The organism is Sphingomonas sp. CFBP 13728 (assembly GCF_014841895.1).
In the GTDB taxonomy this organism is placed as follows: domain Bacteria; phylum Pseudomonadota; class Alphaproteobacteria; order Sphingomonadales; family Sphingomonadaceae; genus Sphingomonas.
In genome coordinates this window covers 1,540,694-1,656,036 of sequence record NZ_JACYUS010000001.1, presented here as the reverse complement: position 1 = coordinate 1,656,036, position 115,343 = coordinate 1,540,694, and the positions used below count along the sequence as shown (strand labels likewise).

General features: G+C 66.0%; 106 protein-coding genes, 1 tRNA gene and 1 pseudogene (2 of these 108 running past the window's edge). 50 read left to right on the top strand and 58 right to left on the bottom strand.

The window, feature by feature from the left end; all coding sequences use genetic code 11:
* From msrB to IFT67_RS07440, 4 genes are all read right to left on the bottom strand, one after another.
* Positions 1–339: the 5' portion of a peptide-methionine (R)-S-oxide reductase MsrB gene (gene msrB, locus IFT67_RS07455; RefSeq protein WP_192145921.1), read on the bottom strand. 162 nt of this gene lie to the left of the window's left edge; the window shows 339 of its 501 coding nt (coding positions 1–339); it begins with the start codon at positions 337–339; the stop codon falls past the left edge of the window.
* 49 nt (positions 340–388) lie between these two features.
* Positions 389–1,627, bottom strand: a complete 1,239-nt coding sequence (locus tag IFT67_RS07450) for a cytochrome P450 (RefSeq protein WP_192145919.1) — start codon at positions 1,625–1,627, stop codon at positions 389–391.
* Between the two features lie 141 nt (positions 1,628–1,768).
* The gene (locus IFT67_RS07445) at positions 1,769–3,004 is read right to left on the bottom strand and encodes an ABC transporter permease (RefSeq protein ID WP_192145917.1); all 1,236 of its coding nucleotides are present in this window, start codon (positions 3,002–3,004) and stop codon (positions 1,769–1,771) included.
* Positions 3,001–3,927 carry an ATP-binding cassette domain-containing protein gene (locus tag IFT67_RS07440; protein WP_192145915.1) on the bottom strand — a complete coding sequence of 309 codons (927 nt, stop codon included), beginning with the start codon at positions 3,925–3,927 and terminating at the stop codon, positions 3,001–3,003. Before IFT67_RS07440 ends, IFT67_RS07445 begins: the two co-directional genes overlap by 4 nt.
* Positions 3,928–3,971: 44 nt before the next feature.
* Here IFT67_RS07440 and queG point away from each other — a divergent pair, with 44 nt between their 5' ends.
* A complete protein-coding gene (queG, locus tag IFT67_RS07435; protein ID WP_192145913.1) occupies positions 3,972–5,192 on the top strand; it encodes a tRNA epoxyqueuosine(34) reductase QueG in 1,221 nt (406 codons plus the stop codon).
* On the opposite strand, the gene IFT67_RS07430 is transcribed toward queG, so the two are convergent.
* From IFT67_RS07430 to IFT67_RS07420, 3 genes are all read right to left on the bottom strand, one after another.
* Positions 5,189–5,662, bottom strand: coding sequence for an Hsp20 family protein (locus IFT67_RS07430; protein ID WP_192145912.1), 474 nt, complete (start codon positions 5,660–5,662; stop codon positions 5,189–5,191). The genes queG and IFT67_RS07430 overlap by 4 nt on opposite strands.
* Positions 5,663–5,861: 199 nt before the next feature.
* Positions 5,862–6,233 (bottom strand): hypothetical protein, encoded by a 372-nt coding sequence (locus IFT67_RS07425; protein WP_192145910.1) that lies wholly within the window; start codon positions 6,231–6,233, stop codon positions 5,862–5,864.
* Complete coding sequence (locus IFT67_RS07420; protein WP_192145908.1) at positions 6,230–6,919, bottom strand: EI24 domain-containing protein; 690 nt, start codon at positions 6,917–6,919, stop codon at positions 6,230–6,232. The genes IFT67_RS07425 and IFT67_RS07420 overlap by 4 nt, the downstream gene beginning before the upstream one ends.
* A 382-nt stretch (positions 6,920–7,301) precedes the next feature.
* On the opposite strand from IFT67_RS07420, the gene IFT67_RS07415 reads away from it, so the two are divergent.
* Positions 7,302–8,078: a cyclase family protein gene (locus IFT67_RS07415; RefSeq protein WP_192145906.1), complete on the top strand. Its 777-nt coding sequence runs from the start codon at positions 7,302–7,304 to the stop codon at positions 8,076–8,078.
* A 179-nt stretch (positions 8,079–8,257) separates the two neighbouring features.
* Complete coding sequence (locus IFT67_RS07410; RefSeq protein ID WP_192145904.1) at positions 8,258–9,271, top strand: adenosine kinase; 1,014 nt, start codon at positions 8,258–8,260, stop codon at positions 9,269–9,271.
* Between the two features lie 127 nt (positions 9,272–9,398).
* On the opposite strand, the gene IFT67_RS07405 is transcribed toward IFT67_RS07410, so the two are convergent.
* From IFT67_RS07405 to hisB, 8 genes are all read right to left on the bottom strand, one after another.
* Entirely contained in the window at positions 9,399–11,009 is a 1,611-nt protein-coding gene (locus IFT67_RS07405; protein ID WP_192145902.1) for an amino acid permease, read from the bottom strand.
* A gap of 111 nt (positions 11,010–11,120) precedes the next feature.
* Positions 11,121–11,498, bottom strand: coding sequence for a histidine triad nucleotide-binding protein (locus IFT67_RS07400; RefSeq protein ID WP_192145900.1), 378 nt, complete (start codon positions 11,496–11,498; stop codon positions 11,121–11,123).
* Between the two features lie 117 nt (positions 11,499–11,615).
* Positions 11,616–11,936 (bottom strand): phosphoribosyl-ATP diphosphatase, encoded by a 321-nt coding sequence (locus tag IFT67_RS07395; RefSeq protein ID WP_192145898.1) that lies wholly within the window; start codon positions 11,934–11,936, stop codon positions 11,616–11,618.
* 32 nt (positions 11,937–11,968) lie between these two features.
* On the bottom strand, positions 11,969–12,205 hold the full coding sequence (locus IFT67_RS07390; RefSeq protein WP_107963820.1) for a hypothetical protein: 237 nt from the start codon (positions 12,203–12,205) through the stop codon (positions 11,969–11,971).
* Between the two features lie 5 nt (positions 12,206–12,210).
* Positions 12,211–12,999, bottom strand: coding sequence for an imidazole glycerol phosphate synthase subunit HisF (gene hisF / locus IFT67_RS07385; protein ID WP_192145896.1), 789 nt, complete (start codon positions 12,997–12,999; stop codon positions 12,211–12,213).
* A gap of 256 nt (positions 13,000–13,255) precedes the next feature.
* Complete coding sequence (gene hisA / locus IFT67_RS07380) at positions 13,256–13,990, bottom strand: 1-(5-phosphoribosyl)-5-[(5-phosphoribosylamino)methylideneamino]imidazole-4-carboxamide isomerase (RefSeq protein ID WP_120301399.1); 735 nt, start codon at positions 13,988–13,990, stop codon at positions 13,256–13,258.
* Complete coding sequence (gene hisH / locus IFT67_RS07375) at positions 13,987–14,592, bottom strand: imidazole glycerol phosphate synthase subunit HisH (protein ID WP_192145894.1); 606 nt, start codon at positions 14,590–14,592, stop codon at positions 13,987–13,989. The genes hisA and hisH overlap by 4 nt, the downstream gene beginning before the upstream one ends.
* A complete protein-coding gene (hisB, locus tag IFT67_RS07370) occupies positions 14,589–15,176 on the bottom strand; it encodes an imidazoleglycerol-phosphate dehydratase HisB (RefSeq protein WP_192145892.1) in 588 nt (195 codons plus the stop codon). The genes hisH and hisB overlap by 4 nt, the downstream gene beginning before the upstream one ends.
* 71 nt (positions 15,177–15,247) lie before the next feature.
* Between hisB and IFT67_RS07365 the strand changes: the two genes are divergently transcribed.
* The 5 genes from IFT67_RS07365 to gmk all read left to right on the top strand — a co-directional run bounded on the left by IFT67_RS07365 (position 15,248) and on the right by gmk (position 18,581).
* Positions 15,248–15,733 (top strand): SspB family protein, encoded by a 486-nt coding sequence (locus tag IFT67_RS07365; RefSeq protein WP_056052087.1) that lies wholly within the window; start codon positions 15,248–15,250, stop codon positions 15,731–15,733.
* A gap of 183 nt (positions 15,734–15,916) precedes the next feature.
* On the top strand, positions 15,917–17,305 hold the full coding sequence (fumC, locus tag IFT67_RS07360; protein ID WP_192145891.1) for a class II fumarate hydratase: 1,389 nt from the start codon (positions 15,917–15,919) through the stop codon (positions 17,303–17,305).
* 143 nt (positions 17,306–17,448) lie between these two features.
* Positions 17,449–17,661: a hypothetical protein gene (locus IFT67_RS07355; protein ID WP_192145889.1), complete on the top strand. Its 213-nt coding sequence runs from the start codon at positions 17,449–17,451 to the stop codon at positions 17,659–17,661.
* The gene (locus tag IFT67_RS07350) at positions 17,658–17,858 is read left to right on the top strand and encodes a hypothetical protein (RefSeq protein WP_192145888.1); all 201 of its coding nucleotides are present in this window, start codon (positions 17,658–17,660) and stop codon (positions 17,856–17,858) included. The genes IFT67_RS07355 and IFT67_RS07350 overlap by 4 nt, the downstream gene beginning before the upstream one ends.
* Before the next feature lie 72 nt (positions 17,859–17,930).
* A complete protein-coding gene (gene gmk, locus IFT67_RS07345; RefSeq protein ID WP_056489738.1) occupies positions 17,931–18,581 on the top strand; it encodes a guanylate kinase in 651 nt (216 codons plus the stop codon).
* Between the two features lie 118 nt (positions 18,582–18,699).
* Here gmk and IFT67_RS07340 read toward each other — a convergent pair whose 3' ends face one another.
* Genes IFT67_RS07340 through IFT67_RS07330 form a run of 3 tightly spaced genes read right to left on the bottom strand, consistent with a single transcriptional unit; the run spans position 18,700 to position 20,251 of the window.
* Positions 18,700–19,380 carry an ATP12 family protein gene (locus IFT67_RS07340; protein WP_192145886.1) on the bottom strand — a complete coding sequence of 227 codons (681 nt, stop codon included), beginning with the start codon at positions 19,378–19,380 and terminating at the stop codon, positions 18,700–18,702.
* Positions 19,377–19,595 (bottom strand): hypothetical protein, encoded by a 219-nt coding sequence (locus IFT67_RS07335; protein ID WP_056489735.1) that lies wholly within the window; start codon positions 19,593–19,595, stop codon positions 19,377–19,379. Before IFT67_RS07335 ends, IFT67_RS07340 begins: the two co-directional genes overlap by 4 nt.
* Positions 19,592–20,251 carry an HAD-IA family hydrolase gene (locus IFT67_RS07330; protein WP_192145884.1) on the bottom strand — a complete coding sequence of 220 codons (660 nt, stop codon included), beginning with the start codon at positions 20,249–20,251 and terminating at the stop codon, positions 19,592–19,594. Before IFT67_RS07330 ends, IFT67_RS07335 begins: the two co-directional genes overlap by 4 nt.
* A gap of 114 nt (positions 20,252–20,365) precedes the next feature.
* Between IFT67_RS07330 and IFT67_RS07325 the strand changes: the two genes are divergently transcribed.
* Positions 20,366–20,860 carry a DUF1440 domain-containing protein gene (locus IFT67_RS07325; RefSeq protein ID WP_192145882.1) on the top strand — a complete coding sequence of 165 codons (495 nt, stop codon included), beginning with the start codon at positions 20,366–20,368 and terminating at the stop codon, positions 20,858–20,860.
* 342 nt (positions 20,861–21,202) lie between these two features.
* Here the strand turns inward: IFT67_RS07325 and IFT67_RS07320 are convergent, their stop codons facing one another.
* The 3 genes from IFT67_RS07320 to IFT67_RS07310 form a co-directional block, all read right to left on the bottom strand.
* A complete protein-coding gene (locus IFT67_RS07320) occupies positions 21,203–22,498 on the bottom strand; it encodes an RluA family pseudouridine synthase (RefSeq protein ID WP_192145881.1) in 1,296 nt (431 codons plus the stop codon).
* Positions 22,495–22,869, bottom strand: coding sequence for a fluoride efflux transporter CrcB (gene crcB, locus IFT67_RS07315; protein ID WP_192145879.1), 375 nt, complete (start codon positions 22,867–22,869; stop codon positions 22,495–22,497). The genes IFT67_RS07320 and crcB overlap by 4 nt, the downstream gene beginning before the upstream one ends.
* Before the next feature lie 296 nt (positions 22,870–23,165).
* A complete protein-coding gene (locus IFT67_RS07310; protein WP_192145877.1) occupies positions 23,166–23,897 on the bottom strand; it encodes a hypothetical protein in 732 nt (243 codons plus the stop codon).
* Between the two features lie 111 nt (positions 23,898–24,008).
* Between IFT67_RS07310 and IFT67_RS07305 the strand changes: the two genes are divergently transcribed.
* A complete protein-coding gene (locus IFT67_RS07305; RefSeq protein WP_132737284.1) occupies positions 24,009–24,230 on the top strand; it encodes a hypothetical protein in 222 nt (73 codons plus the stop codon).
* Positions 24,231–24,286: 56 nt separating this feature from the next.
* Here IFT67_RS07305 and IFT67_RS07300 read toward each other — a convergent pair whose 3' ends face one another.
* Together IFT67_RS07300 and IFT67_RS07295 are read right to left on the bottom strand one after the other, a co-directional pair.
* Positions 24,287–24,715 (bottom strand): OsmC family protein, encoded by a 429-nt coding sequence (locus tag IFT67_RS07300; protein ID WP_056065668.1) that lies wholly within the window; start codon positions 24,713–24,715, stop codon positions 24,287–24,289.
* 106 nt (positions 24,716–24,821) lie between these two features.
* On the bottom strand, positions 24,822–25,127 hold the full coding sequence (locus tag IFT67_RS07295) for a glycine zipper 2TM domain-containing protein (RefSeq protein ID WP_056065671.1): 306 nt from the start codon (positions 25,125–25,127) through the stop codon (positions 24,822–24,824).
* A 197-nt stretch (positions 25,128–25,324) separates the two neighbouring features.
* Between IFT67_RS07295 and IFT67_RS07290 the strand changes: the two genes are divergently transcribed.
* Positions 25,325–25,963: a trimeric intracellular cation channel family protein gene (locus IFT67_RS07290; protein WP_192145875.1), complete on the top strand. Its 639-nt coding sequence runs from the start codon at positions 25,325–25,327 to the stop codon at positions 25,961–25,963.
* Positions 25,964–26,278: 315 nt separating this feature from the next.
* On the opposite strand, the gene IFT67_RS07285 is transcribed toward IFT67_RS07290, so the two are convergent.
* Both IFT67_RS07285 and sppA read right to left on the bottom strand, forming a co-directional pair.
* Positions 26,279–26,866, bottom strand: coding sequence for a GNAT family N-acetyltransferase (locus tag IFT67_RS07285; protein ID WP_192145873.1), 588 nt, complete (start codon positions 26,864–26,866; stop codon positions 26,279–26,281).
* A complete protein-coding gene (gene sppA / locus IFT67_RS07280) occupies positions 26,866–28,812 on the bottom strand; it encodes a signal peptide peptidase SppA (RefSeq protein WP_192145871.1) in 1,947 nt (648 codons plus the stop codon). Before sppA ends, IFT67_RS07285 begins: the two co-directional genes overlap by 1 nt.
* A gap of 484 nt (positions 28,813–29,296) precedes the next feature.
* Here sppA and groES point away from each other — a divergent pair, with 484 nt between their 5' ends.
* From groES to IFT67_RS07245, 7 genes are all read left to right on the top strand, one after another.
* Positions 29,297–29,584, top strand: a complete 288-nt coding sequence (gene groES / locus IFT67_RS07275; protein WP_056052039.1) for a co-chaperone GroES — start codon at positions 29,297–29,299, stop codon at positions 29,582–29,584.
* Between the two features lie 120 nt (positions 29,585–29,704).
* Positions 29,705–31,348 carry a chaperonin GroEL gene (gene groL / locus IFT67_RS07270; protein ID WP_056065680.1) on the top strand — a complete coding sequence of 548 codons (1,644 nt, stop codon included), beginning with the start codon at positions 29,705–29,707 and terminating at the stop codon, positions 31,346–31,348.
* Between the two features lie 265 nt (positions 31,349–31,613).
* A complete protein-coding gene (locus IFT67_RS07265) occupies positions 31,614–32,039 on the top strand; it encodes a globin family protein (RefSeq protein WP_107963807.1) in 426 nt (141 codons plus the stop codon).
* On the top strand, positions 32,036–32,803 hold the full coding sequence (locus tag IFT67_RS07260; protein WP_192145869.1) for a methyl-accepting chemotaxis protein: 768 nt from the start codon (positions 32,036–32,038) through the stop codon (positions 32,801–32,803). Before IFT67_RS07265 ends, IFT67_RS07260 begins: the two co-directional genes overlap by 4 nt.
* A 76-nt stretch (positions 32,804–32,879) precedes the next feature.
* Positions 32,880–33,833, top strand: a complete 954-nt coding sequence (locus tag IFT67_RS07255; protein WP_192145867.1) for a sigma factor-like helix-turn-helix DNA-binding protein — start codon at positions 32,880–32,882, stop codon at positions 33,831–33,833.
* 34 nt (positions 33,834–33,867) lie between these two features.
* Complete coding sequence (locus IFT67_RS07250; protein ID WP_192145865.1) at positions 33,868–34,326, top strand: hypothetical protein; 459 nt, start codon at positions 33,868–33,870, stop codon at positions 34,324–34,326.
* 20 nt (positions 34,327–34,346) lie between these two features.
* The gene (locus IFT67_RS07245) at positions 34,347–34,745 is read left to right on the top strand and encodes a winged helix DNA-binding protein (RefSeq protein WP_192145863.1); all 399 of its coding nucleotides are present in this window, start codon (positions 34,347–34,349) and stop codon (positions 34,743–34,745) included.
* A 2-nt stretch (positions 34,746–34,747) separates the two neighbouring features.
* On the opposite strand, the gene IFT67_RS07240 is transcribed toward IFT67_RS07245, so the two are convergent.
* From IFT67_RS07240 to IFT67_RS07225, 4 genes are all read right to left on the bottom strand, one after another.
* Positions 34,748–34,821 (bottom strand) — tRNA-Gly (locus tag IFT67_RS07240).
* A gap of 130 nt (positions 34,822–34,951) precedes the next feature.
* Complete coding sequence (locus IFT67_RS07235; RefSeq protein ID WP_244647292.1) at positions 34,952–37,246, bottom strand: glycoside hydrolase family 31 protein; 2,295 nt, start codon at positions 37,244–37,246, stop codon at positions 34,952–34,954.
* A gap of 200 nt (positions 37,247–37,446) precedes the next feature.
* Positions 37,447–38,574 (bottom strand): glycoside hydrolase family 68 protein, encoded by a 1,128-nt coding sequence (locus tag IFT67_RS07230; RefSeq protein ID WP_192145859.1) that lies wholly within the window; start codon positions 38,572–38,574, stop codon positions 37,447–37,449.
* Between the two features lie 86 nt (positions 38,575–38,660).
* Positions 38,661–40,001: an MFS transporter gene (locus IFT67_RS07225; protein ID WP_192145857.1), complete on the bottom strand. Its 1,341-nt coding sequence runs from the start codon at positions 39,999–40,001 to the stop codon at positions 38,661–38,663.
* 215 nt (positions 40,002–40,216) lie between these two features.
* Between IFT67_RS07225 and IFT67_RS07220 the strand changes: the two genes are divergently transcribed.
* From IFT67_RS07220 to mdoH, 11 genes are all read left to right on the top strand, one after another.
* Positions 40,217–41,611 (top strand): FAD/NAD(P)-binding protein, encoded by a 1,395-nt coding sequence (locus IFT67_RS07220; RefSeq protein WP_192145855.1) that lies wholly within the window; start codon positions 40,217–40,219, stop codon positions 41,609–41,611.
* Entirely contained in the window at positions 41,608–42,735 is a 1,128-nt protein-coding gene (gene nhaA, locus IFT67_RS07215; RefSeq protein ID WP_342450577.1) for a Na+/H+ antiporter NhaA, read from the top strand. The genes IFT67_RS07220 and nhaA overlap by 4 nt, the downstream gene beginning before the upstream one ends.
* A 127-nt stretch (positions 42,736–42,862) precedes the next feature.
* Positions 42,863–43,711: a TorF family putative porin gene (locus tag IFT67_RS07210; RefSeq protein ID WP_192145851.1), complete on the top strand. Its 849-nt coding sequence runs from the start codon at positions 42,863–42,865 to the stop codon at positions 43,709–43,711.
* A 113-nt stretch (positions 43,712–43,824) separates the two neighbouring features.
* Entirely contained in the window at positions 43,825–43,914 is a 90-nt protein-coding gene (gene kdpF, locus IFT67_RS07205) for a K(+)-transporting ATPase subunit F (protein WP_055875324.1), read from the top strand.
* A gap of 12 nt (positions 43,915–43,926) precedes the next feature.
* On the top strand, positions 43,927–45,630 hold the full coding sequence (kdpA, locus tag IFT67_RS07200; RefSeq protein ID WP_192145849.1) for a potassium-transporting ATPase subunit KdpA: 1,704 nt from the start codon (positions 43,927–43,929) through the stop codon (positions 45,628–45,630).
* Positions 45,631–45,644: 14 nt separating this feature from the next.
* Positions 45,645–47,675, top strand: a complete 2,031-nt coding sequence (gene kdpB / locus IFT67_RS07195; protein WP_192145847.1) for a potassium-transporting ATPase subunit KdpB — start codon at positions 45,645–45,647, stop codon at positions 47,673–47,675.
* 118 nt (positions 47,676–47,793) lie between these two features.
* The gene (gene kdpC / locus IFT67_RS07190; protein WP_192145845.1) at positions 47,794–48,369 is read left to right on the top strand and encodes a potassium-transporting ATPase subunit KdpC; all 576 of its coding nucleotides are present in this window, start codon (positions 47,794–47,796) and stop codon (positions 48,367–48,369) included.
* Positions 48,366–51,026 (top strand): DUF4118 domain-containing protein, encoded by a 2,661-nt coding sequence (locus IFT67_RS07185; protein ID WP_192145843.1) that lies wholly within the window; start codon positions 48,366–48,368, stop codon positions 51,024–51,026. Before kdpC ends, IFT67_RS07185 begins: the two co-directional genes overlap by 4 nt.
* Positions 51,023–51,712: a response regulator transcription factor gene (locus IFT67_RS07180; RefSeq protein WP_192145842.1), complete on the top strand. Its 690-nt coding sequence runs from the start codon at positions 51,023–51,025 to the stop codon at positions 51,710–51,712. Before IFT67_RS07185 ends, IFT67_RS07180 begins: the two co-directional genes overlap by 4 nt.
* A gap of 490 nt (positions 51,713–52,202) precedes the next feature.
* On the top strand, positions 52,203–53,696 hold the full coding sequence (locus IFT67_RS07175; protein WP_192145840.1) for an OpgD/OpgG family glucan biosynthesis protein: 1,494 nt from the start codon (positions 52,203–52,205) through the stop codon (positions 53,694–53,696).
* Positions 53,696–55,504, top strand: a complete 1,809-nt coding sequence (gene mdoH / locus IFT67_RS07170; RefSeq protein WP_244647193.1) for a glucans biosynthesis glucosyltransferase MdoH — start codon at positions 53,696–53,698, stop codon at positions 55,502–55,504. The genes IFT67_RS07175 and mdoH overlap by 1 nt, the downstream gene beginning before the upstream one ends.
* Before the next feature lie 142 nt (positions 55,505–55,646).
* On the opposite strand, the gene IFT67_RS07165 is transcribed toward mdoH, so the two are convergent.
* The 13 genes from IFT67_RS07165 to IFT67_RS07105 form a co-directional block, all read right to left on the bottom strand.
* Positions 55,647–57,146, bottom strand: coding sequence for a DHA2 family efflux MFS transporter permease subunit (locus tag IFT67_RS07165; protein ID WP_192145838.1), 1,500 nt, complete (start codon positions 57,144–57,146; stop codon positions 55,647–55,649).
* The gene (locus IFT67_RS07160; RefSeq protein WP_342450594.1) at positions 57,143–58,522 is read right to left on the bottom strand and encodes an efflux transporter outer membrane subunit; all 1,380 of its coding nucleotides are present in this window, start codon (positions 58,520–58,522) and stop codon (positions 57,143–57,145) included. Before IFT67_RS07160 ends, IFT67_RS07165 begins: the two co-directional genes overlap by 4 nt.
* Before the next feature lie 158 nt (positions 58,523–58,680).
* A complete protein-coding gene (locus IFT67_RS07155; protein WP_192145834.1) occupies positions 58,681–59,580 on the bottom strand; it encodes an efflux RND transporter periplasmic adaptor subunit in 900 nt (299 codons plus the stop codon).
* Positions 59,577–59,783: a DUF1656 domain-containing protein gene (locus IFT67_RS07150; RefSeq protein ID WP_107963792.1), complete on the bottom strand. Its 207-nt coding sequence runs from the start codon at positions 59,781–59,783 to the stop codon at positions 59,577–59,579. Before IFT67_RS07150 ends, IFT67_RS07155 begins: the two co-directional genes overlap by 4 nt.
* Complete coding sequence (locus tag IFT67_RS07145) at positions 59,780–61,834, bottom strand: FUSC family protein (RefSeq protein WP_192145832.1); 2,055 nt, start codon at positions 61,832–61,834, stop codon at positions 59,780–59,782. Before IFT67_RS07145 ends, IFT67_RS07150 begins: the two co-directional genes overlap by 4 nt.
* The gene (locus tag IFT67_RS07140; RefSeq protein ID WP_192145831.1) at positions 61,831–62,283 is read right to left on the bottom strand and encodes a MarR family winged helix-turn-helix transcriptional regulator; all 453 of its coding nucleotides are present in this window, start codon (positions 62,281–62,283) and stop codon (positions 61,831–61,833) included. Before IFT67_RS07140 ends, IFT67_RS07145 begins: the two co-directional genes overlap by 4 nt.
* 216 nt (positions 62,284–62,499) lie before the next feature.
* On the bottom strand, positions 62,500–63,303 hold the full coding sequence (gene modE, locus IFT67_RS07135; RefSeq protein WP_192145829.1) for a molybdenum-dependent transcriptional regulator ModE: 804 nt from the start codon (positions 63,301–63,303) through the stop codon (positions 62,500–62,502).
* 14 nt (positions 63,304–63,317) lie between these two features.
* On the bottom strand, positions 63,318–65,768 hold the full coding sequence (locus IFT67_RS07130) for a TonB-dependent receptor (RefSeq protein ID WP_192146575.1): 2,451 nt from the start codon (positions 65,766–65,768) through the stop codon (positions 63,318–63,320).
* A 211-nt stretch (positions 65,769–65,979) separates the two neighbouring features.
* Positions 65,980–66,639, bottom strand: a complete 660-nt coding sequence (locus IFT67_RS07125; protein WP_192145827.1) for a dTMP kinase — start codon at positions 66,637–66,639, stop codon at positions 65,980–65,982.
* 38 nt (positions 66,640–66,677) lie between these two features.
* Positions 66,678–69,236: a bifunctional lysylphosphatidylglycerol flippase/synthetase MprF gene (gene mprF, locus IFT67_RS07120; protein ID WP_244647192.1), complete on the bottom strand. Its 2,559-nt coding sequence runs from the start codon at positions 69,234–69,236 to the stop codon at positions 66,678–66,680.
* A 4-nt stretch (positions 69,237–69,240) separates the two neighbouring features.
* A complete protein-coding gene (locus IFT67_RS07115; protein ID WP_192975051.1) occupies positions 69,241–69,645 on the bottom strand; it encodes a DUF2147 domain-containing protein in 405 nt (134 codons plus the stop codon).
* A gap of 10 nt (positions 69,646–69,655) precedes the next feature.
* Positions 69,656–70,363 carry an AcvB/VirJ family lysyl-phosphatidylglycerol hydrolase gene (locus IFT67_RS07110; RefSeq protein WP_192145823.1) on the bottom strand — a complete coding sequence of 236 codons (708 nt, stop codon included), beginning with the start codon at positions 70,361–70,363 and terminating at the stop codon, positions 69,656–69,658.
* A 99-nt stretch (positions 70,364–70,462) separates the two neighbouring features.
* Entirely contained in the window at positions 70,463–70,750 is a 288-nt protein-coding gene (locus tag IFT67_RS07105; RefSeq protein WP_192145821.1) for a chorismate mutase, read from the bottom strand.
* Between the two features lie 149 nt (positions 70,751–70,899).
* On the opposite strand from IFT67_RS07105, the gene IFT67_RS07100 reads away from it, so the two are divergent.
* Positions 70,900–71,928, top strand: coding sequence for a polyprenyl synthetase family protein (locus tag IFT67_RS07100; RefSeq protein WP_192145819.1), 1,029 nt, complete (start codon positions 70,900–70,902; stop codon positions 71,926–71,928).
* A gap of 5 nt (positions 71,929–71,933) precedes the next feature.
* Here the strand turns inward: IFT67_RS07100 and IFT67_RS07095 are convergent, their stop codons facing one another.
* The 4 genes from IFT67_RS07095 to IFT67_RS07080 form a co-directional block, all read right to left on the bottom strand.
* A complete protein-coding gene (locus IFT67_RS07095; protein ID WP_192145817.1) occupies positions 71,934–73,451 on the bottom strand; it encodes an oligosaccharide flippase family protein in 1,518 nt (505 codons plus the stop codon).
* Between the two features lie 118 nt (positions 73,452–73,569).
* Complete coding sequence (gene polA, locus IFT67_RS07090) at positions 73,570–76,344, bottom strand: DNA polymerase I (RefSeq protein ID WP_192145815.1); 2,775 nt, start codon at positions 76,342–76,344, stop codon at positions 73,570–73,572.
* A gap of 310 nt (positions 76,345–76,654) precedes the next feature.
* Complete coding sequence (locus IFT67_RS07085; protein ID WP_056055084.1) at positions 76,655–77,611, bottom strand: isopenicillin N synthase family dioxygenase; 957 nt, start codon at positions 77,609–77,611, stop codon at positions 76,655–76,657.
* A gap of 118 nt (positions 77,612–77,729) precedes the next feature.
* A complete protein-coding gene (locus tag IFT67_RS07080) occupies positions 77,730–78,227 on the bottom strand; it encodes a hypothetical protein (RefSeq protein ID WP_192145813.1) in 498 nt (165 codons plus the stop codon).
* Between the two features lie 126 nt (positions 78,228–78,353).
* Between IFT67_RS07080 and IFT67_RS07075 the strand changes: the two genes are divergently transcribed.
* From IFT67_RS07075 to IFT67_RS21055, 5 genes are all read left to right on the top strand, one after another.
* Complete coding sequence (locus tag IFT67_RS07075; RefSeq protein ID WP_192145811.1) at positions 78,354–79,613, top strand: multidrug effflux MFS transporter; 1,260 nt, start codon at positions 78,354–78,356, stop codon at positions 79,611–79,613.
* A 79-nt stretch (positions 79,614–79,692) separates the two neighbouring features.
* Complete coding sequence (locus IFT67_RS07070; protein WP_056065779.1) at positions 79,693–80,037, top strand: hypothetical protein; 345 nt, start codon at positions 79,693–79,695, stop codon at positions 80,035–80,037.
* A 554-nt stretch (positions 80,038–80,591) separates the two neighbouring features.
* Positions 80,592–81,257 carry an outer membrane protein gene (locus tag IFT67_RS07065; RefSeq protein ID WP_107963864.1) on the top strand — a complete coding sequence of 222 codons (666 nt, stop codon included), beginning with the start codon at positions 80,592–80,594 and terminating at the stop codon, positions 81,255–81,257.
* Positions 81,258–81,910: 653 nt separating this feature from the next.
* A complete protein-coding gene (locus IFT67_RS20560) occupies positions 81,911–82,714 on the top strand; it encodes a thermonuclease family protein (RefSeq protein WP_342450576.1) in 804 nt (267 codons plus the stop codon).
* 43 nt (positions 82,715–82,757) lie between these two features.
* On the top strand, positions 82,758–82,934 hold the full coding sequence (locus tag IFT67_RS21055; protein WP_524539092.1) for an antitoxin: 177 nt from the start codon (positions 82,758–82,760) through the stop codon (positions 82,932–82,934).
* A 62-nt stretch (positions 82,935–82,996) separates the two neighbouring features.
* Here IFT67_RS21055 and IFT67_RS07055 read toward each other — a convergent pair whose 3' ends face one another.
* From IFT67_RS07055 to IFT67_RS07040, 4 genes are all read right to left on the bottom strand, one after another.
* Entirely contained in the window at positions 82,997–83,779 is a 783-nt protein-coding gene (locus tag IFT67_RS07055) for a DUF7946 domain-containing protein (protein WP_192145809.1), read from the bottom strand.
* A gap of 728 nt (positions 83,780–84,507) precedes the next feature.
* Positions 84,508–85,563 carry a ribonucleotide-diphosphate reductase subunit beta gene (locus tag IFT67_RS07050; RefSeq protein WP_192145807.1) on the bottom strand — a complete coding sequence of 352 codons (1,056 nt, stop codon included), beginning with the start codon at positions 85,561–85,563 and terminating at the stop codon, positions 84,508–84,510.
* Between the two features lie 51 nt (positions 85,564–85,614).
* Entirely contained in the window at positions 85,615–85,905 is a 291-nt protein-coding gene (locus tag IFT67_RS07045; RefSeq protein WP_107963770.1) for a hypothetical protein, read from the bottom strand.
* Positions 85,906–85,935: 30 nt separating this feature from the next.
* Positions 85,936–86,139: a hypothetical protein gene (locus tag IFT67_RS07040; protein WP_107963769.1), complete on the bottom strand. Its 204-nt coding sequence runs from the start codon at positions 86,137–86,139 to the stop codon at positions 85,936–85,938.
* Between the two features lie 56 nt (positions 86,140–86,195).
* Here IFT67_RS07040 and IFT67_RS07035 point away from each other — a divergent pair, with 56 nt between their 5' ends.
* Entirely contained in the window at positions 86,196–86,456 is a 261-nt protein-coding gene (locus tag IFT67_RS07035) for a DUF2171 domain-containing protein (protein WP_056055125.1), read from the top strand.
* A 139-nt stretch (positions 86,457–86,595) separates the two neighbouring features.
* On the opposite strand, the gene IFT67_RS07030 is transcribed toward IFT67_RS07035, so the two are convergent.
* From IFT67_RS07030 to IFT67_RS07000, 8 genes and pseudogenes are all read right to left on the bottom strand, one after another.
* The gene (locus IFT67_RS07030) at positions 86,596–88,515 is read right to left on the bottom strand and encodes a ribonucleoside-diphosphate reductase subunit alpha (RefSeq protein ID WP_192145805.1); all 1,920 of its coding nucleotides are present in this window, start codon (positions 88,513–88,515) and stop codon (positions 86,596–86,598) included.
* A gap of 672 nt (positions 88,516–89,187) precedes the next feature.
* Positions 89,188–90,771, bottom strand: a complete 1,584-nt coding sequence (locus IFT67_RS07025; protein ID WP_446740807.1) for an ATP-binding protein — start codon at positions 90,769–90,771, stop codon at positions 89,188–89,190.
* Positions 90,772–90,828: 57 nt separating this feature from the next.
* Positions 90,829–91,131: pseudogene (locus tag IFT67_RS20980) on the bottom strand (PAS domain-containing protein); the annotation flags it as partial.
* A 267-nt stretch (positions 91,132–91,398) separates the two neighbouring features.
* Entirely contained in the window at positions 91,399–92,124 is a 726-nt protein-coding gene (locus IFT67_RS07020) for a haloacid dehalogenase type II (protein ID WP_192145803.1), read from the bottom strand.
* Positions 92,125–92,202: 78 nt separating this feature from the next.
* Positions 92,203–94,857 carry an EAL domain-containing protein gene (locus IFT67_RS07015; RefSeq protein ID WP_244647191.1) on the bottom strand — a complete coding sequence of 885 codons (2,655 nt, stop codon included), beginning with the start codon at positions 94,855–94,857 and terminating at the stop codon, positions 92,203–92,205.
* Positions 94,858–94,914: 57 nt separating this feature from the next.
* A complete protein-coding gene (locus tag IFT67_RS07010; RefSeq protein WP_192145801.1) occupies positions 94,915–96,507 on the bottom strand; it encodes an efflux transporter outer membrane subunit in 1,593 nt (530 codons plus the stop codon).
* Positions 96,504–99,782, bottom strand: a complete 3,279-nt coding sequence (locus tag IFT67_RS07005; protein WP_192145799.1) for a multidrug efflux RND transporter permease subunit — start codon at positions 99,780–99,782, stop codon at positions 96,504–96,506. Before IFT67_RS07005 ends, IFT67_RS07010 begins: the two co-directional genes overlap by 4 nt.
* 6 nt (positions 99,783–99,788) lie before the next feature.
* Positions 99,789–101,015, bottom strand: a complete 1,227-nt coding sequence (locus IFT67_RS07000) for an efflux RND transporter periplasmic adaptor subunit (protein ID WP_244647190.1) — start codon at positions 101,013–101,015, stop codon at positions 99,789–99,791.
* Positions 101,016–101,464: 449 nt separating this feature from the next.
* On the opposite strand from IFT67_RS07000, the gene rpiA reads away from it, so the two are divergent.
* The 14 genes from rpiA to IFT67_RS06930 form a co-directional block, all read left to right on the top strand.
* Positions 101,465–102,145, top strand: coding sequence for a ribose-5-phosphate isomerase RpiA (gene rpiA / locus IFT67_RS06995; RefSeq protein ID WP_192145795.1), 681 nt, complete (start codon positions 101,465–101,467; stop codon positions 102,143–102,145).
* Between the two features lie 69 nt (positions 102,146–102,214).
* Positions 102,215–104,305 carry a transketolase gene (gene tkt, locus IFT67_RS06990; RefSeq protein WP_192145793.1) on the top strand — a complete coding sequence of 697 codons (2,091 nt, stop codon included), beginning with the start codon at positions 102,215–102,217 and terminating at the stop codon, positions 104,303–104,305.
* Complete coding sequence (gene tal, locus IFT67_RS06985; RefSeq protein ID WP_192145791.1) at positions 104,305–105,429, top strand: transaldolase; 1,125 nt, start codon at positions 104,305–104,307, stop codon at positions 105,427–105,429. The genes tkt and tal overlap by 1 nt, the downstream gene beginning before the upstream one ends.
* A gap of 128 nt (positions 105,430–105,557) precedes the next feature.
* Positions 105,558–106,541, top strand: coding sequence for a phosphogluconate dehydrogenase (NAD(+)-dependent, decarboxylating) (gene gnd / locus IFT67_RS06980; protein ID WP_192145789.1), 984 nt, complete (start codon positions 105,558–105,560; stop codon positions 106,539–106,541).
* An 8-nt stretch (positions 106,542–106,549) separates the two neighbouring features.
* Complete coding sequence (locus tag IFT67_RS06975; RefSeq protein ID WP_192145787.1) at positions 106,550–107,362, top strand: HAD family hydrolase; 813 nt, start codon at positions 106,550–106,552, stop codon at positions 107,360–107,362.
* Positions 107,359–108,102, top strand: a complete 744-nt coding sequence (locus tag IFT67_RS06970) for an HAD-IIB family hydrolase (RefSeq protein ID WP_060527242.1) — start codon at positions 107,359–107,361, stop codon at positions 108,100–108,102. Before IFT67_RS06975 ends, IFT67_RS06970 begins: the two co-directional genes overlap by 4 nt.
* A 4-nt stretch (positions 108,103–108,106) precedes the next feature.
* Positions 108,107–108,574 (top strand): GreA/GreB family elongation factor, encoded by a 468-nt coding sequence (locus IFT67_RS06965; protein WP_192145785.1) that lies wholly within the window; start codon positions 108,107–108,109, stop codon positions 108,572–108,574.
* Positions 108,574–108,756, top strand: coding sequence for a hypothetical protein (locus IFT67_RS06960; protein WP_055881387.1), 183 nt, complete (start codon positions 108,574–108,576; stop codon positions 108,754–108,756). Before IFT67_RS06965 ends, IFT67_RS06960 begins: the two co-directional genes overlap by 1 nt.
* A 524-nt stretch (positions 108,757–109,280) precedes the next feature.
* Positions 109,281–110,453 carry a BaiN/RdsA family NAD(P)/FAD-dependent oxidoreductase gene (locus IFT67_RS06955; protein ID WP_274602660.1) on the top strand — a complete coding sequence of 391 codons (1,173 nt, stop codon included), beginning with the start codon at positions 109,281–109,283 and terminating at the stop codon, positions 110,451–110,453.
* 56 nt (positions 110,454–110,509) lie between these two features.
* Positions 110,510–112,279 (top strand): DEAD/DEAH box helicase, encoded by a 1,770-nt coding sequence (locus tag IFT67_RS06950; RefSeq protein ID WP_056055171.1) that lies wholly within the window; start codon positions 110,510–110,512, stop codon positions 112,277–112,279.
* Between the two features lie 166 nt (positions 112,280–112,445).
* Complete coding sequence (locus IFT67_RS06945; protein ID WP_120299723.1) at positions 112,446–112,916, top strand: YaiI/YqxD family protein; 471 nt, start codon at positions 112,446–112,448, stop codon at positions 112,914–112,916.
* Between the two features lie 90 nt (positions 112,917–113,006).
* On the top strand, positions 113,007–114,305 hold the full coding sequence (locus IFT67_RS06940; RefSeq protein ID WP_192145783.1) for an Hsp70 family protein: 1,299 nt from the start codon (positions 113,007–113,009) through the stop codon (positions 114,303–114,305).
* Complete coding sequence (locus IFT67_RS06935; RefSeq protein ID WP_192145781.1) at positions 114,302–114,964, top strand: spermidine synthase; 663 nt, start codon at positions 114,302–114,304, stop codon at positions 114,962–114,964. Before IFT67_RS06940 ends, IFT67_RS06935 begins: the two co-directional genes overlap by 4 nt.
* Positions 114,961–115,343 carry the start of an AbrB family protein gene (locus IFT67_RS06930; protein ID WP_192145779.1) on the top strand. 676 nt of this gene lie beyond the right edge of the window, so the window shows 383 of its 1,059 coding nt (coding positions 1–383); its start codon is at positions 114,961–114,963; its stop codon lies off the right edge, out of view. Before IFT67_RS06935 ends, IFT67_RS06930 begins: the two co-directional genes overlap by 4 nt.

Sequence of the window (115,343 nt, the reverse complement as noted above, 5' to 3'; positions counted from 1 at the left end):
ATTCGGTAACGGCTGCCAGAAGCTAGGCCAGCCCGTGCCGCTCTCGAACTTGGTCTTCGACGAGAAGTTCGGCAACGCGCAGCCGCCGCAGGAGAAGATCCCCGCGCGATGTTCGCCGTTGAGCGGGCTCGAATAGGGCCGCTCGGTGGCCTCCTTGCGCAGCGTATCATAGGCGTCCGGCGACAGCTTCTTGCGCCACTGCGCGTCGGTCAGCGTCACCTCGAACCGCTCGGCGGCCTGCGCGGGCTGCGACGTGCATCCCCAGAGCGCGAAGCCGGCAACGCCTGCTCCGGCGAGCGTGAGGAAAGCGCGGCGGTCCTGGGTCATGTTCGTCTCCATGGTTCGGATATAGGTACGTTCGAACCACCCGGTAAGGTTACGCCAAGCCTCAGTATTTACTGATTTCCACCGGCAGCGTGCGATAGCCGTGGACGAAGCACGCGGCGACCCGCGTAGGCTCGGCGAGTACGTTGATCCGCATCCGCCGCGCGGCCATTTCCTCCAGCAGGATCGCAATCTGCATTTCGGCAAGCCGTGCGCCGACGCAGCGGTGGATGCCGTGCCCGAACGCCAGATGCCGCCGCGCGTTCGGGCGATCCACCACGATCGCGTCCGCATCGTCGCCGAACACGCTCTCGTCGCGGTTTGCCGAGATGTACCAGAGCGCGAGCTTGTCGCCGGCCTTGATCTGCTGCCCCATCAACTCCGCGTCCGCCGTCGCGGTGCGGCGCATGTGCGCGAGCGGGGTCTGCCAGCGCAGGATCTCGCTGACCGCATTGGGGATCAACCCCGGATCAGCCTCCAGCTTCGCGCGCGACTCCGGAAACTTGTCGAGGCCGTACGCCAGCGCAGACATCGAATTGCGCGTCGTGTCGTTGCCGCCGACGATCAGCAGGATGAGGTTCCCGATGAACTCGTTGTGATCCATGTGGCTCATCGCGTCCGAATGGATCATCATCGAGATCAGGTCGGGCGTCGGATCCTTGTCGATCTTCGCATCCCACAAGCCTTTGAAATACGATCCGCATTCGAACATGTACGCGAGCCGCTGGCCGCGCAGTTCCTCGTTCTTCACGATCTCGATGTCGCCCGCCCAGTCCGACCATAGGGTCAGTTTCCGCCGGTCGGCCCAGGGGAAGTCGAACAGGATCGCGAGCATCTGCGTGGTGAGTTCGATCGCGACGGTATCGACCCAGTCGAACGGCGTGTTCCACGGCAGGCTGTCGAGCATGTCGGCGGTCCGCCGCCGGATATCGCCCGACATCCGCGTCATCTCGCTCGGCGTGAAGGCCGGCGCGACGGTGCGGCGCTGGCCGGTATGCACGGGGCGGTCGCGCGCGATGAACATCGGCATGCGGACGTCGCGCTCGGCGACGAAATCGGCGATTGTGATGCCGCCCGCTTCGGAGGAGTATAGGTCGGGGAGCGATTCGACCTCGACGATGCCCTTGTAGGAGGAGACCGACCAATAGGGGCCGTAGTCGGACTGCTCGACATAGTGGACGGGGGCCTCGGCGCGGAGCTGCGCGAACGGCGCCTGCCAGAGGTCGTCGCGGTAGAGTTCGGCGCGGCTCACGTCGAGCGGATCGACCGTCTGTTGCGCTACGTCTCTTACCAGAGTCGCCATCGTTTCTCTCCCGTGTTTTGCCGCAGGAGAGGCTTTGCTGACACTTATGTCAATAGGCTCCGTTCTCTTGCGAACGCAGGAGTCCAGGACCGCGAGGGATGGCGTTCGTTACCCTGGGCTCCTGCGTTCGCAGGAGAACAGTTAAGCGACTGCCTTAGCCTTGCGCCGCCAGAACGGCCTAGCACTTCCCGATTGCAGCACGCCGCGGCGGAACAGACGCGCCCCCACCGTTATAAAGGTCGTCACCCAAAGCGCCTGCCAAGCAAGCGCCGCGACGTGTGGCCACAGTTCGGGCGAGTTTGCCGCGCGGCCGGCCATTGCGAATGGCGAGGAGAGGGGGAACAGTTCGGCGGCGGTGGCGAGCCAGCTGCCGGGGTGGGAGACCGCCGCGGAGGACAGCCCGAACATCGCCACCTGCAGGATCGTGATCGGTAGCGACAGCATCTGTATCTCGCGCATCGTCGTCGCCTGTGCGCCGACGCCGAGGAACACCGACCCGAGTAGGAGGTACGCCATACTGAAATATGCCGCAAATAGGAGGGCGAACATCGGCGCGCCGACCGCGGGCGTCAGGTCGCCCAGCGCCACCGCCGCGGCGGCAGGCATCAGCGACGTGATCTGCGTAACGACGGTGCCCCAGAACGCGACGAACAGCACCGCGACGCCGAACATCCCGATCAGCTTGCCGAAGAACACCGACTCGAGCGGCACCGCGGCGGCGAGCACCTCGATCACCTTGTTGTTGCGCTCCTCGGCCATCGTGCCGACGACCTGGCCCGAGAGGAACAGCGTCAGGAAGAAGATCCCGAACACCGCAAAGAACGCCGACTGGTGCTGCCCACCGACCGAGGTCGTCGAGCGCGTGACCTGCGTCTTGGTCGCGGCGATCGTCGGCAGCGCTCCGCCGAGCTTCTGCGCGGCGAGCGTCGTCTGTGCGAGCAGCCCGAGATAGTCCGCCGAGCGCTTCCCGCGCGGCCCGTACAGGATCTGCGGCGTATCGAGCGGGCCGTACAGTACTGCCGACGCATCGACGTCCTTGGTCTCGAACGCAGCGCGGGCTTGCGCCGCGGGATCGGCGGTCGGCGCGACGATCGACAGTTCGGGAGGCGCTTCGTCGCCACGGAACATGCCGCGCAGGCGTGTGTCGGCCTCATCGATAGGCCGCGCGGAAGTGGTGGGGACGATCGCGATGATCCGCGTCTTGTCCTGCGCGCCGCCGCTGACGCTCGCGGCGCCCATGCCGCCGATCGCGCCGAACGATCCCATGATGACCGGCGCGAACAGGAACAGCAGGAATATCGGGGTGAACACCGTGGCGATGAAGTCGCGCCGCGCGATCGTGAAGGTCTGACGGAGAGTCCGGCGAAAACGGCTCATGCCGCATCCTCCTTCGCGACGTCCGCATGTTGCCCGACGATCCGGACGAACGCCTCGTGCAAGCCGGGCCGTTCGATCGACAGCCCCGAAATCCCGTACCCCGCGTCGATAAGCCTCACGAGCAAACTTTCGATTCCTTCACCCGGCAGCTCGAACCGCCAGCTATCCCCGTCCGCCACAGCATCCGACGGCAGCACGCCGCGGATCGCCGGATCGGGCCGATGCGGCGTGTAGTGGACGCGTTGCGGCAATATGCCTCGAGCGTCCGCGACCGTGCCTTCGAACCGTCGCTTGCCGCCGGCGATGATCGCCAGCCGGTCGCACAGGCGCTCGGCATGGCTCATGATATGCGTCGAGAACAGGATCGTCGCGCCGCGGTCACGCTCGTTGAGGATCAGCTTCTCGAGCCGCTCCTGGTTGACCGGATCAAGCCCCGAGAACGGCTCGTCGAGCACTAGCAGGTCGGGTTGGTGAACCACCGAGCCGAGCAACTGCACCAGCTGCGCCATGCCCTTCGACAGTTTCCGGATCTTCTCGTCGACCGCATGGCCGAGCCCGGCGGCTTCCATCAGCACCACCGCCCGCTCGCGCCCGGTCTTCCAGTCGAGCCCACGCAGAGCCCCCAGGAACGCGATCGCCTCGCGCGCCTTCATAGCCGGATACAGACCGCGCTCCTCGGGGAGATAGCCGACCCGGTCGCTCGCATCGCGCGGATTGTCGTAGCCGAGCAGCGTTCGCGATCCCTCGTCGGGCTCGATGATCCCGAGCAGCATCCGCAGCGTCGTCGTCTTGCCCGCGCCGTTGGGCCCGAGCACGCCGTACACCGAGCCGCGCGGCACCATGATGTCCACCCCGTCGACCACGCGCCGATCGCCGAACCGCTTCACGATCCCGTTCGCGGTGACCGCCCATTCATCGTTCACGCGCAATCTTCCTACCGAGGGTGGCGTCGTGGTAGCGGGCGGACGTGGCGCAAGACAAGCTGGAACACAGGCTGAAGGCCAAAGCGGCGGAACTCGGCTTCGTCGCGTGCGGAATCGCGCATGCGGGGGCGGCGCCGCGCGCGGGCGAGCGGCTCCACCAATGGCTGGCGGATGGGCGCCACGGCGACATGATCTGGATGGAGGAGCGCAAGCACCACCGCGAAAGCCCCGCCGGCCTCTGGCCCGAGGTGCGCAGCGTCATCGCGCTCGGCATGAGCTATGCGCCGAAGGACGATCCGTTGCGGCTCGCGGACGAGGGCGGGGTAGGGCGGATCTCGGTCTATGCGCAGGGGCCGGATTATCACGATGTCGTGAAGCGGCAGTTGAAAGCGCTCGGACGGTGGCTGGCGGCGGAGGCGGGGCGCGACTTGCCGCCGTTCGACCTGAAGGTGTTCGTCGACACCGCGCCGGTGATGGAAAAGCCGCTCGCCGAAGCCGCTGGCCTTGGCTGGCAGGGCAAGCACACCAACCTCGTCAGCCGCGAGCATGGCAGCTGGCTGTTCCTCGGCGCGATCTACACGACGCTCGATCTGGAACCGGACCGCGGCGGCGTCGACACCTGCGGCAGTTGCGATGCGTGCCAGACCGCGTGCCCGACCGACGCCTTCCCGCGGCCGTACCAGCTCGATGCCCGCCGCTGCATTTCCTACCTCACGATCGAGCATGCCGGCCCGATCCCGCACGAGTTCCGCGCGGCGATCGGCAACCGCATCTACGGCTGCGACGATTGTCTGGCGGTGTGCCCCTGGAACAAGTTCGCCGCCGCCGCCAACGCGAACCTGGCCTTCCATCCCCGCGCGGAACTGATCGCGCCGGAACTCGCCGACATCCTGGCGCTGGACGACGCCGGCTTCCGCCAAGTCTTCGCCGGCTCGCCGATCAAGCGCATCGGCCGTAGCAAGATGATCCGCAATGCGTTGATCGCCGCGGGCAACAGCGGCGATCCCGTCCTCATCGAACCGGTCGTGCGGCTCTTGGACGACCCCGCTTCGGTCGTCCGCGATTCCGCGATCTGGGCTCTGGCCCGGCTCGATCGCGTACGGTTCCTGGACGAACGCCCCGGCCGTGTTTTGCACGAAGCCGACGACGGCATTCGCGCTGCGTGGGCGTCTGTCGACGCGATGCCAGCCGATCGGACGCCGTCGACGCTCGCGGATGCGAAGGACGCTGCCGACCTCGCGGCCGACAGCGTCCTCCCGTTTTAGGCGACGTCCCGGTCGCCCTCGGGCGCACCGATACGATCGTTTGCCGCAGCCCCCGAGATCTCGATCCGGCGCGGCTTCATCGCGTCGGGCACTTCACGCTTCAGGGCGATGACGAGCAGCCCGTTGTCGAAGCGCGCGTTCTGCACCTGGACGAAGTCGGCCAGCTGGAACCGGCGCTCGAAGGCGCGGGTCGCGATGCCGCGGTGCAGGAACCGGCTCTCGTCGCGGTCGTCCGGACGTCGCCCGGTCACGGTCAGCTGATTGTTCTGGGCGACGATCTCGATGTCGTCGGGACGGAAGCCCGCCACCGCCAGCGTGATCTGATAGCTGTCCTCGCTCTCGCGCTCGATATCGAACGGCGGGTAGCCTTCCGGCGCGTCCGTCCGTGCGGTGGTTTCGAGCAGATCGAACAGCCGATCGAAGCCGACCGTCGACCGGCGATAGGGAGCGAAATCGAAGTTGGTCCTCATATCCAAATCCTCCTCATGAGCAATCTGAGCACAAGGAACACCGGAGACCGAGCCGGTGCCCTCAGGTGACGCCGGACCGAAAGATCGCGTCCGGCGGCGGCAAGATGGTTCGACCGAAATTGCATTCAAGAGGTCCCGTAGATTTCCGCGACGATCTTTTTGACGTTGGGATTGGACCGCAAATCAGGCGAAGCGGGCGCTACCGTCCCCCCTCGCGACGGGTAAGCGCCGCCACGCAACTCGCGCGGTCGATCGCGCTGCCGTCCGGCTCGCGCGCGTCGAGATAGGTGACGCGCGGCGCATCCGATCCCTTTGGATAGAGATATGCGTCGAGCACGCAGATCCCGCTCTGGAACTGCAACTTGCGCGCGCTGCCCTCTCGGACGTCCGCGTCGGGCTGGCCGAACAGCTTGGTCAGGCCGGCGGCATCCTGGCCCAGCACGCGCTCGAGCCCGACGCTCGTATACGCGATCGCCGGGCGGCCTACTGCGGGCTTGGCGACGGGGGCCGCGCAGCCCGCCAGTCCACCGCCGAGCGCCAGCGCGATCCCTATCGTCGTCAATCGCGTCATGATCGGCCTTTGCTCGAATACTGGTGGTGAAAATAATGCGTGGCCATCGCGGCCCCCAGGACGGGCGCTGCGATGTTGACGATCGGAACCACGAACAGCCCGGTGTTCGCAAGTCCCAGCACGAACCGCCCCGGCCGCGTCGTCGCACGCCAGGCCCGCATCGCCGTCGCGTCCATATGCCGCGCCGCGACCATGTCCCCCAGATCGCGCCCGAGCAGCCAGCCATTGACGATGAAGAACGCCGCGGCAGTGCCGACCCCGGTGACGAGCAGCGCGATATAGACCGGCAGCATCACCAGGTTGACGAGCACGACGCTGGCAGCCGACCGGAGCCCCATGGCCAGGCTGCGTGCGAAGGGGACAGGGCGAGCGGTGCGCAGGGCTTCGGGATAATGCCGCGCCTCGACCGCTTCGACGACCTCGTCCGCGAAGATCCCGACGACCGCGATCGCGACCGCGCGGAACAGCAGCCACAGCGCGAGGATCGTGACGAACAGCGCGAACGCCGCCACCAGTCCGTCTGCGTGCACGTCGAGCCACGCGGCCAGCGCGGCCTGCGTTCCCCACCACGTGCCGACGCCGAGCAACGCGAAGACGAGCAGCGTCACGACCATCGACTTGACGAACACGCGCAGGATCGGCGGATCGGTAAGCTGGCCGAGCGACAGGAGGAGGGCACGGATCATCGAGCCGGGATGCCGTGCGGTCGCGCGAAGGTCAACGCGGCTTTGGATAGCGCGCGCCGCAGGACCTGAGAACTAGAGCGTTCCTCCGTGTTCGCGAGGGAGAGATCGCGAGAACGGGCCATCGCATGCCAGCCGCCGGCGGGCAGATCGCGCCCAGCGAGCACGCCAGGCGAACCCTCATCTCGGTCCTCGGCAGCACCCCGTCCGTTCGTGTCTCCTGCGGCGGTACAGACAGCCTGTTCGGCGAATACGGTGAGCGACCGGCTTCGGATAGCGCGGCGGGTAGCAAATATCGTCCCGATCCGGCACCAGTTTCGCCCGGACCTGCTTTGATGCTGCGCAGGACACCCTGCGTCACGATAGCGACCGAACGGAGAATATCATGCCACGTACGATCGTCGATCTGTCGGTATTCCTCGAAAACGACGTGATGTCCGACCCTCCCGGTCACGGTCCTCATATCGAGTATATCGATCACAAGGCGTCGATACCCGGCTTGCTCGGGTTCTTTCCGGGGTTGCAGGCGGCCGATCTGCCCGATGGCGAGGCGTGGGCGATCGAGCGCGTGACGCTCATCACGCATAACGGCACGCATCTTGATGCGCCGTATCATTATGCCTCGACGATGGATGGCGGAAAGCGGGCGATCACGATCGACGAGGTTCCGCTCGACTGGTGCTTCCAGTCCGGCGTGAAGCTGGATTTCCGGCATTTCCCCGATGGCTATGTCGTCAGCGCTGCCGACGTCGAGGCGGAACTACAGCGGATCGGGCACACGCTGTCGCCGCTGGAGATCGTCGTCGTCAACACGCGTGCGGGCATGCGGTTTGGGCACGACGATTATGTTGCCTCGGGGTGCGGCATGGGACGCGATGCCACGCTGTACCTGACCGAGCGGGGCGTTCGCGTCACGGGAACCGATGCGTGGAGCTGGGACGCGCCGTTCGTGCATACCGCCGCCCGATACGCCGAGAGCGGCGATGCGACGCTGATCTGGGAAGGTCACAAGGCCGGGCGTGACATCGGCTATTGTCACATCGAGAAGCTGCACAATCTCGAACAATTGCCAGCGACCGGATTCACGATCGCCTGCTTTCCGGTCAAGATTCGCGCCGCGTCGGCGGGCTGGACCCGCGCCGTCGCGATCCTGGACGGGTGATCGCGCGACGTATCTCGGGCCTATCGAGACGCCGCCCGATCTTTAGCCTCAGCAGAAGCCTGGGTTTCGCTTGAGGTCCTGGCGTGTACCTCTGGTCGCGGCCTCGCTTGCCGCGCCGGTTGCGCCAATCCCTCCCGCGATTTACGGCAACGCTTTCCCGTCCGCCCGGAGACTTCCCCTTGTCCACCCCCACCACCGACGCTCCCACCTACGACGTCGTCGCGATCGGCAATGCCATCGTCGACATCCTCGCCACCGCCGATGACGCGTTCATCGAAGAGATCGGCGTCGCCAAGGGCTCGATGCAGCTCATGTTCTCGTCCGAGGAAGCCGACGCGCTCTACGCCAAGATGGGCCCGGGCATGGAAATCTCCGGCGGCTCGGCGGCCAACACCGTCGCCGGCATCGCTGCGCTCGGCGGCAAGTGCGGGTTCATCGGCCAGGTCGCCGACGATCAGCTCGGCCAGGTCTTCGCGCACGACGTCCGCAGCATCGGCATCGAGTTCGCCACGCCCGTCCGCGCCGGCGACCCGACCACCGGCCGCTGCCTGATCTTCGTGACGCCGGACGGCCAGCGCACGATGAACACCTTCCTCGGTGCGGGGCAATTCCTCCCCGCCGCCGCGATCGACACCGCGATGATCGCCGACAGCGCGATCCTGTATCTCGAAGGCTATCTCTGGGATCCCGAAGAGCCGCGCGCCGCGATGCGCGCTGCGATCGACTGCGCGCGCGATGCCGGCCGGAAAGTCGCCTTCACGCTCAGCGACGTATTCTGCATCTCGCGCCATGGCGGCGATTTCCGCCAGTTGCTGTCGGACGGCCTGATCGACATCCTGTTCGCGAACGAGGGCGAACTCGCCGCGCTTGCAGAGACGGAAGACTTCGATGCCGCGGTCGCCAAGATCTCGGCGCAGGTCCCGACTTTGGTCGTCACCCGCGGCGAGCACGGCGCCTGCGCGCTCCAGAACGGCACGCGCGCCGAGGTCAAGGCCGAGCCGATCGCCAAGGTCGTCGACACCACCGGTGCGGGCGACCTGTTCGCGGCGGGGTTCCTCCACGGCCAGGCGCAGGGCTACGACCTGCAGGCGTCGCTGAAGCTCGGCGCGGTCTGCGCGGCCGAGATCATCAGCCATGTCGGCGCCCGCCCGATGGTCGACATGAAGGCACTCGCCGCCAAGCATATCGGCTGAAGCATGTGTCCCCGCGAAGCCGGGGACACAGACTGGGCTCCCGCTTTCGCGAGAGAACAAGCTTTCTAGCGCAGGCAAAAAAAAGGGCCGCGGGAGTTTCCTCCCGCGGCCCTTTTTGCGTCCGGTTTCAGTGCGTGCCCGGAGGCGTCTGGTCGTCGTCTGCTACGCCATCGTCGAGCCCCAGCCCGACATGGCTGCGCGAGCGGCTGTAGAGGAAGTAGATCGCCAACCCGATCGCGCCCCAGCCCGGCAGCACCAGCTTGGCGGTCAGCGGCAGCGACAGATACAGCCCGATGCAGCCGATGATCGCGAGCGGTGCGACGATGTATACTGCCGGCGTGCGGAACGGACGCTTGCGTGCCGGATCGGTCTTGCGCAGCACCATTACCGAGATCGCCACCATCATGAACGCGAACAGCGTGCCCGCGTTCGAATAATCGGCGAGCTTGCCGACCGGCAGCACCGCCGCGGCGATCGCCGCAGCGATACCCGTCACGACCGTCACCACGTGCGGGGTACGGAACTTCGGATGGATCGACGCGAGCTTGGCTGGCAACAAACCGTCGCGCGCCATCGTGAAGAACACGCGGGTCTGGCCGAACATCATCATCAGCACGACCGACGGCAGCGCCAGTACCGCGGCGAGGCCGACCAAGCGGCCCATGATCGGCCAGTTGATGACCTGAAGCACGTGGACCAGCGCTTCCTTCGAGCACACCAGCGGTTCCATCGCGCCGCCTGCGACGATTGCCGCGCAACGCCCGGCCATCTCGGCCGAACCCGGTGCCAGCACGCCGCCATCGGCGGTCGTCACAGGGTTCGCACCGATCGCACCGATCGCACCCGATGCGACCAGCAGGTAGAACAACGTACAGATGCCGAGGCTGGCGATCAGCCCGATCGGCACGTTGCGCTGAGGATTCTTGGTCTCCTCAGCGGCCGTCGAAACCGCATCGAATCCGACATAGGCGAAGAAAATCGACGCCGCCGCACCCAGCACGCCGACACCCGACGAACTCAGCGGGTTGCCGACGCCGTAGGGCAGGAACGGGTGGAAATTGTCCGCCTTCAGAACCGGGATGGTCAGCGCGATGAACGCGGTCAGCGCGGCGATCTTGATCAGCACCAGTACCGCGTTGACGCGCGCGCTCTCGGTCGTTCCGACCACCAGCAGCCACGTGACGAGCGCGATGACGATCACCGCGGGCAGGTTCATGAAGCCGCCGACCGTCATCGCGGTCTGCAAATCGACATTAGGCGTCGCGCCGAACGCGACCTGGACGTTCGCCATCAACGCGTCGGCGTTGCGCAAGGCGTTGGGGATATGGAAGCCGATCCCGTCGAGCAATCCGGCCAGATGGTTCGACCACCCGACCGCGACCGCGCTGGCGCCGACCGCATATTCGAGGATCAGCGCCCAGCCGACCATCCAGGCGAGCAGCTCACCCGTCACCGCATAGGTGTAGGTGTAGGCGGAGCCCGACACCGGTACCATCGACGCGAGTTCGGAATAGCAGAGCGCTGCGACCGCACAGACGAACCCTGCGACGACGAAGCTCAGCAACATGCCCGGGCCGGCTTTCTGCGCGGCTTCGGACGTCAGCACGAAGATACCCGTGCCGATAACTGCGCCGACGCCCAGCAGGGTCAGCTGAAACGCGCTGAGCGTTCGCGCCAACCCCTTTTTCTCTGCCGTCGCCAGAATGGCGTCCAGCGATTTTACGCGACCAAAAATCAACGCGGTGTCCCCCGGGGATAGCGAGGGCCAGGTCAAAAGGCCCCCTTGCTCAAGCCCCCGAGCCTAATGGCAATTTTGTTACGTGCAATCCTTTAGTGGCGGCAAGCTGACCTATCGCGCGAGCATCGGCCCGAAAGGACGGCCGCCGAAGACATGAACGTGCAGATGCGGCACTTCCTGGTTCCCGTGCTGGCCGACATTGGCGAGCAGGCGATAGCCCGGCTCGACCAGCCCCGCCGCGCGCGCGACGGTGCCGACCGCGCGGATGAACCCGGCGATCTCCGCATCGGGCGCACGCGCGGAAAAATCGTCCCACGACACGTACGCGCCCCTCGGGATCACGAGCAGGTGCGTCGGCGCCTGCGGGTTGATGTCGTGGAACGCGATCGCGAAGTCGTCTTCGTACACCCGCTTCGACGGGATCTCGCCGCGCAGGATCTTCGCGAAGATGTTCTGGTCGTCGTAAGGCTGGGTGGCGTCGATCGGCATATGTATTCCCCTCTCGCCTGCGGGAGGGGTTAGGGGAGGGGCTTGCCTTCCCGATCCCGGCAGAGCGTGTGCGTCATGCCCTCCCCCGACCCCTCCCGCAAGCGGAAGGGGGGCAGGTCACCCCGTCCGCCCGGCCTTCTCGATCAACCCGCCGACACCCTCGCGTCGCTCCAGTTCCGCGCGCACGTCGTCCAGGCTAAGCCCCGCATCCGCCAGCAGCACCGCCAGATGGAACATGAGGTCCGCCGCTTCCGGCACGATGCTCGCCTCGTCGCCCGAGCACGCCGCGATCACCGTCTCGACGGCTTCCTCGCCGAGTTTCTGCGCGATCTTGGGGCGGCCTTTCGCGAACAGGCTCGCGGTGTACGAGGTGTCGGCGGGCGCATCGCGGCGCGCGCGGATGGTCGCTTCGAGGCGGTCGAATACGGAGTCTGCCATGGTGCGCGTGCTGACGCAGCCGGGCAGGCGGGTCAATCCTTGTTCGGTGGGACCTTGTCCGGCGGGGTCTCGTTCGGCGAGCGCTTCCGGACGACAGCACCATCGAGCCCGCGAGCCTTGGCAAACCGTTTCCGCAACGCGCGTCGCACCTGCCAGACCGCGATGGCGGCGAACACGAACAGCGCGACGTCCGACACTTCATATCCGGTCAACGGATGCGCGACGCCGCTGTGTCCGGACTCGACCGCGAGGACCAGAAGCGCCAGCATCCTCGTCAGCCCCTGGCGAGAGGCGGCGCGCCAACCGGCGTTCGTACGGGGATGCCGGCCGCTGCCAGCGCCGCGTGCGCATCGCCGATCGACGCCTGCCCGAAATGGAAGATCGACGCTGCCAGCACCGCGCTTGCATGCCCGTCCCGGATACCCGCGACCAGATCGTCAAGCCCGCCGACCCCGCCGCTCGCCACCACCGGTACGCTCACCCGGTCCGAAATCGCCCGGATCAGCTCGAGGTCGTAGCCACTGCGCGTCCCGTCACGGTCCATCGACGTGACCAGCAACTCGCCCGCCCCCAGTTCCGCCAGCTTCAGTGCATGCGCGATCGCATCGATCCCGGTCGCGCGGCGGCCGCCATGCGTGAACACTTCCCAGCCTTCGCCGGAGCGCCGCGCATCGACACTCGCAACGCAGCACTGGCTGCCGAACCGCTCGGCGATATCCGCGACCAGTTCCGGCCGCTCCACCGCCGCAGAGTTCACGGCGACCTTGTCCGCCCCCGCCAGCAACAGCGCACGCGCATCGTCCGCCGTCCGCACCCCGCCGCCGACGGTCAGTGGCATGAAGCACACCGCTGCGGTCCGTCGCACGACGTCGAGAATAGTCCCCCGACCCTCATGGCTCGCACCGATATCGAGGAAGCACAGCTCGTCCGCGCCGGCCGCGTCATACGCCCGCGCCTGCTCGACCGGATCGCCAGCATCGCGCAGTTCGACGAAGTTCACGCCCTTCACCACGCGCCCATCGGCAACGTCGAGACACGGGATCACGCGCGCGCGAACCGTCATGCGCTTGGCCGAAGGTTTTGTTCACGCGGAGACGCGGAGACGCGGAGGCGCGGCGGAGCCGCTAAGAATGATTCACGCGAAGGCGCAAAGGCGCGAAGAGTAAGAGTGTGAGGCAGACCTGACTTCTGCTCACTCTTCGCGCCTTTGCGCCTTTGCGTGAACAGATATCTGCCTGCGGCGCCACAAGTCGCTCTGCGTCCTCCGCGCCTCTGCGCGAAAACACTATCTCCGCGTCTCCGCGTCTCCGCGTGAACCATCATGCGGCCTTAGCCACGCTCAAAGCCGCCGCGAGATCGAGCCGGCCGTCGTACAAAGCCCGCCCCGTGATCACGCCCTCGACGCCGTCCCGCACATGCAAAGCCAGAACATGGATTTCGGCAATGCCCTTCACCCCGCCACTGGCGATCACAGGAATATCGACCGACCGCGCCAGATCGACGGTAGCGTCGACGTTGCACCCCTTCAGCATCCCGTCGCGCCCGACATCGGTGAACAGCAACGACGCCACCCCCGCATCCTCGAACCGCCGCGCCAGGTCGACCGCACTCGTGGTCGACACATCCGCCCAGCCCTTGGTCGCGACCATGCCGTCCTTCGCGTCGACCGCGACGACGATCCCGCCGGGGAAATCCTTCGCCACGCCGCGCACGAATTCGGGGTCCTCCAGCGCCGCCGTCCCGATCACCACGCGGGAGACGCCCAGGTCGAACCAGCCCTCGACGCTCGCCCGCGTCCGGATCCCGCCGCCAAGCTGCACATGCCCCGGAAACTGCGCGACGATCGACCGCACCGCATCGCCGTTGACCGAAGCCCCCGCAAACGCGCCGTCGAGATCGACCACGTGCAGATGTTCAGCGCCCGCCTCGGCGAACAGCATAGCCTGCGCCGCCGGATCGTCGCCATAGACGGTCGCGCGGTCCATATCGCCCTCGGCGAGACGCACCACCTGACCAGCCTTCAGGTCGATCGCGGGAAAGATAATCAGGCTCACGGCCGCCACTCCAGGAAACGTTCGAGCAAGGCCAGGCCATAGCGCTGGCTCTTCTCAGGGTGAAACTGCACGCCGATCATCGTGTCGCGACCGATCGCCGCGGTGATCGCGCCGGCGTGGTCGGTCGTCGCAAGCACGTCGGCGCCCTCAAACGCGAAGCTGTGCAGGAAATACGCCTCGCCCGGCTCGATCAGCGGATGCGCGACGGACGGAACGACGTCGTTCCAGCCCATGTGTGGCACCTTTGCGTCCATCGTCCCTGGCTCGAGCCGCCGCACGCGTCCGGAGACCCAGCCGAGCCCGGCATGAGTCCCCATCTCCTCGCCCGCATCGGCCATCAACTGCATGCCGACGCAGATCCCGAGGAAAGGCGTACCCTCATCGCGAACCCGCCGGTTGAGCGCCTCGACCATCCCCGGTACCGCGCGCAAAGCCGCAGCGCACGCGCCGTACGCGCCAACGCCCGGCAGCACGATCCGCTCGGCCTTCGCAACGACGTCAGCGTCGGCAGTGACAACCAGATCGACACAACCCACAGTTCGCAGCGCGTTTTCGACCGAATGGAGATTGCCAGCGCCGTAATCGATCAGCGCGAGCGTCACAGGATCCCCTTGGTCGACGGAATCGCGTCCGCCTTGCGCGGATCGATCTCGATCGCAGCCCGCAACGCCCGCGCCACACCCTTGAACGCCGCCTCGGCGATGTGGTGGTTGTTGGTCCCGTACAGCGTCTCGACGTGCAGCGTGATGCCGGACGCCTGCGCGAAGCTGTGGAAGAAATGCTCGAACATCTCGGTATCCATGCCGCCCAGGCGCTTCTGCGAGAACAGGTCCTTCCACACCAGCCACGGCCGCCCGGAAATATCCAGCGCAACGCGCGTCAGCGTCTCGTCCATCGGCGAAAGCGCATCGCCGTACCGCGCGATGCCCCTCTTATCGCCGAGCGCCTGTGCGAACGCCTGGCCGATCGCGATCCCGGTATCCTCGACGGTGTGATGCTCGTCGATATGCAGGTCGCCCTTGGTCCGCACGCGGATGTCGATCAGCGAGTGGCGCGACAATTGTTCGAGCATGTGATCGAAGAAACCGACCCCGGTCTCGACGTCGTACACGCCGGTCCCATCGAGGTTCACGGTGACGTCGATCGCCGTCTCGGCGGTGGAGCGGGTGATCGTGGCGGTGCGCATGCCACCTCCCATAACGTGCGCCACGACGCATGCAATCTTGACCGGCATCCGAATGGCGCTACCCAAGGGATATGACCGATGGACTGCCCGATAGCCTGATTCCGTACGACGAGATCGTACAAGAAGCCCTGCGTGCCGTGGTCGGCCGCGTGCTCGGCTCCGTCGCGGAGGCTGGAGGGCTTCCCGGCGAGCATCATTTCTACATCACCTTCAAGACGCAGGCGCCGGGAGTCGACATCCCCAAGCGGCTTATCGAGCGTTTCCCGGACGAAATGACGATCGTCATGCAGAACCGCTATTGGGACCTCATCGTCGACGACGAGCGCTTCTCGATCGGGCTTTCATTCAACCAGGTGCCCTCGAAGCTGGTGATCCCGTACTCGGCGATCACCGCATTCCAGGACCCGGCGGTAAGCTTCGAACTCCGCTTCCAGGCGCAGGAAGGTGCGGACGACGCACTCGGCGACCACGACGAAGCGGAAAACGATGGCCCGACTGCGGTGCCGATCGAAGACGGCTCGAACGTCGTCGCGGTGGATTTCAAGCGGAAGAAGTGACCCAAACTCCCTCGCCCCTTCGGGGAGAGGGAAGGGGCCCGCGGCACTTGCCGTGGGAAGGGAGAGGGGCCTGAGGCTCGGAACCGAACCCCAAAACCCCTCATTCTTCCGTCGCAAGCGCTCCTCCCTCCCTCTCCCCGGAGGGGCGAGGGACCCACGCAAGCCCCGGAAGGTTCTCCCCCTATGACAACCCGCACAGAAACCGACACGATCGGCCCGATCGAAGTCCCCGCCGCCGCCTATTGGGGCGCGCAGACCGAACGCTCGATCGAGAATTTCCCCTTCGCCACCCGCGAACGCATGCCGATCGAGATCGCCCACGCGCTCGCGCTCGTCAAACAGGCCGCCGCCCGCGTAAACCGCTCGCACGGCCTCGACGAAACAATCGCCACTGCGATCGACTCCGCCGCGCAGGAAGTCATCGACGGCAAGCTCGACGACCAGTTCCCGTTGGTCATCTGGCAGACCGGCAGCGGCACGCAGTCGAACATGAACGCCAACGAGGTCATCGCCGGCCGCGCCAACGAAGTCCTCACCGGCACCCGCGGCGGCAAGTCGCCGGTCCACCCCAACGACCACGTCAACATGAGCCAGTCGTCCAACGACAGCTTCCCGACCGCGCTCCACATCGCCGCCGCGATCGCCACCACCCACCGCCTGATCCCCGCGCTCGACAAATTGCACGCCGCGCTCGACGCCAAGGCCAATGCCTGGGACGACATCGTCAAGATCGGCCGCACGCACCTGCAGGACGCGACTCCGCTGACGCTCGGCCAGGAATTCTCCGGCTATGCGAACCAGCTCTACCGCTGCCGTCACCGCATCGAGCCCGCGATCAGCCACGGCATGGTTATCCTCGCGCAGGGCGGCACCGCGGTCGGCACCGGCCTCAACGCCCCCGCCGGGTTCGGCGACGCGATCGCGCACGAACTGGCGGCAATCACCGGCCTGCCGTTCGTCAGCGCGCGCAACAAGTTCGAGGCGCTCGCCTCGAACGACCCGCTCGTCCACCTCTCGGGCACGCTCAACACGCTGGCGGTCGCGCTGACCAAGATCGCCAACGACATCCGTCTCTTGGGCTCGGGCCCGCGCTGCGGCTTCGGCGAGATCGACCTCCCCGCGAACGAGCCCGGCAGCTCGATCATGCCGGGCAAGGTGAACCCCACGCAGTGCGAGATGCTGACGATGGTCGCGGGGCAGGTGATGGGCAACCACGTCGCGGTTACCGTCGGCGGGATGCAGGGCCATCTCGAACTCAACGTGTTCAAGCCGCTGATCGGCGCCAACGTCCTCCGCTCGATCGACCTCCTCGCCACCGCGATGGAAGGATTCGCGGAGCGCTGCGTCGACGGCATCGAACCCAACCGAGGCCGCATCTCCGAACTGCTCGACCGCTCGCTGATGCTGGTGACGGCGCTGGCCCCCGAGATCGGCTACGACGCCGCCGCAAAGATCGCCAAATACGCGCACGCCGAAGGGCTGACGTTGAAGGAAGCCGGCCTCGCGCTAGGCCTGGTCGACGCCGAAACCTTTGACCGCGTCGTCAAACCCGAGTCGATGCTCGGCCGCTAATCGTTCTCCTGCGCACGCAGGAGCCCAGGGTACCAAGCGCGCCGCCCGAAACCCTGAACTCCTGCGTGCGCAGGAGAACGCGGGCGCGTGGGAACCCAATCCTCCGCCAAGCGCTAACCCGCCACACGGACAGGAGAAATTACGTGGGCGCAACGACCATAGGCACGCTGATCGGCGCAGGCATCGACTCGCTCAGCGGCGACGACGGCAACGCGGACGGCGCGATCATCGGTGCGATCACCGCCAACGTACTCAAGGTCGTCGTGCCGCTAGCCGTGACCTACGCGATCGGCTGGGCAGTGCTGCGCGGTGCAGCGGAATTGAAAGACCAGGTTTTCGGAGAGGTAAAGTCATGATCGGACGTATTATCAGTGCATTGGTCGGCCGCGAGATGGGTCGTCGTAACGGCACCGGCGGCGCATCGGGCGCGGTCAAGGGCGTCGTGGCGATGGGCCTGATGCGCCGCATGGGCCCGCTCGGCATGATCCTCGGCGGCGGTTACGCAGCCAAGAAGGCCTATGACCGCAACAAGGCCCGCAAGGCCGGCTATTAATCCGCCTTCGTAATACCACGCGCGGGCCGCGCATGGGTTGACGCCCATATGCGGTCCGCGGCAAGGGCGCGCATGCCCCACACACTTCCGTCCGACCCACATGGTTTCCGTCGTCGCGGAGTCCTGTTCGTCCTGTCCTCGCCGTCCGGTGCCGGCAAGTCGACCATCGCGCGCAGATTGCTCGCGGACGAGCATGAACTCGAGATGTCGGTCTCGGTGACGACCCGGTCGGTGCGACCCGGCGAAGTCGACGGCAAGGACTATCATTTCACCGACCTCGAAGGCTTTCGCGACATGGTCGCGAAGGACGAATTCCTCGAATGGGCGCACGTCTTCAACCACCGCTATGGCACGCCGCGCGCGCAGGTCGAGGAACTCCTTGCGGCCGGCAAGGACGTGCTGTTCGACATCGACTGGCAGGGCGCGCAACAGCTGTTCCAGATTGCCGGCGGCGACGTCGTCCGCGTCTTCATCTTCCCGCCCTCAATGGAGGAGTTGCACCGCCGCCTAACCAGTCGCGGCACCGATTCGGAAGAGGTGATCGAGGCTCGCATGTCGCGTGCGGCCAACGAGGTCAGCCACTGGGACGGCTATGACTATGTGCTGGTCAACGACGACGTCGACAGCTGCATCCGCGGCGTGAAGACGATCCTGGCCGCGGAACGCCTCAAGCGCTCGCGCCAGACTGGGCTGATTGGTTTCATCCGCAGGCTGACCCGCTAGCTCCCGTCATCCCAGCGAAAGCTGGGATCTCCCCGTTCCGGGTCGCAGCACTCGCCAAGCGGGATACCCCAGCTTTCGCTAGGGTGACGGACTTGGAGGGGTGGGTAAGCTCCTAAGGCTAGAGCAGCCCCAGAAACTCTACCCCGACCCCAAACTCCTTGCGCTTCAATTCCCGCAACTGGGTCGCCTGCCAGTCCTCGCCCCACATCTCGATCGACCAGTCCTCGTCGATCCCCGCCGCTGCCCAGGCCGCATCGGCATTGATCTCACCCTCGATCAGCGCCAGCCCGATCACCAGCGACCCGGTCAGCGTCACCACCGGCGACAACCCCGCCAGCCGGAAATCGTCGTACGCGGCGACCGCCTCATGCAGCCGCGCGATCGTCGCGTCCGGTTGCGCGACGTGCATCACGCCCGTCGTCACCGCGAACGTCACGTCATACCGCCCCCGCGCCCACGCCAGCAGCGGATCCCACGCCGCCGCCTGCCGCTCGACCAGCAAAGGCGGCCCCTCGGCGCGGTAGCAGAGCAGGTCGCTCTCGCCATACGCCGCCAGCCGCGCGGCGAACTGCGCCGGATCGTTCGCGATCGGATCGGTCGCCGCATTGGCTAGGCCCGTCAGCGGCATCGTCCGCGGATCGATCGTCTCCCCGACCGCGCGCCATTCCTCCGCGACCGCCTCGGCCAGCGCATCGCTCGGCAACGCCAGCGGTCGCCGCCCGGGGGTGCGTACCGGCTTGCCGTCGAGCGTCACCACCCGATCCGCATCGATCGCGACGTCTGTCCAGAACCGCTTCACGCGTCAGGACTCCGCCAGCGATGCGCCAGACTGCGTGGCACGATCGCGATCATCGCCATCGCGGACAGCACGATCGCCGTCCCGAGGATTTTCGGCCCGAGATCATGCGCGCGCGCGATCAGGATCAGCCCGAGCAATGCCCCCGCGACCCCCGCCAGACGCACGCCGACCAGCACGAACCAGCGTCGCTGCGCCAGCTTGTCCGCATCGGTCATGGCCGAGCCACCATGTGCAGCAGGTCCGGCACGGCCGTCGCGACGACATCCGCGCCCGCATCGGAAAGCTCGTGCACGTCGTGATACCCCCACGCGACCCCGACGGCGCGCACACCGGCCGCGCGGGCCATCGCCATGTCGAAGCTCGTATCGCCGATCATCGCGGTCGTCTCCACGGCTGCACCTGCCTCCGCGATCGCCGCGAACAGCATCGCTGGATCGGGTTTCGATGGATGCCTGTCCGCGGTCTGAAGCGTCACGAACCGCTCGGTGATCCCGTGCGCGGCGAGGATATGCGCGAGCCCGCGATCGGACTTCCCCGTCGCCACGCCAAGCGCCCAGCCGTCATCGGCGAGCGTCCCCAGCACCTCCGCAATCCCCTCGAACAGCGGTTCGTCCGCCAGTTCGCCACTCGCGCGCATCGCATGGAACGCGTTCTTGTAGTCGGTGGCGAGCGACCGGTGCAGCGCGTTGTCCGCCTCCGGCAGCAACACCTGCATCGCCTCGACGAGGCTCAAGCCCACGATCCGCCGAATGTCCGCGCGCGGCGGCGGGATCAGCCCGGCGCCCCCGAACGCACGCTCGCAGGCGACGCAGATATTCGCCTGGCTGTCGACGAGCGTCCCGTCGCAATCGAACACGGCAAGACGGATCATGAGATTTTCCAACGCATCGCCGCCTCGTAGATCACGCGTGCACGCGAGGGAACGCCAAACCGGAACGCGCGCGCCTGCGAACGGTTCGTGTCGGATAGCTCTGGAGACTCAACGATGGCGCAGGCACAGACCGACACCCCGAACATCTGGGCCGCCGCCGCTGCGGGCCTCGTGGCAGGGCTCGCCGCCTCGTTCGTGATGGATCGCTTCCAGGCCGGCGTCGCCGCGCTGTCTTCTTCGGAAAGCGACGCGGAACCCGCGACGGAGAAGGTGGCGGACAAGGTGTCGCAAATGGTGGTCGGCCACGACATCCCCGACAATCGCAAGCCGTTCGCCGGACAGGTTGTGCATTATGCACTCGGGGCAGGGCTGGGGATCGCCTACGCGGTTGCGGCGGAATACCGGCCGTCGGTGACGGCAGGCTACGGCACCGCGTTCGCGGCCGCGACGACGGCGTTGCTCGACGAGGCGGCGGTTCCGGCGGCGGGGCTGGGCGATGCGCCGTGGAACACTGCGCCGACGACGCATCTGTATAGCGCTGCGTCGCATATCGTGTTCGGGACGGTGACGGAGGGTGTGCGGCGGTTGCTGCTGGGGTGGCTGAAGTAGGGCGCGACTAGTTCCCCCGCGAAGGCGGGGGCCCAGGAATCAAGCAGTGTTACGATCGTGGCCCCTGGACCCCCGCCTTCGCGGGGGAGCAAGAGTGAGCAGAAGCTTCCAAACAAACCACGCCACCCCGGCGAAGGCCGGGGCCCAATTGGGGGACGTCGCTAACGGAAGTCATCGCTCCGTTACCTCAACTTTTCCAATTGGGCCCCGGCCTGCGCCGGGGTGGGTTGAAAGGTAAGGGTCGTCTCCGACGTCTCACCCTCGCCCCTCAGGGGAGCGGGAAGGGGCCCGCGGCCACTCGGCCGTGGGAAGGGTGAGGGCACGTTAGGCGGCAGTCACCAACTACCGAGTCCCAGGCCCACTCCGAGGCCCAGGCTTCCCAGCCCCACCCGGACGCCCGCGCCCAGCCGGCTTGGCCCCCTCAACCCGAGGCCCACTCCGCGGCGCTCCGAACTTCGACCCAGCCCCGGTCCGAGGTCCGCCCGTCTTCGGCGCAGGCTTGCCCGTCGCCTTCTCCTCGACAACCCCACGCCCACGCCGCTCACCTTTACGATCCTTCCGCACCGACTTTGCATGCGCCCTAGCCCGCGACTTCATCTGCTCGCGCGTAGGCGCGGTCTTCTCGTCGAGCACCAGGTCGTCGCCCAGCTTCTCCTCGAAGCCCAATTGCTTGAGGCTCTCGGCGAAATGCGTCGGCAGTTCCGCGGTCACGTCGATCGACCCGCCATCCGGATGATCCACCTTGATCCGCCGCGCGTGCAGATGCATTTTCCGCGAGATCCCTCCGGTCAAAAACGCAGCAGCCCCGCCGTACTTGCCATCACCGACGATCGGATGACCGATCGCCGCCATGTGCACGCGCAACTGGTGTGTCCGCCCGGTAAACGGCTGCAACTCGACCCACGCCGCACGGTTGCCCGCACGCTCGATCACCCGGTAGCGCGTCCGCGCCGGCGCACCCTCGGCCTCGTCGACGTGCATCTTCTCGCCGCCGGTACCCGGCTGTTTCGCGATCGGCAGCTCGATCATGCCGTCCTCGATCGACGGCACGTCGACCACCAGCGCCCAATAGACTTTCCGCGCAGTCCGCCCCGAAAACGCCTTCGCAAAGAACGCCGCCGCGCGCGACGTGCGTGCCACCAGCAGCGCGCCGGACGTATCCTTGTCGAGCCGGTGGACCAGCTTCGGCCGACCCTCATTGTCGTACTGCAACCCGTCGAGCAGCCCGTCGACATGCTGCGTCGTCTTGGTCCCGCCCTGCGTGGCCAGGCCCGGCGGCTTGTTCAGCACGAACGCCTGGAAATCCTTGTGGATGACCATGCCTTGCGCGAGCTCGGTCTCCTCGTCCGACAGGATGACGCGTTCGCGGACGCGCCTGGGCTTGTCGACGTCGGCGGCGGCCTTGTCGGCCTCGGGCGGCGGGACGCGGAGCATCTGGCCCGCCGCAATCCGGTCGCCCGGCGTCGCGCGCGCGCCGTCGACGCGGAGCTGCCCGGTGCGCGCCCACATCGCCACCGTCGTGAAGCTCGTGTCGGGCAGATGCCGCTTGAACCACCGGTCGAGCCGGATGCCGTCATCGTCGAACCCGACGTTGAACTCGCGGAAACCCGTATCGCTATCGCTTTTGCCCGCAGTCATGCGACGGCCCTTACTGCGGAGAGACCCGCGAACAACGCGGCGACCGAACCGATCACCGACACCAAAACATACCCGAACGCGACGCCGAACGCGCCTCGCTCGATCATCGTGACGACGTCCAGCGAGAACGCCGAAAACGTCGTGAATCCCCCAAGCACGCCCACGCCGAGCAAGAGCCGCCACGTTTCCGAAGCGGTATTGCGGGCAAGCACGCCAACCAGCACCCCCATCAGCAACCCACCGATCAGATTCACGGCAAGCGTACCAAAGGGATAGTCAGGCCCCAGCAACGACAGCATCGCGCGGCCAGTCAGATAGCGCGCGCCGGACCCGACCGCACCACCGACCATGACATAGAGAAGGGGAAGCATTCTCGCGCCCTAGCGTGAATCGGGCAAAACGGAAAGGTGGGGTTGGAGGGGGGAGTAGATGCTCGCCAAATGGCTCAACCAAAGCTTGTTTCCCCGCGAAGGCGGGGACCCCGTCTGGGCTCCCGCCTTCGCGGGAGAACAAGGAGAGGAGGGTAACGTCACCCCAGCACACCACCACCCCGGTGAAGGCCGGGGCCCAATTGGAAAGGTCGCAGTAACGAAGGACGGCACTTAATCAGCAACGTTTCCCAATTGGGCCCCGGCCTCCGCCGGGGTGGTACACCTATCGCAACACCTCACCGCCCAGCGTTGGAAACCAGATCCACATCGCTCCCGCCACCAGCCCGCGCCCTCACATACACCACATAAGCATCGTTCCCCCGAACCCCGCCCAGCACATGCTGCTTGCCGTCCGTGCTATGCCCAGCCGAATACCCGGCCGCCGTCGCCTTCGTGAAATACCAGTCGAGCATCTTCTGCATCGGCGCAGCGCTGGCGAAACTCACCACCCGCAGCCGACACCCGTCGCGATCCGCCCCCGCAGCCTCGGTCAACCGCGCCGCCGGATACAGCGGCAGGTCCGCCGGCAACCGGTTCGCCCACCCCGCCGAATAGCCGATCTTCTGCGCGCAAACCCCGGCATCAGGCGTCTTCTGCCGCTCCGCCAGCGCCCCGAGCGTCAGCGCGCCATTCGCCGACTTGCACTCCGGACAGTCGTTGGACGCCACCGGCGCGCGCTTGAGAGTCCGCGGATCGACCGGATCGGCTTTCAGCGGACCTTCCGGCGGCACCGCGCCACTATCCGGCCGAGGCGGCGGCCGCACCGCGTCGGTATTCGACGACTGCGCCAGCCGCGGATCGACCATGATCTGCCCTCCCAGCGACGACGCCAGCGCCGGATCGCGCACCGCGCCATTGGTCAGCTCGGCATCGAGGCTGTTGAGATCCTGCTGGTCGGTCGACGACCGTCCGCATGCGGCCAGCGCAAGCGGCAAAAGGATCAGGGCGGGGCGCAAGGGAAAGCTCATCACCGCCATCCTATGCGCGAAAGACGGTGAAGAAAGCGTTTTCCGCCTGTCCCCAATCGACCGAGCAACGCCGATCTTGCCCGAACCTGTCCGACTTGCCATGTTCACCCTATGCTGAACATCGTCTCGATCCTCATCGGCCTCGTCACCTTGGTGCTCGGCCTCGTCGCGTTCATCCCGCTGCTCGGCTGGATGAACTGGCTCGTCATCCCGATCGGCATCGTCGGCGCCGCGGTCGGTGCGCTGTCGTCGAGCACCGGCGGCCGCAACCTCAACATCGTGCTGATCATCATCTTCGCGCTCCGCCTCAGCCTCGGCGGCGGAATCATCTGACGCAAGAAGGGCCCGGCGTTTCCACCGGGCCCTCCAATCGCAAACACGCAACATCTTTATGCGGCGAGATTATGCTCCAGCGTGATCTCGGCGTTGAGCACCTTCGACACCGGGCAGTTCGCCTTGGCGTCCGCGGCGATCGCCTCGAACTCCTCCTTCGAGATGCCGTCGACCTTGGCGTTCAGCGTCAGCGCCGACTTGGTGATCTTGAACCCGTCGCCATCCTTGTCGAGCGTCACCTTGGCGGACGTTTCGAGCGTGCCCGCCTCATACCCCTTGCCGGCGAGCGCGAAGCTCAGCGCCATCGTGAAGCACGATGCATGCGCGGCTGCGATCAGCTCCTCGGGGTTGGTGCCGGGCTCGTTCTCGAACCGCGTGTTGAAGCCGTAAGGGCTGTCGGACAGCACGCCCGACTGGGTCGAGACATGGCCCTTGCCGCTCTTGCCGAGGCCTTCATACTTTGCCGAACCGCTGCGTGTGGTCATCGTTTTGATCCTTCATCGGACAAGAAAAAAGGCGCCGCGGTTTCCCACGACGCCCTTCCACAACGCGCAACTACCGAAATAGCGGCATTGATTTAGCCGATGAGTGTCAGCGGCAACGACGGTTGTTGTTGCTCGTGCCCTTGTCGATCGCGCGACCGGCGAGGCCACCGAGAACGGCGCCGCCCAGCGTGCCGACCGTGCGGTCGCCGCGGGTGTCGACCGTGCGGCCGAGCAGTGCGCCACCGACGCCGCCGATGATCGTGCCGGTCGTGCCGTTGCTCTTCTTGCAATAGACGCGGCCGTCACGACCACGCCATTCGCGACGATCGCGCGCATCTGCGGCCGAAACCGGCACGAGGACGGTCGGCAGGACCATTGCGCTGAGGCCCATGGCCAGAACGAACTTACGCATGATGTAACTCCCTAGTGAATTGATCTGCTGATGTAACGATGACCCTATACCGCCAGTTGCATGAACCGAAAACAACACCGCGTTCATGCTGGCGTTCATCTTCGCGGCCGGTATTCGAGCCACTGCGTTTTCGGCGCGAGCGACGTCATTCCGCGGTCCCGCTTTACGCTGGAAGGCAGGCCGGTTACGCCGCCGCGATGTTGCCCGTGCCCTTGCCCGTCGAGATCCTGCCCGTCGCCGCGCCGTGGTTCGACTTGGCCGGGCTCGCCGTGTTCGCCGCGTCGGGTGCGCTCGCCGCGGCCAAGCGCGGCCAGACCTTCGTGACGCTGGTGTTCTTCGGGCTGATCACCGGCGTCGGCGGCGGCACCGTGCGCGACCTGCTGATCGGCGCGCCGGTGTTCTGGGTACACGACGCACGCGCCGCGAGCGTGTGCCTGGGCATGGCGCTGCTGATCTGGGTGACGCCCGAGCGGTGGTGGAAGGACGAAGCGCTCGGCTGGTTCGACGCGGTCGGGCTTGCGGCGTACGCGGTGTACGGCGCGGCGAAGGCGCTCGGCTATGGCGTGCCACCCGTGCCCGCGGCGCTGATGGGGGTGATGACCGCGTGCGTCGGCGGTATCATCCGCGACGTGCTGGCAGGCGAACCGTCGATCCTGATGCGGCCGGAGCTGTACGTGACCGCGGCGGCGTTGGCGGCGGCGAGTTACGTCGGGCTGGTGTTGCTGGGCGTGCCGCTTGCTTTGGCGGCGGTTATCGCGGCGAGTGCCGGGTTTACGCTGCGCGCGGCCGCGATCCGCTTTCACCTTGCGCTGCCGGCATATGGTGGGCGCCGCTAACCTCCTGGCGCGCTAACAGTTTGTTTCCCCGCGAAGGCGGGGACCCAGTCTGGGCTCCCGCCTTCGCGGGAGAACAAGGAGGGGAGGGCGGTGGTTGGGCTTGAACCGACAGCTACCACTCGTCGGCCTGATCTCTGCTCATTGGAGAAAGCACCTCTCAACACCGCCACCACCCCGGCGAAGGCCGGGGCCCAATTGGGGACGTTGCTGACGACGGATCGCGCTACATTACGATAACCTCACCAATTGGGCCCCGGCCTTCGCCGGGGTGGTGTGGGTGTTCGCGCGAGCCTTCTATAATGAGGCGCGGAAGCTTTACCCCCGTACAACCCCAACATCCGCAAACCGCCGCGGCTCCACCGGGGGCACCGAAGGCTCGTTCAGCTCGCACTGCCAATGCCCGACATCGATCCACTGCCCGTTCTTGTACCCGACCTCGCGGTACACCCCGGCCCGCCGGAACCCGACCGCCTCATGCAGCTTGATCGACGAATCGTTCGGCAACGCGATCGCCCCGATCGCCTGCGTAAACCCCTGAGCCCGCAGCGTATCGATCAACGCCTCGTACAACAGCCGCCCCGCACCCTGTCGCTGCGCCGCATCCGCAACATACACCGTGGTCTCGCACGCAAACCGGTACGCCTCGCGCTTGTGGAACGCCGACGCATAGGCGTAGGCCAGCACGCCACCCTCGGAGCCGATCGTCGCGACCAGCCACGGGTACAGCCCGTCCGACGCCGCCATCCGCGCGCGCATCTGCCGCGCATCGGGCGCCTCGGTCTCGAACGACACCGTCCCGACCAGCACGTGCGGCGCATAGATCGCGGCGATCGATGCGGCATCCTCGGGGACCGCCGCGCGGATGACGATCCCGCCGCCGTTGCCAGTTGCGGGGGTCGCCATCAGAACCCGATCCGTGCCAGGAGCAGGTCGAGCAGCTTGGCATCGCCGATACCCGCGGTCGTCGGCCCCATCCCGCCGCACTCGAGGCAACGCGCCTGGATCGAACCCGAGGTCGCCAGCCGCTTCATGTCACCCACCGCGCGCGCGAGCATCTGGCGTCGGTCCGCCGCGACATGCGCGAACGCATCGCCGCCGCCTGCATCGTCGTCATCGCCGCTGCCACCGAAATCCTGCGCGATCGTCGCGAGGAAGCCCGGCTTCTTCTCCAGATACTCGGCATGCACCTTGGCCGGATCGAGCTTGGCGCGCTTGGCGGCCTCGTCGATCGCGTCCTGCAACGTCCCGAACCGGTCGACCAGCCCGATCTGGCGCGCGGTGTCGCCATCCCAGACGCGACCCTGGCCGATCTCGTTCACCCGCGCCGGTGTCATCTTCCGCGATGCGGCCACGCGCGAGACGAACTGGCGATAGCCGTTCTCGATCCCCGCCTGCGCGATCGCGTCGAACATCGGCGTGGTGCCGCCGGTGATGTCGGGCTGGCCCGACAGCGGCGTGGTCTTCACGCCGTCGCTGGTCACGCCGATCTTGGCGAGCGCGTTCTCGAACGTCGGCACGACCCCGAAAATGCCGATCGAGCCGGTGATCGTGCCGGGCTCGGCGAAGATCACGTCGGCGGGCGTCGACACCCAGTATCCTCCGCTGGCCGCCAGCCCGCCCATCGATACGACCACGGGCAGCTTCTGCCGCTTGGCTTCGAGGATCGCGAGCCGAATCTGCTCCGATGCCATCACCGATCCGCCCGGCGAGTCGACGCGTACGACGAGCGCCTTCAGCGTCTTCTTGGCGAGCCCGTCGAGCACCGCCTTCTCGATCGTCTTGCCCGCCGCCTTGCCGGGGCCGCTCTCGCCGTCGACGATCTCGCCGGCGATCGTCAGCACGCCGATCGAGTCGCCCGCGGTGGGGAGGGGGTTGGCCTTCACCCAGGCGTCGTACTTGATCGCGGTGTAGTTGCCCGCCGGCTTGTTCGCGTCGCTGCCGGCGATCTCCGCCACGCGCCGCCCGAAGCTGGTCCGATCGCCGAGCTTGTCGACGATGCCCGCGCGCAGGTTCGCCTCGGCGATGTTGCCGTTCGCCGCGAGGATGATCTTGTCGGGTGCGCTCATGAACTGCGCGATCTGTGCCTTGGGGCGTGCTTTCGCGACGGCCTCGCGCCACTGGGCGAACAACGTGCCGTACAGCGCGGTGCTCGCCGCCTTCGCGTCCTCGCTCTGGTCCGCCCGCGTGTAGGGCTCGACGAACGACTTGTAGCGACCGACGCGGTAGACGTGCGCGTTGACGCCGAGCTTGTCGATCAGGCCCTTGTAATAGAGCTGGTTGCCGCCCGGCCCCATGAAGATCGTGCCACCCAGCGGGTTGACCCAGATCTCGCTCGCGTTCGCCGCCAGACGGTAGCCGCCATCGGTGTACGCGGTTGCGTAAGCCAGCACCGGCTTGCCGCTCGCACGCACCCGCGCCAGCGCATCGCCGACCTCGCCGAGGGCTGCCGGGTACGCACCACCGAAGCTGTCGAGATCGAGCACGACCACTTTGACGCGCGCATCGGTGCGTGCGGTGTCGATCGAGCGGACCACGTCGCGCAGGCGAAACTGCCGCGTCCGGCTCTGCCCCGACAGTGCGGCGAACGCGGCCTGCTCCTCGGGCTGCTCGACGATCGAGCCGTTCAGGTCGAGCACCAGCGCGCCATCCTTGATCGCCGTCGTGCTCTGCCGCGCGTTGAGCGCCGCGAAGATCAGTCCGAAGAACAGCAACATCGCGATCAGGACGAGCGCGTCCTTGATCGCCACGAGGAACTTCCACACACCTCGCACGAGCCGCCATTTCTTCCGCGGTGGGCGGGCAGGGTCGACATAAGAGGGGGCGTAGGACGGCGCAGCGGTATCGGTCATGGCACGAGAGCTAGAGCAACGCGGCGCACAGGTAAATGCCCTGTATTACGCGTCCAACACAGGAGCGGTTCAAGCCAGCCCATCTACCCCAATCACCACGCAATCCCCCTCCCGCTTGCGGGAGGGGTTAGGGGAGGGGAGTCCCACGAACGCTTAACCCGAGAAACCCCTCCCCCGACCCCTCCCGCAAGCGGAAGGGGAGCAGAAGGCAGCATCGACCCAACTCTCCTAGTTCTCCTGCGCACGCAGGAGCCCAGGATACCAAGCACCGCCCTCCGTCACCCTGGACTCCTGCGTGCGCAGGAGAACGGCAGTGCTGTCGTTCAACGACCTCAGCCACGATGCCCGAATACCACGCCCGCCCGAAAAAATTTCACTCCCGGAACCTTTGACATGCCGCACCCCGAGGCACATATGCCGTCCGTTGGCACTCGATAACCTCGAGTGCCAGAAATCTGTCACAATCCAAAAGGACATGGACCCCATGAACTTTCGTCCATTGCATGATCGCGTGCTGGTGAAGCGCCTCGAAGCCGAAGAGAAGACGGCTGGCGGCATCATCATCCCCGACACCGCCAAGGAAAAGCCGCAGGAAGGCGAAGTCGTCGCCATCGGCACCGGCACTCGCGCCGAGAACGGCACGATCACCCCGCTCGACGTCAAGACCGGCGACAAGATCCTGTTCGGCAAGTGGTCGGGCACCGAGGTCAAGGTCGACGGTGAAGACCTGCTGATCATGAAGGAATCGGACATTCTCGGCATCGTCGGTTGACCCGACGGGCTCGGGATCGTCGGAATCATGCTGACGTGAACGGGCCGAGAAATGCTGGCCGCGAATTCTGCGCCAGCGTCTGCACTTCCTGTACTTCACTTTTTTGAAAGGGCAGCTGACATGGCTTCCAAGGACGTAAAATTCGGTCGTGACGCGCGTGAGCGCATCCTCCGCGGCGTCGACATCCTCGCCGATGCAGTCAAGGTGACCTTGGGCCCCAAGGGCCGCAACGTCGTCATCGACAAGAGCTTCGGCGCACCGCGCATCACCAAGGACGGCGTCACCGTCGCCAAGGAGATCGAGCTCAAGGACAAGTTCGAGAACATGGGTGCGCAGATGCTGCGCGAAGTGGCCTCGAAGACCAACGACATCGCTGGTGACGGCACCACCACCGCGACGGTTCTGGCGCAGGCCATCGTTCGCGAGGGCATGAAGTCGGTCGCAGCGGGCATGAACCCGATGGACCTGAAGCGCGGCATCGATCTCGCCGTCATCAAGGTCGTCGAGGACGTCAAGGCGCGTTCGAAGCCGGTTTCGGGTTCGAAGGAAGTGGCGCAGGTCGGCATCATCTCGGCAAACGGCGACCGTGAAGTCGGCGAGAAGATCGCCGAAGCCATGGAGAAGGTCGGCAAGGAAGGCGTGATCACCGTCGAGGAAGCGAAGGGTCTCGAATTCGAGCTCGACGTCGTCGAGGGCATGCAGTTCGACCGCGGCTATCTGTCGCCATACTTCATCACCAACCCCGAGAAGATGACCGTCGAGCTTCAGGATCCCTACATCCTGATCCACGAGAAGAAGCTGTCGAACCTGCAGGCGATGCTCCCGATCCTGGAAGCCGTCGTCCAGTCGGGTCGTCCGCTCCTGATCATCGCAGAAGACATCGAGGGTGAGGCTCTGGCCACGCTCGTCGTCAACAAGCTGCGCGGCGGCCTGAAGGTCGCAGCGGTCAAGGCACCGGGCTTCGGCGATCGTCGCAAGGCGATGCTCGAGGACATCGCGATCCTGACCAAGGGCGAGATGATCTCGGAAGACCTCGGCATCAAGCTCGAGACCGTCACGCTCGGCATGCTCGGCACCGCCAAGCGCGTCACGATCGACAAGGACAACACCGTCATCGTCGATGGTGCCGGCGATCACGACACGATCAAGGGCCGCACCGAAGCGATCCGCCAGCAGATCGAGAACACGACCAGCGACTACGACAAGGAGAAGCTCCAGGAGCGTCTCGCCAAGCTTGCCGGTGGCGTTGCCGTGATCAAGGTCGGTGGCTCGTCTGAAGTTGAGGTCAAGGAGCGCAAGGACCGCGTCGACGACGCGCTGCACGCAACCCGCGCAGCCGTCGAAGAAGGCATCGTCCCCGGCGGCGGTACGGCTCTGCTGTACGCAACCAAGGCGCTTGATGGCCTCGAGGGTGCGAACGACGACCAGACGCGCGGTATCGACATCGTGCGGAAGTCGCTGACGGCTCTGGTTCGCCAGATCGCGCAGAACGCCGGTCATGACGGTGCGGTTGTTTCGGGCAAGCTGCTCGACGGTAACGACACGTCGATCGGCTTCAACGCCGCGACCGACACGTACGAGAACCTGGTGGAAGCCGGCGTGATCGATCCGACCAAGGTCGTCCGCACCGCGCTGCAGAACGCAGCATCGGTCGCAGGCCTGCTGATCACGACCGAAGCGGCCGTGAGCGAAATGGCCGAAGACAAGCCCGCCATGCCCATGGGCGGCGGCGGCATGGGCGGCATGGGCGGCATGGACTTCTGATTTTCGACCGGGGCAGGGCAACCTGCCCCGGACAGAAAATCAGAACGGCCGGCGGGCTGGGCGGCGCAAGCCCCCAGTCCCGTCCGACGAAAAGAGCCGGCTTCGCCGGTCCTCCGTTCCGACCAAGACGACCAGCGAAAAAGCCGGCAGAGGATCATCCTCGCCGGCTTTTTTGTGCCCGTTCGCGATCGAACACTCCGGCCTTTTCACCTCGTTAACCTTCGCCGCCTACGCATCCTTTCGAGGCATAAAGGATGTGATTACAATGGACTCCCGGCAGATAAATCTCGTCCAGGACAGCTTCATCCACGTCCTGCCGATCCCCGATGCAGTCGCCGCCGCGTTCTACGCCCGGCTTTTCCAGCTCGCTCCGGATACCCGTCCGCTGTTCCGCGGCGACATGGTCGAACAGGGCCGAAAGCTCGTCCTGACTCTGGCGTCGGTGGTGGATTCGCTCGACCGGCTCGACGAACTCCTCCCGGTCGCGCGCGAGCTTGCGATCCGGCATGTCGGCTACGGCGTGCTCGATCGCCACTATGCGGTGGTCGGCGCCGCGCTGCTCGATACGCTGGCCGTGCAGCTCGGCGATCTGTTCGATACGGCTACGCACGATGCATGGGCTGCGGCCTACACGATACTCGCCGACGCGATGATCGAGGCGGGCCACGCCGCCGCGCGCAAATCGGCATGATCCCAGCGGCCGCCGCGGTTCCGACAGGCACGCCTGCGTCGGTCGTTCCGCACGCGGCGCTCGATGCCGTGGCCGCGCGGCTGTCCGACGTCGCGTCGATGGTCAGCCAGGAAGCCGCGGCCGCGACCGACATGGTACGGCTGGCGGCGGAGGACATGCGCCAGATCGCCGCGCTGGTCGTCGAACTCGATACCGCCGCGACACTGGTCGAACGCAACGTCCGCAAGCAGTTGAAGCTGCTCGCCCGCGCGCAACGGCTCGCGGCGGATCACATGCCGCTGTTCGATACGCTGGGCGAGACCGCGGACAGCATCCTCGTGATCTCCGGCACCATCGGCGGCATCGCGGCACGCAGCCGTCTTCTTGCGCTCAACGCCCGGATCGAGGCGGCACGACAGGATGGTCATGGCGGCGGCTTCGCAGCGGTCGCGGCCGAGATGACCGTTCTGTCCGCGCAGACGATGACGGCGACGGCCGATATCGACGCACGCACCGGTGCGGTCGGCGATCACGTGGCGCAGGTGCGCGGCGCGTTCGCCGACAGCAGCGCGCTGATCGATCACGAACGTGACATGATCGAGGGTATCGCCGATACCGCGCAGGATCAGCGCCGCAACGCCGGAACGGCTGCCTCACTCACGGGCGAGGCGGTCGACCGGATCGATGCCGCCGCCACGATCATCGGGCGCGTCGCGTCGGCCGCCACGACCGTCAACGTCATTGCCCGCCAACTGAGCCGCGTCGCCGCCGCATCGAGCCGCTGACGGTCGGGCAAAATCGTTGATGCGGTGAGGCCGGATAGACAGTGCAACCGCTTCGCGTTCGCGCTACCCTCCCGGCATGACCGCAGGACGTATCGATCAGTTGACCGAAGCCCAGCGCGCGTGCCTGCGGCTCGTGCTGACGCATCACAATTCGAAGGAGATCGCGGCGATCTTCGGGGTGTCGCCGTCCGCGATCGACAAGCGAATCGAGCGCGCCATCCAGATCCTTGGCGTCGGCACGCGGTTCGAGGCAGCGCGGCGGCTGCAGGAGCATGAGCACGAGCGTGGCGAAGGCGACGACATCGTCCTGACCCGCGCCGCCCCGCCGTCCGAACAGCCTTTGCCGACGTACGAACGGCTACCATCCGAACCAATCGACGTTCCCATCCCCCCGTCCCACGCCCCAAGGACCGGTCAGACCGAGCCGTGGGGGCTTGTTCGCCGCTTCTTCGGAATCTCCGAAGTAGGTGGATCGACGGGAGTGGCGCGCAATCGGTTTTCGGTTGGCGACAGGATAGTCAGACTGATCGCACTCATGGGCCTGATCGCCGTCACGTCGATGGCGCTCGTGAACATGGCGATGACGCTGACCAGCCTGTTGCGATCGAACCGAGACCGCAGCGCTCCCGTACACGGCTCCGCAACGACGGCGCCAACGGGGAGAACGATGATGCTGAAACAACGACGAGACGCGACCGACAAGGTCACCCTGGATTTCCTCAAGGCCGAGGCTGCCGTCGATCACGCGGCAATGCTCGCGGCCTCGTGCGTATCGACGCTGTTGCAACAGCGTGTCGCCGCCAACCTGCCGGTCGGCACCGGCGTTGCCGCGTTGCAGATGATATCGCAGGCGTCGCTCGACATCATCAATGCCCGCCAGCGCTTCGTCGAGGCGCATCGCGCGCTGGTCGACGTCCGTGCCGAGATCGGGCTCGGGCAGTTCTACGGATACGGCGACACCGCGGAATGTCCGCCCAACGAAGGCGCGTTGCGAGCGGAGACTCCGGTTCGCCTTGCGGCAGTGGCCTGAACGGCCGGTTTCGGTCCTGCTTTGGAGGTAAGAGTTGGATCGGGTCTGGCTGTTCTACGCGATACAGGTGGCCGCATCCGGCTATGCGCTCCTGCGGGGCGGAGCACCGGAGCGACTGACGGGGTTGGCCTTGCTGGTCGCGGCACTGTCGACCGGTTTCGTCCAGCGGACCATCCCCGTCCTGTTCGCAGGCGTGGAGAGCGGCGTGATGATCGTCGACTTGATCCTGCTGGCGGTGCTGATCGCGATCACGCTCAAGGCCGATCGGTTCTGGCCGGCCTGGGCCACCGCGCTCCACGCGTTGGGGACGGGGGCTCATCTGGCCCGGGCGATCAGTCCTGACGTGATCCGGCTCGTCTACGCGGTCCTTTCCGCGGCCTGGAGCTACCCCATCGTCCTGCTTCTCGTGATCGGGACAGTCAGGCACTCGCGCAGGATCCGGGCCCATGGCTCGGATCTCGACTGGAGTCGCCAGGACCCGACCTTCCGCTGAAGCATATTCGGAAGACGTATATGACTTACGCAATTGCCATGGCGCCCATTGCCGCTCAGCGTACAGCTTCGCTCGGCGTATCGCCGCTGGTGTTGGTCGATATGGCCAAACGGCTGTACGAGCTTCGCAAGGTGCGCGGCACGTTGCTCGGCGAGGCGCTGTTCTCGGAGCCGGCCTGGGACATCCTGCTGGATCTGTTCATTTCCGATCACGAGCGGCGCCAGCTCAGCGTATCCGCGGTCTGCATCGGTGCGCGCGCGCCGTCGGCCACCGCGCTACGCTATCTGACGATGCTCCAAGATGCCGACTTGGTCGAACGCACGCGAGACGAACGCGACGGCCGCCGATCGCACGTCCAACTCACCGCGTTGGGTAGACGTCGCATGACGAGTCTTCTCGGGCGCCTGATCGAAGAATAGGGTGGAGCGGGTAACGGGAATCGAACCCGTGTATTCAGCTTGGAAGGCTGCTGTACTACCATTGTACTATACCCGCGAAGCCGGCGTTGCCGTGGCTTTGCGTCTCCGCTGTCGAAGCGAGAGTGCGTAGTCGGCGATAGCGTGCGGCAATCGTCCGTGCAAGCCATGAGGATGGCGCTTGAATCCCGCGCCATCCTTGCCGTGCGCTACCGTACGGCCGGGGTTGGCTGACGTGGCGCCACGATCTTCACCAACGTCTTGATGTCCTGCCGCGTGGGCAATGCGCCCGACGCCGTCAGCGTCCCGGACGCGTCGTTCCAGCGGAGGACTGCGCTCGATCCGCCACCCTTCTTGTAGCCATTGGTCACGCCGTCGTCGTCGTACAGCGTGAAGCTCGCGTCGCGGCCCGGATAGACCTTGATCGTCTCGAGCGCCTGCTTCGTCGCCGTGCTTGGCACCTGCACGCCCATCGGCACAATCGATCCCGCGCGGACGAACAGCGGGATGCGGTCAATCGGAGCCGCGGCGACGATCGTCTGACCGCCGGCATATCGCTGATCGGTCCAATAATCATACCATTCGGACCCGGCCGGGAGGTAGACCTTGCGGGCAGTGGCGCCCTGTTCCGTAACCGGTGCGACCAGGAAGGCCGGGCCGAACATATACTCGTCGCCGATCGTCGCGACGGCGGGGTCGTTCGGGAAGTCCATGAACAGCGCGCGCATGAACGGCGCACCCGTCTTGTAGGTCTGATAGCCGAGCGAATAGATGTACGGGATCAGCGAATATCGCAGCTTCAGGAAGCCGGCGAGCACCGGTTCGGCTGCCGCACCATATTCCCAGATCGCCGTCGCCGGACGCTGGCCGTGAATGCGCAGGGTCGGCGTGAAGCTGTTATACGCAAACCAGCGCGTGAACAGTTCGGGATAGTCGGTGTAGCTCGGCGACATCGCGGTCGCACCCGCCGGATCGAGCAACGGCGCATGCTCAGCCTTCGGCCCGTTCGGGTACTGCCATCCGCCCGTATCGCTGCTCCAATAGGCCATGCCGGTCGCGGTAAAGCCGAGCCCCGCAGGAACCTGGCGGTGCAAGGTTTCCCATGTTGCCTGCACATCCGACGACCAGAACAGCGCGCCGTTACGCTGCGTGCCCAGATACGCCGCACGCGCGAGGATCAGGTTGCGGAAGTCGGGCCGGTCGCGCGCGGAGCCTTCCGCGACGCTGCGGGTGTGCACGAGCGGATAGAGGTTGTGATAGCGATCGCCCGACCCGATCGAGAAGAAATTGCCGTCCGGCACGAGGTCCGGCTCGGTCTCGTCGAGCCAGAACCAGTCGAAGCCCTGGCTCGCGATATTGTCGCGGATCCGATCCCAGAACCAGCCTCGCGCATCCGGGTTGGTCGAATCGAGCAGCGCACCGGCACGATCAGAGCGGATCGGCAGGCCGTCCACGACACCGCCGTCCTTGTCCTTCAACAGCCATCCCTTGGTGCCGAGGAAATTGAAATAGCGCGATTCCTTCTCGAACCGCGGCCACACGCTGATGATCGAATGCATGCCCATGCTCTTGAGCGTGTCGTTCATGCCCATGGGATCGGGGAAATAGGTCCGATCGATGTCGAGCTGCCCCATCCGCGACCAGTAGAACCAGTCGAGCACCATCACGTCGAGCGGCAGGCCGCGCTTGCGATAGCCGTTGGCGACACCGAGCAGTTCGGCCTGAGTCTCGTAGCGCGCCTTCGACTGGATCAGCCCGAAAGCGGCCTTTGGCGGTAGCGGCGTCGCGCCGGTCAGCTTGGCATAGCCGGCGTAAAGTTCGTCGGTGGAGTCGCCGGTGATGACAAAGAACGACACGCGCTCGCCGACGTTCGACTGCCAGTGCGTCGAATTCGACAGGCCGGGCGAGACGGTGGTCGCCGCCGCATTGTCCCAGACGATGCCGTAGCCCTTGTTGGTCACCATGAACGGCACGCACACCGTTTCGCCCGCCGGCGCGTCGTAATTGTGGCGGCAATCGATCGTGCGGCCCTTGAGATCCAGGACACCTTCCTGGTTCTGGCCGAGCCCGTAATAATGCTCGTTCGGCTGCACCGCGAAGCTTGCGCCGACGCGGAACGTCTTCTCGCCGTTGACGGTCTGCGGTGACATCTCCCAGCCGGTCATCTCGGCGATCACGCGACCGTCGGGCTTGCGCACCGCGATCGACACCGGCGGGAGCGACGGCGCGAAGTAACGCTCCATCTGGCTAGGCGCCTTCGGCCATGGCTGTGCGTTGACGGTCAGCGATACCGCACCGGAGGCGAACACGTCACCGCTGGCGTCGGTGCGGTGCGTCCAGCCACTCGCGTCGGGTTTGGCGTTGGGGCCTTCGCCCGGCGGCGCGTCGGCGAGCGTGCGGTCGAGCGAGATAGTTACGCGGACGATGTTGGGCGCGTAGGGCTCGATGGCGACCAAGCTGCCGTTGCGGTCGAGCGTCGCTAACGGGTCGGCGTTCGCCTGCATCGCAATCGCAGACGTCAGGCACGTACCGGCCAGCAGGAGGCGCGCGGCGGAAAGGAAAGTCGGCATAGGGTCGGGGTTTCCGTCAACGGGGAGACGCGAGCGCGTGCAATGGTCACGCGCGAACATGCTCGTTTCGCGGTCGGAATGCCAGAACGACGTGGTCGTATAAATGAGCGCGGTTGGGCTCTCGCGGGTGAATCTTACGGAGCGGAGACGATCGCCGCGGTGTCGCCGTTCAGCGCCAGGCGGAACGACGGTGCCACCGTGCCGCCGAACTTCGTGCGGCGAAGCGAAGCGCTGACCGTAGCGTCGGCCCCGCCCAGATCGGCGTAGTCGACGAAGCTGATTACCTCGAGTTCCCCCGTGACCCACCAGCAATAGGCCTGGAAAGGCTCGGTGGAAGGATTGGCTGCGACCAAGCCGGAACCGTTCAACGGTCGCCAAGGTCCCGAAATCGCGTCGGCGACCATACCGTATAATCCGGTTGGTGCATCGACCCCTGCGGCGAACCGCTTCGCCTGGGTCGACCAGAACAGATAATAGAGATTCTTGTGCAGCACGATATGCGGCCGTTCGAGTTCGCTGTTGACGCCGATCGCGTGGACGAGTGGCGACCGCAGGCTCCAGTTCGCGCTGCCGATGGCGCGCGCGGCGACTCCGATCACACCGTCGTCCACCGCATCGACCCAACCAGCGGACCCCGCGAACAGCAGATACTCGGTGCCATCGGCTGGGTCCTGGAAATAGCCGGGGTCGCGGAAACCCTTGATCCTGCCGTCGACCGCCTCGCGTTGGTCCGCCTGCCGATAGAGAGCGCCGTCCGCCGCGATCGATTCGATCGGCGCGCTCCAGTCGACGATCCGGCCGTCGACGAACCGCCCGCGTGTCTCAAACAGGCGTTGTTCGAAGCTGCGAGGTTCACCGCGACGCCCGGCGGCCGTCAGATACATCATCAGCGTCTCGCCATCGTCGTCGAGTACCGCGGAGCCGGACCATTCGCGACTGCCCGGCGTGAACCCGTCGGCAAACACATCGCCATGATCGCGCCAGCCATCGGCGCCCAAGCTGGTCAGGCGGATGCGCGCGGCGTCGTGGCGGTCCTCGGGATCGTCGAACTGCGGTGTGGCCAGGAAGAACCACCAGCTACGATCGTCGACGATCGCGGTGCGGCCGTCGCGGTACGCGATCGGCCACATGTCCCACAGGTCGTGACCGGGTACGATCGCTACGATGTCGGCAGCCGTTATGACCGGCAGCGCGGCGTTCGACTGCGCAGCAATGCGGTCCAGCATGTCGACGGACCAGGGGGTGATGGTGGTGGCGGGCATGGGAATCCTGGAGTCGATGAGGAGAGGTCGCGAAGCGATTTCGAGCGCTTCGGCGGGAAGCGGGTCGGGCTGTCGTTGAGCGTGCGTCAAAGGCGCGTCGCGCCGACCGGCAGGCCTTCGCCATTACGCTCGCGGACCGTCCAGACGGCGATTGCGGCGCAGAGCATCAGGATGCCGCACAGCGTCAGCACGTTGCGCGGATCGCCGTTCAGCAGCGGCTCGTAGCAAAACGGCATGGTCGCTGCGAAGACCAGCATCGGGATGACGATCATCATGTTGAAGATCCCCATATAGACGCCGGTCCGCTCGGCCGGGATCGCGCCCGCGAGGATGACGTAGGGGTTGCCCATGATGCTCGCCCAGCCGATGCCGATGCCGATCGCGGGCACGAACAGCAGCGCCTTGTCGGTGATATGCGGCAGCCACATCATGCCGATCCCGGCGAGCACGAGGCACAGCGCGTGCAGGCTCGCCGCGCCCAGTCGCTTCGCCAGCGGGACCATCGCGAATGCCGCGACGAACGCGACGCCGTTGTAGAACGCCGCCATCACGCCGTTGGTCAGCACCGCCGAATGGAATCCGGACGACGTCGCGACCTCGGTGCCATACACCGATCGGCCGATCGAATAGATCACATAGGCCCAGTAGGCGGCCATCGCATACCATTGGAACAGGCTCATCACCGCCAGCCTGCGCATCGCCGGCGGCATGTCGCGGATCGCGGACCCGATTTCTTTCAAGGTCGCGGCCAGCCCCTTCGGCTTGGCCGCGATCCGCGTGCGTTCGGCGAGCGACAACGGCAGTTCGGGTACGCGCCGGATCGACCAGAGGATCGTCGAGAACGACAGCACCGCACCGATCATGAACGCGATGCGCGCAGTGTACGGAATGTTGTGCGCGTCGACCCAATCCTGGTTCATGCCTGCCCAGACGAGCAGCGACGGCGTCAGGAATGCCAGCATCTGCGCAAGGCCGGTGAAAGCGCTCTGCGTCAGGAAGCCGATCTCGTGCTGGTCCTCGTTCAACCGGTCCGAGACATAGGCGCGGTACGGCTCCATGGTGATGTTGTTGCCGGCATCGAGGATCCACAGCATCGATACCGCCATCAGGATCGAATGGCTGAGCGGCATGAAGAACAACCCGAAAGCGCACAGCACCGCGCCGAACAGGAAATAGGGCGTCCGCCGGCCCCAGCGAGAATCCGTTCGGTCGCTGAGTGCGCCGATCAGCGGCTGGATCAGGAGGCCGGTCATCGGGCCCGCCAACTGCAGCAACGGCAGCGAAGCTTCGGACGCGCCAAGATAGCTGTAGATCGGCGCCATGTTGCCCTGTTGCAGTCCGAAGCTGAACTGCAACCCGAGGAACCCCAGGTTCATCTCGAGGATGCGGGCCAGCGAAAGATGCGGCTTGGATTCGGGGGAACGCATGACGGCCATCCTCATTGGCGGAAACGCCCGTCTGCGCGGGGTATGTCTGAACTTACCTACGCGGCGGCGGAATGCAACAATCGATTGCAAAGTGTGTCGGATTGGCAGGCTGCACGAGAACGATCGGTGTGATCCGAACCCGGTCCGACCGAGCGGGGTAGGCTAGGCGGCGTCGATGGGGCATGGCGGCCCCGTCTTACGAGGTGAGCTAGCAGATGGACGACCGAGCGACGATGCCGCGGATTGCGGGACCTGAGGATCATGTCGTGGTCGTCGGAGGCGGGTTCTCCGGCGCGTTGTTCGCGGTCAATCTGATGCGGCACGAGGGGCCGCGCGTGACCTTGATCGAGAGGCGAGACCGGCAGCTTGCGCGCGGTGTCGCGTATAGTGCCGCGCATCCGGATCACCTGTTGAACGTCCGTGCCGGCAACATGAGTGCGCTGCCCGACGATCCCGATCACTTCGTCCGCTGGCTCGAGGCGCATGGCAAGGGCGACCGCAAGACCTTCGTCCCGCGCACCACCTATGGCGCGTATCTTCGCGAACTGCTCGACGCGGCGATCGCGGAATCGGACGGCCGGCTGGTGCATGTCGAGGGCGAGGTCTCCGCGATCGATCCGGTCGAAGACGACGGGGTGACGCTGACGATGGCGGATGGGCGCAAGATCGCGGCCGACACCGCGGTGCTCGCGCTCGGCAACCTGCCACCGCATACCCCGCCGGGGCTGAAGCCGGACGTGCTGCCGACCGGGGTCTATTACGCGGACCCGTGGGCGGCCAACCTTGCCGAGGGGCTGGACGCGGACGATACCGTCGTGCTGGTCGGAACCGGGCTGACCGCGATCGACGCGGCGTTGCTGCTCGATGCGCAGGGGTTCGCCGGAAACATCCTGGCGATGTCGCGACGCGGATTGTCGCCGCGGCGGCATGTCGATGGCGCGCCGGCGCACCGCGGTGTCTCGGACAAACCGCAGGGCGGGCTGACTGACCTCGTCCGCCATGTTCGTGCAAGGGCTGCGACGGAGGGCTGGCGTTGCGCAGTCGACGAGCTTCGTCCGGTCACGCAGATGCTGTGGGCAGCGGCGTCGCAGGAGGTGCGCGGGCGCTTCCTTCGTCATCTGCGGCCCTATTGGGACGTCCATCGCCACCGCCTCGCACCGGCCGTTGCGGACCGGGTCGAGGCGCTCGTCGCGACCGGGCGGCTGAGCTTCGCAGCGGGAAAGATCGTCTTTGCCGAGGCCGATGGGCCGCAGGCAAAGCTGACGTGGCGACCACGCGGCGAAACCGATCCGGTCGTTACGCGGGCCGCGCGGATCGTCAATTGCACCGGACCGCAGGGCGATCTGCTGCGCTCGGAAGAGCCGCTGGTGAAGCATTTGCTCGCGGCCGGTGCGATCCAACCCGATCCATTGCGGCTTGGCGTCGACGTCGATGCGCAGTCACGCGCAATCCGCGCCGACGGGACCCCCGACGACCGGATCCATTGCATCGGGCCGATGACTCGCGGCGGGCTGTGGGAGGTGGTCGCGGTGCCCGATATTCGTGTGCAGAGCTGGGACCTCGCGCGCCGCCTGTCCAACGCGCAATGGGTCGGCGGCGAAGGTCTTTGACCGCGATCCGGCGCTTTTTCTCGGGTGATGCAGCGGGCGCCATCGTGCTGCTCGCGGCGGCGATAGCGGCGCTGATCGTTGCAAATTCACCGCTCGCGTCAACGTACTTCTCCACTCTGCACCACGTAGTCGGCGGGATGAGCGTCCATCACTGGATCGACGACGGTTTGATGGCGCTGTTCTTCCTGCTGATCGGGCTGGAAGTGAAGAGCGAGTTCGTCTCGGGGCATCTGTCGACCTGGGGCGAGCGCATTCTCCCCGGTGCGGCGGCGCTCGCGGGCATGGCGGTGCCGGCGGCCCTCTATGTGCTCGTCAACATGTCAACGCCCGCCAATCTGCGCGGCTGGGCTATCCCGGCGGCGACCGACATCGCGTTCGCGCTCGGTATCCTGGCCCTGCTCGGGTCGCGCGTGCCGACCTCGTTGAAGGTGTTGCTGACGGCGATCGCGGTGATCGACGACCTGCTCGCGATCCTCGTCATCGCGCTGTTCTACACCGGTCATATCGCGCTGCTGCCGCTGCTTGCGGCGGGCTTAGGGCTCGGCGTACTCGTCGCCCTGAACCTGTCGGGCGTGCGGTCGCTGGTGCCGTACCTGCTGATCGGCGTCGGCATCTGGTACGGTGTCTTGCTGTCGGGCATCCATGCGACACTCGCCGGCGTGGCGGTTGCGATGACGATCCCGTTGCGGACCGGGGACGGCCAGCCGCCGCTGAAACGTCTCGAACACGCGCTCCAGCCCTGGTCGAGTTTCCTGATCGTGCCGGCGTTCGGGTTCGCCAATGCGGGCATCGCGTTCGGCGGGATGGTGGCGACGGACGTCGTGTCGCCGCTGCCGGTCGGGATCATGCTGGGACTATTTCTCGGCAAGCAGATCGGCATCTTCGCGACGATCCGTGGGCTCGTGACGTTCCGGCTGGCCGAGGCGCCCAGGAACGCGAGCTGGACGCAGGTGTACGGCATGGCCGTGTTGTGCGGGATCGGCTTCACGATGAGCTTGTTCATCGGCGGGCTCGCCTTCGCCGGCGCGCCGCACGCGATGGACGCGGTGAAGGTCGGCGTGTTCGCCGGCTCGATCCTGTCGGGTCTCGCAGGCTGGATGCTGCTCCGCCGCACCGCACAATAATTCGACAATACTACGCGAAACATATGCTCCGGACCGGCAATCGATCTCGAATTGCTACGTCGCCGGAGCCTAATTGCCAGTCCTCGCGAACCGCCATCCTTTCGGCGGCGCGCGCATGGGGACCGCAATGCACATTCTTCGTTTCACCGCCGCCGCCGGACTTCTCGCCGGTATCGCCACGCCTGCGTTCGCGCAGGACACCGCGCCGCCGTCACCCGTCACCGTCAGCGGTTCGGTGACGCTCGCGACCGACTACCGCCTGCGCGGCGTGTCGCAGTCGGACAAGGATGGCGCGATCCAGGGCGGGCTGACGATCGCGCACGAGAGCGGCATCTACGTCGGCGCATGGGGATCGAACCTGTCGGGCTGGGGTACGTTCGGCGGCTCGAACATGGAGCTCGACCTGATCGGCGGCTACAAGCACAAGCTCGCGGACAACGCGACGATCGACGTCGGCCTGACCTGGTACATGTATCCGGGCGGCGCCTCGAAGACCGATTACGCCGAGCCCTATGTAAAGCTCAGCGGCACGACCGGCCCGGCGACGCTGACCGCGAGCGCCTTCTATGCGCCGAAGCAGCAGGCGCTCGGCAAATGGTATCGCACCGGCGCCGATGCCGCCGCGGGCGTCTACACCGACGCGGGCGACAAGGAGGACAACCTCTACCTCACCGGCGACGGCGCGTTTGCGATCGCCGGCACGCCGATCACCGCCAAGGCGCATATCGGCCATAGCTGGGGCAATGACGGCCTCGGCCCGAACGCGACCAGCGCGGCGCCGACGGGTGAATACTGGGATTGGTCGCTCGGTGCGGACACTACGTATAAAAATCTGACGCTGAACGTGAGCTATGTCGACACCGACATCACGCGTCGCAGTGCTGCGTATCTCCAGCCTAGCTTCAGCCGCGGCCAGGACGGAACCGGATCGATCGCCGACGGCACGATCGTCGCCTCGCTCACCGCCGCCTTCTGAAGGATCGACCGATGCAGGATCTACTCTGGATAGCGTTCATGGTCGGACTGGTGGCGGCGACGCTCGCCTATGTCCGCCTGTGCGACAACGCCTGAGCCAATGAGGACACCATCATGACCCTCGACCTCTGGCTCGCCGCGATCGTCGCGCTCGGGTTGCTGTTTTACCTCGTGGCGGTGCTCATCCGTCCCGAACGCTTTTAGGAGCGCGCCCTTATGACACTCGAAGGATGGATCCTCATCCTGGGCTTCGTCGGCATATTGCTGGCGTTGACCAAACCCGTCGGCCTGTGGCTGTTCGCCTTGTACGAAGGCCGCCGCACGCCGATCCACGCAATCCTCGGCCCCGTCGAGACCGGCTTCTACAAGCTCAGCGGCATCGATCCGAAACAGGAGCAGGGCTGGCGTCGTTACGCCGTCCACATGCTGATGTTCAACGTCGTGCTGATGGCGCTGACCTATGCAGTGTTGCGTCTGCAGGGCGTGCTGCCCGGCAATCCGCAGGGTCTCGCAGGGCTTAGCCCCCATCTCGCGTTCAACACCGCGATCAGCTTCACGACGAACACCAACTGGCAGAGCTATGGTGGCGAATCGACCATGTCGAACTTCAGCCAGATGTTCGGCCTGACGATCCACAACTTCCTGTCGGCGGCCACCGGCATCGCGCTGGCGTTCGCGCTGTTCCGTGGGTTCGCGCGGCGCTCCAGCACGACGATCGGCAATTTCTGGGCCGATATGACGCGCGTCACATTGTACGTGCTGCTGCCGATCTGCGTCGTCGTGACGATCTTCTACATCGCCAGCGGCGTGCCGCAGACGATGGCCGGCACGGTCGACATCACCACGCTCGAAGGGCTCAAGCAGACGCTGGTGCTGGGTCCGGTGGCGAGCCAGGAAGCGATCAAGATGCTCGGCACCAATGGTGGCGGCTTCTTCAACGCGAACTCGGCGCATCCGTTCGAGAACCCAACCGCGCTGGTCAACCTCGTGCAGATGCTGTCGATCTTCGTCATCGGCTTCGGCCTGACCTGGACGTTCGGCAAGGCCGTGGGCAACACAAGGCAGGGCTGGGCGATCCTCTCGGCGATGCTCGTGCTGTTCCTCGCCGGCGTCACGATCACCTATTGGCAAGAGGCCGCGGGCAACCCGATCCTTCACAATATCGGTGTTGTGGGCGGCAACATGGAAGGCAAGGAGGTTCGCTTCGGGATCGCCGCGTCCGCCCTGTTCTCGGTCGTCACGACGGCAGCATCCTGCGGTGCGGTCAACGCGATGCACGACAGCTTCACCGCGCTCGGCGGCATGATCCCGCTGCTGAACATACAGCTCGGCGAGGTCGTCATCGGCGGTGTCGGCGCAGGCATCTACGGCTTCCTGCTGTTCGCCATCCTGGCCGTGTTCGTCGCGGGCCTGATGGTCGGCCGCACGCCCGAATATGTCGGCAAGAAGATCGAGAGCCGCGAAGTGAAACTGGCGGTGCTGGCGATCGCCATCCTGCCGCTCGTCATCCTCGGCTGCACCGCGCTCAGCGCCGTGCTGCCCGACGGGCTCGCGGGGCCGCTCAACAAGGGGCCGCACGGGTTCAGCGAAATCCTCTACGCCTTCACCAGCGCGGTCGGGAATAACGGATCGGCGTTCGCCGGGCTCACCGCCAACACGCCGTATTACAACGGTCTGCTGGGCGTCGCGATGTGGCTCGGGCGCTTCTTCATCATCGTGCCGATGCTCGCCATCGCCGGTGGTCTCGCGGCCAAGAAGTACACGCCGGAGAGTTCAGGCTCGTTCCCGACGACGGGCGCACTGTGGGTCGGCCTGCTGGTCGGGATCATCCTGATCGTCGGTGGCCTGACCTTCCTGCCGAGCCTCGCGCTCGGTCCCATCGCCGATCATCTCGCGATGATCAGCGGCAAAACCTTCTGACGGGACAAGCCAAAATGGCACGCACCCCTACCAAGTCGCTGTTCACGGCCGACTTGATCGTTCCCGCGATCGGCGATGCTTTCCGCAAGCTCGATCCGCGGCAGTTGATCCGCAACCCGGTGATGTTCGTCACCGCGGTCGTCGCCACGCTGTTGACGATCCTCGTCAACGTCGGCGGCGACGGGCTGTCGGTCGGCTTCAAGATCCAGCTGGTGATCTGGCTGTGGCTGACCGTGCTGTTCGGCACCTTCGCCGAAGCGCTCGCCGAAGGGCGCGGCAAGGCACAGGCCGCGTCGTTGCGCGCGACTAAGGCCGAGCTGACCGCCCGCCGCATGAAGGGGAACCAGGTCGAGTCCGTCCCCGCCAGCATGCTCCGCGCGGGCGACATCGTCCTGGTGACGATGGGCGACCTGATCCCCGCCGACGGCGAAGTCGTCTGGGGCGTGGCCTCCGTCAACGAAGCGGCAATCACGGGCGAGAGCGCGCCGGTGATCCGCGAGGCGGGCGGCGACCGCTCGGCGGTGACCGCGGGCACGCGCGTCATCTCCGACGAGATCCGCGTCAAGGTCACCGCCAATCCCGGGGAGGGCTTTCTCGACCGCATGATCGCACTCGTCGAGGGCGCTGAGCGGCAGAAAACGCCGAACGAGATCGCGCTGACGCTGCTGCTCGTCGGCCTGACGATCATCTTCCTGATCGCGGTCGGCACGATCCCAGGGTTCGCCAGCTATGCAGGCGGCCGCGTGCCGGTCGCGATCCTCGCGGCGCTACTCATCACGCTGATCCCAACGACGATCGCTGCGTTGCTGTCGGCGATCGGGATCGCGGGCATGGACCGACTGGTACGCTTCAACGTGCTGGCGAAGTCGGGGCGTGCGGTCGAGGCGGCGGGCGATATCGACGTGCTGCTGCTCGACAAGACCGGCACGATCACGATCGGCGACCGTCAGGCGAGCGAGTTCCGCTCTGTGGGCGGCACGCGCGACGAGGATCTGGCGGAGGCGGCGTTGCTGGCGAGCCTTGCCGACGAAACGCCCGAGGGCCGCTCGATCGTCGTCCTCGCGCGCGCGAAGTTCGGCGTGACGACCAGCGAACTGCCGGGTGATGCGGAGGTCATCCCGTTCACCGCGCAGACGCGGATCTCGGGCGTGATCGTCGGTGGTTCGCTGATCCAGAAGGGGGCCGTGGACTCGATCCTCAAGGCCAATCCGGGGGCGGGGGCGACCGCCGCCGCGACCGAACTGCGCCGGATCACCGACGAGATCGCCCGCGCCGGCGGTACGCCGCTGGCAGTTGCGCGCGATGGCCGTCTGCTCGGTGCGATCTTCCTCAAGGACGTCGTCAAGGCGGGCATTCGCGAACGCTTCGGCGAGTTGCGGGCGATGGGCATCCGCACGGTGATGATCACCGGCGACAACCCGCTTACCGCCGCTGCGATCGCGGCCGAAGCAGGCGTCGACGATTTCCTCGCGCAGGCGACGCCGGAGGACAAGCTCGACCTGATCCGCAAGGAACAGCAGGGCGGGCGGCTGGTCGCGATGTGCGGCGACGGCACCAACGATGCCCCAGCCTTGGCTCAGGCCGACGTCGGCGTGGCGATGAACACCGGCACGCAGGCCGCGCGCGAGGCGGGCAACATGGTCGACCTCGACAGCGACCCGACCAAGCTGATCGAGATCGTCGGCCTCGGCAAGCAACTCCTGATGACCCGCGGTGCGCTGACCACCTTCTCCGTGGCGAACGACGTGGCGAAGTATTTCGCGATCATACCGGCGATGTTCGTCGCGCTCTATCCAGGGCTGGGCGTGCTCAACGTGATGCGGCTGGGTTCGCCGGAAAGCGCGATCCTGTCGGCGATCATCTTCAACGCGATCATCATCCCGATGCTGGTGCCGCTCGCGCTCAAGGGCGTGGCGTACAAACCGATGGCCGCGGGGCCACTGCTTGCGCGCAACCTGGCGGTGTATGGTCTGGGCGGCCTGATCGCGCCGTTCGTGGGGATCAAGCTGATCGACCTTCTGGTCGGTGCGCTGGGCCTCGCATGATGATCCGCCAACCCACCCCCGTCACCCCAGCGAAAGCTGGGGTCTCCCTCCCCGAAGTGCGCCGTGCGCGGCACGATACCCCGGCGTTCGCTGGGGTGACGGCAGAAGGAAGCATCCAATGACCTCCGATTTCACCTCCGCCCTTCGTCCGGCGTTCGTCATGACGATCCTGTTCGCGCTGCTCCTCGGGATCGTCTATCCCCTCGCCATGACCGGGATCGGACAGGCCATCTTCCCCGCCCAAGCGAACGGCAGCCTCGTCATGGCCAACGGCAAGGCGATCGGCTCGACCGTCGTCGGGCAGGCCTTCACCACCGACCGCTATTTCCAGACGCGTCCGTCTGCAGCGGGCAAGGCATATGACGGCCTGGCCTCGTCGGGCTCGAACTACGGCCCGACCAGCCAGGCGCTCGTCGATCGCACCAAGGCCGATGTCGCCAAGCGCCGCGCCGAAGACGTAACCGGACCACTCCCGGCCGACCTTGCCACCGCATCTGGCTCTGGTCTCGACCCCGACCTGTCGCCAGCCTCGGCCTATGCACAGGTCGCCCGCGTCGCCCGCACCCGCGGCCTCCCCGCCGACAAGGTCCGCGCGCTGGTCACCGCCAACGTCGACGGCCCTCTGCTCGGCATCCTCGGCGAGCCACGCGTCAACGTCTTCGCCCTCAACCGCGCCCTCGACGCAACGCGTTGAACGACGACACGCGACCATCCCCCGAGGCCCTTCTGCGACAGGCGTCGCAGGAGGGTCGCGGCCGTCTGAAGATCTTCCTCGGCGCCGCGCCCGGTGTCGGCAAGACGTACGAGATGCTCTCCGAAGGCGCGGAACGTCGCCGCGCCGGGGTCGACGTCGTCATCGGCGTGGTCGAAACGCACGGTCGCGTCGAAACCGAAGCGCTCACGCGGGGCCACGAGATCGTCCCGCGCAAAGCCATCCCCTACGAAGGCCGCACGCTGGACGAGATGGACCTCGACGCCATCCTCGAACGCGCGCCGACGCTCGTTCTTGTCGATGAACTCGCCCACACCAATGCGCCCGGCAGCCGTCACCCGAAACGCTATCAGGACGTCGAGGAACTGCTCGCGGCCGGCATCGACGTCTATTCGACGATCAACATCCAGCACATCGAGAGCCTGAACGACGTCGTCGCCTCGTTCACCCGCGTCCGCGTTCGCGAGACCGTTCCCGACAGCATCGTCGAGGCGGCCGAGATCGAAGTCGTCGACATCCCGCCCGACGAACTGATCGAACGCCTGAAGGCGGGCAAGGTCTATCTCCCCCACGAAGCCACCCGCGCCCTCGCGCACTTCTTTTCCAAGTCGAACCTGTCGGCCCTGCGCGAACTCGCACTCCGTCGCGCCGCGCAAGCCGTCGACGCGCAGATGCTCGAACACGTCCGCGCACTCGGCGTCGGCGGCACCTGGGCGGGCGGCGAGCGGATCGTCGTCGCGATCAGCGAACTGCCCGGCGCAATGGGCCTCGTCCGCGCGACCAAGCGGATCGCCGACGCGATGCACGCGCCCTGGACTGCGGTATATATTGAAACGCCGCGCGCGCAGACCTTCGGCGAGCCCGAGCACCGCCAGCTCGCCGCGGTCTTCAATCTTGCGACGCAACTCGGTGGCGACGTCGCGACCGTCCCCGCGACGTCGGTGGTCGACGGCCTCAAGACCTTCACGACCGAGGCGCGCGCGACGCAGCTGGTCGTCGGCAAGTCCACCCGCTCGCGCTGGTTCGAACTGCGTCACGGCTCGGTCGTCGACCAGATGGTTCGCGAGTCGCCGGGGATCGCCGTCCACGTCTTGCCGATGGACCCACCCACCGCGCCCCGAGGGACGCGCGTGCGGACCGGCGGTTGGGGCAGTAAGTCTGGCTACGCCTGGACGACGGCGATGGTCGCGGGTGTCACCGGTGTGGCGAGCGCGCTGTTCCACATCCTCAACCTCGGCAACGTTGCGCTGCTCTATTTGCTGCCAGTGATGGCTGCGGCGAGCCTGTTCGGCCTGCGCACCGGGCTGTTCGCAGGCGTGGTTTCGTCAATCGCGTACAACTTCTTCTTCCTGCCGCCGACCGGCACGCTGACGATCAACAATCCCGAGAACGTGATCTCGATCCTCGTGCTGCTCGGCATCGCGTTCGTGACGAGCCAGCTCACGTCGCGGGTCCGCGCGCAGGCCGATATCGCCGCCGCCAGCGCGCGCACCAACGCCGCGCTCGCCGGCTTCCTGCGCCAACTGACCTCGCTCAACGAGCCGGTCGCGCTAGCCCGCGCGATCTGCGAGGAAATCGGCAGGCTTTTCGGCGTGCGTTCCGTCATCCTCGTCGCGGAAGATCCAGGCCTTGCGGTTCAGGCTGCGAACGGCGTGGACTATCGGCTCGAGACGATGGAGATGGCGGCCGCGCAATGGGCCTATGATACGGGCACGCCGGCGGGGCGTGGGTCGAGCACGCTGGCGGCGTCGGAGTGGTTTTTCCAGCCGCTTCGCTCGGGCGAGCGGACACTGGCGGTGCTCGGGCTGGCTCGCGAGGCGGGTGGCGATCCGGTGCGGTCGGACCAGTTGCCGCTGCTGATGAGCCTGGTCGACCAGGCGTCGCTGGTGCTCGAACGCGCGCGGCTCGAGGTGGAGATGCGCGATGTCGATGCGGTGCGCGAGCGTGATCGGTTGCGGCAGGCGTTGCTGTCGTCGGTCAGCCACGATTTGCGTACGCCGCTGACCTCGGTGATGGCGGCGGCCGCCGAGTTGCACCGCGGCGTCACGCCAGAGCTGATCGACACGATCGAGACCGAGGCGGCGCGGCTCAACCGCTTCGTCGGCAACCTGCTCGACATGGCGCGCGTCGAGGCGGGGGCGCTCCGGTTGCGGCTCGAGCCGACCGACCTCACCGATGCGGTGGCGGGCGCGGTGCACGACACGAAGCGCGTGCTCGAGGGCCATGCGATCGAACTCGACGTCGCGCCCAACCTGCCGCTGGTCCGCGTCGATCCGCAACTGCTGCACCATTGCCTGCTCAACCTGCTCGACAATGCGGGGCGCTATGCCGATCCCGGTACGCTGATCGTCGTCCGTGCAGAACACCGCTTCGGACTGCTCCGGCTGTCGGTGATCGATCAGGGACCCGGTTTGCCACCCGGCCGCGAGAAGGAAGTGTTCGAGACGTTCCGCCGCCTCGAAGGCTCCGACCGCGCGATCGGCGGCACCGGGCTCGGGCTTGCGATCGTGAAAGCGTTCGCCGAAGCGATGGGTATGACCGTCGAAGCCAGCAACCGCGAAGACCTGACCGGCGCACGGTTCAGCCTGTGCTTTCCCGTGGCCCTGCTCGTCCGCGACACCGATGGAGCGAACATATGAGCGCACAAACGGTCCTGATAGTGGACGACGAACTGCACATCCGCCGCCTGTTGAAGAACACCCTCGAACGCGCGGGCTATGGCGTCGAGGAGGCGGTCGACGCGCGCGAGGCGCTGCGGATTGCGGCGAGCCGGCCGTTGACCGCGGTACTGCTCGACTTGGGGTTGCCCGACCGTGACGGGCTCGAATTGGTGCCGCTGCTGAAGAAGCTCGGCGATCCGATCATCCTCATCGTCTCCGCACGCGAGGCGACCGATCAGAAGGTCGCTGCGCTCGATCTGGGGGCCGAGGATTACGTGACCAAGCCGTTCGATACGGAGGAGTTGCTCGCCCGCCTCCGCGTCGCGCTGCGCGGGCGAGGGGAGGCGACGTCTCGGCCGACGGTCCTGCGCGCGCATGGGGTGGAGATTGATTTCGAGCATCGCCTAGTCCGGCGCGGGAACGAGGAGGCGCATCTGACGCGGAAGGAGTTCGATGTGCTGTCTGCGCTCGCGGCGCATCCGGGGCGGGTGGTGACGCATCAGCGGATCCTGGAGGCGGCGTGGCCGACCGATCACGACCGGCGGATCGAATATCTCCGCATCGTCGTGCGTAATTTGCGGCAGAAGCTGGAGGGGACGGGGGGAGTCGGCACGGTCATCGCGAACGAACTCGGGATCGGGTACAGACTGTTGGTCGACGCCTGAACCGGGAATATTAGTGTGTTTCTCCACCGCAGGTCGCCCCTGCCGCGCGAGGTGCCGGCTTTCGCCGGGATGACGGGGTTGCGCACTATGTAAACACTATGGCTCCCCTCGTTATCGATCTCGAACGCATATGCGCAGGCGATAGCTGACGTGTCGCATGACCGACGCCCGCCACCTCCGCACTGACCTGAGCCTCCGCGCCAGCGGAATCCTGTCACTCGCAATCGCCCTAATCGCGATCCACACACTCTCCCGTCTTCAACCACAAACTGGCCCACTCGCGTTCGTGCTCGCCACGATTGGTTTCGTCTGCGCGAGTGCCGGCGCGATGCTGGTGGTCGTTGGCGGACACATCCACGACCCGGTCAGCATTAGCGCTCGCTGGCAACGCGCGCGATAGGCTGCGCCCGCGGCGGGACCTGTCGACGCGCGCGTGCGCCGTCACTATGCTACCGCATTGCAGCATGATGACGACGAGGGAGCGCTCTGCATGATCGGTCGACGCGAAGTAGTAACCGCGCTGAGTCTGTTGGGTGTCCTCCCACAGGCCGCCGCCGCGATGCGTGCAGCGCCTCGCAAGGCGGAGCCGTTCTCTTGGGACGCGCTCCAGCAGCGCGCCGCGACGCTCGCCACCAAGCCATACGCGGCCCCGGCCAAGGTCGCAGCCGCCGCCGCGATCGATTACGACAAGGTCGGCAGCATCCGCTTCCGCGCGGACAAGACGCTCGCCGGTGGCATCCGCCTCTTCCCACTTGGCCGCTATGCGCCAATGCCGGTCGCAATCAACGTCGTTGAGGGCGGTCAGGCACACCGCATCGAATTTTCGCGCGACCTGTTCGAGGCCGAAGAGGGCCACGCCGCGGCGCTCGGCATCGCCGGGTTCCGTGCGATGGCACCGGGCGGGACCAGCGACTGGATGGCGTTCCAGGGCGCCTCCTATTTCCGGACCGCCGGCGCGCAGGACCAATATGGCCTGTCCGCGCGCGGGCTCGCGATCAACACCGGGCTGCCCGGCCGCGAGGAATTTCCCGACTTCACCGAATTCTGGATCGAGCGGACCGGCGCGGACGCGTACACGATCTACGCGCTGATGGACGGCGCCAGCGTCACCGGTGCCTACCGCATCCAGTCGCGCCACGTCGCCGGCGCTGGTGTCGAGCAGCAGGTCTCGTCCGTGCTCAACGTGCGCCGTGACATCGAGCGGCTCGGCGTCGCACCTGCCACCAGCATGTTCTGGTACGGCGAAGGCAACCGCGCTGCCGCGGTCGACTGGCGGCCCGAGATCCACGATTCGGACGGCCTAGCGCTGCTCACCGGTGCCGGCGAACGCATCTGGCGTCCGCTCAACAACCCGCCGCATGATACGCTGGACAGTTTCGCGGACCAGGCGCCGAAGGGTTTCGGTCTGATCCAACGCGACCGTAATTTCGATCACTACCAGGACGACGGCGCGTTCTATGATCGCCGGCCGAACTTGTGGGTCCAGCCGCAGGGAGATTGGGGCAAGGGCGCAGTGATGCTCTATGCCTTCCCGACCAACAGCGAGACGGTCGACAATGTCGTCTCGTTCTGGACTCCGGCAACGCCAGCGAAGGCGGGGCAGCGGTTGCAGTTTGACTATAACCTGTCGTGGAAATCGACCGATCCGACCGCCGTCGCCGTGACAGCGCACGTCGTCGATTGCTGGCAGGGCGTCGCCGGCCGACCGGGCGCTGAGCCGGTGAAAGGGGCGCGGAAGCTGGTGGTCGATTTCATCGGCGACGGTCTCGCCGGCCTCGATCGACAGAGCGGCGTGAATGCCAAGATCGACGTCGTCCGCGGCAAGGTGCTTGCCAACGCGGCCTATCCGGTCGTCGGCCAGAAGAACCGCTGGCGCGTCACCGCCGACGTGGCCCCCGATGCGCAAGGACCCGCCGACGTCAGGCTGTTCCTCACGCGTGGCGGCCGCGCGCTCAGCGAAACCGTCCTGACCCCGATCTTCTGATGCCCGCGCTTCCCGCAATGATGCCGGACGAAACGCCGATCGAGATGCCCCCGCAGCGTTTCGATGGCCCGCCGCCGCGTTGGTCCGCGCCCGAGCCCGGGCCGGGCATGGTCGTGTCGTCCGACGACATGCTCGCGCGCCGCATCCTCCTCGTGCTGATGACCGGGCTGCTCGCAACCGCGGCGTCGTCGGCGGTGCAGGAATCGCTTCTCGCCGACGGACTGAGCTTCTGGGACGCGGCGTTGCTCGCGCTGTTCTTCCCGCTGTTCGCGTGGATCGCGTTCGGATTCATGAACGCAGCGATCGGCTTCGTGCTGTTGATGACCGGCGGGCATCCGGGGTTCGTCCCGACGCCGCGCCAGTCCGAACCGCTCGAGGGCCGCACCGCGATCCTGATGCCGGTCCACAATGAGGATATCGATGCGGTGTTCGAGCGGATCGCGTGGATGGCGCGCGCGATCGCCGCCGGCGGTGTCGCCGACCGGTTCGATATCTTCATCCTGAGCGATTCCGGCGAAGCTGCGGAGGCGGCCGAGGCCGCGGCGTGGGAGCGCCTCGCGCCGACGCTCGATTGCGCGCTCTATTATCGTCGCCGCATCGTGAACGTGGGGCGCAAACCCGGCAACGTCGCGGAGTGGATCCGGAGGTTCGGCGGCGGTTACCGCTACATGCTGATGCTCGACGCGGACAGTTTGATGGGCGGCAACACGATCATCGGCATGGCGCAAGTGCTCGAACGGCGGCCCGCAGTAGCGCTGCTTCAGACCGTGCCGGCGGTGATCAACGGGGTTACCCTGTTCCAGCGCTGGATGCAGTTCGCAAGCCGCCTCTACGGCCCGATATCGACCGCCGGCCTTGTCTGGTGGTCGGGCTCGGAGGCGACCTTCTGGGGCCACAACGCGCTGATCCGGATCGAGGCGTTCGCGTCGAGTTGCGGGTTACCCGACCTGCCAGGGCGCGCGCCGTTCGGCGGCGTCATCATGAGCCACGACATGGTCGAGGCGGCGCTGCTGCGCCGACGTGGCTGGCGCGTGCACATGCTGATGACCGAGGAGACGTTCGAGGAATATCCGCCGACGCTGATCGACGCGGCGGTGCGCGACCGGCGCTGGGCGCAGGGGAATATTCAGCATCTCAGCCTGCTGACGTCGTCGGGGTTCCACTGGGTCAGCCGGCTGCAACTGCTGATGGGCGCGTCGGCGTTCATCACGTCGCCGGTGTGGCTGCTGATGATCGCGACGAGCGTGGTGCAGGCGCTGATCGGCGAACGCAACATCGTCGAGGCGCAGACGTCTCTGCAGGTGCTAGCGGTGACGCTGCTGTTGTTGTTCGGGCCGAAGCTGCTGAGCGTCATCTGGGCCTTCTCGAATGCGGAGCGTCGCGCGGGGTTCGGTGGGCGGCGCGGGATCGTCCGGTCGGTGCTGGTCGACGTGCCGTTCTCGATGCTGTCCGCGCCGGTGATCGCGCTGACGCAGACGATTGATCAGGCCGGGATCCTGATGGGCCGGAAGTCCGGCTGGGCGCCGCAGAACCGTGATGCACACGAGCTGTCGCTGGCGGACGTGATGCCGCGCTATCGCTGGCATGTCGGGGTGGGGGGGGCGCTGTTGCTGGTAACGCCGTTCGCGCCGATCACCGCGGCGTGGCTTGCGCCGGTGACGCTGGGTCTGTTGCTCAGCCCGTTCCTGACGATGCTGACGGCGAGTGAGAAGGCGGGGCGCTGGGCGCTGTCGCACGGCATGTTCGTCGAGCCCGGCGAGCACGTCTCCGTCCTCTCGCGGCCATCGCTGCCGGCAACGCAGGTTTAAGGCGGGCCCACTGTCTTCTCCCCTCCCTGGAAGGGAGGGGCCGGGGGTGGGTCGGTTTCCGTATCGCCGATCGGTCGCGGCACAAGCTGGCCAACCCACCCCCATCCCCTCCCTTTCAGGGAGGGGGGCATGTTGCGACGGGCTACGCGCGGTGCCCGCTGAGTTCCGCTCCGGCATCCACCGCGAACCGGCGGTTCCAGATCGTTGCCGACGCCGACACCGCGGTCACCACCAGGAACGCCAGCGTGAAGTCCGCCAGCGCCGGACGCGTCGCGCCCGTGCCAAGCATGCCGACATGCAGCGACGCCGCCCCCACGCAGATGCCGAGCGACAGCATCAGTTGCTGGAACGTCGCATAGAAGCTGGTCGCGCTGCTCATCCGCGACGACGGGATCTCGTCATACGCGATCGTGTTGTACGCCGAGAACTGGAAGGACATGACGAAGCCTGACACCAACAATACCGCAAAGATCGCGGGGATCGGCCAGTCGGGGCGGAAGAGGCCGGCGACCGCATAGCCCGAACTCGCGCAGAGTCCGCCGACGACCAGGCTGTTGCGGAATCCGAAACGGCGCAGGATGCGCGGGGCGAGACCCTTCATGCCCAGCGAGCCGATCGCGCCGGCGATCGTGATCGCGCCGCTCGCCGCCGCGGTCATCCCGAAGCCCAATTGGAGCATCATCGGCAGCAGGAACGGCTGCGCGCCCTGCGTGATGCGCGTCAGCGATCCACCGATCACCGACAGGCGGAAGGTCGGGATCCGCATCAGCGACAGATCGAGGATCGGATCGCTGCGGTGTTTCGCGTGGCGGATATACGCCACGCCCGCGACCAGCCCGACCGCGATCAGCACGACGGCGCGCGACAATTCCCCGGTGCGGCTGGTCATCTCGAACCCGAACAACAGGCAGCCGAGCGACACGCCCGACAGGATGAAGCCGGGGACGTCGAAGCGCGCCGGCTTGTCCTCGCGCACCTCGCCGATGAAGCGCGTCACCAGCACCACCCCGAGCAGGCCGATCGGCACGTTGAGGTAGAAGATCCAGCGCCAGTCGAGATAGGTGACGATCGCGCCGCCGACCGGGGGACCCAGGATCGGACCGATCAGCGCGGGCATGATCAGCCACGACATCGCCTGGACCATATCCTCCTTGGCGACGCTGCGGAGCAGGACGAGGCGGCCGATCGGGATCATCATCGCGCCGCCGAGCCCTTGCAGGAAGCGCGCGAACATCATGAACGGCAGGCTGGTCGCCTGGCCGCACAGCATCGATCCGCCGACGAAGATGAGGATCGCCGCGCGGAAGATCGTGCGCGAGCCGAACCGGTCCGCGAGACGCCCGCTCGCGGGAATGAAGATTGCGAGCGCCAGCAGATACGAGGTCAGCGCCGAACTCATGCTGGTCGCGGGCACGCCGAAATCGCGCGCCATCGTCGGCAGCGCGGTCGCGAGCACGGTCGAGTCCATCTGCTCCATGAACAGCGCGCAGGCGATGATCAGCGCGGTGACGCGGTAGTTGCTCGGCGTGTGCGGCAACGCGTCGGGGTCCTTGGCGACGCGCGCGATGGTGTCGGCGGCGGGCATGATGCCGTCGCGGATCTCGCTGTTGATCGAGGCGAGCCCGCGCCGTCGGAGCCTCATGCCTGCCACCCCCCGCCGAGTGCCTTGAAGACGTCGACCTGGCGATCTACCAGCAGCGCGTCGGACGTGGCGAGGTTGGCCTGCGCGGTGGTCAGCGCGGCCTGAGCGGTCAGCAGCGACAGGAAATCGGTGCGGCCGAAGCGGTAGAGCGTGCCGGCTTGGTCCGCGGCGCGCGCGGCGCTGGACTGGGCGCGGCGCAGGGCTGCGTTGCGGTCGCCTTCGCGCGCATAGGCGGAGAGCGCGGTCTCGGTCTGGCGGAGCGCCTCGAGTGTAGTCGAATCGAACTGCGCCAGTGCCTGATCCGCGCTGGCACCGGCTTGCGCGATCTGCGCGCGGATGACCGGGCGGTTGGGGAAGCTCCAGCTGATCAGCGGCCCAAGCCCGAGATGGAATGCGTTGGTCGAGCCGAGTGACGAGACGGGGCCGGTGAACCCGGCCGAGCCGCCGAGGCTGACCTGCGGATAGAGGTTGGCGGTCGCTACGCCGATCCGCGCGGTCGCCGCGGCAAGCGTGCGTTCGGCCTGGCGGATATCGGGGCGGCGCAGGATCAGCGCGGTCCCGTCGCCGATCGGCAGCGGGCGGGTGAGCGCGGGCGGCTTGGCGCAGGTCGCGACGTCCTTGGGATAGTCGGCGGGTGTGCGGCCCATCAGCGTAGCGAGACGGTACAAGGCGGCGGTGCGCGTCGCGACCTGCGACGGGATCAGCGCTTCGCTCTGGTCGACCGCGGTCCTCGCGCGCGTCACGTCGAACGCGGTGCCGCGCCCGCCGCGTTGCAGGCGTTGCGTGACGTTCAGCGTCTGGCGTTGCAGCGCGAGGATGCGGTTGTTCGCGGCGAGCACCGAGTTGGCGGTGCAGGCGGTAGCGTAGCTGCGCGCGGTCTCCGCGGCGACGGTGACGCGGACGTTGTCTCGCGCGGCGGCGACGGCCTCGGCATCGCCTTGGGCCGCCTCGATCGCGCGGCGGATGCGGCCCGACAGGTCGAGCGGATAGGCTAGCGTGATGCCGAGGTTGTAGTCGAGAGTGCCGGGCAGGTTGCCGCCGGTCGTGTACGGGCGGTCGAGCGAGGTGCCGCCGCCGAGGACGGTCGACAGCGTGCGTCCCGCGGCGACTTCGGCGACGACTGCGTCGGCACGGCGGAGGTTGGCGTCGGCGGCGCGGAGATCAGTGTTGGCGGCGAGCGCTTCGGTGACGAACGCGTCGAGGCGGGGGTCGCCGTAGAGTTGCCACCAGTGATCGGGGAGCGGGGTGTCGGCGAACGCCTTCTCGTGGCCGCTGTCGAATGCGCCCTGGGCGGAGGGGCGGTTGACGACCGCGGACTCGGGGAGGGCGTAATTCGGGCCGGCGGTGGTGCACGCGGCTAGCGCGAGTGAGGCGATGACCGTTGCGAGACCGCCGCGACTGACGTGCTTAGTGCCCCCTCTTCCGTCATCCTGACGAAAGTCAGGATCCAGAGCCACGCAGGACATCTCTTGTAACCCTGGGTCCTGACTTTCGTCAGGATGACGGAAGAGGGTGGGGCGGATGATGGGGAGCGTCATGCCGTCGTCCCCGGTCCAACGCGTGGTTGGACCGTCACCGTTGCGGTGCGGCCCACGATCAGCTGCGTCCCTTTCGGCACGCTGGTCAGCTTGACCCGCACCGGGATGCGCTGGGCCAGCCGCACCCAATTGAAGGTCGGGTTGACGTTGGGCAGCAGGTTCGTCGTGTTCGTCCGCTCGCTGTCGTTGATCCCCGCGGCGATGCTGTCGACGCGGCCGTGCAGCGGCTGCGGTTCGCCCATCAGGTGGACGATCACCGGATCGCCGAGATGGATGCTGCCGAGCTTTGTCTCTTCGAAATAGCCCTCGACGCGGAGCGAATCGGTATCGACGAGCGCCATCGCCTGCGTTCCGGTCGCGATATAGTCGCCAGGGTGGAGATCGAGGTTGGTGACGATGCCGTGCACCGTCGCGCGCACCGTCGTCCGCGCGAGGTTTAGCGCCGCGGTGGAGCGTGCGCTCTGCGCCTGGGCGAGTGCGGCGGATGCTGTGGCGACGCGCGCGACGTTCTGCTCGTGCGTCTCCTTCGCGACCAGATCGCCGAGCGCCAGATCGCGCTGCGCTTCGCGGCGCGCCTGCAACAGCGTCGCGCGTGCGCTCGCGATCGATGCATCGGACTGCGCGAGCGTCAGCTGGAAGCGCGGGCGATCGACCACGAACAGCACGTCGCCGGGCTTCACCGCCTGATTGTCGTGCACCGCGACCTGCGTGACGAGGCCCGCGACGTCGGGTGTCACGCGGACGATATCGGCGCGGATATGCCCGTCGCGCGTCCACGGATCGGTCTCGTACCGCTTCCACAGCCACAGCGCGACCAGCACCGCGAGCGCGACGATGACGATCGTGACGGCGGAGCGGCCAAGCGGGGCGAGCAGGGACTTGAGGCGGGGGTTCATGCGGAAGGTCCGGTGAGCAGGGCGAGCAGCCCGAGGATGAGGAAGAACAGTGCGAGGTCGACGAGCGGCCGATACGTCACCAGGCGGTAGGCACCGGCGAACGCGAGCAGCCGCGTGGCGATGCCGGTGAGGAGCACGGCGGCAACCGCGAGCAGCAGTATGCTCGGCAGGTATACGCCGCCGATCGAGATTTCGCCGGTCATGCCGCCACTCCGGACACGTACCCATAGGCTGGCGCTTGCGGGAACAGGTTGCGGCGCAGCGAGGTCAGCGCGAGCACGCCGGTGCGGTGCCGATCGGGCGTGCTCGTGGCGAACCCGGTCATCGCCGCATCGATACCGGCAAGCAGGTCGGGTTCGGGCGGTGCAGGCTGATTGGGACGCAGCGCGCGGTAATGCGCGCCGATGCCGCGCAGCACGGGCGTGATCATCATCGCCTCGTCGGCCGTGCCGTCCAGCCGCATCTGTCGCAGTTCGCCGACCGAGACGCCGACGCGCAGATCGGTCAACGCATCGAGCAGCGGCTTGCCCGGATCCTCGCCTTGCGCTGCGAGTCTGGGCGCGAGCAGGCCGATCCGGTCGAGCATCCGCGCGATCCAGCCCGCCGCGTCGGGGCGGCCGGGCGAATCGCTGCGGTATGCCAGCTCGCGCCAGCCCGCGCGGATCAGCCGCCGCGCACTGGTGTCCGCGCCGATCGTCTGGAACAGGCCGACGGTGACGACCGCGAACAACGTGCCCACCAGCTGCGAGATGCCGCCGTTGAGGAACGTGTCGAACCCGCCGCCATAGCGGTCGTTGAGCCCGACCGTGTTAAGCCCACCCAGCAGCGCGCCGAGCGTCACCAGCAAGGTCGACGGGCGCGCGAGGAACACGCCTCCGATCAGCATCGGCGGCGCGAGTACCGCGGCCAGCGTCACGAAATCGGTCACGCGCGGCAGGATCGTGAAGGCGTACACGGCGGAGACGACGAGGCCGATGATCGTGCCATAGAAGAACGCCATGATCGCGGGCGCGGGATCGTCGCTGTTACCGAACAGCGCGCAGCATACACCCGCGATCAGCACCGCGCCCGCGCCGTCGCTCCAGCCGGTGCCGATCCAGAACGCGCACCCGAGCAGGATCGTCGTGACGGTACCCGCCGCCGCACGCAGCGCGATGCCGCGATCGCGGTGGAGCGGCCGGCGTGCCGTCCGGGCCAGCAGCCGGGCGACCGCCGGGGTGATCGCGGTTCGCGACGGCGAGCGCATCTGATCGCGCAGGTCGCGCGCGTTGCGGTGCGCATCGACCAGTTCGCCAAGGCGCGCGAGCAGGCTCAGGCGCAGCGCGTCGCGCCAGATCAGCGTGGTGCCGACCGGCGGCTCGAGTGCCTTTGCGCGGGCGATCAGCGCATCCGCGCTCGCGCCCCGTCGCTCGACCGCGGGCGGATCGCGGAGCCATTCGCGGACGTCCTCGATCAGCGCGAGCGCCTCGGGGCGGGGGGCATCGGCGCCGCGGGTCAGCTCGACGATCCGGTCGTCGACCGCGCTCGCCAGCGGCAACAGCATCGACAGTTCCGCCTGGAGCGCGCGCAGCGTCCGCACGCGCGGAAGAAGCCGCGCGGTGTCGAACGGCAGGTGGATGGAAAGCTGATGCAGTTCGTTGATGTCGAGCGCGAGACGCCGCCGGTCACGATCGAGCTTGGCATCGGAGGCACCGGCGAGCGAATCGCGCGACCAGCGTTCGGCGTCCGCGAGGATCGCGTCGATCCGTCCGAGCAGCGCCGCGGTCACCGTCTGCGGGAAGACGAAGCCGTGGATCAGGCTGCCGCAGAGGATCCCGATCGTGATCTCCTGCACGCGCAACGCCGCGGTCGTGAAGATCGCGCCCGGTGCCGCCACCGACGGGAAGCCGATGATGCTCGCGGTATAGCCGGCCAGCAGGAACACGTACGCGCGCGGCGTCCTGTCCAGCAGCGAGATGTACAGGCAGACGCCGAGCCAGAGCGCAAGACCCAGCGACAGCAGTTCGGGCGCGTTGACGAGGTTCGGCACCAGCACGACCGCAGCGATCGCGCCGAGCACCGTGCCCGCGACCCGAAACACCGCTTTCGACAGCACCGCGCCCGCCAGTGGCTGGGCGACGATGTACGACGTCGTCACCGCCCAATAGGGCCGCGTCAGCCCGATCCGCAGCGCGATATAATATGCGAGCAACGCCGCGATCAGGCATTTGACCGAGAAGAGCGCTTCCTTCGCGCCGAATTTCGCGAGGATCATCGTGCGTGATCCGCCGCGAACCGCGCGCCGAGCCGTTCGGCGACACGCAGCGCGGTGGCGAGGTCCTCGTCGGGCACGTCGTCGAGCATCGCCGCGCGCAGGCTCGCGAACTTCGCCTCGATCGTCGTGACGAGCGCGCGGCCGTGTTCGGTCAGGCGGATGCGGCTGACGCGCGCGTCCTGCGGATCGCGCTGGCGCTCGACGAGCCCGGCGGCGGTCATCTGGTCGATCGAGCGGACCAGCGACGCCTGCGTGACGTCGAGTTCGCTCGCGAGGTCGGTCTGGCGGACGTCGTCGCCAAGCCGCCCGACCTGCACCAATGCCCACCCGATCGACGCGGACACGTTCATGTCGCTGAGCGCGCGATCCGCCGCCCGCCGCCACATCCTGGCAAGCGGCAGGAGGGTGCGGGCGTAGGAGGATTCGAGGGCACGGCGGGGGGAAGTCATTAGCGTGCTAAGTAATGACGTTTACTTATGCTGCAATGCGGAATCGGTTCATGACGGAAATGTTAGGATTGGTTCAAAACTGATAGGCACCACCCCGGCGGAGGCCGGGGCCCAGTTGGAAAGGTCGCGGTAACGGAAGACAGCGCTCGGTTAGCAACGTCCCCCAACTGGGCCCCGGCCTCCGCCGGGGTGGTGCAGTTCTACGCTACGAGCGGCCTACTCCACCGCCAGGATCACATGGCTGGCCTTGATCAACGCCAGTGCGCGCGTGCCGATCTGTAGGTCGAGCGCCTCCGCACTCTCCTTGGTCAACGTCGCGGTCAGCGTCTTGCCGAGCGTCAGTTCCAGCGTCACTTCGCTGGAGATCGCGCCGTCCTCGCGCGCGATAACGGTCCCCGCCAGCGTGTTGCGGGCCGATGTCCGCAGGGTCTCGTCACCGCGTGCGAGGATCACGAAGCTTGACTTGATGAGCGCCAGCGCGGTCGCGCCCGGCACCAGTCCCAGATCCTCGGCACTGCCGCGCGTGATCGTCGCGACGATCTCGACGCCCTCGGCGACGGCCAGCGTCACTTCGGCATCGATCGTCCCCGGCGTCACGCGCGACACGGTGCCGCGCAACACGTTGCGTGCGCTCGTCTTCATTCCGATTCCCCATAGCAAAGGCTTCAGCGACAGCCCGTTCGACACGCTCGCCTCGATCCGTGCCATCGCGCTCGCGAGTTCGGCCTCCGCGACCGCATAGCCGTCGAGCACCGCCACGCCCGCCTCGGTAATCGGGCTCGCGCCGCCGTCCTTGCCGCCCGCCGCAGGGAGCACGAGCGGGCGGTCGAACAGGTTGTTCATCACCTGCACCGCGTCCCATGCCGCCTTGTAGCTCAGCCCGACGACCTTCGCCGCGCTGGTGATCGAGCCACCGTCGCGGATCGCGCGGAGCAGCGCGATCCGGTCGGCGCCGACGCGGCCGGTCTGGTCCTTGGCGAGCAGGATCGTGGCGTGGAGGGCGGGGTCCGGTAGCGTCATGGCACTCCTCATACCTACTGTCGGATGCGGAAGGTAAGCCCGATCGTGCGTGGGTCGCTCGGCGTGGCGAGGATCAGGCCGGAATTGCCCGCCTGGATCGTCACATTCTGGATGTAGTCCTTGTTCAGCAGGTTGCGCGAGAACACGGCGAGTTCCCAGCCGTCCTTCGAGCGGAAGCCGATGCTGCCGTTGACGATCGTGTAGCCTTCGATCACCGTAAACGCCGAGCCCGAGGGATCGCCGAACTGCCGCGTGCGCGTGTTCGAATCGACATGGACGAAGCCGCTGCCGATGTCCGCGATCGGCTGGTTGTAGTCCGCGCCGAGCGTGTACGACCACCGCGGGAGGCTCGACAGGCGCTGGCCCGACAGGTCGCAGAACGCCGCGGTGTTGAAGATCCGTTCGATCGGGCAGGGGGCCGCCGGGTAGGAATTGAACTTGCCGTCCGCATAGGCGACGCTGCCGCGCAGCGACAGGTTGCGGGTGACGAGTGCGGTCGCGTCAGCCTCGAACCCGCGGACGGTGACCTTCGGGATATTGGCGAGGTAGGTGCGCAGCGCAGCGGCGGCGCGGGTGTCGGTGACGTTCGCCTGGAAATCGGTGACGCGCGTATAGTATCCGTCGACGTTGAAGATCAGGCGGTTGTCGAACAACTGCGTCTTCAGGCCGATCTCGTACGCGGTGTTCTTCTCGGGGTGGACGACGGCGGTGCCGATCGCGGGCTGGTTCTGGTCGTTGAGCGGGAGGCCGGACATGTTGATCCCGCCCGACTTCTCGCCACGCGCGTAGCTGGCATAGGCTAGGACGTTATCGGTCGCCTGATACGCGATGTTGGCGCGGCCGGCGAGTGCGCCGTCCTTGTCGCTGGCGGCGTAGTTCTGGCCGCGCAGGATCGACAGTTTGGCCGCGTTCAGTGCGGCGTTGGTCGTCTGCAAACCGCCGAAGGTGAAGGTGTCGTACGTCCCCTCCTTCTCCTCGTAGGTGTAGCGCAGGCCGCCGGTCAGGGTGAGGCGATCGACCGGCTTCCAGTTCACTTCGCCGAACGCGGCATAGCTGTCCGACCGGAAATCGGTGCGGCCGTCGGTGCCGTAGCCGTCGAGCAGGTTGCTCGGGACGGCGGTTGCGGCGGCGCCCGTGCCCGTCGTCGTGCCGATCAGGTAGCGGGCGGCGGCGGGGCCGTAGATCGAGATCGGGCGTCCGATCACGCGCTGGCGGAAGAAATAGAGCCCGCCGACGTAGCTCAGTTTGTGGTCGCCGTTCGAGGCGAGGCGGAGTTCCTGGCTGTACTGGTCCTGGCGCGAGGGGATGTGCTGTTCGATCTGGATCGGGATGCTGGTGTAGTCGCGGTCGTTCGCTGCGTCCCAGTTCCAGAACCGCCACGCGCTGACCGAGGTGAGCGTCGCACCACCGAGGTTCCAGTCCGCGATCACGCCGACGCCGCCCTCGTTGGTATTGACGCCCAAGGCCGCGTCGATGTCGGTCTTGCGGTCGTACGGATTGGTGCTGGGCGGTGCGTAGTTGAACTGCGCGGCGAGGCCGGTCGGGCCGCCGAACTGGCGGGTGGCGGTACGGAACACGGCACCGCTGGCGCCGCTCGTCGGGCGGGTGGCGACGTTGTAATAGACTTGCGTGCAGCAGTTGCTCTGGAAGTTGGTGAAGTCGGCGCTGGCCTTCACCTGGAACACTTCCGAAGGACGGAACAGCAATTGGCCGCGGATCGCCTGGTTGCCGATGGTGTTCTGGTCGCGGCCGGTGACGACGTTGTCGATCACGCCGTCGCGGCGCGTGCTGACCACCGACACGCGACCGGCGAGCGTGTCGCCGAGGATCGGGCCGGAGACGGCGCCCTTCACCTGGAGGAAGTTGTAGCTCGCATAGCTGATCTCGGCCTCGCCCTGCGTCGTGAAGGTCGGCGCTCGGGTCGTGATGTTGATCGCGCCGGCGGTGGAGTTCTTGCCGAACAGCGTGCCCTGCGGACCGCGCAAGACTTCGACCTGCTCGATGTCGCTGAAGTCGAACGCGGCGGTGGCGGGGCGCGCGTGATAGACCTGGTCGACATAATAGCCGACGCCGGGTTCGAGCCCGTCATTGGCCTGGCTGACCGCGACGACGCTGCTGCCGAGCCCGCGGATCGTGAACGCGGTGTTGCGGGGATTGGCCGAGCTGTAGTTCAACGCAGGTACGAGTTGCGACAGTTGCTGCGTGTTCACAGTGTACGACCGGTCGAGCAGTGCGCTACCGACGACGGACAACGACCCGGGAATCTTCTGCGCGTTTTCGGCACGACGGCGGGCGGTGACAATCACCTCCATCGAGGTGTCGGCGTCGTCGCTCGGTCGGGCCGTGGTGCCCTCAGTGCGTGTCTGTTCCGGGTCGGCGACGCTGGTCTGCGCGTCTGCCATCATCGGCAGGCACGTCGTCGCCAGCAGCACGGCACTCAGCCGCGCGAAATCATGTCCCCGCATTGTCGTCACCCCCTCGTTATATAGGCGAGCTACATAACGAGAAGTTTCGAAACAGATAGAGGGATTTGCGGACGCGCACGCACGCGCAACAGCATACCACCCCGACGAAGGCCGGGGTCCAATTGGGGGACGACGCTTGGCGGGCGTCGGATGCCGTTACTGTGACCTTTCCAATTGGGCCCGGCCTTCGCCGGGGTGGAGGGCAGCGGCGTCAGGAAAGGAGGGCGACGATCTCCGCCGCGATCTCGGCGGGCAAGCGCGACGCGCCGTCAGTGACCGTCGACACCGTTGCCCAGCGGCCCAGCAATCCGGCCTCGGCCATCGCTGTGTAATTCGTCCGCACCCGATCCTGCAGTCCGGTATCCGCCTCGTACGCATCGAACGCGTCGTCGGTGTAGGACCGCTTGCGCTTCTTCATGATCAGTCCACGCGCGATGTCGGCGGGCGTGTCGAGATACACCGACAGGTCAGGCTTCGGCAGCGCGAACGAGCCCGTCTCCAAATCCGCGATCCACGCCATCATCGCGTCAGCCTCATCCGCCGGAACCTGCGCCGCCTGATACGCCATGTTCGAGGCGATATACCGGTCGAACACCACCACATCGTTCGCCGCCATCGTCGCCAGCAGATGCTTGCGCGACTCCATCCGGTCGAGCGCATACAGCACCGCCGCCGCCCTGGGCGACGTGCCGCGCGGCAGTGTCCCCGCCAGCATCGCGCCCAGCGCCCAGCCGCCGACCGTCTCGGTATAGCGCGGGAACGACACGACGTCCGCGGTGCGGCCCGCGGCGCGCAACTGCTCGACCACCAGTGCCGAGGCGGTGGCTTTGCCCGCGCCGTCGGCGCCTTCGATTGCCAGGAGAAAACTCATCTCGTCTGCCCTAGCAAGGCGGGGGGCCCTAGCAAGCCTTACCGACTCACCAAAGCCTGCAAATCGATCAGCCCGCGTAACAACGACGTGCCACCCGGCGAGGCGATATAGCGCGGTGTCCAGTTCGGGCGGAACTTCTCCTTGTACGCGCGCAGGCCGGCGAACCCGTAGAAGCGCTCGCCGTGGCGGAACAGGAAGGCCGCCACCTTCGACCAGGTCGGGGACAGCCGCCGCGCCTCGATCCCCGACAGCGGCGCCATGCCGAGCGAGAAATGCCGATAGCCATGCTCGTGACCCCACAGCATCAGTCGCGTGAACAGGAAATCCATCCCGCCCTGCGGCATGTCCTCGGCGTGGCGCATGAGGTCGATCGACAGTTCCTGCTTGTTCCGCGTCGCCCAGATATTGGCGAAGGCAACGATGCGCCCCTCGATCCGCACCACCGCGCAGTCGAACTTCGCCAGATAGTCGGGCTCGAACTTGCCGACGCTGAAGCTCTTTTCGGCGTGATCCTTGTCGGCCAGCCACCAGTCGGAGATCGCCTGCAATTCGGGGATGATCGCCAGCATCTCGGCGGCCGGGACGACGGCGAACTGCGCACCGGCACGTTCGGCGACGCGGCTTGCCTTGCGGACGCTGCGCATCTCGGGCGTCGCCAGCGTGAAGCCGTCGAGCTCGACCGTCGCCTCTTCGCCGTATTTGACCAGCTTCAGCCCCATCTCGATCGCGATCGGCACGATCCGGAGGCCGATCTGGTACAGCAGCAACCGACCCTGTGCGGCGTCGGCGCGGGCGCGGATCGCCCATAACAGCTCGGACCATGCCTCGCTCGGGCCGACCGGGTCGCCGATCACGATCCAGCTCGCGCCCTTGACCTGGTACATCAGGAACGCGTCGCCGCTGTCCGAGACGAGGAAGCGCTTGTCGCCGGTGAAGGCGAGCATCGCGTCGGTGCGGTCGGCATGCGCGAGCGCGGCGGTCGCGACGTCGTCGGGCAGCATGTCGTGGACCATCGGCACCGGCGCCGCGGCGAACAGCCGCCAGATCGCCGCACCGATCAGCAACAGCCCGACCGCGAGGCTGGTGCGCAGAAAACGCGAGGCGTTGGCGTCGGTCTCGAACCGCCACCACAGGTCGCTCGAATAGCCGACATGGCGATAGGCGAAGAACCCGATCAGCACCGACAGGCCGATCGCCGCGCCGACCCCGACCAGCCACTCCGGTGACAATGGCTCCGCGGTCAGTCGCGTCCGCCGGTAGAACGCCGCGCGCGTCCATTGCAGCGCGGCGGCGGTCAGCAGGAGGATCGTCGCCTCCTCGTAATCCAGGCCCTTGGCGATCGACAGCAGCGCACCCGCGACGAGCAGGGTCCGCGCCGCCCAGAACGCGCCGTCGAGCCGCCGGTACAGCCCGAGCGCGACCAGCAGCAGCATGACGCCGACGAGGCTTGCCGCGACGTGCGCCATCTCGCTGAACGGCAGCGGGAGGATCGTCGCCAGCGTGTCCATGCGGCCGGGCGCGGCGGGCAGGGCACCCGAGACGAGCAGCATCGCACCGCTCATGAACACCAGTACGCCGAGCAGCAGCGGTGCGAGCGGCAGCGCGATCGCCAGCGGATCGGTACCGCGCCCGCGCCCCCGCTTCCGCCATTGCTTGCCCTCGTGGAACGCCATCAGCACCGCGGCCAGGATCAGCGGCGCGACGTAATAGATGATGCGATAGGCGAGCAGCGCCGCGAGGATCGTCGCATTGTCCTGCGGCATCGTCGCGATGATCACCGCCTCGAACACGCCGAGCCCGCCGGGCACATGGCTGATCAACGCGACGACGATCGCGACCGCATAGCCGAGGAACAGCATCGGATAGAGCTCGGGCGAGGCGTTCGGCAGCAGCACGAACAGCGCCGCGCTCGCCGCCGCGAGGTCGACCGTCGAGACCAGCACGAGCGCCAGCGCCTGCCGCCAGTTCGGCAACGGCAACCGCCAGCCGAGCAGCCCGATCGATCCGCCGTGGCGATGGCGCAGCACGATGCCCAGCATGACGAGCGGAATGACGATGCCGATGCCACGCTCCAGCAGCGGCGGCATCGTCCACTTGACGATCGGCAGCATCCCCGGATGGATCGCCATCGACAGGCACGCGACGGTGATCACCCCCGCCCAGAACGTCACCCCCGCGATCAGGACGACGCGGGCGACGGCGGCCTCGTCGAGCCCGGCGCGGCTATAGACACGGTAGCGCGCCGATCCGCCGGTGAGCATCGCGAGGCCGAGATTGTGGCTGATCGTGTAGCTGGTGAACGACGCCACCGCCGCCGTCCGCCAGCGCAAGGGGTGGCCGATCACCTGCAACGCGATCGTATCGTAGAAGGTCAGCGCGATGTAACTGATGACGGTCAGCCCGATCGACACCGACAGCTGTGGCCAGCCTAGTGCCGAGAACGCGGCGCGCACTTCGGACAGCCGGATCTCCGCGGTCAGCTTGTGAATCGCCGCGAAGCCGAGCACCGCCACGACCAGCACCGCCAGCGCGATCAGCATGCCCCGCCGGTGCGCGATCCAGTCGCGCGTCCGGATGACCCATGGAGCCGTCGTCATCGGGTCAACCGCGGTGCCAGATCTGGGACTTGCAGAAGAACCCGCCGATCAGGCACCCCTTCACCGAAATCGTGTTCGCATCGACCAGCTTCAGCGTGGAGCCGAACGTGCGACCCATGTCGGGTACGAAGATCGTGCCGGACCAAGTGTTGCGGCCGCTCGGGCGGTATTCGCGCAACAACGCGGTGCCGATCAGCTTGGGTGTGCCACCGTCGCGCGCGTCGGCCTGCGCTTCATCGGTCGCGCGAACCACCCATCCGCACAGCTTGTCGCCACAGGCACCGGTCTTCACCGCCACGCTGTTCTTGGGATTGTGCCAAATCCCTTCCACCGCGGAGGCGGGGGCAGGGGGTGCGGCAGGAGCGGGGCTGCCCGCGGCCATCGCGAGCGCCATCAGTGCAGGAATCATCGATCGATCCTTAATGCGCGAATACGAACCGCGAGACCGTAGCGTAAAGCGCATCGGCGTCGCGGTGAAGCGGGTGCCCCCCCGGCAGGGCAATGATCCGGGCATTGGGCTGCTTCAGCAGCGGACACAAGCTGTGGGCTTCCACGATGCCGTGGATGCACAGCAAGGGTGCCCAAGTGAGCTGCCGCGCAGTCGGCAGCGCATCGCTGGTCGGCGTCCAGTAATCGAAGATCTCACCCGGCGACGCGCGGAACTGTACGGTATTCTCGGGCACGATCAGCGCGACTCGCGTCACCTTGTCGCGCAGGCTCGCGGGCAACCCGACGAGACCGACGTGAAGCATGTCCGCGCCGAACGACACGCCGATCAGCACGACGCGGTCGGTATGCCCCAATCGCAGCGCGCGTTGCTCGGCCCGTGCGATCAGCGAGGTGATCTCCGCGGGCGTGCGGGTCTTGCGCAGATAGGTCAGCGTATTGACGCCGACCACGGGAATACCGTCGGCGGCAAGACGCTCCGCGATGTCGGGGCTCATGCCCGTGTTGAAGCCGATGTCGCCCGACAGCAGCACGACCGCAAACGGCGCCCGGTCGGAGGTGCTGCGCGCGGCTATGTCGGTGAACAGCGCCCCCCCGAAATAGCCCAGCCAGCCCATCACACCCATCGCCAAAGCGACGATCAGGGCGAGAACGATCAGGGCTCGGCGAACACGCGTCATCGACAACCGATTGCACCTGCCTGGATGATCGACAGGTGGAGAATGAATGACGTTTTCGTCACGGATCGTGACACTTACGCCGATCGGGACCGATCCGTATCAGGCGTGATCGTGCGCCAGCCGCTCGTGGTGGCGGATCACTTCGTCGATGATGAAGCGCAGGAATTTCTCCGAGAATTCCGGATCGAGCTGCGCATCCGCCGCAAGCTGCCGCAGCCTTGTGATCTGGCGTTCCTCGCGACCTGGATCGGCGGGCGGAAGCCCGTGCGTGGCCTTGTGCCGGCCGACCGCCTGCGTCACCTTGAAGCGCTCGGCAAGCATGTGGATCAGTGCCGCATCGATATTGTCGATGCTCTGGCGATATCCGTTCAGCAGGTCGTCAGCCATCGCACACCCTTCCAGATTGGTTCGGGCGCCTTTTGCGGGGATGCGTCCTACTCCGCAAGGCCCGGCAAGGCCCGGCAAGGCTCGGCAGGGCCAGGCAGAGCCCGGCAAGGGTTGCTTTGCAGGGGCATAGGCGTCAGAGGCTCGGTGAGATGAGCGCCACCGTCCACCGCCTCGAAACCATACGTTCCAATCCCGAGTCCCAGCCGTCGCTGGACCCGATGGTCAAACTCGTCTCCGGCGACATGGACCAGGTCAATGCGGTGATCCGCGGCCGGATGGAGTCGGAAATCCCGCTGATCCCCGAACTCGCCGGTCACCTGATCGCGGGTGGGGGCAAGCGGATGCGGCCGATGCTGACGCTCGCGAGCGCGCAACTGATCGACTATACCGGTACGCAGCACCACCTGCTCGCCGCCGCGGTCGAATTCATCCATACCGCGACGCTGCTCCACGACGACGTCGTCGATGGCTCCGACCTGCGCCGGGGCAAGCGCACCGCCAACATCATCTGGGGCAATCCCGCGAGCGTGCTGGTCGGCGATTTCCTGTTCAGCCGCAGCTTCGAACTGATGGTCGAGGCGGGCAGTCTCAAGGCGCTGAAGATCCTGTCGTCGACCAGCGCGGTCATCGCCGAGGGCGAGGTCAACCAGCTCACCGCCGCGCGCCGCGTCGATCTTGGCGAGGAGCGCTATCTCGACATCATCGGCGCGAAGACCGCGGCGCTGTTCGCGGCCGCGTGCCGGATTTCGGCGGTCGTTGCCGATCGCTCCGAGGCAGAGGAAGCCGCGCTCGACGCCTATGGCCGCAACCTGGGCATCGCGTTCCAGCTCGTCGACGACGCGATCGACTACGTCTCGGACGCGGACACGATGGGCAAGGACGCGGGTGACGACTTCCGCGAGGGCAAGATGACTCTTCCGGTGATCCTCGCCTATGCGCGTGGCTCGGCCGAGGACCGTGCGTTCTGGAAGGATGCCGTCGAAGGCCGCCGCGATAGCGAGGCCGATCTCCAGCACGCGATCCGCCTGATCCGCTCGACTCGCGCGATCGACGACACCTTCGCACGCGCCCGGCATTACGGCCAGCGTGCGATCGACTCGATCGGTGGCTTCCCCAACGGCGAAGCGAAGGACGCCATGATCGAAGCCGTCGAGTTCGCGGTCGCCCGCGCATACTGATCGCGTTAGCGTATCGGTGATCCGGCATTCGGCAGCGTCGCCTCGCCGACTGGCGTCGACTTGCCGAACAGGGCGCGGTCGGCGGGGCCGAATGCGTATTTCCACAGGATGTAGAGATAGGTGGCCGCGATCGCGGGTTCGCCGATCGCGAGTTCGACCCATTCGTAACGCTTGGGTAGCGCGGTGAACGCGCCACCGACTACGATCGCGGCGAGCGCGGCCCAGATCAGCGGCCAGCGCCACGGCGATACGTTGGCGCCGAGCAGGTGCCCGAGCAGCTTCGACTTGATGATCGACGTCACCCCGACCGACAGCATCAGCGCGATCGCCGGGCCGGCCGCCTGGTAATTGACCGGGTAGCCGAGCTTACGGATCGTGAAGATCAGCGCGAAACTGAGCCCGATCTGGAACGCGAGCATTGCCGCCGAGATCATCAGGTTCCGGTGGCGGGCGATGTAGACGAGGGCGGATTCGCTGACCGCGCCGGTCGACGCGAGCACTTCGGCGGTCAGCAGGAACGCGAGCGCGGCGGTGCCGGCGACGAACTGCGGGCCGACCACGCCCATCACCGCTTCACCTGGGATCGAGCCCATCAGCGCGAGTCCCCCTTGCGCGGCCATGATCCAGAACGCGACCTGGCGGACCTGATTGGCGATCGCGGCGCAGTCGTTGATCGCGAGGCTGTGGGTGATGACGGGGCCGAGGATCGGGTCGAAGCTGGTCTTCAGTTTCTGCGGGAGGCTCGCGACCTGCTGCGCCATGTAATAGATGCCGACGATTTTCGGTTCGAACATCACGCCGAGGATGAAGCGATCGACGTTGCGGCTACCCCATTCGAGGATGTCCGCGCCGGCCAGGGGTACGTTGGCGCGGGCGAGCGCGTACAATGGACGGAGCTGGGGTTTCCAGCCGCGCGGCACACCGTAGCTGCGCAGGAACGGCACGAGGCTGGCGATCAGCGCCGCGGTCATCGACGCGACGTAACTAAGGACCAGGCCGTCGCGGATCGTGAAGTAAGAGAACGCCCAGGCGGCGATCGAGATCGTCCAGGGCTCGACCACCGCGCGGGCGGTCACTGCCGCCTTGACGTTGAGCCTGTACGCGAGCGCGGCGAGGCTGACGTCGGACCAGGCGATCGCGACGATAATCAGCGGCAGGAACCGGTCGAGCCCGGTAATCGCGCTGTTCGGATACATGATCTGCGGGAACGTGCAGAGCACGGCGCTAGCGACTAGAGACGCGACGAACGCGACCGCCATCGCGTCCCATACGACGTTGGCGTGCGGGCGGTCGGCGCTGCTGAGCGCCTGGGCTAGACCGCGCTTTAAACCGAGCGTGGCAAGGAGCGCGGCGAGTTCGACGACCACTACGGCAATCGCGAACCGGCCGACGAGGTCAGGGCCGTAGATGCGGCCGGCGATGAACAGGAACGGGATTCGCGCGGCGAGGCGGAGGACGAAGCCGGCGATGTTGGTCCGACCACCCTTGGCGAGCGTGTCGATATCCTGCGTGGCCTCGGTCACGCTGCTGCGCCATTCGTGGATCGCGCCGCGGCAAAGCCGCGTCGTCGGTCGGAGCGAACGCTCCGCCGGCCGCGCTGGTGCGAGTCAGCCGGACATGGCCGGCTGCCGCCCTGCGCGTTCAATGTGCCGCTCCCCAGCTAAGGCCGGTGCCAATTTCGATGCCGAGTGGGACGTCGAGCGTCACCGCGGGTTGCGCGGCGTTCGCCATGACCTGCTCGATCACGGGCTTGGCTGCCTCCACGTCACCTTCCGGCAATTCGAACACGAGTTCGTCGTGGACCTGAAGCAGCATGCGGACATTGGGCAGGCCCGCTTCGAGCAACGCCGGCCCCATCCGCACCATCGCGCGCTTGATGATGTCGGCGCTCGTCCCCTGGATCGGCGCGTTGATCGCCGCGCGCTCGGCGCCCTGCCGCTCGTGCTGGATCTTCGAACGGATGCGGGGGAAGTGCGTTTTGCGTCCGAACAGCGTGGTGGTAAAGCCGCTCGCGCGAACGCTTTCCGTGGTCTCGACGATGTAGTTGGAGATACCGGGGAAGCGGTCGAAATAGCGGTCGATCATCGCCTGCGCTTCGTCCGCCGACACGTCCAAACGCCCCGCGAGGCCCCAGCGCGAGATGCCGTAGAGGATCGCGAAGTTGATCGTCTTCGCGCGGCCACGGGTGTCGCGGTTGACCTCGCCAAACAGTTCCTGCGCGGTGAGGCTGTGGATATCGTCGCCGTTCGCGAACGCGGCCTTCAGCGCGGGGACGTTCGCCATGTGCGCGGCCAGCCGCAGCTCGATCTGCGAGTAATCGGCGGCGAGGATCACGTTGCCGGGTTCCGCCACGAACGCGTCGCGGATCTGGCGGCCGATCTCGGTGCGGATCGGGATGTTCTGCAGGTTGGGATCGGTCGACGACAGGCGACCGGTCTGTGCGCCGGTCAGCGAGTAGGACGTATGGACGCGGCCCGTCGCCGGGTTGATCTGTGCCTGCAATGCGTCGGTGTAGGTCGATTTCAGCTTCGATAGCTGGCGCCAGTCGAGCACCTTCCGCGCGATCACCGCGCCGGGCGAATCCTTGTCCGCCGCGATCCGCTCGAGTTCGTTGACGTCGGTCGAATAGACGCCGGACTTGCCTTTGCGGCCGCCCTTGATGCCCATCTTCTCGAACAACACGTCGCCCAATTGCTTGGGGCTGCCGATCGTGAACGGCGCGCCCGCGAGCGCGTGGATCTCGGTTTCGAGGCTCGCCATCTGGCCGGCGAACTCGGTCGAGAGCTTCGACAGTTTGGCGGCGTCGACCTTGATCCCGTGCATCTCCATCTGCGCGATGACGGGGACGAGCGGGCGATCGACCATCTCGTACACGCGCGTCGAGCCCTCCGCGGGCAGGCGACGCTTGAACCGGCGCCAGAGACGGAGCGTGACGTCGGCGTCCTCGGCGGCGTAGCGCGTGGCGGCCTTGAGGTCGATTTCGTTGAAGGTCCGCTGCGTCTTGCCGGTGCCGACGACGTCCTTGAACGCGATGCAGCTGTGCGAGAGGTGCGTGGCGGCGAGTTCGTCCATGCCGTGGCCGTGCAGGCCGGCGTCGAGATCGAAGCTCATCACGATGGTGTCGTCGAACGGCGCGATGTTCACGCCGCCCGTCGACGCATAGGCGCGGCCGAGGACGATCATGTCGTATTTGAGGTTGTGGCCGATCTTCAGGACGCTCGGGTCTTCCAGCAGTGGCTTCAGCTTCTCTAGCACGAGCGCGCGATCGAGCTGGACCGGGTTTTCCGCGAGCAAATCCGTCCCGCCATGCGCGATAGGTACGTAGCAGGCGAGGTTCGGATGCAGCGCCATGCTCACCCCGACGAGATCGGCGCGCGTCGCGTCGATGCCGGTGGTCTCGGTGTCGATGGCGATCCAGCCTTGATGGCGGGCGACGGTGATCCAGCGATCGAGTGCGGCTTCGTCGACGACGGTTTCGTAGTCGTCGTGCTTGCAGGGCTCGTCCTCGTCGAACTCGGCTGTGCTTGCCGGTTCGGCGACGGGGGCTTCGGCGACCGCGGAAAGCTTGGCGATCAGCGACTTGAAGCCGTGATGTTCGAGGAACGCACGAAGGGGGGCGTCGGGGATGCCCTTGAGTTCGAGATCTTCGAGCGGTTCGGGCAGCGCGACGTCGCATTTGAGCGTGACGAGCACTTTGGACAGCCGGGCCATCTCGGCATGCTCGATCAGGTTGTCGCGGAGCTTGCCCTTCTTCATGCCGTCGGCGGCGGCGAGTACGGATTCGAGATCGCCGTGTTCGAGGATCAGTTTCGCCGCGGTCTTGGGGCCGACGCCGGGGACGCCGGGGACGTTGTCGACGCTATCGCCCATCAGCGCGAGCACGTCGCCGAGCTGCGCGGGGGAGACGCCGTGGAATTTCTCCGCGACATGCTCCGCGCCGAGCCGCCGGTTGTTCATCGTGTCGTACATGTCGAGGCCGGGCTCGATCAGCTGCATCAGGTCCTTGTCGGAACTGACGATCGTGACTTCCCAGCCTTGGGCGAGCGCGGCCTTCGCGTAACACGCTATGATGTCGTCGGCTTCGAGTCCCTCGGTCTCGATGCAGGGGAGGCTGAACGCGCGCGTGGCGTCGCGGATCATCGGGAACTGCGGGACGAGATCTTCGGGCGGCGGGGGACGCTGCGCCTTGTACTTGTCGTAGAGATCGTTGCGGAAGGTCTTCGACGACTTGTCGAGAATGACCGCCATGTGCGTGGGGCCATCGGCGGCGTGGACCTCGTCCGCGAGCTTCCACAGCATCGTCGTATAGCCATACACCGCGCCGACCGGCTCGCCATGCTTGTTGGTGAGCGGCGGCAGCCGGTGATAGGCGCGGAAGATATAGCCGGAGCCGTCGACGAGATAGAGATGGGGCATCGCGCGCGGTCTAGCGGATGCGGGGGCGGGCTCCAATGGGCGAAGCGTGGTTGTTGGGTATCAGGTGGGGAGAAAAGCGGTGGGGTGTTTGCGCGCTTTAGCCTTCCCGAGAGATGCGCCACCCCGGCGGAGGCCGGGGCCCAGTTGGGAGACGGCGATAATAGAGCGGTGCGCGTCGTTACGACCACCTTTCCAACTGGGCCCCGGCCTTCGCCGGGGTGGTGCAGTGGTCAGTGCCAGCGTTCCTTGTTCTCCCGCGAAGGCGGGAGCCCAGTCTGGATCCCCGCCTTCGCGGGGAAACATGATGCCTCTACTTCTTGATCAGCCCGATCTCGACGAGGCGCTCGTACAGGTAGTCGTGCGCGGTGATCGGGTTTGGATAGCGGTTCGCGTTGTCCGGTGTGATCGTGCCCGGCAGCGTCTCGATCAGGAAATCCGGCGCGGGGTGGAGGAAGAACGGCATCGAATAGCGTGAGTGGCCGCGACGCTCGGGGGGCGGGTTGACGACGCGGTGCGTGGTCGAGGGGAGCACGTTGTTGGTCAGCCGCTGGAGCATGTCGCCGACGTTGACGACCATCGCGCCCTCGGGCGGCTTGATCGACAGCCAGCGGCCGTTGGCGCGGTCGAGCAGTTCGAGGCCCGCTTCCTCGGCACCAAGCAACAGGGTGATGAGGTTGATGTCCTCATGCGCGCCGGCGCGGACGCCCTCGGCGTCGGCGGGGATCGGTGGGTAATGCAGCAAGCGGAGGATGCTGTTGCCGTCCTTGACCGCCGGGTCGAACCAGTCGGGCTTGAGCTTCAGGTGGCGTGCGATCGCCGAGAGGAGCTTGTCGCCGGCGCGATCGAATGCGGCGAAGAGTTCGAGGAAGACCGGCTTGAAGCCCTCGGGACGCGTCGGCCAGACGTTGGGGGCCATCGTGTCCGCGTAACGATGACCCTCGGGGAGTTCGCGGCCGACGTGCCAGAATTCCTTGAGGTCGACGACCTTGGCGTCCTTGGCGATCTCGGTCTTGAACGGCGTGTAGCCGCGCGCGCCGCCGCCGCCGGGGATGTGGTAGCCGCGCTTTTCGTCCTCGGGGAGGTCGAACAGGAGCTTCGTCTCGGCCCAGGCCCGCTCGATCAGGTCGGCGGGGATGCCGTGGTCGGCGACGATCGCAAAGCCGTAGCGCTCGAACGATTCGCCGAACGCGGCGGCGAAACCGTCGGGGTCGGTATCCTGCGTGGCGAGGCTGAGCGTCGGGACCTGGGCGGCGGGCGTATCGAGCATGGGGTGCGTGTCCGGTTTGGGGGATGCCCGATATAGGCGATCGGGGGTGGCGTGCCAAATGCCTGGGTTAGGTTGGGGCGAGATTTCAATCCTCCCCTTGGCGAGGGACGATCGTAGACTAGCCGCTGATGACGATCGTGCCGGTCGCCTTGTCCTTGCCGTCGGGCGCGAGTTCGAGGCGGAAGGGTTTGTTCTCGTCGGTGGTGCCGATCAGGTTCGCGCCCTCGGGATGGACCTGGTAGCCGACCTTCCCGAGCCGCTGTGCGAACCAGTCGCGGACGATAGTGGGTGTTGCCGGGCTGGCGAAGGCGACGCGCAACCCGCCCGCCTTGTCGTCGCCGACGATGTTCAGCGTCTTGATCGACGACCCCGGATACAGCCGCACGCCGTTGAGATCGAAATTGCTCGTGTCGATCTTGATCTTCGGCAGCTTCACCGAGCCCTGGAAGCCGGGCACGTCGATCTTCATCTCGCCGGTCTCGCCGTCGATCGCGCCGAGGACGTTGCCGCCATCGGCGTTGATCGAGACCGATGCGCCTTCGTTCGAGCGATCGCAGGCGGACAGTGCGAGCACGCTGGTAAGGCCTACAGCAGCGGTAAAGAGCGGACGGATCATGGCTGTCTCCGAAGTGTGTTGTTCTGACAATACAGATAGGGGGCGGCGGCGCATCGCGCAATCATCAGCCCTGCGCCGGTTAGCGGGTTCCGCAAGACCGGCCGAGCGGGTAAAGGCGCACGCATCATGCAGACCCAGGATCCCCAATCCGACGCGCCAGCGATGCGCGGCGCGCCGATCGGTTTCGTCGAGTTCGTCGCGCTCGTCGCCTCGTTGATGTCGCTGACTGCGCTCGGCATCGACTCGATGCTGCCAGCGCTGCCGGCGATCGGCGACTCGCTCGGTGTCGCGACCGAGAACGGACGGCAGTTCGTCGTCACCGCGTTCGTGATCGGCTTCGGCGTCGCGCAACTCGTCCACGGGCCGCTCGCGGATCGGTTCGGGCGGCGGACGGTGCTGTTGTGGTCGCTCGTCCTGTACATCATCGCCAACGTCGCGTGCGCGACTGCTGGGAGTTTCACGCTGCTGCTGGCGGCGCGCGCGTTCGGTGGCGCAGTGATCGCCGCGGCGCGGGTGGCGACGATTGCTTTGGTCCGCGACTGCTATCACGGGCGGGCGATGGCGCGGGTGATGTCGATCGCGTTCATGGTGTTCATGATCGTCCCGATATTGGCGCCGACGTTCGGCTGGACGGTGCTGCAGTTCGGCGACTGGCGCGCGATCTTCTGGACGGTGGCGGTGTTGACGCTGGGCGTGCTGGTCTGGTTCTACCTGCGGATGCCCGAGACGCTGGCGCCCGAGAACGTCCTGCCGATCACGCCGGGGCGTATCTTCAGCGATTGGCGGCAGACGTTGAGCGATCGCAATTCGCTGGGCTATACGCTCGCCTCGACCGCGTTGATGGGGGCGCTGTACGGCTATCTCAATTCGATCCAGCAGATCATGGCGGACGTGTTCCACAAGCCGACGTTGCTCGCGTTGATCTTCGCGACGACGTCGGTGACGATGGCGGCGTGCAACCTGCTCAACTCGCGGATCGTGATGCGGCTGGGGACTCGGTTGATCAGCCATGGCGCGCTGTCGGTGCTGATCCTGGTGTCGCTCGTCCACCTGTTCGCGATCGAGATCGGGTTCGAGACGTTGGTGAGTTTCGCGGTCTTCCAGGCGCTCACGCTCGGCTGTTTCGGGCTGGCGACGTCGAACTTCTCGGCGATGGCGATGGAGAATATGGGGCGGATCGCCGGTACCGCGTCGAGCGTGCAGGGATTCCTGAGCGTCACGGTCGGCGCGGTGTTCGGCGCGCTGATCGGGCAGGCGTTCGACGGCACTACCGTGCCGCTGGTCGGCGGGTTCTTGCTCGCAGGGTTGGCGGCGCTGGTCGCCATTCTCGTGACCGAGCGGGGGCGCTTGTTCCGGCCGGCGTCGACCGCACCCGTCCGCGCTTGAAGGAACCACCGCGCACGTCCACCGTTCGCATCTGGTAGGCCCGCAACGTGCGGGCGTCCTGGAACGAGGGAGTGTGACCATGGGCGGACATCAGGTGCCGAGTGCCGGATCGGGCGACGACGGCTACGACGAAGAAGGCTATGACGAGAGCCAGCGCGCCGAGATCCTCGAGGCCACGCGCAACGGGCCGAGCGACGGCATCATCCTGACCGACCTCGAACCCGATCTGGGCGAAGACGACACCGACGACGAGTCGATCGACGAGACCAAGATGGATTCGGAAGAGGTCGGCGAGACGGACTCGTCCGTGACGATGGACGAAGCCGACATGGACGAGGACGACGTCCAGGACGAACTCGACGACGACACGATCGACGACGACGAAGACCTGAAGGACGCCGACGACGTCGCGCTGAAGCCCTGAACGATCTGCGACGCGCCTCGTACGGGCGCGTCGCCTTCAGCCCGTGGCGTTGGCCAGGGCCGCGAGATCGCCTGCGTTGTACGTAGCGCCGATCGCGTCGGTGGATCCTTGGACGACATTCCCCGACGAAGCGTTGGTTGCCGCCGGTTCCGGCGCATCGCTGGCCACGTCATAGGCCGTCCACAAGATTCCCGCCGACCAGAACAAGGCCGCCCAACGGCTGCGGAACAGGCGTTAAAATCCCATGGATGCTGCGTCGCACACGGATTGTCACCAGCTGGTAAACGCAGAGCGTTAACAGCGTAGACCGCTGCTTTTTGCCGCTTTTCCGCTGTATTTCTGCCTATACCATGCCGTTTGCGCCACAGTTCGTTCATGTAAATGACAGGAACCGTTGCTGTAACGCAACACAGGCGAACAGTTCCCTGGCAGTTCCCTGAATGTGACGTTTTTTGTGCAACCATGTGACCGCCGGCCGGTTTCGACTTGCCTGGACCGAACCGACGCACCGTGCAGTCGGGGATCCACGCAACACACGATATAAGGTCAAACTCATGCGTAAGCTTTCCCTGGCAATCGCCCTCGCCGCCGCAACGGTCGCAGTTCCCGCCTTCGCGCAGGACATGTCGGCACCAGCCCCCACCGACAACAGCGCACAGCCCGGCGAAGCAGCAGCGCCCGACGGCTCGAAGGCATTCGGCATCGAGCCGTATTTCGGCGTGATGGGCGGCTGGGAGCAGTTCGACAACGAGGCAGGTCACGGCATCCCGCAGGCGATCAACGCTGACGGTTCGACCCGTCGCAGCTACAAGCCATCGGGCTCGCTGGTCCAGGGCGTCATCGGCGTCAACGTGCCGCTCGGCCCGGTCTTCGTCGGCGCAGAAGGCAACGTGATCAAGGGCATCGATGGCAACATCGATTGGGAATACGGCGCAGCAGGCCGCTTCGGCTTCCGCGCTGGCGACAGCGGCCTGATCTACGGCAAGGTCGGCTACCAGTGGGTCAACTTCGACCATTTCTCGGGTCGTTCGAACGTCGTCGCAGACACCGGTCGTGACTATCACGCAGTGACCTACGGCATCGGCGCAGAAGTCGGTCCGCAGAGCATCGGCCTGAAGGGCATCACCGGCAACGCAGGCTTCCGCATCCGCGCAGAGGTCAACACCTTCGGTGCGGCACAGAGCTTCCGTCCGATGCTCGGTATCATCACGCACTTCTAAGCCTTGCGCCTCGCAAGAGGCATAAGCTGGACGCGTAACGGGGGCGGGGAGTGGCTAGGGCCATTTCCCGCCCTTCGTGTGTCCAGCGTTTCCAGTGGGTTGGCGAGTGAAGTATAGGAAGTGTAGACGCTCGCACGATTCCTCGCACTGCCTCAAATCGGCCAGGTGCGGCCCTGCTCTATGGCACGGCGGCGATGGCGAACCGGGTGTTCGGGAGGATGTATCGGAGCGATGCCATGTGTCGATCTGGGCACGGCTTGCCCATGTAGGACAGCGTATTCGCCGTCTTCGCCATGGCGATCCTGACCGAGATGCCTCCCGGTGCGGGATCGGCGGCGAGATCGAAGATGCAGAGGGCGATATAGGGGCAGGTCCGGTCGTCCTGCCCGTCAGTTATGACGGCCTGGTCGGAGCCTTCGCGCGGTGCGTCGTCGCCTTGGCAATATATGCCGTCACGTATCTGGCCTTCTTACTCCGAAACCAGCCGACATCGAAATCCGATCGGTCGCGTGAATCCACTTTGCCACGCGCGCATGGGATCAGCGATGTTCACGATGCGTTCGCCTCGTTTCCGACTCCGCTCGCCGCAAGTTCGGGTGGCGGTACGGTGACTTCCGCGCGCGCGCGCGTACGCGCGGGCGATGATGGAGTATGTGTTTGATTTCATGCGGTTGCTCGGCGGCAATCGCGCTGGCGCCACGCGTGGGCGCGGAGGGTCCGGGCGCGGCGCAAAGCCGGGAGTCCTGCTGCAACTCCGCCTGGTGTTCTACGGCGTGCTGCTCGGGCTGATGATGCCGGTGATCCGCCAGATCGACTGGGCGGCGCTGGTACCGCCCGGATTCAAGATCGAATGGCCGACCGGGTTCGGCATCGCCTGGCCTGCCGGGCATCTGCGCGTGCCGGGTGGCTGGGGTTGGGGTGCAGACGCGGCCAAGGCCAAGGCGGAGGCGTCGGCCGCCGCGACCGCCGCGGCGGGCGCCGCGACCAATGCCGGTGCCGCCACCACCGCGACGGGCGCGCTTGCCACTGCGGCGGGCGTCGCCAGCGCGGCGTCGACCATCGCGGCGGCCGCGTCCGCGCTGTCGGGCGGCAAGCCGGTCTCCGCGCGCTTCACGATCTGCGGCCACGCCAAGCGGATCGACTGCATGGTCGACGGCGACACGTTCTGGATGGCGGGCACCAAGATCCGCATCGCCGACATCGACACGCCCGAAACCCACCCGCCCCGCTGCGCCCGCGAAGCGCGGCTGGGGCAGGCGGCAACGCTGAAGATGCAGGCGCTGCTCAACGCCGGCCCCTTCACGCTGACCCCGATCAAGCGCGACGTCGACCGCTATGGGCGGAAGCTGCGTATCGTTGAGAGGGGTGGGAAGTCGCTGGGCGCGATACTGGTCCGCCACGGCCTCGCGCGGCAATATGGTGGGGGGAAGCGGTCGCCCTGGTGTGGCTGGGCGTGAGTTGTCGCTGGTCGTGGTTAGCGCTGGGGTGTATCTCTGACGGGTGATCCGTGAGAACGCCTTGTTCGATACTAGTGATTCAGCAGCGGAGGCTGAGGCCGATGGGCGGGCCGACACGGACGTGCGCGATGGGCGATTGATCAGCCACGACGCGGTCAAGCGCTGGCTATCGTCATGGGGTTCGACCGAACCTCTGCCCCGACCTGACGGTGGCGACTAATTGCTCGTCGCGTGAACAAGATTTCGGCTATCTACCTAGAACAGCGCTCCGCAAAATCATGACTAAGCTGCGTTTCGCACGTCAAAGCAGTCGTAAATAATAATCTTCTTCAGCCGTCCGTCATTGTGTTTAATTGGAGTAAATCTAATGTTAACGCGATCGCCATTGCCTTGGGCATAGCGACGTAGGTAAGTCGATAAATTGGCAACGGTTCTTGATTCTGCATCTCGAGAAACGGCGTAAGGAACAGTCCTGCCTAAATCAAACATGTATACGCGACCGCTTCGGTTGTTAACATTTAGCGCGGCTACCGACACGTCTTGATTTGAAACTTCTCCCACGATTTCTTCAGTTACAAAATCTTTAGTTTTTGAATTCATTTGAACTTTATCATCACCATCGATGATGCTGATAGTTTTGTCGTCGTCGTCTATCCAGCGATGCGCAGATATTAACGCCGATTCTGAAGCCTCTGACATTGCCGCCAAATCGCCGTCTGGTATCTTCGTCCCTGGAATATTAATTCCATGGTCGTCATCTTGTCCAGTTCCTAATGAAACTAGCTTTGAGAGCAGCGCCTCGGATCGCCGCTTGGCGGCGTCTCCCAAAACCCTGTCTGCGAATTTAGATATTTGGTCAAAGATGAACTCAAAACTGCCATTTTTAACGCCGGATAATTGTACCTGTAACATCGGCGAATAAGGTGCTCTAAAGCGAACCTCGTTTGTTGCTGCGTAGTGGGCGGCTATGGTAGCAACGCGTACTATCCCGTCTAGAGACTTGAGCCCTTCGTAAGCTTCAAGTCGATGGTGTTCGGCCTCTGAACCAGAAAAGCTGATCCGCATCAATCTGGGTCCTTTTAGTCGCAGTCAACTGTTCTTGTCCAAAACAGGACGGTGAACGATAGAGCTGATAAAACTACCAGTAAAAGCGTGGAGTATTTCCGTATTTCTAAAAACTCCGAGCCCAACGCGTAACTCTCTGTCCAAATGTATGATATGCCAATTAATGTTGGAAGGAAAAAAATTACTAGTGTGAGTATGCTAAATAGAGCGAGTGTAGTATATTTAATAACTGCGATTATTATATTTGATTTAACCGATACGATGCCCTGACCAAATGGTTCAGCCCATGCTTCGTCATTTGGAAAGCTTAGATATATAAGCTTCGATTTTTCGATGTCTTTCGTGTCGCATGCAAACTTCAGCCGGCGGTCAAAATTCCGGGAGTCGCATGAGCGAATCATGGATACAATCGATAGAGAAAGCGAGCAGATGCAAAATATATACAAGCCGTAAGGAATATCCTTTAGAGGATATCCTGCCACTGATAAGGTCTGGCCGATACCCTCTGATCGCAGCATGTACAAAATAGAAAAACAGAGCGAAATAATCATCAGGCGATTTGCGCTCTTAGAGCTCAAGTTTCTCGCGTCAGCTAGGCGTTTAAGGCTGTCGTCTGAGTGTAATTCTGGGCAGCCACTACTGGGTAGCGATGCCCTGTACCAATCACGCAGTGCGGACCGCGTCGCGAAATTGCCATTTGCTTCCACGGTCCGCAAGCTACACATCTGTTATTCTGCTGCAACCCCCACATCACCGAACATATCCCGAACTTCACTCAGGTCCACATTCGCCGCAGGCCCCTTCTTCGCGGTCTGGCGCTTGTCGAACGAGTCCCAGACGTCGTTCCACTGGCCCTTGGTCGCGGCCTTCGAATACTCGGTCGCCCGCTGTTCGAAGAAGTTGGCGTGCTCGACGCCGTTGAGCATCGGGGCGAGCCAGGGCAGCGGGTGCTCGTCGATCATGTAGATCGGCTTCAGGCCGAGCTGAGTCATGCGCCAGTCGGCGATGAAGCGGATGTACTTCTTGATCTCCTTGGGGGTCATGCCGTTGACCGGGCCCATCTCGAAGGCGAGGTCGATGAAATTGTCCTCGAGGCGGATCGTCGTCTGGCAGACGTCGGCGATGTCGTCCTTGACCGCCTTGGTCAGGCACTGGCGCTCCTGACAGAAGGTGTGGAACATCTTGATGATGCCCTCGCAGTGGAGGCTCTCGTCGCGGATCGACCAGGTGACGATCTGGCCCATGCCCTTCATCTTGTTGAAGCGCGGGAAGTTCATCAGCATCGCGAACGACGCGAACAGCTGGACGCCCTCGGTGAAGCCGCCAAACATGGCGAGCGTGCGCGCGATGTCCTCGTCGTTGTCGACGGTGAACTGCTGCATGTAGTCATGCTTTTCCTTCATCTCGGCATATTCGAGGAAGGCGCCGTACTCGCTCTCGGGCATGCCGATGGTGTCGAGCAGATGGCTGTAGGCGGCGATGTGGACCGTCTCCATGTTGCTGAACGAGGTCAGCATCATCTTGATCTCGGTCGGCTTGAACACGCGGCCGTATTTCTCGTGGTAGCAATCCTGCACCTCGACATCGGCCTGCGTGAAGAAGCGGAAGATCTGCGTGAGCAGGTTGCGCTCGTGATCGCTGAGCTTCTGCGCCCAATCGCGGCAATCTTCGCCCAAGGGCACTTCCTCGGGGAGCCAATGGAGCTGCTGCTGGCGCTTCCAGAACTCGAACGCCCAAGGGTATTCGAATGGCTTGTACTGCTTGGAGGCGTGGAGGAGGGACATGGGATACTCCGGAAGAAATTTGGGAAACTGGGTGAAACGGTAAAATGGAAACTAGAAGCGGCTGGAACTGACCATCACGACGACCACGAAGACGACCGAGGCGATCGGTGCGGCGATCATCAACTGGCGACCGCGCTGACGGATCTTGGCGACGTCCATCGTGCCGGGGTTCCAGCCGGGGACGGGTTCGCTGTCGACCTCGGGATCGATGTCGAGCACGCGATCCGAGGACGACCTCGACCAGGGATTGTGATCGAGGCGGCTCCAGTGACGGCCGAGCATGACGTTCGCCATGCAGAGCACGAACACCGCGAGGATCAGGACCAGTGTGTTAAGGCTCATGGTGTGTTCAGGCTCACGGCGTGTTCAACGTCATGTCTCGGTGCTCCATTGCCACATCGCGGCGGCGGACATCGCGAGGACGATCGCGCCGGACGTCAGCATGATCCCGATCATCCGGAACGCATAGGTCTGCGGTTCGGTGATGTTCGGCGAGCGCAGGCGGAGCAGCATCGCGGTGCCGACGATTCCGAGCACGCCCGCGACCACGAACATGATAGCTGAACCATATGTCATGCGGCGAACTCGCATGACGTGCGTTGAGATGCCGAACCCACCACAGGAGAACGACCATGGTCGATGCAACCAAGATCCAGGAACATGCCGAAGTCATCGGCGCGGACGGCGTCCATGTCGGCACCGTCGACAAGGTCGAAGGCAACCGCATCAAGCTGACCAAGAAGGACTCGGGCGCGCAGGTCGTCGAGGGCACGGGCAGCCATGAAGGGCATCATCACTTCATCTCGCTCGGGCTGGTCGCGGATATCGAGGACGGCAAGGTCCGGCTTTCCGCCAACGCCGACGTGGCGGTGACGTTCGAAGAAGAGGCCTGACGCGAACGCGGTACGCATCAAACGCGCCGCATAGCCAGTCCGAACCCCGGTCCGCTTCGCGCGGGCCGGGGTTTTTTGCGTCAGGCGCTCCCCGGTCCGCGTGTCACGCGCCGGGGTCACGCTTGAACGCCGAGAGGCCTTACTGGCAGGCAAGGCACTCATCGTAATCCTTCGACTCGACGTCGATCTGGCGCAGGTCGATCGTGTTGTCCGCCTCGACGCCGCCGGCGAAGCCCGCGCGCTGAACCGACTTCGAACGCAGGTAATAGAGCGACTTGATGCCGAGCTCCCATGCGCGGAAGTGGAGCATCAGCAGGTCCCACTTCTCGACGTCGGCGGGGATGAACAGGTTCAACGACTGCGCCTGGTCGATGTACGGGGTGCGATCCGCCGCCAGTTCGAGCAGCCAGCGCTGGTCGATCTCGAACGACGTCTTGTAGCAGTCCTTTTCCTCGACCGAGAGGAAGTCGAGATGCTGGACCGAACCGCCCTGCTCGAGGATCGAGTTCCACACCGCGTCGCTGTTCTTCGACTTCTCGCTCAGCATCTTTTCCAGATACGGATTCTTGATCGAGAAGCTGCCCGACAGCGTCTTGTGCGTGTAGATGTTCGCCGGGATCGGCTCGATGCACGCCGACGTGCCGCCGCAGATGATCGAGATCGACGCGGTCGGGGCGATCGCCATCTTGCAGCTGAAGCGCTCCATCGCGCCGACGTCGGCGGCGTCGGGGCAGGGGCCGCGCTCGATCGCGAGCTGCATCGAGGCTTCGTTGGCCTGGCTGCTGATGTGCTTGAACATGCGCAGGTTCCACGACTTCGCCATCGCGCCCTCGAACGGGATGCCGCGCGCCTGGAGGAAGCTGTGGAAGCCCATCACGCCGAGCCCGACCGACCGCTCGCGGCCTGCGCTATAGGCGGCGCGCTCCATGCCGGGTTCGTGGCGGTCGATGTAATCCTGCAGCACGTTGTCGAGGAAGCGCATGACGTCCTCGATCAGGCCCTTCTCGTCCTTCCACTGATCCCATGTCTCGAGGTTCAGCGACGACAGGCAGCAGACCGCGGTCCGCTCGTTGCCAAGATGATCCTTGCCGGTCGGCAGCGTGATCTCCGAGCACAGGTTCGAGGTCGAGACCTTGAGGCCGAGTTCGCGGTGATGCTTGGGCATCGCCTTGTTCACGTGATCGGCGAAGACGATGTACGGCTCGCCGGTCTGGAGACGGGTCTCGACGAGCTTCTGGAACAGCGAGCGCGCGTCGACGGTGGCGCGGATCGCCTGGTCCTTTGGCGAGCGGAGGTGCCATTCCTCACCGTTGCGGACGGCCTCCATGAAGGCGTCGGTGATCAGCACGCCGTGGTGGAGGTTCAAAGCCTTGCGGTTGAAATCGCCCGAGGGTTTGCGGATTTCGAGGAATTCCTCGATCTCGGGGTGCGAGACGTCGAGATAGACTGCGGCCGAACCGCGGCGCAGCGAGCCCTGGCTGATCGCGAGCGTCAGCGAATCCATGACGCGGACGAACGGGATGATGCCGCTGGTCTTGCCGTTGAGGCCGACCGGCTCGCCGATGCCGCGGACGTTGCCCCAATAGGTGCCGATGCCGCCGCCGCGCGAGGCGAGCCAGACATTCTCGTTCCAGGTGTCGACGATCCCGCCGAGGCTGTCGGGGACCGAGTTGAGGTAGCACGAGATCGGCAGGCCGCGGCCGGTGCCGCCGTTCGACAGAACGGGGGTGGCGGGCATGAACCAGAGCTTCGAGATCGCGTCGTACAGCCGCTGCGCATGGCCGGCGTCGTCGGCATAGGCGGAGGCGACGCGGACGAACAGGTCCTGGTAGCTCTCGCCCGGGAGCAGATAGCGATCCCTGAGCGTGTCCTTGCCGAATTCGGTGAGGAGCGCGTCGCGGCTATGATCGACCTCGACCGGGTAGATCTGCGCGCGCACGGAGTGGCTGTCCTGCGCCTGGCGCGGGGCCTTGGGAGCCTCGGCTTCGATGGTGGGGGCTGCTTGGTCGATCGTGTCTGTGGTCATGTCGCTATCCCGGCTGCTGTCTCTGAAATCCATCGAAACCGCTCCTAGTGTTCTGTATTCGTTCGAATCGGCGTCATGTCGCCATGCTACCATCGGACGGCCCCTAACGGGAGAACAAAAAGTGACCATCGCGGCGGTGGAAGGCGCGCATATGATCGGTTCGCATAGGGCTATGCGAGGGATGTTCTACCAGCGATTGGGTCCGCCCCCGAACGCAACCCCAAGAGATTGTGCCAAAGCGCGATGAGACGCAAGGGGGTGAAGGGGTGGTCGGGGGCTCGGTTCGTCGCGTTCGCGTGCGGGTTGGCCGGGCGGGATATTCGCGACGCGTGGACTTCTGCGGGGTTCAAGATGTGCAAGGGGGCGAAGGGGGAACGAAAAATTATTTAAGGGCGGAAGGTGGCAAATGTTTCTTCGGAGGGGAGGTGTGGGAGTGGGGCACTGGATATGGGGGACCGCTCTAGTTCCCCCGCGAAAGCGGGGGCCCAGGAGCCACGAACGTCGTCCTACTTGATTCCTGGACCCCCGCCTTCGCGGGGGAACGGTGGTGATGCGAAGGTAACCTCAAATCACCCCACCCCGGCGAAGGCCGGGGCCCAATTGGGGGACGGTGATAACGAAACGCAGCGCGCCGTTACGACCACCTTTCCACTTGGGCCCCGGCCTTCGCCGGGGTGGTGGCAATTGGGCGGGAGAGGGCCTGCTCTACCCCTCGATCATCGTCCGGATCTGCGTCGCCAGCGCTTCCATCGCAAACGGCTTGGTGATCATCGACATGCCCGGCTCCAGGAAGCCCGACGCCAGTGCGGCATTCTCCGCATAGCCCGTCATGAACAGCACGCGGAGGTCCGGACGCAGCGCGCGGCCGGCGTCGGCGACCTGGCGACCGTTCAGGCCGGGCAGGCCGATGTCGGTGACGAGCAGGTCGACGCGTTCCATCGTGCGCAGGCGCTCAAGCCCGGCGGGGCCGTCATGCGCCTCGATCGCCTGATAGCCCAATTCGCCCAGGACCTCGACGATCAGCGCGCGGACGACCGAATCGTCCTCGACCACCAGTACGATCTCGCCCGCATCAGTGACGTGGTCCTGCGTCAGGCCGGGCAGCGCCTCGTCCTGCTCCGCTTCGCCGTAATGGCGGGGCAGATACAGCTTGATCGTCGTGCCCTGGCCGAGCTCGCTATAGATCCTCGCATAGCCTTCGGACTGGCGCGCGAAGCCGTAGATCATCGACAGGCCGAGCCCGGTCCCCTGGCCGATCGGCTTGGTCGTGAAGAACGGCTCGAATGCCTTGGCAATCGTGTCGGCGGACATGCCGGTGCCGGTGTCCGACACGCAGATGCACACGTAATGGCCGGGCCGGACGTCGCGCTGGCTGGCGGCGAAATGGTCGTCGAGGTGCGCGTTGCACGTCTCGATCGTCAGCTTGCCACCGTGCGGCATCGCGTCGCGCGCGTTGATGACGAGGTTGAGCAACGAGTTCTCGAGCTGGTTGGGATCGCACAATGTCGTCCACAAACCACCGGCGAGCACCATCTCGAGCTCGATCTGCTCGCCGGTGGTGCGGCGGAGCAGGTCTTCGAGCGAGGCGACCAGCGGGTTGACCTTGACCGGGCGCGGATCGAGCGGCTGGCGGCGCGAGAACGCGAGCAAGCGGTGGGTCAGCGACGCGGCACGGTTGGCAGCGGTGGTCGCGCCGGTGATGAAGCGATCGAGTTCGCCCACCCGACCTTGCGCGACGCGGCGCTGGACGATCTCCAGGCTGCCGGTGATGCCCTGGAGCAGATTGTTGAAATCGTGCGCGATGCCGCCGGTCAGCTGGCCGACCGCTTCCATCTTCTGCGCCTGGCGAAGTGCCTCCTGCGCCTCGACCAGTTCCTGCGTGCGGTCGCGGACGCGCTGTTCGAGGTCGGCGTTGAGCGATTGCAGGTCGCGTTCGAGCGTCTTGCGGTCGGTGACGTCGGCGCCCTCGACGAACACGCCGACGACCGCGCCGGTCGCGTCACGGATCGGTTGATAAACGAAATCGACGTAGCGATCGTCGATCGGGCCACCGGGTTCGGCCTGGACCGCATACAGCATGCCGCGTGCCGTGAAGGCATCGCCGCTCGTGAACACGCCGTCGAGCAGGTCGAGGAACCCCTGTTCGACCGCATCGGGCAAGGCATCGGCGACGGTGCGGCCCAGCACTTCGCGGTGGCCGATCAGCTTGTCGTAGCCGGGGTTGGTCAGCTCGAACCGGTGCTCGGGCCCGCGCAACATCGCCATGAAGGTGGGCGCCTGCGCGAACATCTGGCTCATCCGCTCGCGCTCGTCGCGCAGCGCGCGTTCGGTCTGGACGCGCTCGGTGCTTTCGTACGTCGAGCAGAACATGCCCGCGATCGCGCCGCTTTCATCGCGGACGGGCGAGTAGGAGAAGGTGAACCAGGCGTGCTCGTCATAGCCCTTGCGGTCGGTGACGAGTTGCAGGTTCTCGAAGAACGACGCTTCGCCCGCCAGCGCCTTGTCGACCAGGGGACTGATATCGCCCCAGACATCCGCCCACACGTCGGCGAACCGTTGGCCGAGCGCCTGCGGGTGCTTGTCGTGCATGATGCGCGCGTAATGGTCGTTATAAAGGAAGCCGAGCTCGGGGCCCCAGGCGAGGCACATCGCAAATTCCGAGGCGAGCATCAGCGAAACGATCGAGCGGAGCGACTGCGGCCAGTGCTCGATCGGCCCCAGCGGCGACGACGACCAGTCGTGCGCGCGGATCATCGCGGCCATCTCGCCGCCACCGGTCAGGAAATCGGCCTCGGCCGTTTGTGTGGTCATCTCAAATTCCTGCCGGGTCGCACGCCGGGCCGAATTTTACTCCGGTGCACGTTCGATACGGCGACGCGTCGTGCGTTTCTACCGGTTCGCGGGCAGGTCGGCGGGTCATCGGCACAGTTCGTCCGCCAATCGCGTCAGGCTGTCGACGCTATGGTCCCAATCCTGCGCGGCGTCCGCGTCGGGTGCCGGGCGGCCGCCATATTCGTGCGGGCGGTCGACATAGGCGGTCTGCAAGCCAGCGGCGCGCGCCGCGGCGAGGTCGCTGTGGTGCGCGGCAACGAGGCAGAGTTCGCCGGGCGCAATGCCGAGAAACCCCGCGGTGGCGAGGTAGGATTCGGGGAGCGGCTTGTAGACGCGGCTGACTTCCGCCCCGAGGATCGCGTCCCAGGGCAGGCCGGCGCGGCGGGCCATTTCCAGCATCAGCGCGATGTTGCCGTTGCTGAGCGTGACGATCGGGTAGCGGGTCTTGAGGCGGGTGAGACCCTCGACCGAGTCGGGCCAGGGATCGAGCCGGTGCCAGGCGTGAGTCAGGTCGACGAGCGTGGCCTCGTCCAGCGCGGCGGGATCGATGCCGTGGTGACGAAGCAGGTCTTCGAGTGCCTCGCGGTGGAGCGTGTCGAGGATGACGAACGGTCGCCGTCCGCTGCGGACCTCCTGGAGCGCCGGCTGATAGCGTTTGCGCCAGCCGTCGGCGAAGGCGTGCGGGTCGATATCGGTGCGGCCGATGCGGGCGAGGATCGGGGCGGCGTCGCGCGCGATGCCCGAGCGCCAGTCGACGACCGTTCCGAACACGTCGAAGGCCAAGGCTCTGATCGGGAGGCGGTTTACCATGATGGAGAGACGGCGGGCGACGGTGGTTGGTTCCCGCTAAAAGCCGATCCGGCTGGCACGGGAGGACGGTTCGATCGCTCAGCCCGCGCGACGAAGACGCGTTCCCTGGCCCTGGTTGAGGCTATCGAGGTTGAACGCCTCGTGGAACTCGATCCCCGCCTTGCCGCCGCGCGCCCAGCGTACGCGGGCCGCGACCATCTGGTCCTCGAGCAGTTCGATCTGCATCTCGACGCCGTCGGGATTGCCCTTGATCCGCAGCCCGTCGAGCATCGCTCCCGACGTCGAAATGTCGCGGATCCTGACGTCGCCGCGGACGCCGTCCATCATGATGCGCGCCGAGCGCAACATCTTGGTGCGCGGCGCACGGCTCACCTTGAAGCCGCTGGCGGTAGCGGTCGCATCCTCGACCCCCAGTTGCAGCAATGCCTCGTCCGCGCGGACCGGGCGGCCATAGACATAGCCCTGGATATGGCTGCACCCGAGGTCGCGGACCAGATCGATCTCGTCCTGCACCTCGACCCCTTCGGCGGTCGTCTCCATGCCGAGCGTGTCGGCGAGCGTGACGATCGCCTTGATGATCGCGGCGTTGCGGTTGCCGGGTTCGGCGGCGCCTTTGACGAACGACTGGTCGATCTTGATCTTGTCGAACGGTGCGTTGCGCAGATAGCCGAGCGACGAATAGCCGGTGCCGAAATCGTCGAGCGCAAGCCGGACGCCGATCGTCTTCAGCGCCCTGAACATCCGCTCCGACGATGCCGTCTCGTCGAGAAACACGCCTTCGGTGATCTCCAGTTCCAGCCGGCCCGGTGCGATCCCCGATTGCGCCAGCGCGCTGGTGACGAGCGCGGGCAGCGCCGGATTGGCGAACTGGATCGGCGAGACGTTGACCGCGACGCGGACGGTGCCGGGCCAGCGCGCCGCCTCCATGCACGCGGTCCGCAACACCCATTCCCCGATCGCCTCGATCAGCCCGCATTCCTCGGCGACCGGGATGAAATCGGCGGGCGAAACGAGTCCGCGCGTCGGGTGGAACCACCGGATCAGTGCTTCGTAGCCGACGATCCGCGTCGTCTTCGTGCTGACGACGGGTTGATAGCAGAGGTGGAATGCGCCCTGCGATACCGCGGCGCGCAGATCGTCTTCGAGCAGTTTGCGCGTCCGTGCGCCGGTCAGCATGTCGTCCGAATAGAATCGGGCCACGCCGCGACCATCGGCCTTGGCGGCGTAAAGCGCGAGATCGGCGTTGCGGACGAGCGTTTCCGATGTGTCGCCGTCCTCGGGTGCGATGGCGATGCCGATCGAGCAGCCGATCGTGACCGAGGCGCCATTGATGAAATAGGGCTCCGAGAGCGACGCGATCACCTCACGCGCGAGCGCGCCAAGCGTGGTGCGATTGTCGATTCCAGGCAGCACCACCTTGAATTCGTCGCCCCCCAATCGCCCGACCAGCCCCGCATCGGCGATGCCACGCTGGAGCCGCTGTGCGACCTGTTGCAGCAGCGCGTCGCCGGCCTGGTGGCCGAGCGTATCGTTGACCGCCTTGAACCGATCGAGATCCATCAGGAACAGCGACGTGGCCCGGTACGGCCCGGTGTTCTGCGCAAGCGTCTTGTCGAGCGACAGCCGCATCCGCTGGCGGTTGGCCAGCCCGGTGAGGCCGTCGAACAACGCGAGGCGCGTGATCTCCGCTTCGGACCGGCGTTGTTCCGTCAGGTCGCTGCCCGAGCCGATGAAGCCCTGGAACCGACCCAGATCGTCGACGACCGGACGGCCCGAGATCGACCACCAGCGCTCGACGGCGCCCTCGGTCGCGGCGCAGACCGAATAGTCGGAAAACGACGTGCGCGACGCGATGTGGAACGCCAGCGTCCGCTCGGTGCCGGGCGTCTCGCTGTCCATCCGGAACAGGTCGATCAGCGGCTGCCCCACGGCGGTATCCGCCAGGCCCAGGTCTTTGGCGACCTTGGCGGACAGGTGGGTGACGCGGCCCTGGCGATCGGCTTCCCAGAACCAGCCGGTGCCATAGCTCTCGAATTCGGCGATCATCCTGATCGCGAGCCGTCCTTCGCCGGCCGCTTCGGTGCGACCGAGTTCCATCTCGTGATCGATCCGCGCGAGTTGCCGGGTTGCGAGCACAAGGCAGCCGAGAAACAGGAGCGCGACCCCGAGAGGCACGCCGACACCGGCCAGGATCGCCAGCATCACCACGATCCCGATACCCAGGCCGAGCGTCGCGGCGCGGACGGCATGGACCCCGACCGCGGTGACGATGAGCGTGCCCGTCGCTGCGGCGAAACACCCGAGCTGCAACGGGCCGGCCGGCAGATGGGCGACGGTCCAGAGCATCGACAGCAACACCGCGGAGGTCGACGCGACGAGGAGCATCAGAATGCGGTTGCGCTGATAAGCTGGCCATCGGCGCAGCATCGGCAGCCGCAACAGGCCGAAGATCGCGGAGGATACCGCGCCGAGGATCGCGGCATGGATGCCGATGACCGGCACGAGCACCCCGAGGCCGGCAGCGGACGGCGCGACGACACCGATGAGGATCAGCAGCGCGCAGGCGAGCGCCTGCGCCGCGAAGGTGAGCGGCCATACCGCGGCGGCCTGGTCGAGCTTTCGGCCAAGCATCGCGGCGATCTGTTCGCGCGTTTCCTCGCCCAGTCCGAACACGGCGGGAATGGGCAGTCGATCGCGCGCGCGGCGATCGGCAACGGGGAGGGGCGCGTACATCCACCCATTCTGGCTCGAATAGGTTTCGGATATGGTAAGATGCGAAGCGCCGACGCCTCAGTTCGTCTCGGACCTCGGCGCGCCGCTCATCGTCACCGGTTGCGGACCGCCTGCGGTGGCCTCCAGCGTCGAATCCCCGCCTAGCACCCGATAGAGCGTCACGCGGTTGCTTGCGCCGACAAGTTGCGTCGCGACGAGGTTGCGCTGTGCGGTGTAGAGCGAGCGTTGCGCGTCGAGCGAGTTTAGGAAGGTGTCGATCCCGCCGCGATAGCGCGCATCGGACAGGCGATACGTGTCCAGCGCCGCTTCGGAGAAGTTCTGGTTCGCCTTGAGCTGATCGGCGATCGTCCCTTGACGTGCCAGTGCGTCGGCGGTTTCCTGGAATGCGGACTGGATCGTCTTCTCGTAGGTCGCGAGCGCGGCGTCGCGTTGCGCCTTCGAATAGGCGACCCCGGCGATCCCGGCACCGGCGCGGAAGATCGGGTAGCTGACCGAAGGCGCGACCGAATAGTTGAACGCGCCGCCGCTGAACAGCGAGGTCAGCGACGTGCTGGCGAACCCAAGGATACCGGTCAGCGAGATCTTCGGGAACAGTTCCGCGCGGGCTGCGCCGATCTCGGCGTTGGTGGCGCGGAGCTGGTATTCGGATTCGACGACGTCGGGGCGGCGCAGAAGAATGCTGCTGTCGAGCCCTGCGGGCAGCGTGGCGACGGTCGGCAGCGCCTGCTCGATCGAGGCGGGCAACAGGCTGGCATCGACCGGTGCGCCGACGAGCAGTTGCAGCGCGTTGACGTCCTGCGCGAGCGCGGTGCGTTGCTGCGCGAGGTCGGACTGCGCGGTGAACAGGATCTGCTGCGCCTGGCGAAGATCGGTGCGCGGGGCGACACCGCCGCGCAGGCGCGCGTTGGTGAGCGTGACGCTGCGCTGCGAACTCGTCACGGTGTCCTGCGCGATCTTGAGCAGGCTCTGGTCCGACGCATAGGTGAGCCACGCATCGGCGATGTCGCCGACCAGCGTCAGGCGAGTGGCGCGCGCGGCGGCTTCGGTCGCGAAATAGCGATCGAGCGCGGCGCTGGTGAGGGAGCGGATGCGGCCGAACAGGTCGAGTTCGAAAGCCGTGGTACCGAGGTCGACCGAGAAGGCGCTGTTCGAGCTCGACGAGCTGACGACCGATCCGGTGCCTGTTCCGGTGCCTGTTCCGCCCGTGCCTGTACCGGTCCCGGTTCCGGTGCCCGTTCCGGTCCCGGTCCCGGTCCCGCCTGTTCCCGTACCGCCCGTTCCGCTCGTAACGGTGTTGCGCGTGCCGTTGCCGCCGCCCGAATAGGTGTAGCGGCCGCTGGCATCGACCTGCGGCAACAGGTCGGCGCGCTGAATGCGGTATTGCGCGCGGGTCGACGCGATGTTGGCGGCGGCGACGCGGAGATCGCGGTTGTTGGCGAGCGCCTGGACGATGATCTGCTGGAGTCGTGGGTCCTTGAAGACGTCGCGGTAGGTGATCGCGGGCAACGTCGCCTCGGACTGGCGCAGATATGCGTCGCCGACCGGAAGCGACGGCGGCACGGGAAGCTCGGTGCGCGCGTATTTCGGCGCGAGCGAGCAGCCGGCGAGTGCGGTGGACGCGGCGAGGATCAGGACTAGCGAGCGCATCATGCGGGCTCCGGCCGGTGAGGGCCCTGGGGTTCGGGCGGGCCCAATGGTTCGTTGTGATCCCCATCGGATCCGTGGCCGTCATGGCTCTGGAAGCCGGTCGGCTTGCCCCGCAGCTTGGCGATGCCGTCGCGCGCGCCGCGGCGGACGAGGACGAAGAACAACGGGATGTAGAAGATCGCGAGGATCGTCGCGGTCAGCATGCCGCCGACCACTGCCGTGCCGATCGCGATGCGGCTGTTCGCACCCGCACCGGTCGACAGCGCCAAGGGCAACACGCCGAGGATGAACGCGAACGAGGTCATCAGGATCGGGCGCAATCGGATCTTCGCCGCGGACAACGCCGCCTCGATGACTCGCTTGCCCTTCTTCTCCTCCTGCTCGGCGAACTCAATCATCAGGATCGCGTTCTTCGCGGCCAGCCCCATCGTCGTCAGCAGGCCGATCTGGAGATACACGTCGTTGATGAGACCCCTCAGTGTCACCGCGAGGATCGCGCCGACGAGGCCCAATGGGATCACGAGCAGCACCGCGATCGGGATCGACCAGCTCTCGTACAGCGCGGCGAGGCACAGGAACACGACCAGCAGCGACAGGCCGTAGAGGATCGGTGCCTGGCCTGAGGACAGGCGTTCCTGATACGACAGGCCCGACCAAGCGACCGACGTGCCGGGGATCTGGCCGGCAAGCTCGGCGATCCGGTTCATCGCATCGCCCGAGCTGACGCCCGGCGCGCCCGAGCCCTGGATCTCGTACGAGGCGATGCCGTTGAACCGCGACAGCGTCGTCGGTGCCTGACCCCAGCTGGTCTTCGCGAACGACGAGAACGGCGCCATCTGGCCGTTAGATCCGCGCACGAACCACTGGCTCAGGTCGGACGGCTGCGCGCGGAACTGCGCGTCGCCCTGGACATAGACGCGCTTGACGCGGCCACGGTCGATGAAGTCGTTGACGTACTGCCCACCCCAGGCGGTCGACAGCGTCGAGTTCACGTTCGCCTGCGTCAGGCCGAGCGTGGAGAGCTTCTGTTGATCGGCATCGACGCGCAACGTGGCGACGTCGGGAAGTTCTGTGAGGCGGATCGCGGTCAGCGATGAGTCGGCGCGGGCGAGCGCGAGCAGTTTGTCGCGCGCGGCGTTGAACTCGACCTGGCTGAGCCCGCCGGCGTTCTGCAACTCCATCGTGAAGCCGTTCGACGAGCCGAGGCCGCGGACCGCCGGTGGCACCAGCGAATAGACCTGCGCGTCGCGGAAGCCGGCAAACGCCTTCGACGCGCGACCGGTGATCGCCTCCGCCGTGTTTTCCTTGCCGTGGCGGTCCTCCCACGGCGCGAACGAGACGAAGCCCTGACCCGTGTTCTGGCCACTCGCGCCGCCACCGCCGCCACCGCTGACGGTGAACATCGTGCGGACGTTGGCCTTCTCGTTGGTGTAGTAATATTGCTCGATCTGCTTCTGCAGCGCGAAGGTGCGGCCTTGCGTGGCGCCGGCGGGAAGCTGGAACTGGACGATGCCCGAGCCCTGATCCTCGGTCGGCAGGAAGCCCGTCGGCAGCCGCAGGAACAGTACCGCGAGCACTGCGACGATCACCGCGTAGATCAGCAGGAACAGCCACTTGCGGTCGATCACCGATTGGACGGCACCGGTGTATTTCTGCGTGCCCTTCTCGAACCCGCTGTTGAACTTGTCGCCAGCGCGCGTGAAAAAATGCGCGACCTTCGGGAATTTGCGTTCGCCCCAGCTCTTCTCGGTGTTGCCGTCCGCGTCCTTCTTCTTCTGCTTGAGCAGCGTCGCGGTGAGCGCGGGCGAGAGGATCAGCGCGACCAGCACCGACAGGACCATCGCCGACACCATCGTCAGCGAGAACTGGCGGTAGATCACGCCGGTCGAGCCGCCGAAGAACGCCATCGGCAGGAACACCGCCGACAGCACGAGCGCGATCGCGACCAGCGCGACGGTGATCTCGTTCATCGACTCGATCGTCGCCTCCCGAGGCGTCATCTCGGGATTTTCCTCCATCAGGCGCTCGACGTTCTCGACCACGACGATCGCGTCGTCGACCAGCAGGCCGATCGCGAGCACCAGCCCGAACAGCGTCAACGTGTTGATCGAGAAACCGGCCAGATAGAACACGCCGAACGTACCGAGCAGCACGACCGGGACCGCGATCGTCGGGATCAGCGTCGCGCGCCAGCTTTGCAGGAACACGAACATGACGATGACGACGAGGATGACGGCCTCGATCAGCGTCTTCACGACCTCGTCGATCGACAGCTTGATGAAGTCCGTCGTGTCGTTGGCGTAGGCGAATTTCAGGCCGGGCGGGAAGCTCTTGGCGGACTTGGCGACGAACGCCTTGACCAGCTCGGCGGTCTTCAGCGCGTCGGCGCCGGGCGCGAGTAGGACCGCGATACCGGCGCCGGGGTGCGCGTTGACGCGGCTGCGCGCGTTGTAGTTTTCCGCACCCAGCTCGATCCGGGCGACGTCGCGCAGCTTGACCACCGCGCTGTCGTTGGTCGTCTTCAGGATGATGTTGGCGAACTGCTCGGGCGTCTGGAGGCGCGACTGTGCGGTGACGGTCGCGTTGAGCATTTGCGTGTCGGGCTGAGGTTGCCCGCCGAGTTCGCCGGCGGCGACTTCGGTGTTCTGCGCCTGGATCGCGGTGGTCACGTCGCTCGGGATCAGCTGGTAGCTCGCGAGCTTGTTCGGGTTCAGCCAAATCCGCATCGCGTATTGCGCGCCGAACACGTTGCTGTCGCCGATGCCGGGAATACGGCCGAGCGGGTCCTGCAGGTTCGAGACGAGATAGTCCGAGACGTCCTGGTTGGTCAGCTTGTCGGTCTCGTCATAGACGCCGACGATCAGGAGGTTGTCGGGGTTCGATTTGCGGACGACGAGGCCCTGTTGCTGGACCTGCGTGGGGAGGCGGGACAGCGTCTGCTGGACCTGGTTCTGGACCTGGACCTGTGCGATGTCGGGATCGGTGCCCTTCTCGAACGTCACGGTGATCGTCACCGAGCCGCGCGACGACGACGACGAGCTGAAATAGATCAGCCCGTCGATGCCGGTCAGCGACTGCTCGACGACCTGCGTGACGCTGTTCTGGATGGTCTGCGCGTTGGCACCCGGGAAGGTCGCGCGGACGGTCACCTGCGGCGGCGCGACGTCGGGGTACTGCGCGATCGGCAGGCTCAAGATCGCGCCGATGCCGCCGAGCATCACGATGATCGCGAGCACCCAGGCGAAGATCGGGCGATCGATGAAGACACGGGATAACATAAGGGCTTAGCCGGCCTTTTTCTGGCTGGAGTCGCCGCCGGAGGAGTCATCCTTGGGCGCTTCGATCTTTTGCGCGGTGTTTTCCGGCACCGGCTTCACGCCCTGGTTCGGGGCGATCTTCGACAGGCCCTGCGTAATGATCCGATCGCCTGGATTGAGCCCGCTGGTCACCACCCAGAATGCGCCCTGCGTGCGGTCCGCCTTGATCTTCTTCTGCACCGCCTTGTTGTTCGCATCGACGACATAGACCGTCGCATTGCCCTTCGCATCGCGCGACACGCCCGCCTGCGGCACGAGGAACGCGCGCTGGTTGATCGCCTGCGCGAACTTCGCCTGGACGAACATGCCTGGCAGCAGCAGCCCCTGCGGATTGGGGAAGCGCGCGCGCAACGTCACGGTGCCGGTCTCGGTGTTGACCAGCGCTTCGGCGAACTCGACCGTGCCGGTCGCGCTATATTCGCTGCCGTCCTCGAGCGTCAGGCGGACTTCGGCGCGGGTCGCGACGATGCCGTTCTGGCCGAGCGAACGGCGCAGCGCGAGCAGGTCGCCCGAGGATTGCTGGATGTCGACGAACATGGGGTCCAGCCGCTGGATCTGCGCGAGCGGATCGGTCTGCGTCGCGGACACCAGCGCGCCGACGGTGAACAGCGACCGCCCGATACGCCCGGTGATCGGCGCGGGGACGGTCGTGAACTTGAGGTTGATCTGCGCGGTCTCGAGCGCGGCGCGGGTCTGCGCGACCGAGGCAGTGGCCTGGCGAGAGGTGGCGACCGCGTTGGTGTAATCCTGCTTGCTGATCGCTTCCAAATCGGCGAGCGGCTTGTAACGCTGCGCGAGGATGGTCTGTGCCTGCTGGTTGGCGCGCGCGCTCTGGAGGTTGGCCTGCGCTTCGTTGGCGGCGGCGCGATAGAGACGCGGGTCGATCTCGTAGAGCGGCTGGCCTTTCTTGACGAGCGTGCCCTCGGTGAAGAAGCGGCGACGGATGATGCCGGTGACCTGGGGGCGGACATCCGAGCTTTCGAACGCGGTGGTGCGACCGCTGAGTTCGGTGGTCATCGCGACGCTGGTCGGCTGGACGACGACATAGCCGACGGTCGGCGTGCCCTGGCCCGGTTGGCCGCCGCGGCCTGCCTTGCCCTGGGCCTTGTCGCCGCCGCCGGAGCAGGCCGCGAGTGCCAGTGCGGGCACCAGCAGAATGGCGCACCGCCGCGCAGAAATTCGTGTGGCTATCAAGTTTGGTAATCCGCGATCATGTGTTGGTCGGGCTAAACCACGAGGATGTACCAGAAGTATGTCAGTTGAAAAGCGGAGGCGAGAAATAGGGAAGAAAGAGTAACCTGTTTGATTGGTTGGGGGGTGAAGCGCTCGGCAAACCAAGAAGATTGTTTCCCCGCGAAGGCGGGGACCCAGGCTGGACTCCCGCCTTCGCGGGAGAACAAGGAGGGGGCGCTCCAGTAAGTAGCAACACAGCCGGCACTCACCGCACCACCCCGGCGAAGGCCGGGGCCCAATTGGAGAGGTGGTGATGACCAGGGACGACGCTCCGTTAGCAACGTTCCCCAATTGGGCCCCGGCCTTCGCCGGGGTGGTGCTTGTTGTGCGAGTCCTCCAAACCAAATTCTCTCGAGCGCGTTGAGCAGTGGTTGTCGGAACGAGCCCGGCATGACGGATGGGGTGGGCTGATGGCTTCGATCGATGATGACAAGAAGGCGGCTGCCGTTGCGGCTGTGGCCGAGGTGCGGGACGGAATGCTCGTCGGGCTCGGGACGGGCTCGACCGCGGCATTCGCGATCCAGGCGCTCGGCGACCGGGTCGCTCAAGGCCTGCAGATCCGCGCTGTCGTCACCTCCGAAGCTTCCGGCAAACTTGCCCGCGAACTCGGCATCGAGATCCTCGACTTTGCCGCCATCGCGCATGTCGACCTAACGATCGACGGCGCAGACGAGATCGACTCGCGGTGCTTCGCCATCAAGGGCGCCGGCGGGGCGATGCTGCGGGAGAAGATCGTCGCCGCAAGCTCGGCACGGATGGTCGTGATCGCCGACGGCTCCAAGCGCGTCGACCGGATCGGCGCGGCCAAGCTGCCGGTCGAGGTGCTCCCCTTCGCCAGCGCCTACGTCATGCGCGTTCTCACCGACAGCGGCGCCGCGCCCGCCATCCGCGACAACTACCGGACGGACCAAGGCAATCTCGTCATCGACTGCCACTTCGCCGACCTCGAAGACCCCCGCGCAACCGCCGCCACACTTGCCGCGATCCCCGGTATTCTCGGCCACGGGCTGTTCCTCGACGAGGTCGATGCCGCGTATATTGCTGCGAACGGCGTCGTTACGCGACTGGAACGGACGGGTGCATCCGACTAAAGGCATCCTATGTTGGCAACCAGATCGGATGCGCGGCGTTCGGTCACCGTCTAGAGCGAGGCTTCTTCCATGACCGATACCGCAACCGCCCCCACCAAGGCGGACCCCAAGCTGCACGAGGACAGCTCCCCCGAGCGTCTGGCGATCGATACCATCCGCACGCTGTCGATGGACGCGGTGCAGAAGGCCAATTCGGGCCATCCCGGCACCCCCATGGCGCTGGCACCGGTCGGCTACACGCTCTGGTCGAAGTTCCTGCGCTATGATCCCAAGCACGCCGACTGGCCCAATCGCGACCGTTTCGTGCTGTCGGTCGGCCATGCGTCGATGCTGCTCTATTCGCTGATCCACCTCGCCAAGATCGAAGAGATCGACGCCGACGGTAACAAGACTGGCAAGGAGGCCGTCAGCCTCGCCGACATCGAGCAGTTCCGCCAGCTGTCGTCGAAAACCCCCGGCCACCCCGAATATCGCCACACCACCGGCGTCGAGACCACGACGGGTCCGCTCGGCCAGGGTTGCGGCAACTCGGTCGGCATGGCGATCGCCGAACGCTGGCTTGCGGCGCGCTACAACAAGGACGGTTTCACGCTGTTCGACCATGACGTCTACACGATCTGTGGCGACGGCGACATGATGGAGGGCGTCTCGGCCGAGGCTGCGAGCCTCGCCGGCCACCTCAAGCTCAGCAACCTCTGCTGGATCTACGACAGCAACCACATCTCGATCGAGGGCGCGACTGATCTCGCATTCGACGAAGACGTTGGCCTGCGCTTCGACGCGTATGGCTGGAACGTCATCCACATCGACGACGCGAACGACACCGCTGCGCTGAGCCGCGCGATCGAGACGTTCAAGGCGACCACCGACAAGCCGACCTTTATCGTCGTGCATTCGGTGATCGGTTACGGCAGCCCCAAGGCCGGCAGCGAGAAGGCGCACGGCGAGCCGCTCGGCGAAGAGAATATCCGCCTCACCAAGCAGGCCTATGGCTGGCCCGAGGACAAGTCGTTCTACGTGCCCGACGGCGTCATCGAGCATTTCAACGGTGCGATCGCCGAGCGTGGCGCGAAGCTGCGCGACGAGTGGGTCGCGCTGACCGACAAATATCGCGGCGCCTATCCCGAGCTGTCCGCCGAGCTGGACCTGCTGCTCAAGGACGAACTGCCCGAGGGCTGGGATGCCGATATCCCGACCTTCGAGGCGGATGCCAAGGGCGTCGCCAGCCGTGACTCGGGCGGCAAGGTGCTCAACGCGATCGCGGCGAAGGTGCCGTGGCTGATCGGTGGTTCGGCCGATCTCGCGCCGTCGACCAAGACCGACATCAAGGGTCAGCCCTCGTTCGAGGCGGAGAATTACGCCGGTCGGAACTTCCACTTCGGCATCCGCGAACACGGCATGGGCGCGATCGTCAACGGCATGGCGCTGTCGCATCTGCGTTCGTACGGCTCCACCTTCTTGGTGTTCGCCGACTACATGCGCGCGCCGGTGCGCTTGTCGGCGATCATGGAAGTCGGCGCGATCTGGGTGTTCACGCACGACTCGATCGGTGTCGGCGAGGACGGCCCGACGCACCAGCCGATCGAGCATCTCGCCACGCTGCGCGCGATTCCCGGTCTCGACACGATCCGTCCGAGCGACGCGAACGAAGTCGTCGCGGCGTGGAAGGCGGTCCTGAAGGATGCCAGCACGCCGGCCGCGCTGATCATGTCGCGCCAGGCTCTGCCGACGCTCGACCGGACCAAGTACGCAAGCGCAGACGGGCTCGAGAAGGGCGGCTATGTGCTGGCTGACAGCGATGGCACGCCCGACGTGATCCTGATCGCGACCGGCAGCGAAGTGTCGCTGGTCGTCGAGGCACACGAGAAGCTTAAGGCGGACGGCGTGAAGAGCCGGGTCGTGTCGATGCCGAGCTGGTATCGCTACGAACTGCAGGACGCCGCGTACAAGGAAAGCGTGCTGCCGCGCGAAGTGCGGGCGCGCGTTGCGGTCGAGATGGCCGGGTCGATCGGTTGGGACCGCTATGTCGGGCTCGACGGCGCGACCGTGACGATGTCGACCTTCGGCGCTTCGGCACCGCTCGCCAAGCTGCAGGACAAGTTCGGGTTCACCGTCGACAATGTCGTCAAGGTCGCCCGCCAAGTGATGGAGACCAAGTGATGGGTGCGCTCAACGATCTCGAAGGCTTTGGCCAGGCGGTATGGCTCGATTTCGTCGACCGGAAGTTCCTGGAGGCCGGTGGCCTCCAGAAGCTGGTCGACGAGGACGGCTTGACCGGCGTCACGTCGAACCCGTCGATCTTCGAAAAGGCGATGGGTCATGGCGATGCCTATGACTCGACGCTCGCCGAATACGACAAGCAGCATGCCGGCGCGGCGACGATCGACCGCTACGAGCATCTCGCGATCCAGGACATCAAGGCGGCGGCGGAGACGCTGAAGCCGGTCTATGACAAGCTCGACGCGAAGGACGGCTATGTCAGCCTCGAGGTGTCGCCGTACATCTCGGACGATACCGACGCGACGATCGCCGAGGCGAAGAAGCTGTGGGCGGCGGTTGATCGACCGAACCTGATGATCAAGATCCCGGGGACGCTCGCGGGCGGTCCGGCGATCTCTTCGACGATCGCTAGCGGGATCAACGTCAACGTCACGCTGCTGTTCGCGCTCGACGCGTATATTCGCGTTGCCGAGGCTTATGCGGCGGGGCTTGAGGAGCGCGTGAAGCAGGGGCAACCGATCGACAAGATCGCCAGCGTCGCCAGCTTCTTCGTCAGCCGGATCGATTCGTCGATCGACAAGGAGATCGATGCGCGTCTGGAGAAGGGCGATGCCGAGGCCGAGGCGCTGAAGGCGGTCCGCGGCAAGGTCGCGATCGCCAACGCGAAGATGGCGTATCAATGGTATCTCGACTTCCTGAAGTCGGAACGCTGGCAGGCGCTCGCCGCCAAGGGTGCGCAGCCGCAGCGTCTGCTGTGGGCGTCGACCGGCGTGAAGGATCCGAGCTATCCGGATACGCTGTATATCGACACGCTGATCGGCAAGGATACGGTCAACACGATGCCGCCGAAGACGATGGATGCCTTCCGCGACCACGGGACTGCGGCGGAGACGATCACTCAGGACGTCGAGGGCGCGAAGCATACGCTGGCGGAAGCCGAGCGGCTGGGTCTCGACCTCAATGGCGTGACCGGCAAGCTGGTCGAGGAGGGCGTTGCGTCGTTCGTGAAGGCGTTCGACGACCTGCTCGGCTCGATCGCGAAGAAGCAGCCCGCGACGGCGTAACAAACTGCTCCCTCTCCCCTTCGGGGAGAGGGCTGGGGTGAGGGGCTGCCACATGCGCCTCCGCCTGGAACTGCCCCTCACCCCGACCCTCTCCCCGGAGGGGAGAGGAAGAAGACAAGGATTTTACCATGAAGATCGGACTGATCGGCCTCGGCCGGATGGGCGGCAACATCGCGCGCCGGTTGATGAAGAACGGCCACGAAGTCGTTGCGTTCGACCGCGATGCCGAAGCCGTGAAGAAGCTCGCCGCCGACGGCGCGATCGGTGCGGACTCGCTCGACGACATGCACGCCAAGCTCGACACCCCGGCGATCTGGTGGGTCATGGTCCCCGCAGGCGAGCCGACCGAGCAGACCGTCCAGGCGATCGCGGAGAAGGCGTCCGCGGGCGACATCATCATCGACGGCGGCAACAGCTTCTACAAGGACGACATCCGCCGCGCGAAGGAACTGGCCGAAAAGGGCATCCGCTATGTCGACGTCGGCACGTCCGGCGGCGTGTGGGGCCTCGAACGCGGCTATTGCATGATGATCGGCGGCGAGAAGGACACGGTCGATTATCTCGATCCGATCTTCAAGACGCTCGCACCGGGCGTCGGCGAGATCGTCCGCACGCCGGGCCGCGTCGAGGACGTCGCCGATCCGCGCGCGGAAGAGGGCTATATCCATGCCGGGCCTCCGGGCGCGGGCCACTTCGTCAAGATGGTCCATAACGGCATCGAATACGGCCTGATGCAGGCCTATGCCGAGGGCTTCGACATCCTCAAGGGCAAGTCGGGCGAGCATGTCGCCGAGGAGGAGCGGTTCGACCTCAACCTCGTCGATATCGCCGAAGTATGGCGTCGGGGCAGCGTGATCACGTCGTGGTTGCTCGACCTCTCGGCGAGCGCGCTTGCCAAGGATGGCAAGCTCGAAAGCTATAGCGGCAGCGTCGCGGACTCTGGTGAAGGCCAGTGGACGATCGACGCGGCGATGGAGGAGAAGGTACCGGCCAACGTGCTGACCGCTGCCCTGTTCGCGCGCTATCGCAGCCGGGTGGACCATACGTTCGGCGACAAGCTGTTGTCGGCGATGCGCTTCGGCTTTGGCGGTCATGTCGAGATGCCGCAGTGAGCGGTGGCATGAGCGATATCAAGCTGCTGGTCTCCGATGTCGACGGCACGCTCGTCGACAAGGAGAAGAAGGTCACGCCCGCCACCGTCGATGCCGTCAAGCGGCTGAAGGCGGCGGGCCTCGGCTTCACGATCATCAGCGCGCGGCCGCGCTCGGGGATGATGCCGATCGCCGAGTTGCTCGGCATCGACGAGCCGATGGGCGCGTTCAACGGCGGGATCGTCTTCAAGCGCGACGGCACCGTGATCGAGCACCACATGATCGACGTCGACGTCGTCCGCGGCGCGATGGAGATCATCGGCGATGCGCCGGTCGATACGTGGTTCTTCGCGGACGACGTCTGGTACGCCAGCACCGACCAGGGCGGTCATGTCGGCAGCGAGAAGAAGGCCTCCGCGCAAGACCCGGTGATCGTCTCCGACTTCACCGACCTGCTCGCCAAGGCGGACAAGGTGACGTTCGTCAGCGATGACGAAGACCTGTTGCGCGACCTGCACGCGAAGGTCGCCGCAAAGTTCGATACGCAGGCGACGATCGTACAGTCGCAGACCTATTATCTCGACATCACGCCGGTGGCCGGAAACAAGGGCAGTGGGATCGAGGAACTGGCGGACGCGTTCGGCATCAGCTTGACGCAGACCGCGGCGATCGGCGATCAGGCCAACGATATCGCGATGCTCAAGCGCGCCAAGCTGGCGATCGCGATGGGCAATGCGCCACAGACTGTCCGTGACGTCGCGCACGAGATTACTAGCGCGAACGATGCCGACGGCGTCGCGCACGCGATCGACACGTTTATCCTTACTGGAGTTTCCGCATGAAAGAGTTGGTTGCCTTCGACCTCGATGGAACGCTGGCCGAGAGCAAGCAGCCCCTGCAGGAGCCGATGGGCGAGGCGCTGGCGAACCTGCTCGACGTCGCGCACGTCGCGGTGATCTCGGGCGGCGACTGGCCGCAGTTCGAAAAGCAGGTCGCGTCGCGCCTGCCCGAGCGTGCCGATCGCACCAAGCTGTGGCTGATGCCGACCACAGGCACCAAGCTGTACCGCTTCGATGGCGAATGGCGCGCGGTGTATGCCGAGCTGTTCGAGGACGACGAGAAGCAGAAGATCCTGAAGGCGTTCGACGAGTCGCTTGAGGCTACCGGGTTCGTGCCGGAGAAGACCTGGGGCGAGCGGATCGAGGATCGTGGCAGCCAGATCACGTTCTCCGCGCTCGGCCAGGAAGCGCCGATCGATGCCAAGCACAGCTGGGATCCGGATTTCGCCAAGCGCAAGGTGATCCAGGCGGACTTGCAGAAGCGCCTGCCGGGGCTGTCGATCAACATGGGCGGCGCGACCTCGATCGATATCACGCGTGAGGGTGTCGACAAGGCGTATGGCCTGAAGAAGCTCAACGAAGCGAGCGGCATCGCGCTCGACAAGATGATGTTCATCGGCGACGCGATCTTCCCGGGCGGGAATGATTATCCCGCCGAGCAGCTTGGGCTGGACGTCGTGAAGGTGAAGAACGTCGACGGCACTCTGGCGGCAATCGCCGGGATCGTCGCGTGCCTGAAGTGAGGTCATGAGCGTCGCCTTCCGTCGCGAGAGTGACGAGGAACATCTCGAACCGAAGTTCGAACAGCCGATCGCGCCGGGGCCTAATCTGGTCACGGCGCGGGGGCTGCGGTTGCTCGGTGAGCGGGTGACGGAGATCGAGGCGGCGGTTGCGGCGGAGACGGACGAGGAGGCGCGCAAGCTGTTGCTGCGCGACCTGCGCTATTGGCACACGCGTCAGACGACCGCCGAACTCGCGCCTTCGCCCGAAGAGGATGAAGTCGGGATCGGCTCGCGGGTTCGGGTTCGGATGAACGGGGCTGAGCGGGTTATTTCCATCGTTGGTGGCGATGAAGCTGAGCCTGGCGAGGACCGGCTGGCGTTCTCGGCACCACTGGCGCGCGCGCTGATGGGGGCGGCAGTTGGCGAGACGGTTGCGTTTGCGGACAAGGCGGACGCGATCGAGGTTCTGGCGATCGACAAGGATGACGGCTGATGGCTGAGGCGAAATTCGAACGGCATCGTCAGGCGTGGACGCAGGACGAGATCCAGAAACTGCATACGCTGGCGAAGAAGGGCATGGCGCTGAAGGCGATCGCCAAGGCGCTGACGCGGAGTGAGGAGTCGGTGAAGGTGCGGGCGAAGGAAGACTCGTTGAATATCGCCAAGCTGCGGTAGGCTTTTTGCTAGAAGCCCTCTCCCCTTCGGGGAGAGGGTTGGGTGAGGGGCTGTTCCTGGCGACGCACTGCTTGGCGGCCCCTCACCCCGACCCTCTCCCCGGAGGGGAGAGGGAGCAGAAGGGGGCGTTATCGTCTCCTCCACGCCGTCGGAGGCTTCCGAGCCCCCGCATGGCGCCACTTCGAACGGCACCACCGCGAGAGACATTGCCGCGATAGGCGCCGCCCCCGCCCGAATGGCACTACCCCGGCGGAGGCCGGGGCCCAATTGGAAAGGTCGGAGTAACGACGCGCGACCTGCGTCATCGCCGTCCCCCCAATTGGGCCCCGGCCTCCGCCGGGGTGGTGTTGGTGTGCTGGCGTGGCTGACAGATATGCAGGCTAGCGCCTATGTGGCACACCCCGAACACGCTACAGGGGCCACTCCTTGTTCTCCCGCGAAGGCGGGAGCCCAGTCTGGGTCCCCGCCTTCGCGGGGAAACACTCTAATTGGCGGCTGCTGACCGAAGCCGCACGGAGCGACACTTGTCCGAATACGACGCAATAATCCTCGGCGCAGGTGCAGCCGGCCTCATGTGCGCCGCGGTCGCAGGCCAGCGCGGCCGTAAGATCCTGCTCGTCGATCACGTCGACCAGGCGGGCAAGAAGATCCTGATCTCCGGCGGAGGACGGTGCAATTTCACCAACGTCCACACCGCCGCCGACCGCTACATCTCCGCCAACCCGCATTTCGCCAAGTCCGCGCTCGGCCGGTACACCGCACAGGACTTCCTCGCGCTCGTCGAATCCTACGGCATCGCGTGGCACGAGAAGACGCTAGGTCAACTCTTCTGCGACGGCTCCGCCAAGCAGATCGTCGAGATGCTCCTCGACGAATGCGACAAGGGCCGCGTCGACCTGTCGCTCGGCCGCGCGGTCACCGGAGTCGACCATGCGGACGGCCGCTATCGCGTATCGCTAGACGGTCGCACCGTCACCGCGCCTGCGCTGGTCATTGCCACCGGTGGCCCATCGATCCCGAAGATGGGCGCGACTGGGTTCGCCTATGATCTCGCGCGGCAGTTCGGGTTGAAGGTCGTCGAGCCACGCCCCGCCCTGGTCCCGCTGACGCTCGGCGGCGACGAGACGCTGTTCCGCGAATTGTCGGGCGTCGCCGCAGAGGTCGTCGCCACCGCCAACAAGACCGCCTTCCGCGAAGCAGCGCTGTTCACGCACCGCGGCCTGTCCGGCCCCGCGATCCTCCAGGTCTCGTCCTATTGGCGCAACGGCCAGCCTGTCGGGATCGATTTCCTCCCCGATCGCGAGTCCGGCTGGCTGCCCGCGGCCAAGCGTACCACGCCGCGCGCGACTCTCCGGAAACTGCTCGGCAGCACGCTCCCGGACCGACTCGCGGAGACTTTGAGCGAGCGTTTGGGCATGACGAGCGAGATTTCCACGCTCACCGATCGGAAACTCCAGGACGCCGAACGCGCGCTAAGTCATTGGCAATTCACGCCGAATGGTTCCGAAGGCTATGCCAAGGCCGAGGTCACGGCGGGCGGAATCAGCACCGCGGAACTCTCTTCGCAAACAATGCAAGCCAAACGCGTACCAATGCTGTATGCAGTCGGCGAAGCGGTCGATGTCACAGGGTGGCTCGGCGGCTACAACTTCCAATGGGCATGGGCGAGCGGGTGGGCCGCGGGTCAAGTCCTGTAGGGACCACCACGCCAGTGCCTTGCCGTTGCGTAAGCCGGCCACCAATTAGGACGTACATGCCTTTTACAAATATTCCGTCGCTTCTTTCCGAGGCGCTCGAAGCGCGTGGTTATACCGCGCTGACCCCCGTCCAGGCTCATGTGATCGAGGACAATGCGATCGGTCGCGATCTCGTCGTGTCGGCGCAGACCGGCTCTGGCAAGACCGTGGCGTTCGGCCTGGCGATGGCCGGCGAACTGCTTGGCGAAGCGGGCGAGGACGGCGTCCAGCGCCTGCCCGCACCGCATAAGCCGCTCGTGCTCTGCATCGCGCCGACTCGCGAGCTCGCGCTCCAGGTCAGCCGCGAACTGATGTGGCTCTATGCCAAGGCCGGCGCGCGCATCTCGACCTGCGTCGGCGGCATGGACGCCTCGAAGGAGCGTCGTTCGCTTGCACACGGCGCGCATATCGTCGTCGGCACGCCAGGCCGTCTGCGCGATCACCTCGAGCGTGGCGCGCTCGACCTGTCGGCCTTGAAGGTCGCGGTGCTCGACGAGGCCGACGAAATGCTCGACATGGGCTTCCGCGAAGACCTCGAGCAGATCCTCGATGCGTCGCCGGAAGCGCGCCGTACGCTGCTGTTCTCGGCGACGATGCCGCGGCCGATCGTCGCGCTCGCCAAGCGCTACCAGAAGGATGCGCTGCGGATTTCGACCGTCGGCGAGGATCGCGGCCATGGCGACATCTCGTACCAGGCCGTCACGGTCTCGCCGTCCGAGATCGAGCATGCGGTGATCAACCTGCTGCGCTTCCACGAGGCGGAGACGGCGATGCTGTTCTGCGCGACTCGCGACAATGTGCGTCACCTGCACGCCAGCTTGGTCGAGCGTGGCTTTGCCGCGGTCGCCTTGTCTGGCGAGCATTCGCAGAACGAGCGTAACGCGGCGCTTCAGGCTTTGCGTGATCGTCGCGCACGCGTTTGCGTCGCGACCGACGTTGCCGCTCGCGGCATCGATCTGCCGACGCTGTCGCTGGTCGTGCACGTCGAGCTGCCGCGTGACGCCGAGACGCTCCAGCATCGCTCGGGTCGTACCGGTCGTGCGGGCAAGAAGGGCACGGCCGTCCTGATCGTGCCGTTCCCGCGTCGCCGTCGCGTCGAGATGATGCTCCGTGGTGCGAAGATCAACGCGGAGTGGGTCAACGCCCCGACCGCGGAGGACATCCGCAAGAACGATCACGAGCGCCTGATCGGCATGCTGTTGCAGCCGGTCGAGGTCGAGGAGGAGGATCGCGCACTCGCCGTCCGCCTGATGGCCGAAAAGACGCCGGAGGATATCGCCGCCGCGCTGGTGCACATGCACCGTGCGACGATGCCGCAGGCCGAGGATCTGATCGATCAGAGCAAGCAGCCGACTCAAGACGAGCGTTCGCAGGGTCCGCGCGCGGGCTTCGAGGACACGGTGTGGTTCCGCATGGATATCGGTCGTCGCCAGAACGCCGATCCGCGCTGGATCCTGCCGCTGATCTGCCGTCGTGGGCACATCACCAAGTCCGAGATCGGTGCGATCCGCATCGGTCCGAACGAGACGGCGTTCGAGATTCCGCGCGCTGTGGCGTCGCGGTTCTCGGCAGCGATCCAGCGTACGGCGCAGGCTGGCGAGGAAGAGAGCGGCGTTGCCATCGAGGCGATGCAGGGCGCGCCCGAGAGCGGTGCGCGGCATGATGGCGGCGGCGGTGGTCGCAGCAATGCGAGCGGTCCCCGCTCGACGCTGCACCGTGCGGCCCCGCGTGGCGGTCCGGCTCCTGCGCGGAAGCCTCCGTACCGCGGCAACCGCGAGCGTAGCTGAGGGCCTCGACGCGTCCTTCCCACTAGGGAAGGGCGCGTTGCCCTCAAGAACTCCGTCATCCTGACTAAAGTCAGGATCCAGAGTAACGAACGCCGCCCTGCTTGATCCTGGATCCTGACTTTCGTCAGGATGACGGGAGTGAGTGGGGCGGTCCGGGATGTGTACGATGACGAACGTATCTTCCAGCGCGATCCGTATCCTCGTCGACGCCGACGCATGCCCCGTCAAAGACGAAATCTACAAGGTCGCGTGGCGCCACGAAGTCCCCGTGACGATCGTCGCGAACAGCCATTTCCGCATCCCCGTCCATCCGCTGATCTCGCGCGTCGTCGTCAGCGACGGGTTCGACGCCGCCGACGACTGGATCGCCGAACAGGCCGATGCGAAGTCGGTCGTGATCACGGCTGACATCCTGCTCGCCGACCGCTGCGTGAAGGCCGGCGCGACCGTGCTCGCCAACACCGGCAAGCCCTTCACCACCAGCTCGATCGGCGGTGCGATCGCCACCCGCGCGATCATGGCCGACCTTCGCGCGGGTGGCGACATCATCGGCGGCCCCGCGCCGTTCTCCAAGACCGACCGGTCGAGCTTCCTCTCCGCGCTAGATGCCGCGCTGGTCCGGCTGAAGCGCCGCTAAGCTCGCGTCGCCTGCCCTGAAACCGACTTTACTGGTTGCCATCCCGGTCCCCGCGTCGGCATAGGCGCGCGTTCATTGAAGGATGACGCGATGCAGACGGACGCTGGCGGCCCCGCTTTGGGGCTGGATTTCGGCACGACCAACAGCGTCGTGGCGCTGGGGACCAAAGGCGGTTCGCCGGAGCTGGTGACGTTCGCCGCCCCTGCCGAGACGAGCCCGGTATTCCGCTCGGCGTTGTGCTTCTGGCAGGACGACAGCGGCAAGGGGCTCGCGTCGGACGCGGGGCCGTGGGCGATCGCGGAATATATGGAGTACCCGCTCGACAGCCGATTCATCCAGTCGTTCAAGTCGGTCGCGGCGATGAAGACGTTCGAGCAGGCCTCGGTCTTCGACAAGCGCTATCGCTTCGAGGAAATGGGCCAGCTGTTTCTCGAAAAGCTGATCGCGCACGCGGGCGGTAAGCTCGATACGCGGCCGCACCGGATCGTCGTCGGCCGCCCGGTCGAATATGCCGGCGCGCGGCCCGACGAAGCGCTCGCCCGCACGCGCTATGACGCGATGTTCAAGGGCTTCGGCGCGGAGATCCATTACGTCTATGAGCCGCTTGGCGCGGCGTATAGCTACGCGACGAGGCTGACCGAGCCGGCAACGATCCTGGTGGCGGATTTCGGCGGCGGTACGAGCGACTTTTCGGTGGTGCGTGTGGCCGAGCCGGGTGCGGCGCGGCGGTGTACCCCGCTTGGGCATGCGGGTGTCGGGATCGCCGGCGATCGGTTCGACTACCGGATCCTCGACAGGCTGGTGTTGCCGATGCTGGGCAAGGGCGGCGCGTACAAGTCGTTCGGCAAGGAACTGGAGATTCCGCGCGCGTATTTCGCCGATTTCGCGGACTGGTCGCGGCTGGCGTTGATGCGCAACCGCAAGACGATGACCGAGCTGGAGCGGTTGCAGAAGACCGCAGTCGATCCGGACGCGATCGGGCGGATGATCGCGGTGATCGAGAACGAACTCGGCTATCCGTTGTATGATGCGGTCGGGTCGCTCAAGCGCGCGCTGTCGAGTGGCGAGGATGCGCATTTCCACTTTGCGGGCGCGGGGCTGGAGATCGAGGCGGACGTGACGCGGGCGCAGTTCGAGGGGTGGATCGCCGACGACGTCGTGCGGATCGAGGCGGCGGTCGACCGGGCCTTGGAGGTGGCGAACGTCGGTGGGGGCGAGATCGACCGGGTGTTCCTGACCGGTGGATCGTCGCTGATCCCGCGCATCCGGCAAATCTTCGTCGAGCGGTTCGGCGAGGCGGCGATCATGAGCGGCGGCGAGCTGACCTCGATCGCGCACGGGCTCGCGTTGATCGGCGAGCAGGACGATATCGCGGCCTGGTCGGCATGATCCCTCGGGTTCTGCTCGGAACGGCACAGGTGCCGGGTGGGGGTGAGCTTCGCTTGCTCCAGCGTGGTGCCGAGTTCTCGATCATGCTCGGCGCGAACGAGTTGATGAACAGTCGGCTGAGCGGGTCGGAAGAGGCGCTGGCGGAGCAGGCTTGCGACCGGATCGGTGCGCGGCCGGGCGTGCGGATGCTGATCGGCGGGCTTGGGATGGGGTTTACCCTTCGCGCGGCGCTGGCTCGGCTTGGGCCTGACGCGGAGGTAGTCGTGGCGGAGATCGTGCCGGCGGTGATCGAATGGGCGCGCGGGCCGATGGCGGCGCTGCACGGTGACAGCCTGACCGATCCGCGGACCCGGATCTTTGAGGGCGACGTCGCCGCGGCGGTCGCGGAGGGTGATTGGGACGCGATCCTGTTCGACGTCGACAACGGTCCGGACGGAATTTCTCGGCCGGGTAACGATCGGCTTTACGGGGCGCGCGGATTGTCCCTGGCGCGAGCGGCTTTGCGGCCGGGTGGGGTGCTTGCCGTGTGGTCGTCGGCGCCGAGCAAGCCGTTCGCTGCCCGGCTTGCCGAAGCGGATTTCGCGGTGGACGAAGTAATCGCGCGGGCGACGCGCAAGGGCGGCGCGCGGCACACGATCTGGTTCGCCACCAAGCCATGATCTGGCGGTGGGCCGTCTTGATCGCGCTGTCGGCGGTGATCGCGGGGCTGCTGGAGGTCGTCGGGCTGCCCGCGGGGTTGCTGCTCGGGCCGATGGTAGCCGCGGTCGTGCTGGCGGTGCGGGGGTGGTCGCTGACCGTGCCGACTTCGGCGTTTCGCGGGGCGCAGGCGGCGGTCGGGACTTTGATTGCAGGGTCGATTACCACGGGGATCGTCGCGACGGTGGCGGATCACTGGCCGGTGTTCCTGATGGTGAATTTCGTCACACTCGCGGCAAGCAGTGTGCTCGGGTATCTGCTCAGCCGGTGGCAGGTGTTGCCGGGGACCGTCGCGGTGTGGGGATCGACGCCGGGCGCGGCGAGCGCGATGGTGTTGATGGC

Coding starts and splice junctions, on each gene's coding strand:
- IFT67_RS07450 (WP_192145919.1), bottom strand. CDS start 1,627: ATGGCGACTCTGGTAAGAGACGTAGCGCAACAGACGGTCGATCCGCTC.
- IFT67_RS07445 (WP_192145917.1), bottom strand. CDS start 3,004: ATGAGCCGTTTTCGCCGGACTCTCCGTCAGACCTTCACGATCGCGCGG.
- IFT67_RS07430 (WP_192145912.1), bottom strand. CDS start 5,662: ATGAGGACCAACTTCGATTTCGCTCCCTATCGCCGGTCGACGGTCGGC.
- IFT67_RS07425 (WP_192145910.1), bottom strand. CDS start 6,233: ATGACGCGATTGACGACGATAGGGATCGCGCTGGCGCTCGGCGGTGGA.
- IFT67_RS07420 (WP_192145908.1), bottom strand. CDS start 6,919: ATGATCCGTGCCCTCCTCCTGTCGCTCGGCCAGCTTACCGATCCGCCG.
- IFT67_RS07415 (WP_192145906.1), top strand. CDS start 7,302: ATGCCACGTACGATCGTCGATCTGTCGGTATTCCTCGAAAACGACGTG.
- IFT67_RS07400 (WP_192145900.1), bottom strand. CDS start 11,498: ATGCCGATCGACGCCACCCAGCCTTACGACGACCAGAACATCTTCGCG.
- IFT67_RS07395 (WP_192145898.1), bottom strand. CDS start 11,936: ATGGCAGACTCCGTATTCGACCGCCTCGAAGCGACCATCCGCGCGCGC.
- IFT67_RS07390 (WP_107963820.1), bottom strand. CDS start 12,205: ATGCTGGCGCTTCTGGTCCTCGCGGTCGAGTCCGGACACAGCGGCGTC.
- hisF (WP_192145896.1), bottom strand. CDS start 12,999: ATGACGGTTCGCGCGCGCGTGATCCCGTGTCTCGACGTTGCCGATGGG.
- hisB (WP_192145892.1), bottom strand. CDS start 15,176: ATGCGCACCGCCACGATCACCCGCTCCACCGCCGAGACGGCGATCGAC.
- IFT67_RS07365 (WP_056052087.1), top strand. CDS start 15,248: ATGACCGATGGACTGCCCGATAGCCTGATTCCGTACGACGAGATCGTA.
- fumC (WP_192145891.1), top strand. CDS start 15,917: ATGACAACCCGCACAGAAACCGACACGATCGGCCCGATCGAAGTCCCC.
- IFT67_RS07350 (WP_192145888.1), top strand. CDS start 17,658: ATGATCGGACGTATTATCAGTGCATTGGTCGGCCGCGAGATGGGTCGT.
- gmk (WP_056489738.1), top strand. CDS start 17,931: ATGCCCCACACACTTCCGTCCGACCCACATGGTTTCCGTCGTCGCGGA.
- IFT67_RS07335 (WP_056489735.1), bottom strand. CDS start 19,595: ATGACCGATGCGGACAAGCTGGCGCAGCGACGCTGGTTCGTGCTGGTC.
- IFT67_RS07330 (WP_192145884.1), bottom strand. CDS start 20,251: ATGATCCGTCTTGCCGTGTTCGATTGCGACGGGACGCTCGTCGACAGC.
- IFT67_RS07325 (WP_192145882.1), top strand. CDS start 20,366: ATGGCGCAGGCACAGACCGACACCCCGAACATCTGGGCCGCCGCCGCT.
- IFT67_RS07320 (WP_192145881.1), bottom strand. CDS start 22,498: ATGACTGCGGGCAAAAGCGATAGCGATACGGGTTTCCGCGAGTTCAAC.
- crcB (WP_192145879.1), bottom strand. CDS start 22,869: ATGCTTCCCCTTCTCTATGTCATGGTCGGTGGTGCGGTCGGGTCCGGC.
- IFT67_RS07310 (WP_192145877.1), bottom strand. CDS start 23,897: ATGAGCTTTCCCTTGCGCCCCGCCCTGATCCTTTTGCCGCTTGCGCTG.
- IFT67_RS07305 (WP_132737284.1), top strand. CDS start 24,009: ATGCTGAACATCGTCTCGATCCTCATCGGCCTCGTCACCTTGGTGCTC.
- IFT67_RS07300 (WP_056065668.1), bottom strand. CDS start 24,715: ATGACCACACGCAGCGGTTCGGCAAAGTATGAAGGCCTCGGCAAGAGC.
- IFT67_RS07295 (WP_056065671.1), bottom strand. CDS start 25,127: ATGCGTAAGTTCGTTCTGGCCATGGGCCTCAGCGCAATGGTCCTGCCG.
- IFT67_RS07290 (WP_192145875.1), top strand. CDS start 25,325: ATGTTGCCCGTGCCCTTGCCCGTCGAGATCCTGCCCGTCGCCGCGCCG.
- IFT67_RS07285 (WP_192145873.1), bottom strand. CDS start 26,866: ATGGCGACCCCCGCAACTGGCAACGGCGGCGGGATCGTCATCCGCGCG.
- sppA (WP_192145871.1), bottom strand. CDS start 28,812: ATGACCGATACCGCTGCGCCGTCCTACGCCCCCTCTTATGTCGACCCT.
- groES (WP_056052039.1), top strand. CDS start 29,297: ATGAACTTTCGTCCATTGCATGATCGCGTGCTGGTGAAGCGCCTCGAA.
- groL (WP_056065680.1), top strand. CDS start 29,705: ATGGCTTCCAAGGACGTAAAATTCGGTCGTGACGCGCGTGAGCGCATC.
- IFT67_RS07265 (WP_107963807.1), top strand. CDS start 31,614: ATGGACTCCCGGCAGATAAATCTCGTCCAGGACAGCTTCATCCACGTC.
- IFT67_RS07260 (WP_192145869.1), top strand. CDS start 32,036: ATGATCCCAGCGGCCGCCGCGGTTCCGACAGGCACGCCTGCGTCGGTC.
- IFT67_RS07255 (WP_192145867.1), top strand. CDS start 32,880: ATGACCGCAGGACGTATCGATCAGTTGACCGAAGCCCAGCGCGCGTGC.
- IFT67_RS07245 (WP_192145863.1), top strand. CDS start 34,347: ATGACTTACGCAATTGCCATGGCGCCCATTGCCGCTCAGCGTACAGCT.
- IFT67_RS07235 (WP_244647292.1), bottom strand. CDS start 37,246: ATGCAGGCGAACGCCGACCCGTTAGCGACGCTCGACCGCAACGGCAGC.
- IFT67_RS07230 (WP_192145859.1), bottom strand. CDS start 38,574: ATGCCCGCCACCACCATCACCCCCTGGTCCGTCGACATGCTGGACCGC.
- IFT67_RS07225 (WP_192145857.1), bottom strand. CDS start 40,001: ATGCGTTCCCCCGAATCCAAGCCGCATCTTTCGCTGGCCCGCATCCTC.
- IFT67_RS07220 (WP_192145855.1), top strand. CDS start 40,217: ATGGACGACCGAGCGACGATGCCGCGGATTGCGGGACCTGAGGATCAT.
- IFT67_RS07210 (WP_192145851.1), top strand. CDS start 42,863: ATGCACATTCTTCGTTTCACCGCCGCCGCCGGACTTCTCGCCGGTATC.
- kdpF (WP_055875324.1), top strand. CDS start 43,825: ATGACCCTCGACCTCTGGCTCGCCGCGATCGTCGCGCTCGGGTTGCTG.
- kdpA (WP_192145849.1), top strand. CDS start 43,927: ATGACACTCGAAGGATGGATCCTCATCCTGGGCTTCGTCGGCATATTG.
- kdpB (WP_192145847.1), top strand. CDS start 45,645: ATGGCACGCACCCCTACCAAGTCGCTGTTCACGGCCGACTTGATCGTT.
- kdpC (WP_192145845.1), top strand. CDS start 47,794: ATGACCTCCGATTTCACCTCCGCCCTTCGTCCGGCGTTCGTCATGACG.
- IFT67_RS07180 (WP_192145842.1), top strand. CDS start 51,023: ATGAGCGCACAAACGGTCCTGATAGTGGACGACGAACTGCACATCCGC.
- IFT67_RS07175 (WP_192145840.1), top strand. CDS start 52,203: ATGATCGGTCGACGCGAAGTAGTAACCGCGCTGAGTCTGTTGGGTGTC.
- mdoH (WP_244647193.1), top strand. CDS start 53,696: ATGCCCGCGCTTCCCGCAATGATGCCGGACGAAACGCCGATCGAGATG.
- IFT67_RS07165 (WP_192145838.1), bottom strand. CDS start 57,146: ATGAGGCTCCGACGGCGCGGGCTCGCCTCGATCAACAGCGAGATCCGC.
- IFT67_RS07155 (WP_192145834.1), bottom strand. CDS start 59,580: ATGAACCCCCGCCTCAAGTCCCTGCTCGCCCCGCTTGGCCGCTCCGCC.
- IFT67_RS07150 (WP_107963792.1), bottom strand. CDS start 59,783: ATGACCGGCGAAATCTCGATCGGCGGCGTATACCTGCCGAGCATACTG.
- IFT67_RS07145 (WP_192145832.1), bottom strand. CDS start 61,834: ATGATCCTCGCGAAATTCGGCGCGAAGGAAGCGCTCTTCTCGGTCAAA.
- IFT67_RS07140 (WP_192145831.1), bottom strand. CDS start 62,283: ATGACTTCCCCCCGCCGTGCCCTCGAATCCTCCTACGCCCGCACCCTC.
- modE (WP_192145829.1), bottom strand. CDS start 63,303: ATGACGCTACCGGACCCCGCCCTCCACGCCACGATCCTGCTCGCCAAG.
- IFT67_RS07130 (WP_192146575.1), bottom strand. CDS start 65,768: ATGCGGGGACATGATTTCGCGCGGCTGAGTGCCGTGCTGCTGGCGACG.
- IFT67_RS07125 (WP_192145827.1), bottom strand. CDS start 66,639: ATGAGTTTTCTCCTGGCAATCGAAGGCGCCGACGGCGCGGGCAAAGCC.
- mprF (WP_244647192.1), bottom strand. CDS start 69,236: ATGACGACGGCTCCATGGGTCATCCGGACGCGCGACTGGATCGCGCAC.
- IFT67_RS07115 (WP_192975051.1), bottom strand. CDS start 69,645: ATGATTCCTGCACTGATGGCGCTCGCGATGGCCGCGGGCAGCCCCGCT.
- IFT67_RS07110 (WP_192145823.1), bottom strand. CDS start 70,363: ATGACGCGTGTTCGCCGAGCCCTGATCGTTCTCGCCCTGATCGTCGCT.
- IFT67_RS07105 (WP_192145821.1), bottom strand. CDS start 70,750: ATGGCTGACGACCTGCTGAACGGATATCGCCAGAGCATCGACAATATC.
- IFT67_RS07100 (WP_192145819.1), top strand. CDS start 70,900: ATGAGCGCCACCGTCCACCGCCTCGAAACCATACGTTCCAATCCCGAG.
- polA (WP_192145815.1), bottom strand. CDS start 76,344: ATGCCCCATCTCTATCTCGTCGACGGCTCCGGCTATATCTTCCGCGCC.
- IFT67_RS07085 (WP_056055084.1), bottom strand. CDS start 77,611: ATGCTCGATACGCCCGCCGCCCAGGTCCCGACGCTCAGCCTCGCCACG.
- IFT67_RS07080 (WP_192145813.1), bottom strand. CDS start 78,227: ATGATCCGTCCGCTCTTTACCGCTGCTGTAGGCCTTACCAGCGTGCTC.
- IFT67_RS07075 (WP_192145811.1), top strand. CDS start 78,354: ATGCAGACCCAGGATCCCCAATCCGACGCGCCAGCGATGCGCGGCGCG.
- IFT67_RS07070 (WP_056065779.1), top strand. CDS start 79,693: ATGGGCGGACATCAGGTGCCGAGTGCCGGATCGGGCGACGACGGCTAC.
- IFT67_RS07065 (WP_107963864.1), top strand. CDS start 80,592: ATGCGTAAGCTTTCCCTGGCAATCGCCCTCGCCGCCGCAACGGTCGCA.
- IFT67_RS07055 (WP_192145809.1), bottom strand. CDS start 83,779: ATGCGGATCAGCTTTTCTGGTTCAGAGGCCGAACACCATCGACTTGAA.
- IFT67_RS07050 (WP_192145807.1), bottom strand. CDS start 85,563: ATGTCCCTCCTCCACGCCTCCAAGCAGTACAAGCCATTCGAATACCCT.
- IFT67_RS07045 (WP_107963770.1), bottom strand. CDS start 85,905: ATGAGCCTTAACACACTGGTCCTGATCCTCGCGGTGTTCGTGCTCTGC.
- IFT67_RS07040 (WP_107963769.1), bottom strand. CDS start 86,139: ATGACATATGGTTCAGCTATCATGTTCGTGGTCGCGGGCGTGCTCGGA.
- IFT67_RS07035 (WP_056055125.1), top strand. CDS start 86,196: ATGGTCGATGCAACCAAGATCCAGGAACATGCCGAAGTCATCGGCGCG.
- IFT67_RS07030 (WP_192145805.1), bottom strand. CDS start 88,515: ATGGATTTCAGAGACAGCAGCCGGGATAGCGACATGACCACAGACACG.
- IFT67_RS07025 (WP_446740807.1), bottom strand. CDS start 90,771: ATGTTCGCGCAGGCGCCCACCTTCATGGCGATGTTGCGCGGGCCCGAG.
- IFT67_RS07020 (WP_192145803.1), bottom strand. CDS start 92,124: ATGGTAAACCGCCTCCCGATCAGAGCCTTGGCCTTCGACGTGTTCGGA.
- IFT67_RS07015 (WP_244647191.1), bottom strand. CDS start 94,857: ATGTACGCGCCCCTCCCCGTTGCCGATCGCCGCGCGCGCGATCGACTG.
- IFT67_RS07010 (WP_192145801.1), bottom strand. CDS start 96,507: ATGATGCGCTCGCTAGTCCTGATCCTCGCCGCGTCCACCGCACTCGCC.
- IFT67_RS07005 (WP_192145799.1), bottom strand. CDS start 99,782: ATGTTATCCCGTGTCTTCATCGATCGCCCGATCTTCGCCTGGGTGCTC.
- rpiA (WP_192145795.1), top strand. CDS start 101,465: ATGGCTTCGATCGATGATGACAAGAAGGCGGCTGCCGTTGCGGCTGTG.
- tkt (WP_192145793.1), top strand. CDS start 102,215: ATGACCGATACCGCAACCGCCCCCACCAAGGCGGACCCCAAGCTGCAC.
- tal (WP_192145791.1), top strand. CDS start 104,305: ATGGGTGCGCTCAACGATCTCGAAGGCTTTGGCCAGGCGGTATGGCTC.
- gnd (WP_192145789.1), top strand. CDS start 105,558: ATGAAGATCGGACTGATCGGCCTCGGCCGGATGGGCGGCAACATCGCG.
- IFT67_RS06975 (WP_192145787.1), top strand. CDS start 106,550: ATGAGCGATATCAAGCTGCTGGTCTCCGATGTCGACGGCACGCTCGTC.
- IFT67_RS06970 (WP_060527242.1), top strand. CDS start 107,359: ATGAAAGAGTTGGTTGCCTTCGACCTCGATGGAACGCTGGCCGAGAGC.
- IFT67_RS06965 (WP_192145785.1), top strand. CDS start 108,107: ATGAGCGTCGCCTTCCGTCGCGAGAGTGACGAGGAACATCTCGAACCG.
- IFT67_RS06960 (WP_055881387.1), top strand. CDS start 108,574: ATGGCTGAGGCGAAATTCGAACGGCATCGTCAGGCGTGGACGCAGGAC.
- IFT67_RS06950 (WP_056055171.1), top strand. CDS start 110,510: ATGCCTTTTACAAATATTCCGTCGCTTCTTTCCGAGGCGCTCGAAGCG.
- IFT67_RS06945 (WP_120299723.1), top strand. CDS start 112,446: ATGACGAACGTATCTTCCAGCGCGATCCGTATCCTCGTCGACGCCGAC.
- IFT67_RS06940 (WP_192145783.1), top strand. CDS start 113,007: ATGCAGACGGACGCTGGCGGCCCCGCTTTGGGGCTGGATTTCGGCACG.
- IFT67_RS06935 (WP_192145781.1), top strand. CDS start 114,302: ATGATCCCTCGGGTTCTGCTCGGAACGGCACAGGTGCCGGGTGGGGGT.